The organism is Streptomyces sp. NPDC041124, from assembly GCF_055592385.1.
The window spans coordinates 166,227-280,153 of the sequence record NZ_JBVIYR010000002.1; the positions used below are offsets into that span (position 1 = coordinate 166,227).

Annotated in this window: 98 protein-coding genes, 1 tRNA gene and 1 pseudogene (1 of these 100 only partly in view); 49 read left to right on the forward strand and 51 right to left on the reverse strand. The window is 72.0% G+C overall.

Going from position 1 to position 113,927, the window contains the following annotated elements:
* The first annotated feature begins 1 nt into the window (after window position 1).
* A complete protein-coding gene (locus tag ACZ6A9_RS05160) occupies window positions 2-2,284 on the forward strand; it encodes an ABC transporter permease (protein WP_468978629.1) in 2,283 nt (760 codons plus the stop codon).
* A 20-nt stretch (window positions 2,285-2,304) separates the two neighbouring features.
* Here ACZ6A9_RS05160 and ACZ6A9_RS05165 read toward each other — a convergent pair whose 3' ends face one another.
* The 12 genes from ACZ6A9_RS05165 to uvrC form a co-directional block, all read right to left on the reverse strand.
* The gene (locus ACZ6A9_RS05165) at window positions 2,305-3,306 is read right to left on the reverse strand and encodes a DUF3824 domain-containing protein (RefSeq protein WP_468978632.1); all 1,002 of its coding nucleotides are present in this window, start codon (window positions 3,304-3,306) and stop codon (window positions 2,305-2,307) included.
* A gap of 88 nt (window positions 3,307-3,394) precedes the next feature.
* Entirely contained in the window at window positions 3,395-5,050 is a 1,656-nt protein-coding gene (gene pgi, locus ACZ6A9_RS05170) for a glucose-6-phosphate isomerase (RefSeq protein WP_468978633.1), read from the reverse strand.
* A 141-nt stretch (window positions 5,051-5,191) separates the two neighbouring features.
* A complete protein-coding gene (locus tag ACZ6A9_RS05175; RefSeq protein WP_003957010.1) occupies window positions 5,192-5,527 on the reverse strand; it encodes an RNA polymerase-binding protein RbpA in 336 nt (111 codons plus the stop codon).
* A gap of 210 nt (window positions 5,528-5,737) precedes the next feature.
* Window positions 5,738-5,968, reverse strand: coding sequence for a preprotein translocase subunit SecG (gene secG, locus ACZ6A9_RS05180; protein ID WP_037938704.1), 231 nt, complete (start codon window positions 5,966-5,968; stop codon window positions 5,738-5,740).
* Window positions 5,969-6,069: 101 nt separating this feature from the next.
* Window positions 6,070-6,846: a triose-phosphate isomerase gene (tpiA, locus tag ACZ6A9_RS05185; protein ID WP_468978637.1), complete on the reverse strand. Its 777-nt coding sequence runs from the start codon at window positions 6,844-6,846 to the stop codon at window positions 6,070-6,072.
* 6 nt (window positions 6,847-6,852) lie between these two features.
* Window positions 6,853-8,064, reverse strand: a complete 1,212-nt coding sequence (locus ACZ6A9_RS05190) for a phosphoglycerate kinase (protein ID WP_468978641.1) — start codon at window positions 8,062-8,064, stop codon at window positions 6,853-6,855.
* 146 nt (window positions 8,065-8,210) lie between these two features.
* Window positions 8,211-9,218: a type I glyceraldehyde-3-phosphate dehydrogenase gene (gene gap, locus ACZ6A9_RS05195; protein WP_468978645.1), complete on the reverse strand. Its 1,008-nt coding sequence runs from the start codon at window positions 9,216-9,218 to the stop codon at window positions 8,211-8,213.
* 225 nt (window positions 9,219-9,443) lie between these two features.
* Window positions 9,444-12,398 carry a M14 family metallopeptidase gene (locus ACZ6A9_RS05200; RefSeq protein ID WP_468978647.1) on the reverse strand — a complete coding sequence of 985 codons (2,955 nt, stop codon included), beginning with the start codon at window positions 12,396-12,398 and terminating at the stop codon, window positions 9,444-9,446.
* Window positions 12,399-12,544: 146 nt separating this feature from the next.
* Window positions 12,545-13,534 (reverse strand): DNA-binding protein WhiA, encoded by a 990-nt coding sequence (whiA, locus tag ACZ6A9_RS05205; protein ID WP_190095808.1) that lies wholly within the window; start codon window positions 13,532-13,534, stop codon window positions 12,545-12,547.
* On the reverse strand, window positions 13,525-14,592 hold the full coding sequence (locus tag ACZ6A9_RS05210; RefSeq protein WP_468978650.1) for a gluconeogenesis factor YvcK family protein: 1,068 nt from the start codon (window positions 14,590-14,592) through the stop codon (window positions 13,525-13,527). The genes whiA and ACZ6A9_RS05210 overlap by 10 nt, the downstream gene beginning before the upstream one ends.
* Complete coding sequence (gene rapZ / locus ACZ6A9_RS05215) at window positions 14,589-15,593, reverse strand: RNase adapter RapZ (protein WP_468978653.1); 1,005 nt, start codon at window positions 15,591-15,593, stop codon at window positions 14,589-14,591. The genes ACZ6A9_RS05210 and rapZ overlap by 4 nt, the downstream gene beginning before the upstream one ends.
* On the reverse strand, window positions 15,590-17,677 hold the full coding sequence (uvrC, locus tag ACZ6A9_RS05220) for an excinuclease ABC subunit UvrC (protein ID WP_468978658.1): 2,088 nt from the start codon (window positions 17,675-17,677) through the stop codon (window positions 15,590-15,592). The genes rapZ and uvrC overlap by 4 nt, the downstream gene beginning before the upstream one ends.
* A gap of 183 nt (window positions 17,678-17,860) precedes the next feature.
* Here uvrC and ACZ6A9_RS05225 point away from each other — a divergent pair, with 183 nt between their 5' ends.
* Together ACZ6A9_RS05225 and ACZ6A9_RS05230 are read left to right on the forward strand one after the other, a co-directional pair.
* Window positions 17,861-18,028, forward strand: coding sequence for a hypothetical protein (locus ACZ6A9_RS05225; protein WP_468978664.1), 168 nt, complete (start codon window positions 17,861-17,863; stop codon window positions 18,026-18,028).
* 315 nt (window positions 18,029-18,343) lie between these two features.
* The gene (locus ACZ6A9_RS05230) at window positions 18,344-19,291 is read left to right on the forward strand and encodes a hypothetical protein (RefSeq protein WP_468978667.1); all 948 of its coding nucleotides are present in this window, start codon (window positions 18,344-18,346) and stop codon (window positions 19,289-19,291) included.
* Window positions 19,292-19,297: 6 nt separating this feature from the next.
* On the opposite strand, the gene ACZ6A9_RS05235 is transcribed toward ACZ6A9_RS05230, so the two are convergent.
* On the reverse strand, window positions 19,298-19,720 hold the full coding sequence (locus ACZ6A9_RS05235) for a Rieske (2Fe-2S) protein (protein ID WP_468978670.1): 423 nt from the start codon (window positions 19,718-19,720) through the stop codon (window positions 19,298-19,300).
* Between the two features lie 206 nt (window positions 19,721-19,926).
* Between ACZ6A9_RS05235 and ACZ6A9_RS05240 the strand changes: the two genes are divergently transcribed.
* Both ACZ6A9_RS05240 and ACZ6A9_RS05245 read left to right on the forward strand, forming a co-directional pair.
* Window positions 19,927-20,970: a LacI family DNA-binding transcriptional regulator gene (locus ACZ6A9_RS05240; protein WP_468978675.1), complete on the forward strand. Its 1,044-nt coding sequence runs from the start codon at window positions 19,927-19,929 to the stop codon at window positions 20,968-20,970.
* The gene (locus tag ACZ6A9_RS05245) at window positions 20,967-21,884 is read left to right on the forward strand and encodes a carbohydrate kinase family protein (RefSeq protein WP_468978680.1); all 918 of its coding nucleotides are present in this window, start codon (window positions 20,967-20,969) and stop codon (window positions 21,882-21,884) included. The genes ACZ6A9_RS05240 and ACZ6A9_RS05245 overlap by 4 nt, the downstream gene beginning before the upstream one ends.
* Before the next feature lie 74 nt (window positions 21,885-21,958).
* Here the strand turns inward: ACZ6A9_RS05245 and uvrA are convergent, their stop codons facing one another.
* Window positions 21,959-24,973 carry an excinuclease ABC subunit UvrA gene (uvrA, locus tag ACZ6A9_RS05250; protein WP_468978685.1) on the reverse strand — a complete coding sequence of 1,005 codons (3,015 nt, stop codon included), beginning with the start codon at window positions 24,971-24,973 and terminating at the stop codon, window positions 21,959-21,961.
* 221 nt (window positions 24,974-25,194) lie between these two features.
* Here uvrA and ACZ6A9_RS05255 point away from each other — a divergent pair, with 221 nt between their 5' ends.
* On the forward strand, window positions 25,195-25,884 hold the full coding sequence (locus ACZ6A9_RS05255) for a maleylpyruvate isomerase family mycothiol-dependent enzyme (RefSeq protein ID WP_468978690.1): 690 nt from the start codon (window positions 25,195-25,197) through the stop codon (window positions 25,882-25,884).
* 38 nt (window positions 25,885-25,922) lie between these two features.
* The gene (locus ACZ6A9_RS05260) at window positions 25,923-26,579 is read left to right on the forward strand and encodes an MBL fold metallo-hydrolase (protein WP_468978694.1); all 657 of its coding nucleotides are present in this window, start codon (window positions 25,923-25,925) and stop codon (window positions 26,577-26,579) included.
* Window positions 26,580-26,616: 37 nt separating this feature from the next.
* On the opposite strand, the gene aroQ is transcribed toward ACZ6A9_RS05260, so the two are convergent.
* On the reverse strand, window positions 26,617-27,090 hold the full coding sequence (gene aroQ / locus ACZ6A9_RS05265) for a type II 3-dehydroquinate dehydratase (RefSeq protein ID WP_468978696.1): 474 nt from the start codon (window positions 27,088-27,090) through the stop codon (window positions 26,617-26,619).
* Between the two features lie 102 nt (window positions 27,091-27,192).
* Here aroQ and ACZ6A9_RS05270 point away from each other — a divergent pair, with 102 nt between their 5' ends.
* Window positions 27,193-28,239, forward strand: coding sequence for a S66 family peptidase (locus ACZ6A9_RS05270; RefSeq protein ID WP_468978699.1), 1,047 nt, complete (start codon window positions 27,193-27,195; stop codon window positions 28,237-28,239).
* Between the two features lie 19 nt (window positions 28,240-28,258).
* Here the strand turns inward: ACZ6A9_RS05270 and ACZ6A9_RS05275 are convergent, their stop codons facing one another.
* The 6 genes from ACZ6A9_RS05275 to ACZ6A9_RS05300 form a co-directional block, all read right to left on the reverse strand.
* Window positions 28,259-29,359: a calcium:cation antiporter gene (locus ACZ6A9_RS05275; protein ID WP_468978704.1), complete on the reverse strand. Its 1,101-nt coding sequence runs from the start codon at window positions 29,357-29,359 to the stop codon at window positions 28,259-28,261.
* A 292-nt stretch (window positions 29,360-29,651) separates the two neighbouring features.
* Complete coding sequence (locus ACZ6A9_RS05280) at window positions 29,652-30,653, reverse strand: TerC family protein (RefSeq protein ID WP_468978706.1); 1,002 nt, start codon at window positions 30,651-30,653, stop codon at window positions 29,652-29,654.
* Between the two features lie 288 nt (window positions 30,654-30,941).
* Window positions 30,942-32,948: a TerD family protein gene (locus ACZ6A9_RS05285; protein WP_468978709.1), complete on the reverse strand. Its 2,007-nt coding sequence runs from the start codon at window positions 32,946-32,948 to the stop codon at window positions 30,942-30,944.
* Between the two features lie 82 nt (window positions 32,949-33,030).
* Entirely contained in the window at window positions 33,031-33,609 is a 579-nt protein-coding gene (locus tag ACZ6A9_RS05290; protein WP_468978714.1) for a TerD family protein, read from the reverse strand.
* A 134-nt stretch (window positions 33,610-33,743) separates the two neighbouring features.
* The gene (gene uvrB / locus ACZ6A9_RS05295; RefSeq protein ID WP_468978717.1) at window positions 33,744-35,885 is read right to left on the reverse strand and encodes an excinuclease ABC subunit UvrB; all 2,142 of its coding nucleotides are present in this window, start codon (window positions 35,883-35,885) and stop codon (window positions 33,744-33,746) included.
* 40 nt (window positions 35,886-35,925) lie between these two features.
* On the reverse strand, window positions 35,926-36,786 hold the full coding sequence (locus ACZ6A9_RS05300; protein WP_468978720.1) for an MHYT domain-containing protein: 861 nt from the start codon (window positions 36,784-36,786) through the stop codon (window positions 35,926-35,928).
* A gap of 280 nt (window positions 36,787-37,066) precedes the next feature.
* On the opposite strand from ACZ6A9_RS05300, the gene ACZ6A9_RS05305 reads away from it, so the two are divergent.
* Window positions 37,067-37,942 carry a glycerophosphodiester phosphodiesterase gene (locus tag ACZ6A9_RS05305; RefSeq protein WP_468978722.1) on the forward strand — a complete coding sequence of 292 codons (876 nt, stop codon included), beginning with the start codon at window positions 37,067-37,069 and terminating at the stop codon, window positions 37,940-37,942.
* Window positions 37,943-38,006: 64 nt separating this feature from the next.
* Window positions 38,007-38,582, forward strand: a complete 576-nt coding sequence (locus tag ACZ6A9_RS05310) for a methylated-DNA--[protein]-cysteine S-methyltransferase (RefSeq protein ID WP_468978725.1) — start codon at window positions 38,007-38,009, stop codon at window positions 38,580-38,582.
* A 34-nt stretch (window positions 38,583-38,616) separates the two neighbouring features.
* Here ACZ6A9_RS05310 and ACZ6A9_RS05315 read toward each other — a convergent pair whose 3' ends face one another.
* Window positions 38,617-39,045 (reverse strand): VOC family protein, encoded by a 429-nt coding sequence (locus ACZ6A9_RS05315; protein WP_468978727.1) that lies wholly within the window; start codon window positions 39,043-39,045, stop codon window positions 38,617-38,619.
* A 104-nt stretch (window positions 39,046-39,149) separates the two neighbouring features.
* Between ACZ6A9_RS05315 and ACZ6A9_RS05320 the strand changes: the two genes are divergently transcribed.
* Entirely contained in the window at window positions 39,150-40,058 is a 909-nt protein-coding gene (locus tag ACZ6A9_RS05320) for a pseudouridine-5'-phosphate glycosidase (protein ID WP_468980628.1), read from the forward strand.
* Complete coding sequence (locus tag ACZ6A9_RS05325; RefSeq protein WP_468978730.1) at window positions 40,009-40,983, forward strand: carbohydrate kinase family protein; 975 nt, start codon at window positions 40,009-40,011, stop codon at window positions 40,981-40,983. Before ACZ6A9_RS05320 ends, ACZ6A9_RS05325 begins: the two co-directional genes overlap by 50 nt.
* A 257-nt stretch (window positions 40,984-41,240) precedes the next feature.
* Here the strand turns inward: ACZ6A9_RS05325 and ACZ6A9_RS05330 are convergent, their stop codons facing one another.
* Window positions 41,241-41,669, reverse strand: a complete 429-nt coding sequence (locus tag ACZ6A9_RS05330; protein ID WP_468978734.1) for a CBS domain-containing protein — start codon at window positions 41,667-41,669, stop codon at window positions 41,241-41,243.
* Window positions 41,670-41,826: 157 nt separating this feature from the next.
* The gene (locus tag ACZ6A9_RS05335; protein ID WP_468978737.1) at window positions 41,827-42,459 is read right to left on the reverse strand and encodes a nucleoside/nucleotide kinase family protein; all 633 of its coding nucleotides are present in this window, start codon (window positions 42,457-42,459) and stop codon (window positions 41,827-41,829) included.
* A gap of 181 nt (window positions 42,460-42,640) precedes the next feature.
* Here ACZ6A9_RS05335 and ACZ6A9_RS05340 point away from each other — a divergent pair, with 181 nt between their 5' ends.
* Both ACZ6A9_RS05340 and ACZ6A9_RS05345 read left to right on the forward strand, forming a co-directional pair.
* Window positions 42,641-43,123 carry an anthrone oxygenase family protein gene (locus ACZ6A9_RS05340; RefSeq protein ID WP_468978740.1) on the forward strand — a complete coding sequence of 161 codons (483 nt, stop codon included), beginning with the start codon at window positions 42,641-42,643 and terminating at the stop codon, window positions 43,121-43,123.
* A 100-nt stretch (window positions 43,124-43,223) separates the two neighbouring features.
* On the forward strand, window positions 43,224-44,720 hold the full coding sequence (locus ACZ6A9_RS05345; protein WP_468978745.1) for a glutamate synthase subunit beta: 1,497 nt from the start codon (window positions 43,224-43,226) through the stop codon (window positions 44,718-44,720).
* 109 nt (window positions 44,721-44,829) lie between these two features.
* Here the strand turns inward: ACZ6A9_RS05345 and ACZ6A9_RS05350 are convergent, their stop codons facing one another.
* The 3 genes from ACZ6A9_RS05350 to ACZ6A9_RS05360 form a co-directional block, all read right to left on the reverse strand.
* Window positions 44,830-45,633, reverse strand: a complete 804-nt coding sequence (locus ACZ6A9_RS05350) for an SAM-dependent methyltransferase (protein WP_468978748.1) — start codon at window positions 45,631-45,633, stop codon at window positions 44,830-44,832.
* Between the two features lie 82 nt (window positions 45,634-45,715).
* A complete protein-coding gene (locus ACZ6A9_RS05355) occupies window positions 45,716-45,991 on the reverse strand; it encodes a DUF397 domain-containing protein (RefSeq protein ID WP_468980632.1) in 276 nt (91 codons plus the stop codon).
* 9 nt (window positions 45,992-46,000) lie between these two features.
* Window positions 46,001-46,861 (reverse strand): helix-turn-helix domain-containing protein, encoded by an 861-nt coding sequence (locus tag ACZ6A9_RS05360; protein WP_468978751.1) that lies wholly within the window; start codon window positions 46,859-46,861, stop codon window positions 46,001-46,003.
* Window positions 46,862-47,083: 222 nt separating this feature from the next.
* Here ACZ6A9_RS05360 and ACZ6A9_RS05365 point away from each other — a divergent pair, with 222 nt between their 5' ends.
* On the forward strand, window positions 47,084-47,758 hold the full coding sequence (locus tag ACZ6A9_RS05365; RefSeq protein ID WP_468978756.1) for an ATP-binding protein: 675 nt from the start codon (window positions 47,084-47,086) through the stop codon (window positions 47,756-47,758).
* Entirely contained in the window at window positions 47,755-48,198 is a 444-nt protein-coding gene (locus ACZ6A9_RS05370) for a hypothetical protein (RefSeq protein WP_468978759.1), read from the forward strand. Before ACZ6A9_RS05365 ends, ACZ6A9_RS05370 begins: the two co-directional genes overlap by 4 nt.
* A 37-nt stretch (window positions 48,199-48,235) precedes the next feature.
* On the opposite strand, the gene ACZ6A9_RS05375 is transcribed toward ACZ6A9_RS05370, so the two are convergent.
* A complete protein-coding gene (locus ACZ6A9_RS05375) occupies window positions 48,236-48,418 on the reverse strand; it encodes a hypothetical protein (RefSeq protein ID WP_468978762.1) in 183 nt (60 codons plus the stop codon).
* A 667-nt stretch (window positions 48,419-49,085) separates the two neighbouring features.
* Between ACZ6A9_RS05375 and ACZ6A9_RS05380 the strand changes: the two genes are divergently transcribed.
* Window positions 49,086-49,919: an MIP/aquaporin family protein gene (locus ACZ6A9_RS05380; RefSeq protein WP_468978768.1), complete on the forward strand. Its 834-nt coding sequence runs from the start codon at window positions 49,086-49,088 to the stop codon at window positions 49,917-49,919.
* 40 nt (window positions 49,920-49,959) lie between these two features.
* Entirely contained in the window at window positions 49,960-51,483 is a 1,524-nt protein-coding gene (gene glpK / locus ACZ6A9_RS05385; protein ID WP_468978772.1) for a glycerol kinase GlpK, read from the forward strand.
* 42 nt (window positions 51,484-51,525) lie between these two features.
* Here the strand turns inward: glpK and ACZ6A9_RS05390 are convergent, their stop codons facing one another.
* Window positions 51,526-51,717: a hypothetical protein gene (locus ACZ6A9_RS05390; RefSeq protein ID WP_189555277.1), complete on the reverse strand. Its 192-nt coding sequence runs from the start codon at window positions 51,715-51,717 to the stop codon at window positions 51,526-51,528.
* 153 nt (window positions 51,718-51,870) lie between these two features.
* Between ACZ6A9_RS05390 and ACZ6A9_RS05395 the strand changes: the two genes are divergently transcribed.
* The 3 genes from ACZ6A9_RS05395 to ACZ6A9_RS05405 all read left to right on the forward strand — a co-directional run bounded on the left by ACZ6A9_RS05395 (window position 51,871) and on the right by ACZ6A9_RS05405 (window position 54,006).
* Window positions 51,871-53,010, forward strand: coding sequence for a glutathione-independent formaldehyde dehydrogenase (locus ACZ6A9_RS05395; protein ID WP_468978777.1), 1,140 nt, complete (start codon window positions 51,871-51,873; stop codon window positions 53,008-53,010).
* 115 nt (window positions 53,011-53,125) lie between these two features.
* Window positions 53,126-53,545 (forward strand): RidA family protein, encoded by a 420-nt coding sequence (locus ACZ6A9_RS05400; protein ID WP_468978780.1) that lies wholly within the window; start codon window positions 53,126-53,128, stop codon window positions 53,543-53,545.
* Window positions 53,542-54,006 carry a GNAT family N-acetyltransferase gene (locus ACZ6A9_RS05405; protein WP_468978785.1) on the forward strand — a complete coding sequence of 155 codons (465 nt, stop codon included), beginning with the start codon at window positions 53,542-53,544 and terminating at the stop codon, window positions 54,004-54,006. Before ACZ6A9_RS05400 ends, ACZ6A9_RS05405 begins: the two co-directional genes overlap by 4 nt.
* 4 nt (window positions 54,007-54,010) lie before the next feature.
* Here ACZ6A9_RS05405 and pip read toward each other — a convergent pair whose 3' ends face one another.
* Window positions 54,011-54,988, reverse strand: a complete 978-nt coding sequence (gene pip / locus ACZ6A9_RS05410; protein WP_468978788.1) for a prolyl aminopeptidase — start codon at window positions 54,986-54,988, stop codon at window positions 54,011-54,013.
* Between the two features lie 32 nt (window positions 54,989-55,020).
* Window positions 55,021-55,743, reverse strand: coding sequence for a uracil-DNA glycosylase (locus tag ACZ6A9_RS05415; protein ID WP_468978791.1), 723 nt, complete (start codon window positions 55,741-55,743; stop codon window positions 55,021-55,023).
* A 449-nt stretch (window positions 55,744-56,192) separates the two neighbouring features.
* Between ACZ6A9_RS05415 and rsgA the strand changes: the two genes are divergently transcribed.
* The 3 genes from rsgA (at window position 56,193) to ACZ6A9_RS05430 (ending at window position 59,465) form a co-directional block, all read left to right on the forward strand.
* Window positions 56,193-57,290 carry a ribosome small subunit-dependent GTPase A gene (rsgA, locus tag ACZ6A9_RS05420; RefSeq protein WP_468978794.1) on the forward strand — a complete coding sequence of 366 codons (1,098 nt, stop codon included), beginning with the start codon at window positions 56,193-56,195 and terminating at the stop codon, window positions 57,288-57,290.
* Window positions 57,287-58,588, forward strand: coding sequence for a GNAT family N-acetyltransferase (locus ACZ6A9_RS05425; protein WP_468978797.1), 1,302 nt, complete (start codon window positions 57,287-57,289; stop codon window positions 58,586-58,588). The genes rsgA and ACZ6A9_RS05425 overlap by 4 nt, the downstream gene beginning before the upstream one ends.
* Window positions 58,589-58,802: 214 nt before the next feature.
* Window positions 58,803-59,465, forward strand: a complete 663-nt coding sequence (locus ACZ6A9_RS05430; RefSeq protein WP_468978799.1) for an RNA-binding S4 domain-containing protein — start codon at window positions 58,803-58,805, stop codon at window positions 59,463-59,465.
* A gap of 128 nt (window positions 59,466-59,593) precedes the next feature.
* Here the strand turns inward: ACZ6A9_RS05430 and ACZ6A9_RS05435 are convergent, their stop codons facing one another.
* Window positions 59,594-60,034 (reverse strand): DoxX family protein, encoded by a 441-nt coding sequence (locus ACZ6A9_RS05435; protein ID WP_468978804.1) that lies wholly within the window; start codon window positions 60,032-60,034, stop codon window positions 59,594-59,596.
* A 63-nt stretch (window positions 60,035-60,097) separates the two neighbouring features.
* Window positions 60,098-60,802, reverse strand: coding sequence for a class I SAM-dependent methyltransferase (locus ACZ6A9_RS05440; protein ID WP_468978809.1), 705 nt, complete (start codon window positions 60,800-60,802; stop codon window positions 60,098-60,100).
* A 136-nt stretch (window positions 60,803-60,938) separates the two neighbouring features.
* Between ACZ6A9_RS05440 and ACZ6A9_RS05445 the strand changes: the two genes are divergently transcribed.
* Complete coding sequence (locus ACZ6A9_RS05445) at window positions 60,939-61,202, forward strand: DUF6343 family protein (protein ID WP_468978812.1); 264 nt, start codon at window positions 60,939-60,941, stop codon at window positions 61,200-61,202.
* A gap of 18 nt (window positions 61,203-61,220) precedes the next feature.
* On the opposite strand, the gene ACZ6A9_RS05450 is transcribed toward ACZ6A9_RS05445, so the two are convergent.
* From ACZ6A9_RS05450 to rpsA, 4 genes are all read right to left on the reverse strand, one after another.
* On the reverse strand, window positions 61,221-61,601 hold the full coding sequence (locus ACZ6A9_RS05450; RefSeq protein WP_468978815.1) for a tetratricopeptide repeat protein: 381 nt from the start codon (window positions 61,599-61,601) through the stop codon (window positions 61,221-61,223).
* A 50-nt stretch (window positions 61,602-61,651) separates the two neighbouring features.
* The gene (gene coaE, locus ACZ6A9_RS05455) at window positions 61,652-62,308 is read right to left on the reverse strand and encodes a dephospho-CoA kinase (protein ID WP_468978817.1); all 657 of its coding nucleotides are present in this window, start codon (window positions 62,306-62,308) and stop codon (window positions 61,652-61,654) included.
* A gap of 54 nt (window positions 62,309-62,362) precedes the next feature.
* Window positions 62,363-63,301, reverse strand: coding sequence for a PAC2 family protein (locus ACZ6A9_RS05460; protein WP_468978820.1), 939 nt, complete (start codon window positions 63,299-63,301; stop codon window positions 62,363-62,365).
* 368 nt (window positions 63,302-63,669) lie between these two features.
* Window positions 63,670-65,163, reverse strand: coding sequence for a 30S ribosomal protein S1 (gene rpsA / locus ACZ6A9_RS05465; RefSeq protein WP_189555291.1), 1,494 nt, complete (start codon window positions 65,161-65,163; stop codon window positions 63,670-63,672).
* 365 nt (window positions 65,164-65,528) lie between these two features.
* On the opposite strand from rpsA, the gene ACZ6A9_RS05470 reads away from it, so the two are divergent.
* Both ACZ6A9_RS05470 and ACZ6A9_RS05475 read left to right on the forward strand, forming a co-directional pair.
* The gene (locus ACZ6A9_RS05470) at window positions 65,529-66,341 is read left to right on the forward strand and encodes a class I SAM-dependent methyltransferase (RefSeq protein WP_468980634.1); all 813 of its coding nucleotides are present in this window, start codon (window positions 65,529-65,531) and stop codon (window positions 66,339-66,341) included.
* Window positions 66,342-66,345: 4 nt separating this feature from the next.
* Window positions 66,346-68,976, forward strand: a complete 2,631-nt coding sequence (locus ACZ6A9_RS05475) for an ATP-dependent RNA helicase (RefSeq protein ID WP_468978824.1) — start codon at window positions 66,346-66,348, stop codon at window positions 68,974-68,976.
* A gap of 19 nt (window positions 68,977-68,995) precedes the next feature.
* Here ACZ6A9_RS05475 and ACZ6A9_RS05480 read toward each other — a convergent pair whose 3' ends face one another.
* Window positions 68,996-70,798, reverse strand: coding sequence for a lytic transglycosylase domain-containing protein (locus ACZ6A9_RS05480; protein WP_468978827.1), 1,803 nt, complete (start codon window positions 70,796-70,798; stop codon window positions 68,996-68,998).
* A gap of 266 nt (window positions 70,799-71,064) precedes the next feature.
* Here ACZ6A9_RS05480 and ACZ6A9_RS05485 point away from each other — a divergent pair, with 266 nt between their 5' ends.
* Window positions 71,065-71,964, forward strand: coding sequence for a DUF4184 family protein (locus ACZ6A9_RS05485; RefSeq protein ID WP_468978831.1), 900 nt, complete (start codon window positions 71,065-71,067; stop codon window positions 71,962-71,964).
* Here the strand turns inward: ACZ6A9_RS05485 and ACZ6A9_RS05490 are convergent.
* Together ACZ6A9_RS05490 and polA are read right to left on the reverse strand one after the other, a co-directional pair.
* Window positions 71,879-72,286, reverse strand: a complete 408-nt coding sequence (locus ACZ6A9_RS05490) for a hypothetical protein (RefSeq protein ID WP_468978834.1) — start codon at window positions 72,284-72,286, stop codon at window positions 71,879-71,881. The genes ACZ6A9_RS05485 and ACZ6A9_RS05490 overlap by 86 nt on opposite strands.
* A gap of 439 nt (window positions 72,287-72,725) precedes the next feature.
* Window positions 72,726-75,455, reverse strand: coding sequence for a DNA polymerase I (polA, locus tag ACZ6A9_RS05495; protein ID WP_468978841.1), 2,730 nt, complete (start codon window positions 75,453-75,455; stop codon window positions 72,726-72,728).
* 217 nt (window positions 75,456-75,672) lie between these two features.
* On the opposite strand from polA, the gene ACZ6A9_RS05500 reads away from it, so the two are divergent.
* The 9 genes from ACZ6A9_RS05500 (at window position 75,673) to ACZ6A9_RS05540 (ending at window position 85,700) form a co-directional block, all read left to right on the forward strand.
* Window positions 75,673-77,952, forward strand: coding sequence for an FdhF/YdeP family oxidoreductase (locus ACZ6A9_RS05500; RefSeq protein ID WP_468978844.1), 2,280 nt, complete (start codon window positions 75,673-75,675; stop codon window positions 77,950-77,952).
* 55 nt (window positions 77,953-78,007) lie between these two features.
* A complete protein-coding gene (locus ACZ6A9_RS05505) occupies window positions 78,008-78,490 on the forward strand; it encodes a hotdog fold thioesterase (RefSeq protein ID WP_468978847.1) in 483 nt (160 codons plus the stop codon).
* 299 nt (window positions 78,491-78,789) lie between these two features.
* A complete protein-coding gene (locus ACZ6A9_RS05510) occupies window positions 78,790-79,050 on the forward strand; it encodes a hypothetical protein (RefSeq protein ID WP_468978850.1) in 261 nt (86 codons plus the stop codon).
* The gene (locus ACZ6A9_RS05515; protein ID WP_468978854.1) at window positions 79,047-79,649 is read left to right on the forward strand and encodes a Tat pathway signal sequence domain protein; all 603 of its coding nucleotides are present in this window, start codon (window positions 79,047-79,049) and stop codon (window positions 79,647-79,649) included. The genes ACZ6A9_RS05510 and ACZ6A9_RS05515 overlap by 4 nt, the downstream gene beginning before the upstream one ends.
* A gap of 288 nt (window positions 79,650-79,937) precedes the next feature.
* Window positions 79,938-81,173: a branched-chain amino acid ABC transporter substrate-binding protein gene (locus tag ACZ6A9_RS05520; protein ID WP_468978857.1), complete on the forward strand. Its 1,236-nt coding sequence runs from the start codon at window positions 79,938-79,940 to the stop codon at window positions 81,171-81,173.
* Between the two features lie 114 nt (window positions 81,174-81,287).
* Window positions 81,288-82,220 carry a branched-chain amino acid ABC transporter permease gene (locus ACZ6A9_RS05525; RefSeq protein WP_468978860.1) on the forward strand — a complete coding sequence of 311 codons (933 nt, stop codon included), beginning with the start codon at window positions 81,288-81,290 and terminating at the stop codon, window positions 82,218-82,220.
* Window positions 82,221-82,225: 5 nt separating this feature from the next.
* Window positions 82,226-84,052, forward strand: a complete 1,827-nt coding sequence (locus tag ACZ6A9_RS05530) for a branched-chain amino acid ABC transporter permease (protein ID WP_468978866.1) — start codon at window positions 82,226-82,228, stop codon at window positions 84,050-84,052.
* Between the two features lie 5 nt (window positions 84,053-84,057).
* Complete coding sequence (locus ACZ6A9_RS05535) at window positions 84,058-84,987, forward strand: ABC transporter ATP-binding protein (protein WP_468978869.1); 930 nt, start codon at window positions 84,058-84,060, stop codon at window positions 84,985-84,987.
* Entirely contained in the window at window positions 84,984-85,700 is a 717-nt protein-coding gene (locus tag ACZ6A9_RS05540) for an ABC transporter ATP-binding protein (protein ID WP_468978874.1), read from the forward strand. The genes ACZ6A9_RS05535 and ACZ6A9_RS05540 overlap by 4 nt, the downstream gene beginning before the upstream one ends.
* 71 nt (window positions 85,701-85,771) lie before the next feature.
* On the opposite strand, the gene ACZ6A9_RS05545 is transcribed toward ACZ6A9_RS05540, so the two are convergent.
* The gene (locus ACZ6A9_RS05545) at window positions 85,772-86,428 is read right to left on the reverse strand and encodes a response regulator (protein WP_228967987.1); all 657 of its coding nucleotides are present in this window, start codon (window positions 86,426-86,428) and stop codon (window positions 85,772-85,774) included.
* A 99-nt stretch (window positions 86,429-86,527) separates the two neighbouring features.
* On the opposite strand from ACZ6A9_RS05545, the gene ACZ6A9_RS05550 reads away from it, so the two are divergent.
* Together ACZ6A9_RS05550 and ACZ6A9_RS05555 are read left to right on the forward strand one after the other, a co-directional pair.
* Window positions 86,528-86,602: transfer RNA gene (locus ACZ6A9_RS05550), tRNA-Leu, on the forward strand.
* A 104-nt stretch (window positions 86,603-86,706) separates the two neighbouring features.
* Window positions 86,707-87,480, forward strand: a complete 774-nt coding sequence (locus ACZ6A9_RS05555) for a transcriptional regulator (RefSeq protein WP_468978879.1) — start codon at window positions 86,707-86,709, stop codon at window positions 87,478-87,480.
* Window positions 87,481-87,498: 18 nt separating this feature from the next.
* On the opposite strand, the gene pyk is transcribed toward ACZ6A9_RS05555, so the two are convergent.
* Window positions 87,499-88,935, reverse strand: coding sequence for a pyruvate kinase (gene pyk / locus ACZ6A9_RS05560; protein WP_468978882.1), 1,437 nt, complete (start codon window positions 88,933-88,935; stop codon window positions 87,499-87,501).
* Window positions 88,936-89,076: 141 nt separating this feature from the next.
* Here pyk and ACZ6A9_RS05565 point away from each other — a divergent pair.
* A pseudogene (locus tag ACZ6A9_RS05565) lies at window positions 89,077-89,466 on the forward strand (5'-nucleotidase C-terminal domain-containing protein); the annotation flags it as partial.
* A gap of 29 nt (window positions 89,467-89,495) precedes the next feature.
* Here the strand turns inward: ACZ6A9_RS05565 and ACZ6A9_RS05570 are convergent.
* From ACZ6A9_RS05570 to ACZ6A9_RS05590, 5 genes are all read right to left on the reverse strand, one after another.
* Entirely contained in the window at window positions 89,496-90,893 is a 1,398-nt protein-coding gene (locus ACZ6A9_RS05570) for a lysine N(6)-hydroxylase/L-ornithine N(5)-oxygenase family protein (RefSeq protein WP_468978885.1), read from the reverse strand.
* On the reverse strand, window positions 90,890-92,260 hold the full coding sequence (locus tag ACZ6A9_RS05575) for a pyridoxal phosphate-dependent decarboxylase family protein (RefSeq protein WP_468978887.1): 1,371 nt from the start codon (window positions 92,258-92,260) through the stop codon (window positions 90,890-90,892). The genes ACZ6A9_RS05570 and ACZ6A9_RS05575 overlap by 4 nt, the downstream gene beginning before the upstream one ends.
* A gap of 169 nt (window positions 92,261-92,429) precedes the next feature.
* Entirely contained in the window at window positions 92,430-94,958 is a 2,529-nt protein-coding gene (pepN, locus tag ACZ6A9_RS05580; RefSeq protein ID WP_468978890.1) for an aminopeptidase N, read from the reverse strand.
* Window positions 94,959-95,006: 48 nt separating this feature from the next.
* Complete coding sequence (locus ACZ6A9_RS05585) at window positions 95,007-95,549, reverse strand: response regulator (RefSeq protein ID WP_468978893.1); 543 nt, start codon at window positions 95,547-95,549, stop codon at window positions 95,007-95,009.
* 110 nt (window positions 95,550-95,659) lie between these two features.
* Window positions 95,660-96,034 (reverse strand): chorismate mutase, encoded by a 375-nt coding sequence (locus ACZ6A9_RS05590; RefSeq protein ID WP_468978896.1) that lies wholly within the window; start codon window positions 96,032-96,034, stop codon window positions 95,660-95,662.
* Between the two features lie 96 nt (window positions 96,035-96,130).
* Between ACZ6A9_RS05590 and ACZ6A9_RS05595 the strand changes: the two genes are divergently transcribed.
* The gene (locus tag ACZ6A9_RS05595) at window positions 96,131-97,030 is read left to right on the forward strand and encodes a hypothetical protein (protein WP_468978901.1); all 900 of its coding nucleotides are present in this window, start codon (window positions 96,131-96,133) and stop codon (window positions 97,028-97,030) included.
* 86 nt (window positions 97,031-97,116) lie between these two features.
* On the opposite strand, the gene ACZ6A9_RS05600 is transcribed toward ACZ6A9_RS05595, so the two are convergent.
* Window positions 97,117-97,842, reverse strand: a complete 726-nt coding sequence (locus ACZ6A9_RS05600) for a vWA domain-containing protein (RefSeq protein ID WP_468978904.1) — start codon at window positions 97,840-97,842, stop codon at window positions 97,117-97,119.
* 146 nt (window positions 97,843-97,988) lie between these two features.
* Between ACZ6A9_RS05600 and ACZ6A9_RS05605 the strand changes: the two genes are divergently transcribed.
* Complete coding sequence (locus ACZ6A9_RS05605) at window positions 97,989-98,909, forward strand: rhomboid family intramembrane serine protease (RefSeq protein ID WP_468978907.1); 921 nt, start codon at window positions 97,989-97,991, stop codon at window positions 98,907-98,909.
* 26 nt (window positions 98,910-98,935) lie between these two features.
* A complete protein-coding gene (locus tag ACZ6A9_RS05610) occupies window positions 98,936-99,727 on the forward strand; it encodes a chitosanase (RefSeq protein WP_468978909.1) in 792 nt (263 codons plus the stop codon).
* A 105-nt stretch (window positions 99,728-99,832) separates the two neighbouring features.
* Here ACZ6A9_RS05610 and ACZ6A9_RS05615 read toward each other — a convergent pair whose 3' ends face one another.
* The 3 genes from ACZ6A9_RS05615 to ACZ6A9_RS05625 form a co-directional block, all read right to left on the reverse strand.
* On the reverse strand, window positions 99,833-101,296 hold the full coding sequence (locus ACZ6A9_RS05615; RefSeq protein ID WP_468978913.1) for a glutamate synthase subunit beta: 1,464 nt from the start codon (window positions 101,294-101,296) through the stop codon (window positions 99,833-99,835).
* Window positions 101,289-105,905 (reverse strand): glutamate synthase large subunit, encoded by a 4,617-nt coding sequence (gene gltB / locus ACZ6A9_RS05620; RefSeq protein ID WP_468978916.1) that lies wholly within the window; start codon window positions 105,903-105,905, stop codon window positions 101,289-101,291. Before gltB ends, ACZ6A9_RS05615 begins: the two co-directional genes overlap by 8 nt.
* Before the next feature lie 370 nt (window positions 105,906-106,275).
* A complete protein-coding gene (locus ACZ6A9_RS05625) occupies window positions 106,276-107,007 on the reverse strand; it encodes a VIT1/CCC1 transporter family protein (protein ID WP_468978919.1) in 732 nt (243 codons plus the stop codon).
* A gap of 261 nt (window positions 107,008-107,268) precedes the next feature.
* Between ACZ6A9_RS05625 and ACZ6A9_RS05630 the strand changes: the two genes are divergently transcribed.
* The 6 genes in view from ACZ6A9_RS05630 to ACZ6A9_RS05655 are tightly spaced (each overlapping or abutting the next) and all read left to right on the forward strand, a layout consistent with a single transcriptional unit that may run on beyond the window.
* The gene (locus ACZ6A9_RS05630; protein ID WP_468978922.1) at window positions 107,269-108,273 is read left to right on the forward strand and encodes an ADP-ribosylglycohydrolase family protein; all 1,005 of its coding nucleotides are present in this window, start codon (window positions 107,269-107,271) and stop codon (window positions 108,271-108,273) included.
* Entirely contained in the window at window positions 108,270-109,685 is a 1,416-nt protein-coding gene (locus ACZ6A9_RS05635; protein WP_468978925.1) for an ADP-ribosylglycohydrolase family protein, read from the forward strand. Before ACZ6A9_RS05630 ends, ACZ6A9_RS05635 begins: the two co-directional genes overlap by 4 nt.
* The gene (locus ACZ6A9_RS05640) at window positions 109,682-110,866 is read left to right on the forward strand and encodes an ADP-ribosylglycohydrolase family protein (RefSeq protein ID WP_468978928.1); all 1,185 of its coding nucleotides are present in this window, start codon (window positions 109,682-109,684) and stop codon (window positions 110,864-110,866) included. Before ACZ6A9_RS05635 ends, ACZ6A9_RS05640 begins: the two co-directional genes overlap by 4 nt.
* Entirely contained in the window at window positions 110,854-112,230 is a 1,377-nt protein-coding gene (locus tag ACZ6A9_RS05645) for an ADP-ribosylglycohydrolase family protein (RefSeq protein WP_468978934.1), read from the forward strand. Before ACZ6A9_RS05640 ends, ACZ6A9_RS05645 begins: the two co-directional genes overlap by 13 nt.
* A complete protein-coding gene (locus tag ACZ6A9_RS05650; protein ID WP_468978940.1) occupies window positions 112,227-113,423 on the forward strand; it encodes a CaiB/BaiF CoA transferase family protein in 1,197 nt (398 codons plus the stop codon). The genes ACZ6A9_RS05645 and ACZ6A9_RS05650 overlap by 4 nt, the downstream gene beginning before the upstream one ends.
* A protein-coding gene (locus ACZ6A9_RS05655) for an HpcH/HpaI aldolase/citrate lyase family protein (RefSeq protein WP_468978944.1) crosses the window boundary here: on the forward strand, window positions 113,420-113,927 show its 5' portion. The gene runs 323 nt beyond the window's last position; 508 of the gene's 831 nt are visible here — the first part of the coding sequence; the start codon lies at window positions 113,420-113,422; its stop codon lies off the right edge, out of view. Before ACZ6A9_RS05650 ends, ACZ6A9_RS05655 begins: the two co-directional genes overlap by 4 nt.

The window sequence follows — 113,927 nt, forward strand, 5'->3', positions numbered from 1 at the left end:
GGTGCGGGCGACTCTGCGCTGGGCGCACTCCGATCTGCGCAGGCACCGCGGCGAGGCGCTGTTCCTGGTGCTCGCCACCGCGGGCATCGTCGCGTCCCTGCTGCTGGCCACGGCCCTCTTCGGCTACGCCACCAACCCCTGGCAGCGCGTCTTCACCCAGGCGCACGGCGCGCACGTCACGCTGCACACCACCAGCGCCGCCGACGCCGGCGAGCTGGCCGGCCTGGACGGTGTCGAGTCCGTCGCCGGCCCCTACCCGACGTCCTCCCTCACCCTCGCCTCCAAGGGCGGCCGCGCCCTTGTCGAGCTGCGCTCCACCCCCGCCCGACCGGAGGTGGGCCGCCCGCTGATGACCTCCGGGCACTGGCTGGACCCGGCCACCCCGGACGGCGTGGTCCTGGAGAGCCGGCTCGCCCGGGCGCTGCTCACCACGCCCGGTGACACGCTCACCGTGCCCGGCACCGCGCGCAGACTGACCGTGGTGGGCATCGCCGACAGCGCCGAGCCGCGCTACCGGCCGGGTGAGCGCTCCGGCCTGGTGTGGGCCCTGCCGGCGGCGGTGCCGGAACCGGGCGGGCAGGTCGTCGGGCTGCGGCTGACCGACCCGGGCGACAGCGGGTACGCGGTGCAGCGGGCGGTGACCGAGCTGGGCGCCGGGGCGATCGGCGAGGTGACGACCTGGCAGCAGGCGCGGGCCGAGGCGCAGGGCGACAACCGGCTGCTGGGGCAGGTGCTGGGACTGTTCGGGCTCGGCGCGCTGGTCGCCGCCGGGTTCGCCGTGCACGGGGCGATCGCCACCCGGATCCGGGGGCACCTGCGGGACCTGTCCGTCCTGAAGGCGATCGGTTTCACGCCCGGCCAGGTCGTCCGGGTCTTCCTGGTGCAGCACCTGGTCTACGCCCTGCTCGGGGCGGTGGCCGCCGCCGCGCTCACCGAGGCGCTGGGCGGCGCGGTGCCGGGGCGGCTCGGGGACGCGGTCGACGTGTGGCAGGGGCTGCCCGGGCACACGGCGGCACTGTTGGCGGTCCCGGCGGCGGCAGTGCTGTTCATCGGCGCGACCACCGGGCTGGCCGCCTGGCGGGCGGGACGGGTGCCGCCCGTGCCGGTGCCGCGGCCCGCGGCACTCCCGGCGGGACGGCTGACGGGTGTGGCACGGCGGGCGCTGGGCGCACGGGTGCCGCCCGCGCTGGTGCTGGGCTGGCACAAGGCGTTCGGCCGCCGGTCGCGTTCGCTGGGCGCGGTGGGCAGGCTGGCGCTGCCGCTGCTGCTGATCGTGGTGGCACTGAGCGCCTGGACCACCATCGACCGCTTCCACAGCAGTCCCGAACGCATGGGGATGCCCACCGCGCTCGGTGTCCGCGCGGACGCCTCACTGGACGTCGCGGAGGCCCGCGCCCTGCTGGAGCGCGATCCGCAGGTCGCCGCCGCCTACCCGGGCGTGGAGGTGGCCGCGCTGGTCCCCGGCCAGACCGCCACCATCGCCCTGCGCGGACTCGGCACCCGTGCGCAGCCGTACCCGTTCACGCTGGCCGAGGGCCGCGCCGCGCGGGGACCCCACGAGGCGGTGGCCGGGCAGGGGCTGCTCGACCTGCTGCACGTGCGGGTCGGTGACTGGGTGCGGATGACCGTCGGCGACCGGCCGCAGATCCTGCACATCGTCGGCCGCAGCATCGAACCGGAGAACGCCGGACGGGTCATCTCCACCTCGCTCGACACCCTCCGCGCGGGCGATCCGGACCTGCGGCCGAGCCGCTACCAGCTCCGGCTGGAGCCCGGCGCCGACCCGGACGCGGTCGCCGCCCGGCTGGCCTCGGCGGGCCTCGGCCACCTGGACGTGCACACGGTGACCAATCCGGCGGACGGACTGTCCCCGCTGCGCGCGGTCGTGCTCGGGCTGATCGTGATCCTCGCGCTGATCGGGCTGATCGAACTGCTGACGGCGATCGGCGGCACGGTCCGCGAGGGCGAACGCGATCTGCTCGCGCTCAAGGCCATCGGCCTCTCCCCCCGGCAGATCACCGCCGTCACGGTCACGGCCACCGCCGCTACGGCCCTGGCGGCGATGCTGCTCGCGGTGGCCCTGGGGCTGCCGCTGGCGCACTGGCTGATCGACGCCCAGGGGAGATCGAGCGGCATCGGCGCCGGCATCGCCCAGGGCCCCTCCCCGCTGCTCCTGCTGCTGCTCGGTACGGCCGCGGTGCTGGGCGCCGCCGCGCTCGCCGCCCTCCCGGCCGGTCGAGCGGCCCGCCGCCGTCTCGCGGACACGCTCGGCGCGGTGGCCTGAGGAGCACCCCGGCCGGCGCGTCAGCTCCCGTACGGGTTGCCGTGCGAGGGCTGCGGGGCGTACGGCGGCTGCGGATGAGGGGCGTAGGGGTTCCCGCCCACGCCGGGCGCGTACGGGTGGCCGCCCGTACTGGGGACGTACGGGGGCTGCGGGTGCCCGTAGGGGGTGCCCGCCCAGGGCGCGTGCACCGGCTGCGGGTGGCCGTACGGATTTCCCTGCGGGGGTACGTGGGGCAGTCCGGTCGGCGGCACCGGCGGCATCGGGCCGGGGACCGGCGGGAGGCTCGCCGGGTGGGTGCGCAGACGGATGCCGTAGCGGCGCCTGAGCCGGCCCGTCTCCAGCACGGCGATCGCCGTGACGGTGACCGGAGCGCCGAGGATGAAGACGATGCCCATGGTGAGGCTGAGCCCGTGCAGATCGCCGGTGACCAGGTCGGGGATCGCCATCAGCCAGGTGGTCACCGTGGCGAGCAGCGCGGGCAGACAGCGGTGCACGGCGGCCGTGCCGAAGAAGTTGCCGGAGACCCGCACGGCTCCGGCAACGACGAAGACGAGCATCCACATCATGACCGCGCCCACCCCCAGAAGCAGCAGGGGGTTGCCGCCGGCGGAGTTCGTCGACTGCGCGAGCATCATCGTCGCGACCACGCAGCCGATGAACAGCAGGAGCAGCTTGAGGGAGTTGAGGAGCGACACCTTCAGCCGCCGCACGGTGCCGGTGCGCCGCCAGACGAGGAGCATCACGCCGACCGTCGTCGGCGTGAGGAAGAGCAGCACCGCCGAGGCGATCATCGCGTTCTCCAGCAGCTCCGTGATGTCGAAGCCGCCCTCCAGGACGGTGTAGACGCCGACGGAAGCGATCCCTCCGGCGATGACGCGGATGCGTTTGAGCCGCTCGACGGAAGGGTCGAGCGACTGCGGGATCCACGCGGGGTGGAAGACCGCCTTCGCCACGTGGTGGGGCTTGAGGAAGGTCCGGGCCCTGAGTGTTCCCCCGGTCCAACTTCCGTATGTACGTGCCATGTTGTGGCCCCCCGAGCGCTCGCTGCGATGATCGCCGGGGATTCTACGGGAGCGGGCGGTGTGCTGGCCGCCCGCTCACCGCGTCGGCTCACCGGCGCCCGCGCAGCTCCCGGTAGGTGGCGACCAGCGCCTTGGTGGAGGGGTCCAGGCCCGGGACGTCGGCGCCCTCGGTGAGCGCGGGCTCGACGCGCTTGGCGAGGACCTTGCCGAGCTCGACGCCCCACTGGTCGAAGGAGTCGATGTTCCAGATCGCGCCCTGGACGAACACCTTGTGCTCGTAGAGCGCGACGAGCTGGCCGAGCACGGACGGCGTCAGCTCGCGCGCGAGGATCGTGGTGGTGGGGTGGTCGCCCTTGAACGTCTTGTGCGGGACGAGTTCCTCCGGCACCCCCTCGGCGCGCACCTCGTCCGGGGTCTTGCCGAAGGCGAGGGCCTGCGTCTGGGCGAAGAAGTTGGCCATCAACAGGTCGTGCTGCGCCTTGAGTTCGTCACTCAGCTCGGCGACGGGCTCGGCGAACCCGATGAAGTCGGCCGGGATCAGCTTCGTCCCCTGGTGGATCAACTGGTAGTAGGCGTGCTGCCCGTTGGTGCCCGGGGTGCCCCACACGACGGGGCCGGTCTGCCACTCCACCTCGCGCCCGTCCCGGCCGACGTACTTGCCGTTGGACTCCATGTCGAGCTGCTGGAGGTAGGCGGTGAACTTCGACAGGTAGTGCGAGTACGGCAGGACCGCGTGCGACTGCGCGTCGTGGAAGTTGCCGTACCAGACGCCCAGCAGGCCGAGGAGGAGCGGCACGTTGGACTCGGCGGGGGCGGTGCGGAAGTGCTCGTCGACGAGGCGGAACCCGTCGAGCATCTCCCGGAAGCGGTCCGGGCCGATGGCGATCATCAGCGAGAGGCCGATCGCGGAGTCGTAGGAGTAGCGGCCGCCGACCCAGTCCCAGAACTCGAACATGTTCGCCGTGTCGATGCCGAACCCGGCGACCTTCTCCGCGTTGGTCGACAGGGCGACGAAGTGCTTGGCCACCGCCTCGTCGCCCGCACCCAGCCCGTCGAGCAGCCAGGTCCGCGCGGAGGTGGCGTTGGTGACCGTCTCGATGGTGGTGAAGGTCTTGGAGGCGATGACGAACAGCGTCTCGGCCGGGTCCAGGTCCCGGGTCGCCTCGTGCAGGTCGGCGCCGTCCACGTTGGACACGAAGCGGACGGTGAGGTCGCGGTCGGTGAAGGCGCGGAGCACCTCGTACGCCATGGCGGGGCCGAGGTCGGAGCCGCCGATGCCGATGTTGACGATGGCGCGGATGCGCCGACCGGTGTGTCCGGTCCACTCGCCGGAGCGGACCCGGCCGGCGAAGTCGGCCATCTTGTCGAGGACGGCGTGCACGGCCGGGACGACGTTCTCCCCGTCGACCTCGATCACCGCGTCGCGGGCGGCCCGGAGCGCGGTGTGCAGCACCGCGCGGTCCTCGGTGGTGTTGATCTTCTCGCCGCGGAACATGGCGTCGCGCAGCCCGGACACATCGGTTGCGGCGGCCAACTCCCGCAGCAGCCGCAGGGTTTCGTCGGTGACCAGGTGCTTGGAGTAATCGACGTACAGGTCACCGACCCGGAGGGTGTACCCGGTGCCGCGGGCGGGGTCGGCGGCGAACAGCTCGCGCAGCCGCACCTCGCCGAGCTCCTCACGGTGCTTGGCCAGTGCGGTCCACTCGGGCGTCTGGTTGAGCCTCGTACGGCCGTCTGCGTTCATCTCGGACTTCAGCCTTCTTCCTTCGGTGTCCCCGCTGTGCCGGCTGTTCCCAACCTAATTGATCAGCGGTGAAGAAGGCCGAAGGAGTCCGGAGTGCGAGCCGGTCCCGGCCGCGGGCTCAGGGGCTGCCCCGGTGAAGCCTCAGATCTCGCCGCGCAGCTTGGCGAGCGCCTCGGCGAGGATCGCCTCGCCGTCGGCGTCGCTGCGGCGCTCCCGCACGTAGGCGAGGTGCGTCTTGTAGGGCTCGGTACGAGGGGGGTCCGGGGGGTTGTCGCGGTCCTGCCCGGCCGGAAAGCCGCAGCGGGGGCAGTCCCAGGTATCGGGCACCTGCGCGTCGCTTGCGAAGCTCGGCTGTGTCTCGTGCCCGTTGGAGCACCAGAAGGAGATGCGCAGCCGCGGCGCGGACTCGCCGCGCTCGGCCTCGCCCATCGGCCCCGCCCCGACCCGGCTTCCCCGGATCGCGTTGCCACTTGCCACGGTCGTAACTCCCTGCGTGATGGTGCCGCGAAGCGAGTCGGCCTTCCGCTTCGCCGCGAGCGCCTCAGTCTACGTAAGGCCCAACGCGCGTCCAGTGATAGGAGTTACCTTTCCTCGCATCCAGACGCAAGCCCCATGATAGGCCGCGCTCGACGGCGCGTACCCAACATGGGGCTTCACGTGGAAATGCGAGCGGAATGCGCCCTCGGGTCAGTTGTTCACCTTCATCGTGATGCCGAGCACCACGATGCACGCGAACCAGAGCAGACCGACCACGACGGTGATCCGGTCGAGGTTGCGCTCGGCGACCGAGGAGCCGCCGACGGAGGACTGCATGCCACCACCGAACATGTCGGAGAGGCCGCCGCCCTTCCCCTTGTGCATCAGCACCAGCAGCATCAGCAGCAGGCTGAAGACGATCAGGGCGATGGAGAACCCCATAACCACGGCTGGACCAACTTCCTCGGATTCGGATGGACGACGCGGGGCCCAGCACAGGACTGGACCCCGCAAGGGTACGACGGATCGGCCCTATGGCCTACTCACTGGTCCCGGAAACGGATGATCTTGACGAACTCCTCCGCGTCCAGCGAGGCACCGCCGACCAGGGCACCGTCGATGTCGGCCTGCGCCATGATCTCGGCGACGTTGCCGGACTTGACCGAGCCGCCGTACTGGATGCGGACCCCGTCGGCCAGCTCCTGGGTGTAGAGCTCGGCGATCTTGCCGCGGATGGCGGCGCAGACCTCCTGGGCGTCCTCGGCGCCACAGACCTTGCCGGTGCCGATGGCCCACACCGGCTCGTAGGCGATCACGATGGATTCGGCCTGCTCGGCCGGGAGGTCCTTCAGTCCGCCCTCGACCTGGGCGAGGGTGTGGGCGACGTGGTTGCCCGCCTCGCGGACCTCCAGCTCCTCGCCGACGCAGAGGATGGGGGTGATGCCGTGCTTGTAGGCGGCCTTGACCTTGGCGCCCACGATCTCGTCGGTCTCGGCGTGGTACTGGCGGCGCTCGGAGTGGCCGACGGCCACGAAGGTGCACTTCAGCTTGGCCAGCATGGGGCCGGAGATCTCGCCGGTGTAGGCGCCGCCGTCGTGCGCGGAGATGTCCTGGGCGCCGTACTTGATCTTCAGCTTGTCGCCGTCGACGAGGGTCTGCACGGAGCGCAGGTCGGTGAAGGGCGGCAGGACGGCGACCTCGACGGCCTCGTAGTCCTTGTCGGCCAGGGCGAAGGCGAGCTTCTGGACGTGGGCGATGGCCTCGAGGTGGTTGAGGTTCATCTTCCAGTTGCCCGCCATCAGCGGCGTACGGGTGGTCATTGAGGGTCAGTCCTCCAGTGCGGCGAGGCCGGGGAGCGTCTTGCCCTCGAGGTATTCGAGGGAGGCGCCGCCTCCGGTCGAGATGTGGCCGAATGCCTGCTCGTCGAAGCCCAGGGTACGGACCGCGGCGGCGGAGTCCCCGCCGCCCACCACGGTGAATCCCGGAGAGTCGGTCAGGGCCTGGGCGACCGCCTTGGTGCCCTCGGCGTAGTCGGGGTGCTCGAAGACGCCCATGGGGCCGTTCCAGAAGACGGTGCCGGCGTCGGCGAGCCTCGAGGCGTACAGCGCCCGGGTATCGGGACCGATGTCCAGGCCCATCTCACCGGCGGGCATGGCGTCGGCGGCGACGGTGCCGGGGTCGGCGGGCGCCTTGGTCTTCATGTCGGGGAACTCGGCCGCGACCAGCGTGTCGACCGGCACCAGCAGCTCGACGCCGTTCTTCTCGGCGCGCTCCAGGTACTCCCGGACGGCCGGGATCTGGTCCTCCTGCACCAGCGAGGTGCCGATCTCGTGCCCCTGGGCCTTGAGGAAGGTGTACGCCATGCCGCCGCCGATGAGGATGCGGTCGGCCTTGCCGAGCAGCTGGTCGATGACGGCCAGCTTGTCGGAGACCTTGGCGCCGCCGAGGGCGACCACGTAGGGCCGCTTGACGTCGTCGGTGAGCTTTTTCAGCACGCCGACCTCGGTGGCGATGAGGTACCCGGCGTAGTGCGGCAGGCGCGCCGGGAGGTCGAAGACCGAGGCGTGCCTGCGGTGCACCGCGCCGAAGCCGTCGCCGACGTACGCGTCGGCGAGGGCGGCCAGCCGGTCGGCGAAGGCGCCGCGCTCGGCGTCGTCCTTGCTGGTCTCGCCGGCGTTGAAGCGCAGGTTCTCGATGACCGCGACCCGGCCGTCGGCGAGGCCGCCGACGGTGGCGGTGGCGGACTCGCCGACGGTGTCGGTCGCGAAGGCGACGTCGGCGCCGAGGAGTTCACCGAGGCGCGCGGCGGCCGGGGCGAGGGAGAAGGCGGGGTCCGGGGCGCCCTTGGGGCGGCCCAGGTGCGAGGCGACGACCACGCGGGCGCCCGCCTCGGCGAGCGCCTTGACGGTGGGCACCACGGCACGGATCCGGCCGTCGTCGGTGATGGTGGTGCCGTCCAGCGGCACGTTGAGGTCGGCGCGGACGAAGACCCGCTTGCCCGCGACACCTTCGGAGAGGAGTTCGTCGATCGTCTTCATGGGGGCTCCCTGGCTAGAGCTCGTGTTCGCTCGTGATCGCTCGTGATCGGAAGAGGGCGTCTGCTCCGATACGTGCGTCAGGGCTCGCCCGGCGCGTTGCCGCACCGGCCGAGCCCTGCACTCATATCAGGCCGTCCGCTCCGCGATCAGAGCTGGTTGCCCACGAAGACCGTCAGGTCGACGAGACGGTTGCTGTAGCCCCACTCATTGTCGTACCAGCCGATGACCTTCACGTTCTTGCCGTCCTGAACCATGGTCAGGGACGAGTCGAAGGTGCAGGACGCCGGGGCGTTGACGATGTCGGAGGAGACGATCGGGTCCTCGGTGTACTCGAGGATGCCCTTCAGTTCGCCCTCGGCGGCCTTCTGGAAGGCGGCGTTGACCTCTTCCTTGGTCACCTCGCGGCCGAGCTCCAGCACCAGGTCGGTGACCGAGCCGGTCGGCACCGGCACGCGCATGGCCATGCCGTCCAGCTTGCCCTTGAGCTGCGGCAGCACCAGGGCGGTGGCCTTCGCGGCACCGGTGGTGGTCGGGATGATGTTCTCGGCGGCGGCACGCGCGCGACGCAGGTCCTTGTGCGGGAAGTCCAGGATGCGCTGGTCGTTGGTGTACGCGTGCACCGTCGTCATCAGGCCCTTGACGATGCCGAAGTTCTCGTCCAGCACCTTCGCCATCGGCGCCACACAGTTGGTGGTGCAGGAGGCGTTGGAGATGACGTGGTGGTTCGCCGCGTCGTACTGGTCGTGGTTGACGCCCATGACGAGGGTGATGTCCTCGTTCTTCGCCGGGGCGGAGATGATGACCTTCTTGGCGCCACCGGTGATGTGCTTCTCGGCGTCTTCCTTCTTGGTGAAGATGCCGGTCGACTCGATGACGATGTCGACGCCCAGCTCGCCCCACGGGATGTCGGCGGGGTTGCGCTCGGAGAGGACCTTGACCGTCTTGCCGCCGACGGTGATGGTGTCCTCGGTGTGCGAGACCTCCTGCTTGAGGCGGCCCAGAATGGTGTCGTACTTCAGCAGGTGAGCCGTGGTCGCCGTGTCACCCAGGTCGTTGACGGCCACGATCTCGATGTCGGCGCCCTGCTCCAGCAACGCGCGGAAGTAGTTGCGACCGATGCGGCCAAACCCGTTGATGCCTACGCGGATCGTCACGAACCGATCTCCTCGTTGGTACGCCGGCTGTGACGCCGGCGAGCTGTATTTGGGATGTCCCCGACCACTGTCGACCCTACCTCTCCGGGACCACGGCCGTGACATCGAGTTGCCCCATACCCGGCAGTGCGGTACCTACCCGCCAGTAGGGCAGGTACCGCACGAACCGATGGCTTTTTCTCACCCCATTCCGCTACGGATCGCCGATCCGTGCGACGTCCGGTGTCACCCGTCCAGGGCGTCCAGCGCCTTGCCGAGCAGCGCGGCCCGGTCGGCCGCGGAGGTGAGGTGCTCCAGGCCGAAGCCCAGCAGCACCGTGTCATCGGTGGTGACCGCCGCGTGGGTGCGGAACAGCGCTCCGGTGCGGGTCCAGTCCTTCAGCACGGCCGGGCTGCCGGCGGGCGGTCCGGCCGCCTTCCACACGCCGAGGGATGTCTCGAAACCCTCGGTCCGGGTGGCCGTACCGCCGACGACCAGGGAGGCCTCGTCGGCGAGGACGCCCCGGCCGCCGCTGCCCGGGTCGGTGACGTAGGCGAGGGACACCTCGACCGTCTTCCCGGCGTAGGCGCTCAGGTCGAACTCCACCTGCCGCCAGCCGCCGGAGGACCCGGTCAGACTGTTCCAGGAACCGGTGGTGCCGGTCGCGGCGCAGCCCTCGTCGGACAGCGTCAGGTAGTGCGCCAGCCAGGGGTGCCCGCTCATGTAGAACCCGGCCTCGCACTCGGTGGGCACGGTGGCGCGGGTGGCGCCGCCGGCCTCCGGCAGGGTCGTCCAGTCCCCGGCGCCGGCCGTGTGGGCCTCGACGAGGACGTGGTCGTAGCCGGGCTCGGTGTCCCACAGCAGCCGGGTGCGCAGGGCGGGCCGCTCGGCCGCCGTGACGTCCGTCAGGTCGACCGTGCGGGTGAGGCGCTTGTAGCCGTCGTCGGTGTGCACGGCGGCGGCCATGTACGAGCCGGCGTACGGCCCGTACGGGCTGACCGTGCCGGGGTACTGTCCGGCTCCGGCGCTCGCGAACAGCGGGTACCGGTCGGCGGGCAGTTCGTCGGAGGTGACGGCGTAGGTGCCGGCCCGGTCCAGCGGGTTGCCGGGCGTGTCGCCGAGCGGCCCGGTGACGCCGTCCAGTGCGCCGGCGCCGGTGAACCCGGTGACTCCCGGGGTGGAGGTGCGGTTGTAGGCGCCCAGGTAGTACTGGCTGAAGTCGTTGGAGAGGGTTCCTCCGCCGAGGTCGACGCTGCCGCCGGCCTGCTCCCCCGCCTCGATCAGCCGGCCGCCCTCGTTGAGATGGGCCCGCAGCTGGAGCTGGGTGGCGATGCCGGGGGTGGCCGCACCGGTGTGGTGGACGACCGTGCGGAAATGGCTCAGCACACCGAGGGCGTCCGGGGCGCCCCGCTCGGCGACGTCCCAGACGGCGGCGCGGTGGCCGTTCGCCTCGAGCGCGTCCACGTACAGCTGGGTCCGCGTGGCCTTCGCGCCCTCCTCGGAGACGACCAGGACGTCCGCGCGGGGGCGTTCGGCGACGGTGTAGGTGAAGCGCTCGCTGGACACCTTCGTGCCGCGGCGGGCCTCGCCGGTGAACCACACCTCGACCGTGTCGCCGGGCCGGGCGTGCCTGACCTCGGCCCGGTACTCGTCGAAGTGGAGGTTGTCCTCACCGCCGTACCGCTCGCCGCCCTTCCAGGGCCTCAGGCCGGCCTCGTGCGTACGGCCGCCGTTGACGCGGTACTTGAGCTCCTTGTCGCGCACCGACTTGCGGGCGACGACGGACACCTCCTGGTCGGCGCCCCGGGCGAACGACGTGGTGAAGGCGGCCGGGGTGAAGTCCGCGGCCTCCAGGCCGACCGCGGAGGACGGCCGGTCGGGGCGGGCGGCGGACTCGGCGACGGAGAGCGCGAACGGGATGTTCTTGGCGAACTCCTGCTGGATCAGCTTCTCGTCGTCGGGGAAGTTGAAGCCGGACCGGCAGTCGCGCGCGTTCCACTCGTCATCGGGGTCGGCGTCGGACACGGTCTGGCAGGTCGACATCTCGGGGGTGAACATCGCCATGCCGTTGACGTTGGCCGCGTGGCCGTCGGCCTCGCCGTTGGTGGTGTACAGCTCGGAGGAGAGCTGCGGGTGGTAGCCGGGGATCGCGGAGTTGTCCGGGGTGCCGGCGAGGGCCTCGTAGAGGACGTCGTCGGGGGTGGGCGTGGCCACCTGCCAGCCGACCCCGTAGAGGAGGAGTTCGGCGGCGGAGTGGTAGTTGATGCCGTAGGCGAAGCCGATGCGCTTCTGGAAGGCGTCGATGGCCTTGGTCTCGGGCTCGGAGCCGGGGGACGCGCCGCGGTAGGTCTGGCTGGTGGGGTTGGGGGACGAGCCCTCGTCGTCGTAACCCCACTTGTAGGGGAAGTTGCGGTTGAGGTCGACGCCGTCGCCGGTGCTGATGGCGCCGTCGCCGTTGACGTCGCGGAGGTTCTTGCGCCAGAGGCGGTTGGCGTCGTCGGCGAACGTGTAGTCGTAGCCGTCCGGGTTGGCGGAGAGGACGAACCACAGCTCGGTGGTGTCGACGAGCTTCTTGATCCGCTTGTCCGACCGGTAGGAGTCCAGGTAGTGGTGCATCAGCCGCCGGGTCATCTCCGGTGTGATCCACTCGCGCGCGTGCTGGTTGGACATGTAGAGGACGGCGGGCCGGGAGCCGTCCTTGGTCTTCCTGGCCTTCCTGGTGAGCTTCAGGGCGAGGATGTCCTTGCCCCGCACCGTCTTCCCGATGGAGACGACCTTGGTGAGGCCGGGGTGCTCCCGGGCGGTGCGCAGGATCTCCTCCCTGAGGCCGCCCTTTCCGCTGTAGGGGCGGAACACGCCCTCGGCGGCGTCCTCGACCCGGGTCTCCGCGCGGGTGGAGAGGGTGTGCTCGGTGAGGTCGACGCCCCGTTGCTCGAGCTTCTGGGCCTGTCCGTCGGTGAGGTAGACCTCGACGGTGGCGGTGCCCTCGTCGGGCACCCGCTCACCGAGTTCGTGGCCGTCCTGCCCGGCCGCGAGCAGCAGGGGTACCTGCTCCTGGCGGATGTCGGCGCGGAAGACCTTGACCTCCTCGGAGTCGGAGGCCGCGGGGGTGCCGGGCTGTGCCTGCGCGATGGGTGCTAAGCCCGCTCCGCCGATCAGGAGCGTGCCGACAGCGAGGATCGATCTCGCTCTGTGTCTCATGAGCCCCCCTGGGTGCGGTCCGCCACGGCGGCGAACAGATGCCAGGCTCATGACACAACATGATCGAGTCAAGGGCGCCATCACGACACACGGGAACCGGCGCCGTCCACCCGGGCGGGCGACGGCGCCGGTCTCCTGAACCGGCGTCAGACGACGAGCTTGTCCTCCAGCTCCTCGCCGATGTTGGCCTCCGTGCCCGGGATGCCGAGGTCGGAGGCGCGCTTGTCGGCCATGGCCAGCAGACGGCGGATCCGGCCCGCCACCGCGTCCTTGGTGAGCGGCGGGTCGGCGAGCGCGCCCAGCTCCTCCAGGGATGCCTGCTTGTGCTCCATGCGCAGCCGGCCGGCCGCGGCGAGATGCTCGGGCACGTCGTCGGCGAGGATCTCCAGCGCGCGCTGGACCCGGGCGCCGGCGGCGACGGCCGCGCGGGCGGAGCGGCGCAGGTTGGCGTCGTCGAAGTTGGCCAGCCGGTTCGCCGTGGCGCGCACCTCACGGCGCATCCGGCGCTCCTCCCAGGCCAGCACCGACTCGTGGGCACCCAGCCGGGTGAGCAGCGCGCCGATCGCGTCGCCGTCGCGCACCACGACCCGGTCCACCCCGCGCACCTCGCGCGCCTTGGCGGCGATGTGCAGCCGGCGGGCGGCGCCGACCAGGGCGAGCGCCGCCTCGGGACCGGGACAGGTCACCTCCAGGGAGGAGGAGCGGCCGGGTTCGGTGAGGGAGCCGTGGGCCAGGAAGGCGCCGCGCCAGGCCGCCTCGGCGTCGCAGGTGGCCCCCGAGACCACCTGCGGGGGCAGACCGCGGATCGGGCGTCCCCGGCCGTCCACCAGCCCGGTCTGGCGGGCCAGCTGGTCCCCGCCCGCGACCACCCGGACGACGTAGCGCGAACCGCGGCGCAGACCGCCCGGGGCCATCACGATCAGTTCGGAGCTGTGGCCGAAGATCTCCAGGATGTCCCGCTTGAGCCGGCGCGCCGCCATCGCGGTGTCCAGCTCCGCCTCGATCACGATGCGCCCGCTCACCAGGTGGAGGCCGCCGGCGAACCGCAGAATGGCGGAGACCTCCGCCTTTCTGCAGCAGGTACGGGTGACGGGGAGCCGGCTGATCTCGTCCTTCACCGCTGCCGTCATCGCCATGGGCCGATCCTTCCATGCATCCGGAAAATACGGTCGTACGCGGCGGCCAACAGCTCCGGGTCGTGCCGGGGGCTTCCGTCGGTCCGGGCCACGGGGGCCAGCTCGACCGCGGCCCCGAACCGCTTGGCGGCATCGGTGAGCACGTCGCGGTCGGGCACGGCGGCCTCGTCGGCCAGCACCACGTCCAGGGCGAGTTTAGGGGCGTGTCGTCCCAAAACCTCCAAATGACGCTGCGGGGAGAAGCCCTCGGTTTCTCCCGGCTGCGGCGCGAGGTTCAGCGAGAGTACCCGGCGCGCCTTCGTCTCGACGAGGGCGTCCAGCAGGTCCGGCACGAGCAGGTGCGGGATGACCGAGGAGAACCAAGAGCCGGGGCCGAGCACCACCCAGTCCGCGTCGAGGACCGCCTCCACCGCCTCGGGCACGGCCGGCGGGTCGTTCGGCACGAGGTGCACGGACTGCACCTCGCCGGGGGTGAGGGCGACGGTGGCCTGACCGCGGACCGTGTCGATCTCCTCCGGCCGCTCCGGGTCGTGCCCCCTGACCAGGGCCTGGAGCTCCAGCGGCACGGCGGACATGGGCAGCACCCGCCCGTGCGCGCCGAGCAGCAGGCCCACCAGGTCCAGGGCCTGGACGTGGTCGCCGAGCTGCTCCCACAGGGCGACGATCAGCAGATTGCCGACCGCGTGCTCGTGCAGGTCGCCCTGGGACTGGAAGCGGTGCTGGATGACGCGGGCCCAGGTCTGTCCCCAGTCGTCGTCCCCGCACAGCGCGGCCAGCGCTTTGCGCAGGTCACCGGGGGGCAGCACACCCAGTTCGTCGCGCAGGCGTCCGCTGGAGCCGCCGTCGTCGGCGACGGTGACGACGGCGGTGAGGTCACCGGTGATCCGGCGCAGGGCGGCGAGTGAGGCGGACAGGCCCATGCCGCCGCCGAGGGCGACGACCTTGGGCTGGGCGCCCCTGCGGCGGGGTCTGGCGCCACGGCTCTCGACCGGGCGGCCGGCGCGGCCCTCGGGGAGCGCTCTGCGCAGCCGGCTCAGCCGCGGAGTACGTCGTGTCATTCCCGTCCCATGTCCCGGTGGACGACCACCGTCTCCACACCCTCGGCGACGAGCCGGGCGGCGAGCTTCTCCGACATGGCGACCGAGCGGTGCTTGCCGCCGGTGCAGCCGACCGCGATGGTCACGTAGCGCTTGCCCTCGCGGCGGTAGCCCGCGGCGATCAGCCGCAGCATCTCGGCGTACCGGTCGAGGAACTCCTTGGCGCCGGGCTGGTTGAAGACGTACGACGCCACCTCCTCGTTGAGGCCGGTGTACGGGCGCAGCTCGGGGACCCAGTGGGGGTTGGGCAGGAACCGCATGTCCACGACCAGGTCGGCGTCGACCGGGAGGCCGTACTTGAAGCCGAAGGACATGACGGTGGCCCGCAGCTCGGGCTCCTCCTCGCCGGCGAACTGGGCGTCCATCTTGGCGCGCAGTTCGTGCACGTTGAGGCTGGAGGTGTCGATCACCAGGTCGGCGTCGCCGCGCAGCTCGCGCAGCAGCTCCCGCTCGGCGGCGATGCCGTCGACGATCCGGCCGTCGCCCTGGAGGGGGTGCGGACGGCGCACGGACTCGAAGCGGCGGACCAGGGCGTCGTCGGAGGACTCCAGGAAGACCGTCCGCCGGGTCACGCCCCGCCCGTCGAGGTCGGCGAGGGATTCGCGCAGGTTGTCGAAGAAGCGCCGGCCGCGGACGTCGACGACGACCGCGATCCGCGCCACGTTGCCCTGGGAACGCGCGCCGAGCTCCACCATGGTGGTGATCAGGGCGGGTGGCAGGTTGTCCACGACGAACCAGCCAAGGTCCTCCAGACACTTCGCGGCCGTCGAGCGGCCCGCCCCGGACATGCCGGAGATGATCACCAGCTCGGGGATGCCCGCCTCGGGCACCCCGGCCATGTCCTTGCCCGTTTCCACCTGTGCTCCGTCGTTCCGTCGGGCGCTCCCGCGCGTCTCGGTCCCGCCCGTGTGCTGCCGGGCCCCGTCCTGCTCCGCCGCGGGTCCCGTCTCGTGCTCGTTCATCGTTCCTGCCCCCGTCGTTCGTCCGGGGCGCCCGTGGACACGGGCTCCCCGGGAGAACCCGTCGCCTGCCCGGGTTCTTCCATGTCATCCATGATCTCGCCCGTGGCCGTGTTCACGGCGGGGGCGGCGGGTGCCGCCCGCGCGAGGGCCCCGGCGATCGTCTCGGCCGTCTTGCGGCCTATGCCCGGAACCTCGCAGATCTGGTCGATTGTCGCCGATCGCAGCTTCTTCAACGAACCGAAGTGCTTGAGCAGCGCCTGCTTGCGCGTCTCGCCGAGGCCGGGCACGTCGTCCAGGGGGCTGGCGCGGAAACGCTTGGCACGCTTGGTGCGCTGGTAGGTGATCGCGAAGCGGTGCGCCTCGTCACGGACCCGCTGGAGCAGGTAGAGGCCCTCGCTGCTGCGGGGCAGCACCACCGGGTCGTCGTCGCCCGGCACCCAGACCTCCTCCAGACGCTTGGCGAGCCCGCACACGGCGATGTCGTCGATGCCGAGTTCGTCCAGCGCCCGCCGGGCCGCCGCGACCTGGGGGGCGCCGCCGTCGACCACCACGAGCTGCGGCGGGTAGGCGAACCGCCGGGGGCGGCCGTCGTCCTCGGTGAGCGTGTTCCCGGGCGGCTCGGCGAGCCCACCGTCCGGCGTGCCGGCACCCGGGTCCTCACCGTCGGTCCACTCCCCCGTCCGTTCCTTCTCCGCCAGGTAGCGCCGGAAGCGGCGGGTGATCACCTCGTGCATCGAACGGACGTCGTCCTGCCCGGCGAAGCCCTTGATCTGGAAGCGGCGGTACTCGCTCTTGCGGGCCAGTCCGTCCTCGAAGACCACCATGGAGGCCACCACGTCGTCGCCCTGGAGGTGCGAGATGTCGTAGCACTCGATCCGCAGCGGGGCGCTGTCCAGCTCCAGTGCGTCGGTGATCTCCTCCAGCGCGCGCGAACGCGTGGTGAGGTCGGAGGCGCGCTTGGTCTTGTGCAGCACGAGCGCCTGCTGGGCGTTGCGCTCCACGGTCTCCATCAGGGACTTCTTGTCGCCGCGCTGCGGGATGCGCAGGGACACGCCCGAGCCGCGCCGCTCGGTCAGCCACTGCTGGACCGGTTCCACCGGGTCCGGCAGGGCGGGGACCAGGACCTCCCGGGGGACCGCGTCTCCGGTCTCCTCGCCGTAGAGCTGCTGCAGGGCGTGCTCGACCAGGGCGCCGGTGGTGATCTCCTCGACCTTGTCGGTGACCCAGCCGCGCTGACCGCGCACGCGTCCGCCGCGCACGTGGAAGATCTGGACGGCCGCCTCCAGCTCGTCCTCGGCGACCGCGATCAGGTCGGCGTCGGTCGCGTCGGCGAGCACGACCGCGTTCTTCTCCATGGCCTTCTTCAGGGCGCCGATGTCGTCGCGCAGGCGCGCGGCCCGCTCGTACTCCATCTCCTCGGCCGCCTCCGTCATCCGCCGTTCCAGACGGCGGAGGTAGGTGCCCGTGCGGCCGGCCATGAAGTCGCAGAACTCCTCGGCCAGTTCACGGTGGTCCTCGGCGGACACGCGGTCGACGCAGGGCGCCGAGCACTTGTCGATGTAGCCGAGCAGACACGGCCGGCCGGTGCGGGCGGCGTTCTTGAACACCCCGGCCGAGCAGGTGCGCACCGGGAAGACGCGCAGCATCAGGTCCACGGTGTCGCGGATCGCCCAGGCGTGCGCGTACGGGCCGAAGTAGCGCACACCCTTCTTCTTGTGACCGCGCATCACCTGCACGCGCGGGAACTCCTCGTTCATCGTCACCGCGAGGTACGGGTAGCTCTTGTCGTCGCGGTACTTGACGTTGAACCGGGGGTCGTACTCCTTGATCCAGGAGTACTCCAGCTGGAGCGCCTCGACCTCCGTGGACACCACGGTCCACTCCACGGACGCGGCCGTGGTCACCATGGAACGCGTGCGGGGGTGCAGCCCGGCCAGGTCCTGGAAGTAATTCGCCAGGCGTTGGCGCAGGCTCTTCGCCTTTCCGACGTAGATCACCCGGCGGTGCTCGTCGCGGAACCGGTAGACCCCCGGTGAGTCGGGGATCTCACCCGGTTCGGGGCGGTAGCTGGAGGGGTCGGCCATGTCTCACACCCTACTGGCGGGGACCGACACCGCGGCGGGCCCGTGGACGGACAGGGGTCCGGTGCGCCGCGGAGGGGTTACGGCGGGTGCGAAGCGGGAAGGTGGGGGGTCCGTCCCCCGGGAGATCGGCAGCCGGTCGCGGGGGCGGCCACGAGGGCGGTCACGAGTCGGAGGGCTGGTCGGATGCGACAGACGCGGATCGAGAAACCACGACGGTCGGCCCGGTCCCGCCGGTACGCGGACGACCGGTACGGGCTTCCCCAGTCCCTCGACCCGCGCGACCCGGACATCGTGCGCGCCAAGCGCCTGCGGTCCACTCCGCGGGACCAGGACGGGACCGGCGGGTCGTGACCCGGTAGCGGTTCCGGCGGTTCCGGCGGTTCCGGCGGTTCCGGCGGTTCGAAGACGGACGAAAAGCGCATCACGGTACGTGCCCCGGGGGCCGTGCCGGCCTCCTGGCCGGCACGGCCCCCGGCACGTGCGCGCCGCTGTTGGGCGTCAGGTGTTGTCGGGACTTGGTCAACACGCTTCAATGCGGGGGAACTCGGGGCCTGAACGTCGGCGTACGGATGTGAAGGTCCGGCCCCGCCGACGGGGGCGGGCTCCGGGGTGCCCCGCGCGAACGGTCTGACCAGCCGTTGTGGACATACACAGAGAGGCCCCTGCATGCCGCACGCCACACAGCACGCGGACGTCGCCACCGCGGAACTGGACTCGGCCCTGCGGGGCGGTCCGTTCCACGTCGCCCTGCGCGCCGCGATAGCCGCGCGGGGACTGCCGCTGCAACGGGTGCAGCACCATCTGTCGCGCTACGGCGTGAAGGTGGGCGTCACCAGCCTGAGTTACTGGCAGCAGGGCGCCCGGCGTCCGCAGCGTCCGGAGTCGCTGCGCGCGGTGCGCGCGCTGGAGGAGATCCTGCAGCTTCCGGAGGAGTCACTGATCCGGCTGCTCGCGGAGTCGGAGGAACGCGCCGCGGACCGCCGCTCCCCCGGCCATTCCTACCGCTCCCTGGTGGCGGCCTCGGGTGCCCTGGAACGCCTGCTGGCCGACTTCGGCACCCCGCGCGACGGCGGGCTGCACACCCTCGGGCACCACGAGCGGGTACGGATCGGAGCGCGCCGGGAGCTGGCGGAGTGCGAGTCGCACCACATCGTGCGCGCGCACCGGGACGGCGTCGACCGCTACGTGGCCGTCCACCACGGCGATCCCGGCTCCGCGCCGGAGCGGATGGCCGTGCACGCCCTGGAGAACTGCCGCACCGGGCGCGTCCGCCGGCACCACGACACCGGTGTGCTCGCGGCCGAGTTGCTCTTCGACACCCGGCTGCGGGCGGGCGACACGTTCCTCTTCCGTTACGCGGTCGAGGACGGCACGGCCGGGGTCTCCCGCGAGTACGTGCGCGGGGCGGGCTCCCCCGGCGGCCAGTACGCGCTCCAGGTGTGCTTCGACTCCGGTGCGGTCCCGGTGCGCTGCCACCGGTTCGCCCAGCATTCGGCGGCGGCACCGCGCGGAGGACGCCAGGAGCTGCCGCTCCGGGGGCGGCACCGCTCGGTGCACCTCGTGGAACCGCGCGTGCGGCCGGGTTACCTGGGCATCGCCTGGGAGTGGGAGTGACGCCGGTCAGGCCTGCGGGGCGGCGACCATCGTGCCGTTCTTCACCTCGACGGTCAGCCGCTTCAGGGGCGCCACGGCCGGCTCGCGCAGCACCTTGCCGGTGGTGACGTCGAACTCGCTGCCGTGGCAGGGGCAGATCAGCCTCGTCCCGTCCAGCTTGTTGATGGGGCAGCCCGCGTGCGTGCAGAGGGTGTCGTAAGCCTGGAGGGTGCCGTCCTCGCCGCGGCTGACCACCACCCGGTGGTCCCGGTACAGCTTCGCGCCCCCCGCGGCGACCTCGCTCTCCGGACCGAGCTCGACCGGCCCGCTCAGCGGAGCGGCCCTGTCGTCACCCCCGCCCGCGCACGCGGCGAGCCCCAGCCCGGCGACGGGAGCGAGCGCGGCTCCCCGCAGAACGGTACGACGACTCGCGACGGGCCGGCCGGACATGGATCTCCCCTGTTCAGACAAGACGCACACAACTGCCCACGACGATACCGACCCCGCACCCGCCCTCTCGCCCCACCCCTCGCGGCACTGGCGTAAACGCTTGCGCAAGCGTTTACGCGTTCCCACCGCATGGGGTACCGTCCCCCACCGGACTCGCGGAGCGGCCGGGTTCGAAAAACGGGAACGGGAACGGAGGGAACACCACCATGGCAACCATGACGGACGTCGCCCGCCGCGCGGGCGTCTCCGTCGCCACCGTCTCCCACGTCCTGAACGACACGCGCCCGGTACGCCCCCACACCCGCCGAGCCGTCCTCGACGCCGTCGAGGAACTCGGCTACACCCCCAACACCCTCGCCCGCTCCCTGGTCACCTCCCGCACCCGCTCGATCGGCCTGGCCGTCTCCGCCATCAGTAACCCCTACTTCACGGAGATCCTCCAGGGCGTCGAGGCCGCGGCCCTGGACCACGGCTACGGCCTCCTCATCGCCGACCCGCACGACGATCCACGGCACGAACGCACGGTCGTCCAGCTCCTCCACGAGCGCCGCGTGGACGGCATGATCGTCGCCCCCTCCCCCGACCCTCGCGAACTGCTCGCCTACCTCGGGCGCCACCGCGTGCCCGCCGTGTTCCTGGACCGGCTGGTCGAGGCGCCCCGGGCCGGTGACGGCCCCCGCTTCGACCAGGTGCGCGCCGAGTCCGCGGAGCCGACGGCCCGCCTGGTGACCCACCTCGCCCGACGCGGCCACCGCCGCATCGCCCTGGTCGCCGGCCTGCCGGGACTCAGCACGACCGACGAGCGGATCACCGGCTACCGCGAAGGGCTGGCGGCGGCCGGTCTGCCGTACGACGAGCTCTTGCTGGTGCACGGCGACTCCCGGACACCGGGGGCGCGGCGGGCCACCGCCGGCCTCCTGGCCCTCGGCGCCCGCCCCACCGCGCTGATCACGGCCAACAACGCCATGACGATCGGCGCGCTGCACGCCCTGCGGGACCACGGCCTGTCCGTGCCCGGGGACATCGCCCTGTGCTGCTTCGACGACTTCCCCTGGGCGGACGTGTTCTCCCCCCGCCTCACGGCCGTCGCCCAGCCCAGCAGGGAGATCGGTGCCCGGGCCGTGGGCATGCTCCTGGAGCGCCTCGCCGAACCGGGCCTGCCCGCGCGGACCGAACAGCTCCCCTGCGTCTTCGTGCACCGCACGTCCTGCGGCTGCCCCGACCGCCCCGGAGAAGGGACCCCCTCGTGATCGTCGTAGCCGGTGAGGCACTGATCGACCTGGTACCGCGCGGCCCGGGCGCGCTCGCGGCGCTGACGCCGGCGCTCGGCGGCGGGCCGTTCAACACGGCGGTGGCGCTGGGCCGCCTGGGCTCCCCCACCGCCTTCTGCTCCCGGGTGTCCCGTGACGCCTTCGGCGAGGCGCTGCTGGAGCGGCTGCGGGAGACCGGCGTGGACGTGTCGTCGGTGCAGCGCGGCGACGAACCGACGACGCTCGCCGTGGCGACGGTCGACGCGGGCGGCTCGGCGGCGTACTCCTTCTACGTGGAGGGGACCGCCGACCGGCTGTTCACGGCGCCGGGGACCCTGCCGGCCGGCACCCGCGCGGTCTCCTTCGGCACGTGCTCGCTGGTGCTGGAGCCCGGGGCGAGCGCCTACGAGGAGCTGATGCGCGCCACGTCCGCCCGGGGTGTGTTCACGGCACTGGACCCGAACATCCGGGCGGGCCTGATACCGGACGCCGACGCCTACCGGGACCGGTTCCACCGCTGGCTGCCGTCGGTGTCGCTGCTGAAGCTTTCCGAGGAGGACGCCGACTGGCTCGGCGGGTCCCCGCGCGAGTGGACGGCGGCCGGCCCGGCGGCGGTCGTGGTCACCCGGGGCGGTGACGGGCTGAGCGCCTACACCCGGGACGGCCGTGCGTACTCGGTGCCCGGTGAGCGGGTCGAGGTGGTCGACACGATCGGTGCCGGTGACACGGTGAACGCGGCACTGCTGCACGGTCTGGCGGCCCGCGACGCGCTCAGCGCGGAGGGAGTCGCCGCGCTGGGCCCGGAGGGCTGGCGGGACCTGCTCGGCCTCGCGGCGCGCGCGGCGGCGATCACCTGCTCCCGGTCGGGCGCGGAACCGCCGTACGCGCGCGAACTGGAGGCGATGGGGGTGTGAGCGCGGACACGCGCCGTGCCACGGGGCGTGAGCCCAGTCCGTGGTACGGCGCGTGTCCGCGCGGTCGGTGCCGGTCAGGCCTTGGCAGCCCGCGTCGTCTTCTTCGCGGCGGCCTTGGTGGCCGTCTTCCGGGCCGGCGTGCTGTCGACGGCCTCGGTGGCGGTCTTCCGGGCGCCCGCCTTGGCGGCGGCCGTCTTCTTCGCCGCCTTCCTGCGCGGGGCACTCACCTGGGCGGCGTCGCTGATCCGCTCCGCGCCGAGGACGTCCCGCAGGAACTTGCCCGTGTGGCTGGCCGGAACACCGGCCACCTGCTCGGGCGTGCCCTCCGCGACGACCAGACCGCCGCCGGAACCACCCTCGGGACCCATGTCGACGACCCAGTCGGCGGTCTTGATCACGTCGAGGTTGTGCTCGATGACGATGACCGTGTTGCCCTTGTCGACCAGGCCCGACAGGACCGTCAGCAGCTTGCTGATGTCCTCGAAGTGCAGACCGGTCGTCGGCTCGTCCAGGACGTAGACCGTGCGGCCGGTGGAGCGCTTCTGCAGCTCGCTGGCGAGCTTCACCCGCTGCGCCTCACCGCCGGACAGGGTGGTCGCGGCCTGGCCGAGCCGGACGTAGCCGAGGCCGACGTCGTTGAGCGTCTTCATGTGACGGGAGATCGCCGGGACGGCCTCGAAGAAGTGCATGGCCTCTTCGATCGGCATGTTCAGGACGTCGGCGATGGACTTGCCCTTGTAGTGGACCTCCAGGGTCTCCCGGTTGTACCGGGCACCGTGGCAGACCTCGCACGGGACGTACACGTCCGGGAGGAAGTTCATCTCGATCTTGATGGTGCCGTCGCCCGCGCAGTTCTCGCAGCGGCCGCCCTTGACGTTGAAGGAGAACCGGCCCGGCATGTACCCGCGGACCTTCGCCTCCGTCGTCTCGGCGAACAGCTTGCGGACGTGGTCGAAGACACCGGTGTACGTCGCCGGGTTGGAGCGCGGGGTACGGCCGATGGGCGACTGGTCGACGTGCACGACCTTGTCGACGAGGTCGTCGCCGTCGACACGGGTGTGCCGGCCGGGCACGCTGCGGGCGCCGTTCAGCTCGCGCGCCAGGTGCGTGTACAGGATGTCGTTGACCAGCGTGGACTTCCCGGAGCCGGACACACCGGTGACCGCGGTGAAGACGCCCAGCGGGAAGGACACGTCGATGTCCTGGAGGTTGTTCTCGCGGGCGCCGTGCACCGTGAGCCGGCGCGAGGGGTCGTGCGGGCGGCGGATCTCGGGCAGCGGGATGGCCTTCTTGCCCGAGAGGTACTGGCCGGTCTGCGACTCGGCGTTGGCCAGCAGTTCCTCGAGCGACCCGCTGTGGACGACCTTGCCGCCGTGCTCACCGGCGCCGGGGCCGATGTCGACGATCCAGTCGGCGACCTTGATGGTGTCCTCGTCGTGCTCCACGACGATGAGCGTGTTGCCCATGTCGCGCAGCCGGACGAGGGTCTCGATCAGCCGGTGGTTGTCGCGCTGGTGCAGACCGATGGACGGCTCGTCGAGGACGTAGAGCACGCCGACGAGTCCGGAACCGATCTGGGTCGCCAGGCGGATGCGCTGGGCCTCGCCGCCGGAGAGGGTGCCCGCGGCGCGGTTCAGCGAGAGGTAGTCCAGGCCGACGTCGACCAGGAACCGCAGCCGCTCGTTGACCTCCTTGAGCACGCGCTCGGCGATCTTCTTGTCGCGTGCGGTGAGCTTGAGCCGGCCGAGGAAGTCCGCGCAGTCACTGATGGACATCGAGGAGACCTCGGCGATGGACCTGCCCATGACCGTGACGGCGAGGACGACGGGCTTGAGGCGGGTGCCCTCACAGGCGGGGCAGGGCACCTCGCGCATGTAGCCCTCGAAGCGCTCGCGGCTGGAGTCGCTCTCGGCCTCGCTGTGCCGGCGCTTGACGAAGGGGATGGCGCCCTCGAAGGCCGTGGTGTACCTGCGCTCGCGCCCGTAGCGGTTGCGGTAGCGGACCTCGACCTGGGTCTTGTGGCCGCCCAGCAGGGCCTTCCTGGCGCGCAGCGGCAGGCCCGCGAAGGGGATGTCGGTGCGGAAGCCCAGCGCGTCGGCGAGGGCGCCGATCAGGCGGTCGAAGTAGTCCTTGGTGTGGCCGTGCGACCACGGGTGGATGGCGCCCTCGTCGAGGCTCTTGTCCGGGTCGGGGACGATCAGCTCGGGGTCGACCTCCATGCGGGTGCCGATGCCGGTGCACTCGGGGCAGGCGCCGAAGGGCGAGTTGAAGGAGAAGGAGCGGGGCTCGAGCTCCTCGAAGGACAGGTCGTCGTACGGGCAGTACAGGTGCTCGGAGAACATGCGTTCGCGCTCGGGGTCGTCCTCGGGGAGGTCGACGAAGTCGAGCACGACCATGCCGCCGGACAGACCGAGGGCGGTCTCCACGGAGTCGGTGAGGCGGCGTTTGGCGCTGTCCTTCACCGTGAGGCGGTCGACGACCACCTCGATGGTGTGCTTCTCCTGCTTCTTCAGCGTGGGCGGGCTGGACAGCTGGACGGTCTCGCCGTTCACGCGGGCGCGGGAGTAGCCCTTGGTCTGGAGGTCGGAGAAGAGGTCCACGAACTCGCCCTTGCGCTCGCGCACCAGGGGGGAAAGCACCTGGAAGCGGCTGCCCTCCGGCAGTTGCAGGACCCGGTCGACGATGGCCTGGGGCGACTGGCGGGAGATCGGCCGGGAGCACTCGGGGCAGTGCGGCTTGCCGATGCGCGCGAAGAGCAGGCGCAGGTAGTCGTAGACCTCGGTGATGGTGCCGACCGTGGAGCGCGGGTTGCGGGAGGTCGACTTCTGGTCGATGGAGACCGCCGGGGAGAGGCCCTCGATGAAGTCGACGTCCGGCTTGTCCATCTGGCCGAGGAACTGCCGGGCGTACGAGGAGAGCGACTCCACGTAGCGCCGCTGGCCCTCGGCGAAGATCGTGTCGAAGGCCAGCGAGGACTTGCCCGACCCCGACAGGCCCGTGAAGACGATGAGCGAGTCGCGCGGGAGGTCGAGCGAGACGTTCTTGAGGTTGTGCTCGCGCGCTCCACGGACGATGAGACGGTCGGCCACGCCGGTCCGCACCTTTCTTGAGAGAAGTGACAGGGGCGAGACCCCCGCCTTGTCCAGACTAGGGCGAGCCACTGACTACGCCGGTCGGATTCACGGTTGTCAACACATACCGGCTCTCCAGCATGCCCGACGCCACTCCCGACCCTATAGCACGTGCATTCGATTACAGGCCGAGCTGTACCGCCTTCACTCGAAGGAGCGGCCGGACTAGGGTCATCACCATGATTGATCACGCTGATGACCTGGCGTCTGTACAAGCCGCTACCGAGCGGCTGCTCGTCGCGGTCGGCGCACTGGACAACGCGGCTGTGACCCAGTCGTCACGCCTGCCCGGCTGGACCCGGGGCCATGTGCTGGCCCACCTCGCCCGCAACGCGGACGCCCTCGTGAACGTCCTTCAGGGCCGTCCCATGTACCTCTCCGGCGAGGCCAGGGACGCCGACATCGAGCGGGACGCCCCGCGCCCCCTCGACGTCCAGCTCGCGGACGTGCGGGAGAGCGCGGAGCGCCTGCGCGCGGCGGGCGCCGTCCCGGCCGACTGGTCGCGCACGGTGGAGCTGCGCAACGGGGTCACCGACCGGGCGGAACGGGTGCCGTTCCGGCGGTGGATCGAGGTGGAGCTGCACCACGTCGACCTCGGGATCGGCTACGAGCTGGAGGACCTTCCCGCGGACTTCACGGAGCGGGAGATCGGCTTCCTCGCCGCGCGGTTCGCCGGTCACCGCGACGTGCCGTCGACCGGCCTGGCCACCGTGGACGGCCGCACCTGGACGACCGGCGGCGGCGTGGCCGGCGGCCCGGTGACCGTGGAGGGGACGGCGGCCGACCTGCTCGGCTGGCTCGCAGGGCGCCGCGACGGCTCCGGGCTGGCGGTGAAGGGCGGCGCACTGCCGTCCCTCCCTCCTCTGTAGGACTGTCCCGCGCCGGTTCCGGGGATAGGCTGGCGGTCATGACGTACAGCGGTCGGGTGACGGTCGGCGGCCCAGCCGACGTGCACGAACTCAAGGACCTGATGATCACCAAGGTCGCGGTCGGCGCCATGGACAACAACGCCTATCTGCTGCGTTGCCGGGCCACCGACGAGCAGCTGCTGATCGACGCGGCCGACGACGCCCGGACCCTGCTGGGCACGATCGGTGACGACGGCATCGCGTCCGTCGTCACCACCCACCGGCACGGGGACCACTGGCAGGCGCTCGCCGAGGTCGTGGCGGCCACCGGCGCCCGCACCCACGCCGGCCGGGACGACGCCGAGGGCATCCCGGTGCCCACCGACGTGCTCCTCGACGACGGCGACACCGTCCGCGTGGGGCAGGTCGAACTCACCGCCCGCCACCTGGTCGGCCACACCCCCGGATCCATCGCCCTGGTCTACGACGACCCCCACGGCCACCCGCACGTCTTCACCGGGGACTGTCTGTTCCCGGGCGGTGTGGGCAACACGCACCAGGATCCGGAGGCCTTCGCCCGTCTGATCCACGACGTGGAGAGCAGGCTCTTCGACGTCCTCCCGGACGAGACCTGGGTGTATCCCGGCCACGGCGACGACACCACGCTGGGCGCGGAACGCCCGCACCTGCCGGAGTGGCGCGCGCGGGGCTGGTGAGCCGGGCCGCCGAGGGCGGCCTCCCGGCGGACGCGGTCTACGCCCGGGCCGCCCCCGGGCCGGCCAGCGCCGCGATCCGCTGCACCGCGAAGACGTACCCCTGCACCCCGCAGCCGGCGATGACCCCGTCCGCGCGGAGCGAGACGTAGGAGTGGTGCCGGAACGACTCGCGCCGGTGGATGTTGGAGATGTGGACCTCGATCACGGGCAGCCCGTCGCAGGCGTTGAGGGCGTCCAGGATCGCCACGGAGGTGTGCGAGTAGGCGCCCGGGTTGATGACGATCCCGCAGTGGTCCAGCCGGGCCTCGTGGATCCAGTCCACCAGTTGCCCCTCGTGGTTGGACTGGCGCAGGTCCACCGTGCCGTGGTGGGCGGCCGCCGCCTCGGCGCACATCGTCTCCACGTCGGCGAGCGTGTCGGAACCGTAGATCTCCGGCTGGCGCTGCCCGAGCAGGTTCAGATTCGGGCCGTTGAGGATCATGATCGGGGCGTTGGCCAGGGTGCGGGGCACGGTTCCTCCGGTCCGTCGGGGTGGGCGGTTCCCGGCGGAACCGCTGCTCGGCCCCGGTTTATCACGGTGCGGCGCGGGCCCGCGGGGCCCTAGCCTCCCGGCATGACGACCCTCTCGTACCCTTCCAAGCCCTCGCCCGGCGACCGCGTCGCCGTGATCTCCCCCTCCTCCGGTCTTCCGGGGCTCTTCCCTCTCCCGTTCGAACTGGGGCTGAGGCGGCTGCGTGAGGAGTACGGGCTGGAGCCGGTCGAGTATCCGGCGACGCGCCGGATGGGCTCGACGCCGCGCGAGCGTGCCGACGACATCCATGCGGCCTTCGCCGACCCGGAGATCAAGGCGGTCTTCGCGTCGATCGGGGGCGACGACCAGATCACCGTGGTGCCGCTGCTGGACCGGGAGCTGATCCGCGCCCACCCGAAGCCGTTCTTCGGGATGAGCGACAACACCAACCTGCTCGCCTTCCTCCGCGAGATCGGCGTCGTCGGATTCCACGGCGCGAGTGTGATGGCCGAGCTCGGCCGCCCCGGGGCGATGCATCCGCAGACCGCCGCGTCGCTGCGCGCCGCCCTGTTCACCCCGGGCGCGTACGAACTGCGTCCCGCCGAACGGTGGCGGGACCTGGACCGTGACTGGGCGGACCCCGCCACCTTCGACGCGGAGCCGGAGACCCGGCCGGGGACGGGCTGGACCTGGGTGAACGCGGGCCGGGTGGTCGAGGGCCGCACCTGGGGAGGCTGCCTGGAGATCGTCGGCTGGATGCTGATGGCCGGCCGTGGTGTGGCGCGGGACCTGTCCGAGTACGACGGTGGCGTGCTGTTCCTGGAGACCTCGGAGGAACTGCCGAGCGGGGAGGAGGTCTTCCGCACCCTGCGGAACATGGGTGAGCGGGGGCTGCTGGGCCGTTTCGCCGCGCTCCTGATGGGCCGTCCGAAGACGTGGTCCTTCGAGCGGCCGAACACGCCCGGGGAGGCCGCGGCCCACGCCGCCGAGCAGCGCGAGGCCGTGCTGCGGGCGATGCGGGTCTACGCGCCCGACGCCGTCGTCGTCCTCGACGTGGACCTCGGGCACACCGATCCGCAGCTGGTGATCCCCTACGGGGGTGTCGTGCGCGTCGACGGGCCCGCCCGGCGCATCACCGTCACGTACTGACGCCGGGCGGGCCGCGGCCCTACGGGTTGATCGCCAGTTCTAGGTAGGCGGCGAGCAGCACCAGGTGCACTCCGCCCTGGAGGGGTGTGGCCCGTCCGGGCACCACGGTCAGCGCGCCCACGACCATGGTCAGGGCGAGCAGCACCATGTGGGTGTTGCCGAGCCCGAGGACGAGGGGGCCGGTGAGCCAGAGGGAGGCCAGCGCGACGGCGGGGATGGTCAGGCCGATGCTGGCCATCGCCGAGCCGAGCGCGAGGTTCATGCTGGTCTGCACCTGGTTGCGGCGCGCGGCGCGGACCGCCGCGATGGTCTCCGGGAGGAGAACCAGCAGGGCGATGATCACACCGACGACGGAGTGGCCCAGCCCTGCGGCCTCCACCCCCGACTCGATGGTGGGCGAGACCCCTTTGGCGAGACCGACCACGCCGATCAGGGCCAGACCCAGCAGGCCGAGGCTGATCAGGGCGGTGCGGGTGGAGGGCGCCGGGGCGTGCTCCTCCGGTGTGGCCGCCTTGCCCGGTTTGACCACCGGCAGGAAGTAGTCGCGGTGTCTGATGGTCTGGGTGGCGACGAACAGGCCGTAGAGGACCAGCGAGGAGACCGCCGCGAAGGTGAGCTGCACGGTGGAGAACTCGGGGCCGGGCTTGCTGGTGGTGAAGGTCGGCAGCACGAGGCTGAGGGTCGCCAGCGTCGCCACGGTGGCGAGGGCCGCTCCGGTGCCTTCCGAGTTGAACACCGCCGTGCCGTGGCGCAGTGAGCCCACCAGCAGGCTGATGCCGAGGATGCCGTTGACGGTGATCATCACGGCCGCGAACACGGTGTCCCTGGCGAGCGTGGCGCTCTGGTCGCCGCCGTCGATCATCAGGGTGACGATCAGCGCCACCTCGATGACGGTGACGGCGACCGCGAGGACCAGGGAGCCGAAGGGCTCACCGACCCGGTGCGCGACCACCTCGGCATGGTGCACGGCGGCCAGCACGGACGCCGCGAGGACCAGGGTCACCACCGCGACGAGTCCGCCGGGCAGATCGCGTCCCCAGGTCAGCACCAGCAGCAGTACGGCGACAACGGGCACGATGGTCGTCCACCGCGTCGCGACTGCCCTGAGCGAAGCGATCACGGGGCGATCGTCGCAGACGTGAGGGCGGCCCGCAGCTTGCCCGCGGCTTCCGGCCGGCGGCGGGCCGTGGAGGCGGTGGGGGGTGTCACCGCTGCCCGGCGTGTCCCTCCGGCGCGCCCTCCTGATCGTCTCGGGGTCATCATGGTCACGCATGGCCTCCTGGTACGCGTCGTACGGGGTCGGGGGCGCCGGCGAACGGCGCGGGTGGAGACGGACGGGCACCGGGAGCGGTGGCCGGCGGTGTGCAGCCCTTCGCTCCCGGTGCCGGTGTCTCGCTGTGCGTCCGACGGGGTCAGACGTCGATGTCGTCCTTCGCGGGGCTCTCGCCCCGGCCCTCGGCCGACGCGGTCTCCGCCATCTTGCGGGAGGCCCGCAGGCTGGTGAGGGTGGTGATGATCAGGACACCGCAGATCACGCCCAGCGACACGGGGATGCTGATCTCGGGGACGTGGACCCCGGACTCGTGCAGTGCGTGCAGCACCAGCTTCACACCGATGAAGCCGAGGATGATCGACAGGCCGTAGGAGAGGTGGACCAGCTTCCGCAGCAGTCCGCCGATGAGGAAGTACAGCTGCCTGAGGCCCATCAGCGCGAACGCGTTCGCCGTGAACACGATGTACGGGTCCTGGGTCAGGCCGAAGATCGCGGGGATCGAGTCCAGCGCGAACAGGACGTCCGTGGTGCCGATGGCGAGCATGACGACGAGCATCGGGGTCATGACCCGCTTGCCGTTCTGCTCGATCCACAGCCTGGTGCCGTGGTAGCGGTCGGCCACACCGAAGCGGCGCTCGGCGGCCTTGAGGAGCTTGTTCTCCTCGAACTCCTCGTCTTCCTCGTCGGCCCGGGCCTCCTGGATGAGCTTCCAGGCGGTCCAGATGAGGAAGGCGCCGAAGATGTAGAACACCCACGAGAAGCTGGCGAGGATGGCGGCGCCGGCGGCGATGAAGATCGCGCGCAGCACCAGGGCTATGAGGACACCGACCAGGAGAACCCGCTGCTGGTACTGCGACGGCACCGCGAACTTCGCCATGATCAGGACGAAGACGAAGAGGTTGTCGACGCTCAGCGATTTCTCGGTGATGTAGCCGGCGAAGAACTCGCCGCCCGCCTGTGCCCCGCCCCAGATCAGCAGGCCGACGCCGAAAAGCGCGGCCAGCACGATCCAGACGATGGTCCAGATTCCGGCTTCCTTGATGGATACGTCGTGCGGTTTGCGGCCGATGAAGAAGTCGACGGCGATGAGGGCGCACAGGCCCACGATGGTCAAGACCCACAGGGTCATGGAAACTTCCACTGCGCCTCCGGCAGATACGTCACACAGGCAATGTCAGCGTCGTCGCTGCCGGAGGTCTCTTCCACCCGGCCGCCGGGCGCTTCGAACGCGTCCGGACGGTCCTTCGGGCCGACGCCCCGGGATCTGGCCTGATCCGTATTGACGGGGTCGCCGCACAGACAGGGAGTACTCCCCTCCGTGCGGCCAACAGTACCCAATCACCAAGGGTTGGTAAAGGGAGAAGTAAAGAAACTTACAAAGGCGCTGTTCAGGCGCCTTTTACGCGATCTTGGTGAAGGCGGTGAGGGGTCACCGCCGCCCTGCGCGGCGGGCGGCGGCGACCTGGGTGAGCACATGATGGAGCACCTGGCTGCCCGGCGGCACCACCGGCGGCTCGTACGTCCAGGCGTGCCCGACCCACGGATCGGCGAGGTGGTCGTCGGGTACGGCGGTCAGGCGCAGCAGCGACCGCCACAGCGGGTCGAGCAGCGGTCCGTATGCGGAGGAGTCCTCACGGTCCGCGACCATCATCAGGTGGACGCCGACGGACGGGCCCTCGTCGGCGAGGTACCGGAGCTGGTTCACGGCCCGGTCGTCGAAGCCGTGCGGGAAGTCGTTGACGATCAGCAGGTGCTGGGAGGTGTCGAAGCCGGGCGGCAGCGCGTCCGGGGCGCCTCCGCGCAGCGCCATCTGCACCAGGTCGACCCGCTGGGTGAGCCGGCCCAGTACCTCCCCGACGCCCGCGGCGCCCTGGGCGGGCGGGGCCGGCAACACACCGGTCCGTGTCAGTGGCGCCAGCGCCTGCGCGCCGGTACCGGCCGGATCGATGACGTGCACGGTGAACTCGCCGGCCGGGTAGACCGCGAGCAGCCGGGCGGCGTGCGCCACGGCCGTCTCCATGGCCAGGCGCCGCATGTCGTGGGAGTCGGTGAAGGAACCGTCGAACGAGTCGGTCCGGCCGCTGTCGATCCACAGCCCGCGCTCCAGCGGCAGCCGGAGCAGCATCGGGATGCGGAGCGGGTCGGCCTCGGGCAGGCGGAGGTCGCCCAGGCGGAGCGCCATGGGTATCTCCATCGGCACCCGGTAGGCGTGCCAGGCGGGGTTGTCCCAGCGGGCGAACGCCGGGGGCAGGGCGGGTTCGACCACCTCGGCCTCCGCGACCAGCTGCGCGAGGTCCCGGTCGAGGGATTCCCGCGCCTGGCCGACGAGCTGGGTGTGCCGGGCCCGGGCGGCCTCGCGGGCGGCGTCGCCCTGGCCGCCGAGGCGGCTGCGCGGATCGGACAGCGCCTGCTCGAGCTCCTTGTCCATGCGGGACTCGGCGAAGTCGACGGCGCTGCGGTAGGCGGCGGCGGTGCGGGCCAGGTCCTCGAACATGCCCCAGACCTGGTTGTAGAGCCGCTCCTCCATGGACCAGCCGGTCGCGTCCCCCGCGACGGGCTGGGCGGGCTGCCCGGGCCGGGGCTGCGGCGCAGCGGGCGCCGGAGGAGGCGGGGCGGAGGTCTGCCGTCGGGGGTGGCTGTAGTCGACCGGGCCGCCGGTGGTGGGGGCGGGCGGGTCCGCGGCACCGGCTCCGTGGGCCGGCTGCGGTCCGCCCTGGCCGGGCCCTGCGGACGGCTGCCCGCCGAACGGCGGCGGTACGGGGCCGGGGGTGGCCTGGGGTGCGGTGCCGCCCTGGTCGGGACCGACCGCGGGGGCCGCCGCCTGCCGTGAGCGGTCGGCGTCGGCCGGACGGGGCGGGGGCGCCTGCACGGAGCGGGCGAGGCCCCGCGCGACCGCCTCGTTGATGGTCCCGGCGAGCTGTACGGCCTCGGGGAGGGACTGGTCGGTGAGGAGTTCGGCCAGGCCGCCCGCGTAGCCCTGGCCGACGGCGCGGACCTTCCAGGCGCCCTGGCGCCGGTAGAGCTCCAGGGCGACGACGGCCGACTCGGCCTCCAGGCCCGTGATGGTGTAGCTGGCGACCTCCTCGCCGTCCAGGCCGGTGACGGCGACGAAGGGGGCCGCCACGGCGCCGAACCGGACGGGCCCCGGGCCGCCGCCCGCCGCGGGCAGCCCGAGCAGGACGCTGACGCGGTGCACCGCCTCCGTCATGGCGTCCAGGTCCACCGCGAGGCGGTGGTCGGCGGCCGCCTGGCGCGACACCTCCAGACCGGGCTGGGTGGGGGCGCCCGGGTGGGCCACCCACTCGGTCCCGTGGATCCGGCCGCTCTCGTCGCCGAGCGCGGCCGCGGCCACGACCGGTGTGCCGGCCGAGATCCGGATCTCCAGACGGGACTGGGAGAGCGGGTGGTTCTGCCCCCGCACCAGCTCGGCCGTCATCGCCTTCGTCCCCCTGCGTCGCGTGTGTCGGGTCGTGTGCCGCGCACCGGCCCCGCCGGGGGTGCCGGTGCGCCTCCGGCGCCTAGAGGACCGGCAGGATCGCCGGCATCAGGTCCTGGAAGGTACGGCCGTTGGCCGGGTTGCCGAGCGCCGTCATCGTCCAGCCGGTGCCGGTGCGGTGCACCTTGGCCATGATCTGAGCGGTGTAGGCGCCGCCGCCGGCCAGCGTGTAGCGGGCGAGCTCCTGGCCGTTGGTCTCGTCGACGAGGCGGCAGAACGCGTTCTGCACCTCCTGGAACGTCTGGCCGGTGAAGGAGTTCACGGTGAAGACGATCTGGTCGATGTGGACCGGGACGCGCGAGAGGTCGACGAGGATGGCCTCGTCGTCGCCGCCCTGGCCGACACCGCCGACGAGGTTGTCACCGGTGTGGCGCACGGAACCGTCGTCGCTCACCAGGTGACGGAAGAAGACGACGTCGACGGGCTGCTTGTCGGCGAACAGGACGGCCGAGGCATCCAGGTCGATCTCGCGGGTGCGCGAGCCGAACAGGCCGCGACGGGGAGCCGCCTGCCAGCCGAGACCCATGCGCACCGCGGTCAGGCTGCCTCCGTCGTCCTTCTGCAGACTGATGGCCTGACCCTTGGTCATGTTCACGGTCACGCGCTGATTCCCCTCTCGAACTGTCCCCTGTTGCCGCGGTACCGCGGTTGTCAGAACCCTACGCAGGGGCACTGACAGTGACGTACCCAGGTCCGCACTTTGTGTCGTTCTTGCAACACATCCCGTGCGGAGTGTCAGGAGAGGCCGACCTCCCGCATCTGCCGCAGTTCCTTCTTCATCTCCGACACCTCGTCGCGCAGCCGGGCGGCGATCTTGAACTGGAGGTCTGCCGCGGCGGCCCGCATCCGCGTGGTCAGTTCCTCGATCTGCTCGGCGAGTTCCGCGGCGGGACGGTCGGTCGGGACGGTCTCGGCGGCCTTGCCCTTGGCGCCCTTGGCGTTCCTCGCGGCCTTGCCGCCGAGGGAGGGCACGGGCGCCTTGGTGCCGCCGCCGTCCTTCTTGGCCTGGCGGTAGCCCGAGCCGAGCAGCTGCTCGGTGTCGATGTCCTCGCGGGCGATCTGCGCGACGATGTCGTTGATCTTCTTGCGCAGGGGCTGAGGGTCGATGCCGTTCGCCTGGTTGTAGGCGATCTGCTTCTCCCGGCGGCGGTTGGTCTCGTCGATGGCCTTCTCCATCGCCGGGGTGATCTTGTCGGCGTACATGTGGACCTGGCCGGACACGTTGCGCGCCGCGCGGCCGATGGTCTGGATCAGGGAGGTGCCCGAGCGCAGGAAGCCCTCCTTGTCGGCGTCGAGGATCGCCACCAGGGACACCTCGGGCAGGTCGAGGCCCTCACGCAGCAGGTTGATGCCGACCAGGACGTCGTACTCGCCGGAGCGCAGTTCCCGCAGCAGCTCCACGCGGCGCAGCGTGTCGACGTCGCTGTGCAGGTAGCGCACCTGGATGCCGAGCTCCAGGAAGTAGTCGGTGAGGTCCTCGGCCATCTTCTTGGTGAGCGTGGTGACCAGGACCCGTTCGTCCTTCTCCACGCGGGTGCGGATCTCGTGCACCAGGTCGTCGATCTGGCCCTCGGTGGGCTTGACGACCACCTCGGGGTCGACGAGGCCGGTGGGGCGGATGATCTGCTCCACGAAGCCGTCGGAGCGGGAGAGTTCGTACTGTCCGGGGGTGGCCGACAGGTAGACGGTCTGGCCGACGCGCTCCTGGAACTCCTCCCACTTCAGCGGGCGGTTGTCCAGGGCGGAAGGGAGGCGGAAGCCGTGGTCGACGAGGGTGCGCTTGCGGGAGGCGTCGCCCTCGTACATGGCGCCGATCTGCGGGACGGTGACGTGCGACTCGTCGATGACGAGGAGGAAGTCGTCGGGGAAGTAGTCCAGCAGGGTGTTCGGCGGGGAGCCGGGAGAGCGGCCGTCGAAGTGCATCGAGTAGTTCTCCACGCCGGAGCAGGAGCCGATCTGGCGGAGCATCTCGATGTCGTAGGTGGTGCGCATCCGCAGCCGCTGGGCCTCCAGCAGCTTGCCCTGCTTCTCCAGGTCGCTCAGGCGCTCGCCGAGTTCCTTCTCGATGTCGTTGACCGCGCGCTCCAGCCGCTCGGGGCCGGCGACGTAGTGGGAGGCGGGGAAGACGTACAGCTGCCGGTCGTCGCTGATGATCTCGCCGGTGAGCGGGTGGAGCGTGGACAGCGCCTCGATCTCGTCACCGAACATCTCGATGCGGACGGCGAGTTCCTCGTAGACCGGGAAGATCTCGATGGTGTCGCCGCGCACCCGGAAGGTGCCGCGGGCGAAGGCCATGTCGTTGCGCGTGTACTGGATGTCGACGAAGCGGCGCAGCAGCTCGTCCCGGTCGACCTCGTCGCCGACGCGGAGCTGGACCATGCGGTCCACGTACTCCTGCGGCGTGCCCAGGCCGTAGATGCAGGAGACGGAGGCGACCACCACGACGTCGCGGCGGGTGAGCAGGGAGTTGGTCGCCGAGTGGCGCAGCCGCTCGACCTCCTCGTTGATCGAGGAGTCCTTCTCGATGTAGGTGTCCGACTGCGGGACGTACGCCTCGGGCTGGTAGTAGTCGTAGTACGAGACGAAGTACTCGACGGCGTTGTTCGGCAGCAGCTCGCGGAACTCGTTGGCGAGCTGGGCGGCCAGGGTCTTGTTCGGCGCCATGACCAGGGTGGGGCGCTGGAGCTTCTCGATCATCCACGCGGTGGTGGCGGACTTGCCGGTGCCGGTGGCGCCGAGGAGGACGACGTCCTTCTCGCCTGCTTCGATGCGCCGGGCGAGGTCGGCGATGGCCGTCGGCTGGTCGCCGCTGGGCTGGAAGGGGCTGACGACCTCGAAGGGCGCCACCGTGCGTTCGATCTGGGAAACGGGCCGCATGCCATCAACGGTACGACCCGCCACTGACAACGGGTGCGGATCAGTGGCGCTGCGGGGCCCGGGGGCGGCGCTCCACGGGACCGCGGTGGCGCAGCCGGGAGCGCGACGGGCGGTGGGCCGGGGAGTGGGCGGGGATGCCGGGCCGGCGCTCGGCGGGGGGTCGGCGGGGCCCGCCGGTGATCACCAGTGGGTCGACGGCCACGACGACGCCGGCGAGGACGAGGAAGGCGAGCGGGCCGATCATCAGGGGGCCGAGCAGGGCGGCGGCGGATTCGCCCTCGGCGGGGACGGCCGAGCCGTGGACGTGCACGTCGAGCGCGGCCATGCCGGTGTAGTGCATCCCGGTGACGGCGAGCCCCATGACGAGGCTCGCGCCCACGCTCCACAGGAAGCCCCGCACCTGCCCGGCCGCCCACAGGGCGGCGCTGGCCGCGGCCATGGCGATGACCACGGAGGCGGCGACCACGAGGGTGTCGTACTCCAGCCGCCCGTCGAGGCTCATGCCGGCCATGCCGAGGTAGTGCATCGAGGCGATGCCGAGGCCGGTGACGGTGCCGCCGGTGAACAGGGCCGTGCCGGTGGGGCCCCGGTAGCCGACGATGAAGATCCCGGTGCCCACCATGACGATGCCGACGGCGAGGCTGGCGAAGGTCAGGGCCCGGTCGTAGTGGATGGGGGTGCCTTCTATGGCGAAGCCCATCATGCCGATGAAGTGCATCGTCCATATGCCGGAGCCGATGACCACGGAGCCCAGGGCGAGCCAGGCGGGGCGCCAGGGCCGGGGCGCCGTCATGGACCGGGTGGTGCAGCGCAGGCCCAGAGCGCCGCCGAGGCATGCCATGAGAAAGGCCACCAGCGGTGTGACCAGGCCGTAGCTGAATCCGTCGACCGTGCCTTGCATGCGCGGCTGTCCTTCCCGCCCTGTACGTCCCGCGGTGTCCCGGTGTGAGCCCCCCTCCCCGGACCGCGAGGGCGGCCCGGGTGACGCAGAGAGTATGACCCCCACCGGAATGGTCGAACGACCTACCGGCAAAGAATCACGCCCTTGCCCCAGGTGTGTGGCAACAGTGTGCGGAGTTCGGGCAAGTCCGTTCAATTTGTGGTCATCCTGTGCCCGCCTCGCCTTGACCGTCTGCTGTCAGAGTTGAGCTGACCGTGATCGTTCGACGCGAGGAGTACGCATGCACGCACGCGCTGTCGCAGCATCGGCCACCGCGCTCCTGGGAACGGCCGCCCTGCTGCTCCCGCTCCCGCCCGCGCGGGCCGCCGCCGCCACCGGACCGCACCCCGCGGTCGTCGCCCACCGGGGCGCTTCCGCGTACGCGCCCGAGAACACGCTCGCGGCCGTCGACAGGGCCGCCGCCCTGGACGTCGAGTGGGTGGAGAACGACGTCCAGCGGACCAGGGACGGTGCGCTCGTCGTCCTGCACGACGACAGCCTGCAGCGCACCACCGACGTCGAGGAGGTCTTCCCCGACCGGTCGCCGTGGAAGGTGAAGGACTTCACCGCCGCGGAGATAGCCCGGCTCGACGCGGGCAGCTGGTTCGGGCCCGCGTACGCGGGCACGCGCGTACCGACGCTCGAGCAGTTCCTGGAGCGCGTGGAGCACCACGACCAGAAGCTGCTGCTGGAGCTGAAGAACCCGCAGCTCTATCCGGGCATCGAGGGCGAGACGCTGAAGGTCCTCGCCAACGAGGGGTGGCTCGACGCCGGGCACGTGGGCGGCCGGCTGGTCGTGCAGAGCTTCAGCGCGGACAGCGTGCGCATGGTCCACGCCCTGAAGCCTGCGGTGAAGACCGGGTTCCTCGGGACGCCGCCCGTGGCGGACCTGTCCTCGTACGCGGCCTTCACCGACCAGATCAACCCCTCGCACGGTTCCCTCTGCGCCCCCTACGTCGCCGCCGTGCACGGCTTCCGGGGGCCGCACGGCGCGCGGATGGAGGTGCACACCTGGACCGTGAACGACGCGGCCGCGGCCCGGCGGGTCGCCGGGTTCGGAGTGGACGGCATCATCACCAACACGCCGGACGTGGTGCGGGACGCGGTGGGCGGCTGAGCGTCCGCCCGGGTCACCGGGCGGACGCCCCGGACTGTCGGTGGCGGGTCGTACGCTGAGGCGCATGGACAGCCATGGGCAGGACGGACAGCCGGTCGTGTGGACCGTCGTGGCCACCCGTATCGGCCCGCTGCTGCTGGCCGCGACCCGCGCGGGCCTGGTCAACGTCGTCTTCCACGCCACCGACGAGGTGCGCGACCGCGCGCTGGGGCGGCTGGCGTCCCGGCTCGGCGGCGAACCGGCCGAGCTGGGCACGGCGGCGGCGCAGGAGGACGGATCCGCGCTGCTGACCGAGGCGGTGCGCCAGGTGGAGGCGTACCTCGCGGGTGAGCGGCGGTTCTTCGAGCTGCCGCTGGACTGGTCCCTGATATCGGGCTTCAACCGCGAGGTGCTGCGCGAACTGGCGGACGGCGTGCCGTTCGGCACGGTCGTCGGGTACGGCGACCTGGCCGGACGGGTGGGTCAGCCGGGCGGCGCCCAGGCGGTGGGAACGGCCATGGGCGCCAATCCCCTGCCGGTGGTCGTGCCCTGTCACCGGGTCGTGGAGCGGGACGGCGGCATCGGTGGCTTCGGGGGCGGGCTGGAGACCAAGCGACGGCTGCTCGCCCTGGAAGGCGTGCTGCCCGAGCCGCTGTTCTGACGGCTCGGGCGGCATCGTGGGGCCTCGCGGCCGGTCAGTCGTAGTGCCGTGCCTCGAAGACGTTTCCGTCCGGGTCGCGGAAGTAGAAGCTGCGCCGTGCGAGGCCCCGCGCCCCGAAGGAGTCGTGGGAGAGGTCCGTCACCGGTACGGACTGCTCCAGCAGACGGCTGCGGAGGGCGTCGAAGGCGTCGGCCGGCAGGGACAGGCAGACGTGGTTGACGGGGTGGCCGGAGCTCTCGGCGGCGCCCGGGAGCATCGTCATGCGTGCGGCCATGGTCAGCGGCATGAGGTCGAGGATGGTCTCCTCGTTGACCCGCACCGAGGGGAAGGGGGCCTCACCCGCGGAGTAGTCGGGGAGCCTGACGGGCTCCAGCCCCACGGCCTTCTCGTAGAAGCCGGCGGCGGCGATGGGATCACGCACCCACAGCACGATGTGGTCGAGTCGAGTCGTGTGGTCCGTCATGGCTGCCAGCCTCCGCGACCCGTGCCGCGACACGCAAGGGGTTTGTTGCCGGGCGTGGCTCGCCAGAGATGAGAGGGAGGCGGCAGACAGGAGGCAGGCGCGTGGTGCTGATGGTGTCCGGAGAGGTACGGGAGGCGGTCGTCGCGGGCCGGCCGGTGGTGGCGCTGGAGTCGACGATCATCGCGCACGGGCTGCCCCGGCCGCGCAATCTCCGGGTGGCGCTGGAGCTGGAGGCCGCGGTACGGGAGGAGGGCGCGGTCCCGGCGACGATCGCCGTGCTGGACGGGCGTCCCCTGGTGGGTCTGGACAAGGAGCAGTTGGAGCGGGTGGCGAACGAGGACGGCATCCGCAAGCTGGGCCACCGTGATCTGCCGCTGGCGGTGGCGGCCGGGGCGAGCGGGGCGACCACGGTGTCGGCCACGGCGCTGCTGGCGGAGCTGGCGGGCATTCGGGTGTTCGCCACCGGGGGGCTCGGCGGGGTGCACCGGGAGTGGACGGTGACGCAGGACGAGTCGGCCGACCTGGGGCTGCTGGCGCGTACCCGGACCACCGTGGTGTGCGCGGGGGTGAAGTCGATCCTGGACGTACCCGCGACGTTGCAGCGGTTGGAGACCCTGGGAGTGGCGGTCGCCGGGTACGGCACGGACCGCTTTCCCGGCTTCTACCTGTCCGACTCGGGGCATCCCGTGGACTGGCGGCTTGACTCGCCGGGGGAGGTGGCGCGGGCGATGCGTGCGCAGGACGCGCTCGGCGGGCCGGCGTCGGCGCTGATCGTGGCCAATCCGGTTCCCGAGGAAGAGCAGCTGGATCCCGGGGTGCACGCGCGGGTGCTCGACGAGGCGCTGCGCGCGTGCGAGGCGGAGGGGATCACGGGCCAGGCTGTCACCCCGTTCCTGCTCGGCCATCTGGTCCGCGGCACCGGCGGTGCCTCCCTCGCGGCGAATCTGGCGGCGGTGCGCGGCAATGTGCGGCTGGCGGCGCGGGTCGCGACGGCCTGGGCCGCCGGGGAGTAACGGCGGGGTGAGGGGCGCGGTGCGGGGTGGGGCGCTGCTGGTCGCCGGTGATGTGATCACCGATGTGGTGGCCCGGCACCGGGGGCCGCTCGCGCCGGGGACGGACACGGCGGCGGCGATCCGTACGGTACCGGGGGGTGCGGGCGCCAATGTGGCCTGCTGGGCGGCGCGCCGGGCCGGCGCGGAGGTGCGGTTGCTGGGGCGGGTGGGCGCGGACGCGGCGGCCTGGCACGAGAGGGAGCTGACCGCCTGTGGGGTCCGTCCGCTGCTGGTGGTGGACGAGTCGGCGCCGACCGGGACGGTGATCTGCCTGGTGGACGAGGGTGCGGCGGCCGAGCGGACCTTCCTCACCGACAGCGGGGCGTCGCTGCGGCTGGATCCGGGTGACTGGTCGGACTCGTTGCTGGACGGGGTGTCACGGCTGCACCTGTCGGGTTATCTGCTGTTCTCCGACTCGGGCCGGGCGTTCGTCGAGGTGGCGTCGAAGGCGGCGCGGGCGCGGGGGGTGCCGGTGAGCCTGGATCCGGCGTCGGCCGGCTTCCTCGGCACGCTGGGTGCCGGCCGGTTCCTGGCGCTGGTCGCGGGGGTGGACGTGCTGCTGCCCAGTCGTGACGAGGCGTGTCTGCTGACGGGGGTGCCGGATCCGGTGGACGCGGCGGCGCGGCTGAGCCGCCATGTGCCGCTGGTGGTGGCCAAGCAGGGAGCGCGGGGGGCGCTGCTCGCCCGGTCCGGTGAGGTGTACGCCCGGGTCCCGGCCGTACCGGTGACGGCCCTGGACACCACCGGCGCCGGGGACGCCTTCACCGGCGCGTTCCTCGCGGCCCTGCTCGCGGGCGCGGAGCCGGTACAGGCGGCGAGGGAGGGCTGCGGGGCGGGCGCGCAGGCGGTGGGGCGCACCGGGGGCCGTCCGCCCGCGCCCGCCTGACGGGCGGCCGTCGTCTCCAGCGGGAACTGCCGTTGCCCGCGGGGGGACGCGGCGGACGGGCCGTTGTCCACAGGCGGGAACGCGGCGAACCGGCCGTTGTCCACAGGCCCGCACGCGTTTCGTCCGGGACGGGCAGACTGGCGGTGCGCGCAGCGAGAAGGGGACGGCACGGGCGAGTCACGGAAGGGGGGCCACATGCCGATCGCACCGACAGTCAGCGGGTGAGCCGGCTTACCGCGACGACACCGGTGAGCGGGTCAGCTCTTGGCGGACCGGGCGTAGACGGTGCCGGTCCAGGTGGCCATCTGATCCTCCGTCAGGTGGCGGGCGAGGTCCGCTTCGCTGATCATGCCGACGAGGCGTTTGTCGTCGATGACGGGGAGCCGGCGGATCTGGTGGGTCTGCATCTCCTGCAGGACATCGTCGATGTCGGCGTCCGCGGCGATCCAGCGCGGGGTGCCCTTGGCCATCTCGCCGGCGGTGACCTGGGCGGGATCGTGGCCCATGGCGACGCAGCCGACGACGATGTCGCGGTCGGTGAGGATGCCGCAGAGCCGCTCGTTCTCGTCGCTGATGGGCAGGGCGCCGACGTTGAGTTCACGCATCAACTGGGCTGCGCGGTCGAGGGTTTCGTGAGCGGGGATCCACTGGGCGCCACGGTGCATGATGTCTCCGGCTGTGGTCATGGAGTACCTCCCGGTGCCGGACGGCCGGCGCGGCGCCGGTCGCACCGCGAGTCCCGGCGCCTTTCATTCTCGTCGCGTCGCCCGTGGACGGCACCCGGGGAGCGGTGCGCCCCGGGCACGGCGCGGGCGGGGTGGCCGGCGGTCTCCCCCACCGGTGTCAGCCGCGCCAGGCGGGATGACGGGGGTCGTCGGCCCGCACCAGGACGTCGGCCGTGCCGGCCGGGTCGGTCTCCTGCTCGTAGCGGGCGAACGCGGGGAGGGTCCAGTGGTCCGCGTCGGGGGTGCGGCGGCGCAGGGCGCCCGGGGAGAGGAGGACGTGGACGCTCAGGTCGAAGGGGAACCAGTGGCGCAGGAGGAGGGGCCCGTGCAGCAGCAGCACACCGCCGGGCGGGAGCGGGACGTAGGGGCTGCGGGTGGCCCGGTCGGTGCGGGGGTCCCACAGGTCGGGCAGGACCCGTCCGCTGCCGCCCGGTTCGAGGGGGCCGAACACCTCGCGCCACAGGGCCCCGGTGTCGTACCAGCCGTTGTAGTACGACTCCGTGTCCTGGTGTCCGTATTCGAGCCGGACGGAGGCGGGGCGCAGGAAGCCTTCGGTGCCCACGGTCAGGGAGGGACGGCCGCGTATCCGCAGCGCGTCGGCGATCCGTGCGGCGAGGTCGCCCGGGCGGGCGGCCGGGGCGCCGTCGAGGGCGATCCGGGGCCAGGGTCCGCCGTCGGCCGTCCTCAGTTCCAGCAGCCGGTCGGCGAGGAGGTCGCCGAGCCGCTCCCAGGTGATCGGTTCGAGTCGCACACGGCCATGATGCGCCTGCCCGGGGCACGGAACGCGGCGCGGGCCCGGTCGGGGGTCCGGGGGCTGGACGCTCGCGCATGTGCCGGCGCGGCTCGGCCATGGCGGGGTGGGGCGCGGGTCGCCTTCACTGGTGGTGACGGGCCGGACGGGACGGGTGCCGGCCGGGGAGCGGGGTGAGGACATGATCGACGGGCCGTACGACGTGCTGACGATGCTGGGTGTGCTCGGGACGGGGCTGACGGCGGGGGTCTTCTGTGCCTTCTCGACGTTCGTGATGAGAGGGCTCGCGGCGCTGCCGCCCGCGCAGGGTGCGGCGGCGATGCGGGCGGTGAACGCGGCGGCGGTGCGGCCGCCCTTCATGCTGGTGTTCCTGGGCTCGACGCTGCTGTGCGCCGTGCTCACGGTGGTGACGTTCGTGCTGTGGCCGCGGGAGGGGGCGGTCGAGCTGCTGGTGGGCGGTGCGCTGTTCCTGGTGGGGTCGTTCGGCGTGACCGCGGCCGCGAACGTGCCGCGCAACGACGCGCTGGCCCGGCTGGAACCGGGGAGCCCGGAGGCGGCCGCGTACTGGCCGGGCCACGTACGCGACTGGACGAGGTGGAACCACGTGCGCACGGTCGCCTCGGCGGGGGCGGCGCTGGCGTACGTGCTGGCCCTCACCGGGTGAGGGGGTCGCTGCGTGGCGCTGCCGTCGGACGTATCGTGGCCGGGAGAGCGCCGCCCGGCGACGCACGGCCTGTCACCCGCGCACGCAGAGGAACACGGCCATGGCCGATCCCAAGGGTTTTTTGACCACGCCCCGTGAGGAGTGGCCGCGCCGGCCGGTGGCGGAGCGGGTCCGCGACTGGGACGAGGTGTGCGTCCCCGGTGCGCTGCTGCCGATCATCGGCGCGCAGGCCGACCGGTGCATGGACTGCGGGGTCCCGTTCTGTCACGACGCCTGTCCGCTGGGCAATCTCATCCCGGAGTGGAACGAGCTGGTGTCGCGGGAGGACTGGCGGGCGGCGGCGGAGCGGCTGCACGCCACCAACAACTTCCCCGAGTTCACCGGTCGGTTGTGTCCGGCGCCGTGCGAGACGGGTTGTGTGCTCGCCATCAATCAGCCGGCGGTCACCATCAAGAACGTCGAGTGTGCGGTCGCCGACCGGGCGTGGGAGGAGGGTTTCGCGCCGCCGGCCCCGCCGGACCGGCTCTCGGGCCGGACGGTCGCGGTCATCGGTTCGGGCCCCACCGGGCTGGCGGCGGCCCAGCAGCTGACCCGGGCCGGGCACACGGTGGCGGTGTACGAGCGGGACGACCGGCTGGGCGGGCTGATGCGGTACGGCATCCCCTCCTTCAAGATGGAGAAGCGGCATCTGGAGCGGCGTCTCGCGCAGATGCGGGCGGAGGGGACGAAGTTCCGTACGTCCACAGCGGTCGGGCGGGACGTGGACGCGGCGCAGTTGCGGGCGCGGTACGACGCGGTGGTGGTGGCCACGGGGGCGACCGCGTGGCGCGAACTTCCCGTGCCGGGGCGGGAACTGGCGGGGATTCACCAGGCGATGGAGTACCTGCCGCTGGCCAATCGGGTGTGCGAGGGGGACCTGGAGTCGTCGCCGTTGTCCGCGGCGGACCGGCACGTCGTCGTCGTGGGGGGTGGTGACACGGGGTCGGACTGTGTGGGGACGGCGGTGCGGGAGGGGGCGGCGTCGGTGACGCAGCTCGACATCTACGCGCGGCCCGGGGCGGCGCGGGACGAGGAGGCGGAGCCGTGGCCCACGTATCCGAAGGTGTACCGGGTGTCCGCGTCGCACGAGGAGGCGGGGGCGTTGCGGAGGGCGCCGGGGGTGAAGGCCGAGGAGCATGGCCGGGTGTTCGCGGCGTCGACGGTGCGGTTCGTCGGGGACGGGGAGGGGCGGGTGTCTTCGCTGGAGGTGGTGGAGGTCGACTCCGGCCGGCGGGCCGTGGCGGGGACGGAGCGGTCGATGCGGGCGGACTTCGTGCTGCTGGCGCTGGGGTTCTCCGGGCCGGATCGCGGGGACGGGCTGATCGCGGGGCTGGGGCTGGCGCTGGAGCCGCGGGGCACGATCTCCCGGGGCGCGGATTTCGGCACGGCCGTGCCGGGGGTGTTCGCGGCGGGGGACGCGGCTCGGGGGCAGTCGTTGATCGTGTGGGCGATCGCGGAGGGGCGGGCCGTGGCGGCGGCGGTGGACGGCTACCTGACCGGGAGGGGTTCGCGGCTGCCGGCGCCGATCGGCCCGTACGACCGTCCGATGACAGCGTGACAGGCGCCGGCGCAGGGGCCGCCGGACGGGCCGGGGGCGGGTGAGACCCCCCGGCCGGCAGGTGCCGTCGCGCCCCTCCCCCGTCGCTCCCGTCACGGCGCCTGTGGCGTCACGGCTTGCGCGCCACCGCTCCGTAGCCCGGGATGACGCCGTCCGACTGCCCCGGGACGGGGTCGCCCAGCTCCGGGTGCCACTCATGGGGGATGGCGATCCCCGGCGGGACGAGGTCGAGGCCGTCGAAGAAGCGGCTGAACTCCTCACGCGAGCGCAGGGCCAGCGTCACTCCCGCGGCCTTCAGCTTCGCCGTGGCCGCTGCCGACTCCTCCGGCGTGAAGTCGGCCGTGGCGTGGGTGAGGACCAGGTGGCTTCCCGGGGGAAGCGGGGCCAGCAGCCGGCGGACGAGGTCGTGCGCGCCGTCCTCGTCGGGGACGAAGTGGAGCAGCGCGACGAGGGACAGCGCGATCGGCTCGTCGAAGTCGAGGACCTTCCGCGCGCCCTCCAGGATGGCGTCCGGGTCACGGGCGTCCGCCTGGAGGTAGTGCGTCGCCCCCTCGTCCGTGCCCCGCAGCAGCGCCGCCGCGTGGGCCAGGACGATGGGGTCGTTGTCGCAGTAGACGACGCGGGCGCCGGGGACGACCGCCTGGGCCACCTGGTGCAGGTTGGGCTCGGTGGGGATGCCGGTGCCGATGTCGAGGAACTGCCGTACCCCCCGCCCGGCCAGCCAGCGCGTGGCCCGCTGCATGAACGCGCGGTTCACGCGGGCCATCACCGGCACCCGGGGGTCCAGGGCCAGCATCTGCCGGCCCATGGCCTCGTCGACGGGGTAGTTGTCCTTGCCTCCGAGATACCAGTCGTACATGCGAGCGGGGTGCGGCCTGCTGGTGTCGATCTCCACGGGGTGCTGCCCGGTCATGACGGACTCCGTAAGTCTCTGCAACTGTTAGTGATCAAGTCGGTGCCAAGTCGGAATCAGAGGGGGAAGAGAGCAAACGGGGTCAGGACAGCAGGAAGTCCGCCTCTCCGGCCTTCGCTCCTTGGATGAAGGCCGTCATCTCGGCGGAGGTGTAGATCAGCGCGGGTCCGTCGGGGTCGGTGGACTGGCGTACGGCGATGCGGCCGTCGTCGAGCTTCATCGCCTCCAGGCAGTTTCCTCCGTTGCCGCCGCTCCACGGCTTGTGCCAGCCCTCGCTGCCCAGTTCCCTCGCGGGCATGCCGTTGTAGATCCGCTCGGTGCGCAGCAGCGGCTGGGGCGGGGACGTGCGGGACTCCATGAGTTCCATTTACAGCTCCTTGCGGAGATCCCGGAGGATCTCCTTCGTGCGATGTGCCGTAGCGGCCTGCGCCGCCATGCGGTCCATGACCTCGAGGTGGGTCGCCACCTCGGTACGCGCGTCCAGGTAGACCGCGCCGGTCAGGTACTCGCTGTAGACCATGTCCGGCAGTTCGGGCATGGCGAATCGGAACAGCACGAACGGCCCGTACGTACCGGGGTGCGGCCCGCCGGCGAAGGTCGCGACCTGCAGTGTCACATGGGGCAGCTTCGTGGCCTCGAGCAACTTGTCGATCTGCGCACGCATCACCTCCGGGCCGCCGATCCGGCGGCGGAGCACGGTCTCGTCCATCACGACCCACAGCCGGGGCGCGTCCTTACGGGTGAGCAGTTCCTGCCGTTGCATGCGCAGGTCGACGTGGCGCTCGATGTCCTCGGGCCGGGTCTGCCCTATGGCACCGGAGCGCAGCACGCCGCGCGCGTAGTCCTCGGTCTGGAGCACTCCGGGGACGAAATGGGGTTCGTAGCTGCGAATGAGGGAGGCGGCGCCCTCCAGGCTGACGTACATCGAGAACCAGCCGGGGAGGATGTCGTGGAAGCGCTGCCACCAGCCGGGGCGGTTCGCGTCCTCGGCCAGTTGCACGAAGGCGTCGGCCTCGTCGTCGCAGACGCCGTAGGCCTTGAGCAGAAGCTGGAGGTAGGGGATCTTGAGCGCGACCTCGGCCATCTCCATGCGGCGCACGGTGGCGGGGGCCACCCGGAGGACGCGGGCGGCGTCCTCGCGCTTCAGTCCCGCGCGTTCCCGCAGGTCCAGCAGTCGCCGGCCGAGGACGACCTGGCCCACCGTCGGCGCGGACCGGGGTTCACTCACACTCCACCTCCCTCGAACGCATGCTGACAGCCCGGCGGCGCCACTCGAAGATCCATTCGAAGAATCATTCAACCGCATGTGCGTTCGAACGCGTCTTCGGCGATCCCAACTGGCGCCGCGCGAGGTGCTGTTGCGAGCAGTGTGCCACGGCCGTCCAGACCGTCACACGGCACTCTGCATTTTTCAGAGTGGCACTTGCCAAGTGTTCATGGCGGGGCGATAGTGGCAAGCGTGATTCCGTCCGCGCCCTTAGGAACAGACGCCGCCGCAGGTTCCGTCGGTCTCGGCGCCGCCTCGGCACCCGCCCCTTCGGGGACCGCTGCCGAGCGCCGGTTCCGGTTCGAGCTGGCCGCCCATCCGGGTTCCCCGGCTCAGGCCAGACGCCTGACGAGGGCGCGGCTGACGGGCTGGTCGGTCTGCGAGGACACGTGCGACACGGCGGAACTGGTCGTCTCCGAACTCGTCACCAACGCCATCGTGCACACGGCGAGCAGCCACGTCGTCTGCGAGCTGCACGACGGCGGCGACCTGGTGCGCATAGCCGTGCGGGACGAGGGCTGCGCTCCGGACAGGCCGCGGGCGGACACCCGGCGGCAGCCGGACGACGAGCACGGCAGGGGACTGCTCCTCATCGACGCCGTGTGTCAGTCCTGGGGTGCCCACGAGCAGGGTCCCGGCCTGCTGGTGTGGGCGGATCTGCCCCGCAAGGCGGACGCCCCGCGCGATCCGGCCGAGCCCCGCAACGACCTGGGCTGGGGCGCCCGCCCGAAGCCCGGCCCGGCCGGCGGCTCGGACGACGGTCACGACCGGGACCACGATGGCGACCCCGGCGATTCCGGCACCGACGAGACAGCCCGGCTGCGGCCGACGTCCCCCCGGAACGGAGGAGCTGCGTGACAGGCGCTCCCGGCACCGGCACGCTGCTGAGCCTGGACTCGCTGGTCCGCCTCCAGCGCGTGCGCCGGCCCGGCGCCGTCTCCCGGCGCCTGCCCGTCCCGGACGGTATGACGGCCCCGATGGGCTGCGACGCCGTGGCGGTCCCCGCCCGGCTGGGGCCGCTGGTGCTGCCCAGGCTGCCCCGGGTCGGGTGCGTCTACGCCGACGAGGCGCGCTGGTGGTGGCTGGTCCCGTCCGACTCGGACTACGCCCTGGAGTGGCCCGCTCCCGCGCACTACGCGACCGGCGCGGTCCTGCCCGACACCGGGGCCCCCGGCCTGCCCGGTCTGATCCACCGCCCGGACGGCACGCTCCCCTACACCCCGCCGATACCGCTGTATCTGGCCGTCTGCCGCCTCACGGGCACCACGCCCACCTGGTCCCGCCCGGTCATCGCGTAACACCGCGTCACCCCGCACGGGCGGCCGCTCGTGGCGTTCAGGCCATCGCATCTCCGCCGCCGTCGCCGCGGACGATCACCAGGAACATGTCGGTCGCGAGGTCCATGACAACCTCGGCGGGCAGTCCCTCAAGGCGCCGCGCGTGCGCGAACTCCTCCGCCGGCCATGAGCCGCGCGGTCCACCTGCGGGAAAGCGTTCGAGCACCGTTCGCCCGTTCACCCTGCCACCTCCATGTTGCGCTGTACTCGTAGAGTTAAACGCCAACCATGGGGCGAACGCCTCGCCCGGTGACGGTACTGAGACGTAGTTGACACCTGTTCACCGCCAAGTGTGAGCGGGCTCTCGCCCGCGCGGAGCAATCGGTGACACTGCGTGACGCCCTTCGCACATGTCGCGAGCGCCCGCCTGGCGTACCTCCGGGCCCGGTGCCCGCGGTTCGCCTGCAGGCGTGCCGTGCCTCCGCGACCGCCCCCTGCCGCCGCCGTTCCTCCACGCCCGGCACCTCCCGTGCGTGCTCGCCGCCGAACACCCCGCGCAGTCACCGCGTACGCGACCAACCAGCCTCGCGGGCCGGACGTCACGGATCACCCCGTCCAGACACCGCGCCGGCGGCGTACAGCGACCGACGGAACTCCCCGGCCACCCGGGCGTCCTGCCCCGCGCCCGCACGCCCGGAGGTCCGGTGACCTCGCCCGCCACTGCTGACGGGCGATATTGGGCTATTGGAAGTAAATATGATGCTCCGCGCGCCCGATCACCGTGTTCGACCTACGCTGCCGTGAGGGGGAGGAAAGGCCCGAGCCATTCCTGCCGAGGAGAGCCGATGGCTGAACGTATTGCAGCAGCACCACGTCGCCGTGGATACAAAGAAGGCATTGGCGGCGACATGCTCGCCGAATTCCTGGGAACATTCGTCCTGATTCTCCTGGGCGTCGGGTCGGTGGCGGTAGCCGTCGTGGGCCTGCCCGGGTCGGGACGGCAGTTCGTGGAATTCGGGCCGGCCAACTGGCTCATCATCGCCTGGGGCTGGGGCCTCGCCGTCGTCTTCGGTGTCTACGTCGCCGGCGGCATCAGCGGAGCCCACCTCAACCCCGCGGTGACGCTGGCCTTCGCCGTGCGCAGGGACTTCCCCTGGCGGAAGATCCTGCCGTACTGGCTGGCCCAGGTCGTGGGCGCCTTCGTCGCCGCCGCGCTCGTCTACGCCTGCTACCGGTGGGCCATCGACGCGGCCAACACCAAGGCGGAACTCCCACGGGACGAGTCACTGGCGACCTATTCCATCTTCGCCACCTTCCCCGCGGAATACTTCGGTGATTCCTGGTGGGGTCCGCTGCTCGACCAGATCGTGGGTACGGGAATTCTCCTCCTGCTGATCTGCGCGCTCATCGACATGCGCAACGTGGCACCGCTGTCGAATCTCCACCCGTTCCTCATCGGCCTGGTGGTCGTCGCGATCGGGCTCACGTTCGGCACCAATGCCGGATATGCCATCAATCCGGCGCGCGATTTCGGCCCCCGTTTGTTCACCTACTTCGAGGGATGGGGCGACATCGCCCTGCCGGGAACGTTCGGGTGGTTCAGCGGCTACTGGTGGATCCCCATCGTCGGCCCGCTCATCGGCGGGGTCGCCGGTGTCCTCGTCTACGACCTGATCATCAAGCCGGTGATCAACGCCAGGGCGGGCGAGCAGGAGGAAGGCCCCGCCACCGAGGAACCGTAGATCCCCAGGCCCTGTCGTCACACCAGGAGAGGTGGCAGCGATGCCAGAATTCGTCGGCGCGGTGGACCAGGGAACCACCAGCACCCGCTTCATGATCTTCGACCACTCCGGCAACGAGGTGGCCAGGCACCAGCTCGAACACCAGCAGATCCTGCCGCGCTCCGGCTGGGTGGAGCACGACCCGGTGGAGATCTGGGAACGCACCAACACGGTGATCCAGAACGCCCTGCGGGACGGCAATCTGTCGGCGAGCGACCTGCGGGCCATCGGCATCACCAACCAGCGCGAGACGACGGTGGTCTGGGACCCCCGCAGCGGCCGCCCGTACTACAACGCCATCGTCTGGCAGGACACCCGCACCGACCGCATCGCCTCCGCCCTCGAACGCGACGGGCACGGCGACGTCATCCGCCACAAGGCCGGTCTGCCGCCGGCCACCTACTTCTCCGGCGGCAAGATCAAGTGGCTGCTGGAGAACGTGGACGGACTGCGCGAGGCCGCCGAGGCGGGCCACGCCCTGTTCGGCAACACCGACGCCTGGGTGCTGTGGAACCTCACCGGCGGACCCAACGGCGGTGTGCACGCCACGGACGTCACCAACGCCAGCCGCACCATGCTGATGAACCTCGAGACCCTCGACTGGGACGACGAACTGCTCGGCATCTTCGGCATCCCCCGATCGATGCTCCCGGCCATCCACCCCTCGTCCGACCCCGAGGCGTACGGCACCGCCCGCACCTCGCGGCCGCTGAGCGCCGCCGTCCCCATCACCGGCGTCCTCGGCGACCAGCACGCGGCGACCGTCGGCCAGGTCTGCTTCTCCCCCGGCGAGGCGAAGAACACCTACGGCACGGGCAACTTCCTGGTACTGAACACCGGCGAGGAGCTGGTGCGGTCCCGCAGCGGACTGCTGACGACGGTGGCGTACCAGTTCGCGGGCAGCCCCGCTGTCTACGCGTTGGAGGGCTCCATCGCCGTCACCGGTGCGGCCGTGCAGTGGCTGCGCGACCAGCTCAAGATCATCGGCACTGCCCCTGACAGTGAGCAGCTGGCGCGTTCGGTGGAGGACAACGGCGGTATGTACTTCGTACCGGCGTTCTCCGGTCTGTTCGCCCCCTACTGGCGCTCCGACGCCCGTGGCGCCATCGTCGGACTGTCCCGGTACAACACCGGCGGTCACATCGCGCGGGCCACACTGGAGGCCATCTGCTACCAGAGCCGCGACGTGGTCGAGGCGATGGAGAAGGACTCCGGGGTGCACCTGGACGTGCTCAAGGTCGACGGCGGCGTCACCGCCAACGACCTGTGCATGCAGATCCAGGCCGATGTGCTGGGGGTGCCGGTCAGCCGTCCCGTGGTCGCCGAGACCACCGCGCTCGGCGCCGCGTACGCCGCCGGGCTCGCGGTGGGCTTCTGGTCCGACACCGACGAGCTGCGCACGCACTGGCAGGAGTCGAAGCGCTGGGAGCCGCAGTGGGACGAGGAGCGGCGCCAGGAGGGCTACCAGGACTGGAAGCGGGCGGTGGAACGCACGCTGGACTGGGTGCGGGTGAGCGACGACTGACGGGTGAGGGTGGCCGTCCGGGGTGGGTGCGGCCGCTGCCGGTCAGCGGTCGGCGATGTCCTCGCGGAGGCCGTCGGAGAACTCCCACCACGACAGCGGCAGCCAGTCGCCGTTCACGAACCCGTCGACCGTAGCGCCGCGACCACGGACGGTCACGGTCGTGCCCACCGGGTAGGTCGTGCCGGACAGCCCGGGCACGGGGACAAGCAGGGTTCCCAGCCGCTGTGCCGCCATGTCGACCCCTTCCGTTGTCGTCGGACGATATGTAAGGCGACATTACCGGCTTGCCCCTCGGGACAGACCGGACAACCATGAGAAATAGGTCACGCGGAGCATCGGGGGAGGCGCGGCACCGGACACGCACGCCACCGAGTGGAGGTCTGAACCATGAAGGCCGTCGTGTACAAGGGACCGTTCGAGGTTGCGGTCGAAGAAGTCGACAACCCCACCATCCAGCATCCGAACGACGTGATCGTACGGGTCACCTCCACCGCGATCTGCGGTTCCGATCTGCACATGTACGAGGGCCGCACCGCCGCCGAGCCCGGCATCACCTTCGGTCACGAGAACATGGGCACGATCGCGGAGGTCGGCCCGGGCGTCACCTCGCTCAAGGAGGGCGACCGGGTGGTCATGCCCTTCAACGTCGCCTGCGGGTTCTGCACCAACTGCGTGGAGGGGTTCACCGGTTACTGTCTGACCGTCAACCCCGGCTTCCCCGGCGGTGCCTACGGCTACGTCGCCATGGGACCGTGGAAGGGCGGCCAGGCGGAGTACCTGCGCGTCCCCTACGCCGACTTCAACTGCCTGAAACTGCCGGAGGGGACGGAGCACGAGAAGGACTTCATCCTGCTCGCCGACATCTTCCCCACGGGCTACCACGGCTGTGAACTCGCCCAGGTGCGGCCCGGCGAGAGCGTCACGGTGTACGGCGCGGGCCCGGTCGGTCTGATGGCCGCCTACTCGGCGCTGCTGCGCGGCGCGAAGAAGGTGTTCGTCGTGGACCGGGTCCCCGAACGGCTGCAGAAGGCCGAGGAGATCGGCGCGGTGCCCATCAACTTCGCCGAGGGCGACCCGGTGGAGCAGATCCACGCGCAGACCGAGGGCATGGGCACCGACAAGGGCGTCGACGCCGTCGGCTACCAGGCATCGGCGGGCGGCAAGGAAACGGACCGGGAGGAGCCGGCGACCGTGCTGAACTCGCTGGTCCGCACCGTCCGGGCCACCGGCATGCTCGGCATCCCCGGGCTCTACGTCCCCTCCGACCCCGGTGCCCCCGACGAGCAGTCCAAGCAGGGCATGCTCCTCGTGGCGATCGGCAAGCTCTTCGAGAAGGGCCTGAAGCTGGGCACGGGCCAGTGCAACGTGAAGCGCTACAACCGGCAGCTGCGCGACATGATCATCGAGGGGCGGGCGAAGCCCAGCTTCGTGGTCTCCCACGAACTGCCCCTGGACGAGGCGCCGTCGGCCTACGACAAGTTCGACAAGCGTATCGAGGGCTACACCAAGGTGATCCTGCACCCGTAGCCGACGGCGGCGGGCGGGCCCCTGGAAAGTAATTCGGATGCGGGGGCGGGCCGAGCGGTGGAACGGTGGACGGCATCGGCCGTCCACCGTTCCCGTGCCCCCGCCAGGAGCCGTCGTGATCCAGCGCGTCACCGTGCCCTCCCTGTTCCCGCCGCCCGTCTACTCCCACGTCTCCGTCGTCGAGGCGGGCACCCGGCTGGCGTTCCTCGCCGGGTCGGTCCCGCTGGACGCGGACGGCGAGCTGGTCGGCGAGGGGGACCCGGTGCGGCAGGCCGGGCAGGTCCTCACCAACCTCGGGGAACAGCTGCGGGCGGTGGGCAGCGACCTGGAGCACGTCGTCGCGACGGACGTGTACGTCGTGAGCGCGGAGCCCGCCGTGCTCACCGCCGTGTGGGACGTCGTCCAGGCGTCCGGGCTGAGCGCGGGACCCCACTCGTCGACCCTGATCGGCGTGGCCTGCCTCGGATACACCGGCCAGCTCGTCGAGATCACGGCGACGGCGGTCGTCCCCGGCCCCGGTCCGGCCGCCGCGTGACGGCCGGCGGGCCCCCTGTGGTCCTGCGCCGGGCGCGCGCCGCCGACGCCGGGGCCGCGGCAGGTGTCTGGCTGCGCTCCTTCGCCGCCGCGCTGCCGGACGTGGTCCGGCCCCGCTCCGACGACGAGGTGCGGGACTACTTCCGGCACGTGCTGGTGCCGCTGCGGGAGACGTGGGTGGCGGAGGCGGCGGGCGAGGGCGTCGTCGGCGTGCTGGTGCTGGAGGGGGAGGAGCTGGATCAGCTCTACCTGGAACCCGGGTGGCGCGGGCGCGGACTCGGCGACCGGTTCGTGCGCCTGGCCAAGGAACGCAGCCCCACCGGCTTGTCCCTGTGGACGTTCCAGGTCAACACGCCCGCGCACCGCTTCTACGAACGGCACGGTTTCACGGCCGTGGAGCGCACGGACGGCTCCGGCAACGAGGAGCGGGATCCGGACGTGCGGTACCGGTGGCGGCCGTGAGACCTCAGTCGCGGCGGCGGGCGTAGCGGTCCGTCGCCGCCACCAGGGCGTCGTCCCCGGTCGCGCCGGCATCGTGGCCGCCCTCGTCGACGATCACCAGCTCGCTGCCCGGCCAGGCGTGGTGGAGCCGCCAGACGATGCCGAGGAGGTTCCCGAGGTCGAGGCTGCCCTGGACGAGGGTGCCGGGGATACCCTTCAGCAGGTGGGCGTCGCGCAGGACGACGCCTTGGTCGTTGTCCCGTCCCTCGCCTTCGTCGAGGAAGTGGCCGTTGCCCCAGTAGTGGGTGACGGTACGGGCGAAGCCCAGGCGGAACACCGGGTCCCGGAAGCGTTCGACCGAGCCCGGCGGGGCGGGGATCGTCGCCGTCTCCCAGTCGGTCCAGGCCAGCGCGGCCCGCTCCCTGACCTCCGGGTCGGGTGACTCCAGCAGCCTGTTGTACGCGGCGGCCAGGTTGCCGTCGCGCTCGCCGGCGGGCAGCCCGGCGAGGAAACGTGCGTGGGCCTCGGGGAAGATCGAGCCGAGTCCCCTGGTCAGCAGGGCCACTTCGTCGTTCGAACCGGTGGCCACTCCCGTCAGGACGAGCTCGGACACGACCCCGGGGTGGGTCTGCGCGTACCGCAGTCCGAGGACCGAGCCCCACGACACGCCCCACACCAGCCACCGCTCGATGCCCAGGTGGGCACGGAGCCGCTCCAGGTCCGCCATGAGGTGGGCGGTCGTGTTCACGCTCATGTCGGTGGTGGGATCGCTCGCCGGGGGCAGCGACCGCCCGGCGCCGCGCTGGTCGAGCAGGACGATGCGGTAGGCGGCCGGGTCGAAGTAGCGCCTGAGGTTGGGGCCGGCCGAGGAGCCCGGGCCGCCGTGCAGCACCAGCGCGGGCTTGCCGTGCGGGTTCCCGCTGGTCTCCCAGTAGACGCGGTTGCCATCACCGACGTCGAGCATGCCGTGGTCGTACGGTTCGGTCTCCGGGTATCTGCCCATCGGCGCAGGCTATCGGTGCCGGCCGGGGCCGTTCATCCCCTTTTCGCGGTGCCCAGTCCCGCCGCGTCGGCCGCCGCGCGCAGGACGTCCCTGAGCATCTCAGGGGTGAGCCGGCCGGTGAAGGTGTTGCGCTGGCTGACGTGGAAGCAGCCGAAGAGGTGCAGCCCGGGGCCGTCGGCCGCGTCCAGGGTGGTGCGGGCGCCGTGCGCGAAGGCGGGCCGGGGCCGGGGCACGGTCCAGCCCGCCTCGGCGAACGCGGGCAGCGCAGCCTGCCAGCCGTAGGCGCCGAGGACGAGCGCCGCCCGGAGCGTCGGCCGCAGCAGGTGCAGTTCCCGCACCAGCCAGGGGCGGCACGCGTCCCGCTCCTCGGGGGTGGGCTTGTTCGCGGGCGGGGCGCAGTGCACCGGCGAGGTGACGCGCACCCCGTACAGCTCCAGTCCGTCGTCGGCGTGCGTGGCCGTCGGCCGGGAGGCGAGCCCCACGTCGTGGAGCGCCCGGTACAGCACGTCCCCGGAACGGTCCCCGGTGAACATCCGGCCCGTGCGGTTCCCCCCGTGTGCCGCGGGGGCGAGGCCGACGATCAGCAGCCGGGCGTCCGGCGGCCCGAACCCGGGCACGGGCCTGCCCCAGTACGTCCAGTCCGCGAACGCCGCCCGTTTGGTACGGGCGACCTCCTCACGCCAGGCGACCAGCCGCGGGCAGGCACGACAGCCGGCGATGCGCCGGTCGAGGCGGGAGAGGGCGCTCGGGTCCATGCCTCCACGGTAGGTGCCGGGGAGGAGACGGCGGTGGGCGGCCCGCACGGTGGTGCGCCTGGCGTGAGGGCGAGCCCCGGCGCGGTGTTTCCAGACCGAGCGGACGCTGTTGCCGGCCGGGAAGGGCAGGCGCGTGAGCGCCCGTACCCGCGGCCCGCTGCTCCTCGCCGAGCGCAGGGCACACCGACGCCCTCCCTTCCCGGCGTTGCCCGACGCCGGGAAGGGACGTGTTAGCGTTGGCGGAGCAGGGACGATCGGGTCAACTGCGAGACCAGGAAGGGGAGGTGAGTTGATGTCTGCCGTGAAGGCCGCTGCCGTGTGCAGCGCACGCCGGACCATCCTCACGTCCCGGGCCCCGGTCTGACCTGACGTTCACCCCCGCCCAAGCCCGATGGCTCACGGGGGCGGAGCTTCGCGCTCGACGGGGCCCCTGTTCAAGGGTCTCCACGTTGTCTTCATCTCCTTTCCACCAGACTCAGCCGTACTCCCTGACGGACTACGGCTGGGACGAGGCGTGCGAGCACGCCTTCGCGCCCCATCGCGATGCCGGCCTGATCCCGGCCCGCATCGTGCGAGCCGAACGCGGCTCGTGTGAAGCAGTCACCGACGCCGGAATCCTCCGTGCGGAGATCCCCGGTGGCGCCGATCGGAAGAATCCGCTGTCGCCACCGTGCACGGGCGACTGGGCCGCCCTGCGTCCCGCCACCATTAGTCACGGACCAGTGCTGCACGCGGTACTGGAGCGACGCACCGCCCTGGTGCGATCCACCGCTTCGCGTACCTCCCGAGGCCAGGTCCTGGCCGCCAACATCGACACGGTCGCGGTGACGGTGTCGCTGGCCACCCCGCTGAAGCACGGCAGGACCGAACGCATGCTCGCCCTCGCCTGGGAGAGCGGCGCCCAGCCGGTCGTGGTGCTCACCAAGGCCGACCGGTGTGCCGACGCGCAACTGGCCGCAGCCGAGGTGTCCGAGGTGGCACCAGGCGCGGATGTGCTGGTCACCAGCGCCGTGACCGGGCTGGGCCTGGACACCCTGAGGGCCGTCCTGAACGGCACCATCGTGCTGCTGGGCCCCTCCGGCGCGGGTAAGTCCACTGTGGGCAACCAGCTGCTGGGCGAGGAGCGGCTGGCGACCGCCGCTGTGCGCGACGTGGACGGCAAGGGGCGGCACACCACCGCATGGCGGGAGCTGACTCCGCTGCCCGGCGGCGGGGTCTTGCTGGACACCCCCGGTCTGCGCGCGATCGGCCTGCACGACGCCCAGGACGGGCTGGAGCAGACCTTCACCGAGATCGAACACCTCGCACAGGACTGCCGTTTCACGGACTGCGCACATGTGAGCGAACCCGGCTGCGCGGTGCTGGCTGCCGTCGAGGCAGGCGAGATTCCCCAGCGCCGTCTGGACAGCTACCGCCAACTGCTGAGGGAAAACGCCTACGCGGCCTCCCGCACCGACGCTCGGCTGCGCACCGACCGCGAGGCCGCCAGGAAGGACATCACGCGGCACCTGCGTGCGACCTACCAGTTCCGGGAGCGCCAGCTGTGAACGACACCGACACACCCGGCCACGCTCCTGGCACCGACCCGGTGACGGAGGCGTTCTTCGCCCTGCACCAGGATCTGCCCCGGCAGGGCCCCGGCTCGGACGCCACCACACGGCGCCTGCTGGAGACGGCCGGGCCACTGCCCGAGTGCCCGCGGGTGCTGGACGCGGGCTGCGGCCCCGGCCGCTCCACCCTGCTGCTGGCGGAGGAGGCCGGCGCGCAGGTGACCGCGGTCGACCTGCACCAGCCCTTCCTGGACGGCCTCGCCGCCGAGGCGGCCCGCCGGGGCCTGGGCGACCAGGTGACGACCGTCAACTGCTCGATGGACCGGCTGTCCGTCCCCGATCACAGCTTCGACGTGATCTGGGCCGAGGGGTCCGTATACACCATCGGCTTCGACGTCGCCCTGCGCGCCTGGCGTCGCCTGCTCGCCCCGGGCGGCGTCCTCGTCGTCACCGAAATCGAGTGGACCGTGCCCAACCCCGCTGCCCCGGCGCTCGCCTACTGGGACGCGGCCTACCCACTGCGCACCCGCGCCGCGAACACCGACGCCGCGCAGGCCGCCGGCTATCGCCTCCGCGCGCACTGGCCGCTGCCGGAAAGCGACTGGTGGGACGAGTACTACACGCCGCTCACCCAGCGCCTGGCCCGAGCTGACCCGCAGCAGCCCGGCATGCCGGAAGCCCTGGCCGCACACCGGACGGAGATCGGCATGCGGCGCGAACACGGCAGCGACTACGACTACGCCGCCTACATCCTCCGCCCCCACGACACCACTGAGGACGAAACCATGACCACCTGGACCGCCCGTCCCGAAACCGCCGACGACATCCCCGCCGTCCGGGACATCCTCCTCGCGGCCTTCCCCACCGCCGCCGAGGCCGACATCGTCGACGCCCTGCGCACCGACCCGAAGGCGTGGATCGACGGCCTGTCGATGGTCAGCGCAGCCCCCGACAGCACCCCGGTCGGCTACGCGCTGCTCACCCGCTGCCACGTCGACGGTCAACCTGCCCTGGCCCTGGCCCCGTGCGCGGTACTGCCCTCAGCCCAGCGCACCGGTGCGGGCTCCGCGGCCATCCGCACCGCCTTGGCCGCCGCCCGGGCCGCGGGAGAGAACCTCGTTGTCGTCCTGGGCCACGCCGACTACTACCCTCGGTTCGGCTTCACGCCGGCCTCCCGCTTCGGCATCCGAGCCCCCTTCGACGTACCTGACGAGGCCATGATGGCCATGGCTCTGGACGACACTCGCCCGGTCCCGGCGGGCACCATCCAGTACCCCGTCGCGTTCGGCGTCTGACCGCACCTGTGGCGCCCCGGGGCTTGTTCCCCGGGGCACCACAGCCTTCCCGGGCCGCGCATGTTCGGATGACCTGGGAGGAGGCGACGGCTGTCGGACGGCGGTCACACCGGAGCCGGGGTCGCTTCCTCCTGCGGACTGCGCGGCCGGGGCAGCACACTCGTGCCGCGCAGTTCCCAGTCCAGCGCGCGGCGAGCGGGCTAAGGTCGGGACCATGGGTACCGAGGGTGCGGAGCACGACAGGTCGGCCGGGGCGGGCACTCCTGGTCCGGGTGAGGCGGCGGCCGTGCCCGCCGACCCCGAGATCGCCGCCGCGGTGGCGGCCGCCGAGGCGGCCGGTCCGCCGAGCGGGGAATCCGTGCGGATCGACAGCTGGATCTGGTCGGTGCGGCTGGTCAAGACGCGGTCCCTGGGCGCCGCCGCCTGCCGGGGCGGGCACGTCCGGGTGAACGGCGAGCGGGTGAAGCCCTCGCACTCCGTCCGTGTCGGTGACGAGGTGCGGCTGCGGGCCGAGACCCGGGAGCGGATCGTCGTCGTCAAGCGGCTGATCCGCAAGCGGGTGGGTGCCCCGGTCGCAGTCCAGTGCTACCTCGACAACTCACCGCCGCCCCCGCCCCGCGACGCCGTCGCCCCGGCCGGCATCCGCGACCGGGGCACCGGCCGCCCGACCAAGCGCGACCGCCGGGAGATGGAGCGCCTGCGTGGTCTGGGCGGACCGGGCGTGCCAGGACTCGCCGAACCCGGTCAGCTGGGCGCCGCACCCGCCGAACCGGGCGGCGGCGGCCGGACCACGGGCCGGCGTACGGCGGGCGGACCGGGTGCCAAGACCGGGCGCTCGTCCCGCCGCGCAGGCCCCGGCGGCTCCCGACGGGGCTGACCCGGCGGTCCCCGACAGCCCCGGCCGCAGGAGGGCCAGGGAACCGGCGGCTCGACAGGACATGATGCGACGGCGAGGACGGCACGGCGGAGGCAGCCCGGGCCCCGGCCGGTACCGCCCTCCGCGCCTCAGCTGCGGCCGTGCGGCAGGCGCAGCAGGTCCGCGTTGTGGTGGCGGCGGGTCCAGGCGATCAGGACGAGCGGCACGAGCAGGATGACCGGTGTCGCCGCGTTCTCACCCTCGAACACCGTGAGTTGCGTGACGAACGCGCCCACCATCAGCGCGGCCAGGCCCGTCGCCGCCGCCGACTGGAGTACGGGCACCAACAGGCCGACCGCTCCCGCGAGTTCGAGCACGCCGATGGCGTACATGCCCGGGGCGCCCCAGCCCATCTCGGCGAACGGTCCGGCCGCCGAGGAGTGCGCGATCAGCTTGGGCAGCGCGCTCGCGGTCGCGAAGAACAGCGCGAGCAGCACCTGCACTCCGCGCAGCGCGACACGGGCACGCCGTCCGCGGGCGGTCGCCGGCCCGGTGACGACGGTCGGGGCGGAAGCGGTGGTCTCGGACATGAGGTCTCCTGTGAGGTGCGGTCCCGTGCTGTCACAGAGGAAGACCGTCCCTCACGCGTGAACTCATCGCTGTCCGGCGGGTGTTCTCACCGCCCTCACCCACATCCCGTCGGCCGTCAGATACCGGTCGACTCCCAGGCCCTCCTCCCCCAGCGCCTCCTCGAACTGTGCCGTGGTCAGGGGACGGGAGCGGAACGTCTGCGTCCAGACCGCGTCCGGGAACACGTACTCCGCGTGCACCGAGTCGACCCCGTCACCGACCGGTTCCACCGACACGATCCGTACGGTGAAGCCCGCCGGATCGACCCGCTCGCGCGGCACATCGGTGTGGTAGTCCGTCCCCTCCCGCTGGATCAGCACGCACCCTCCCTCCGCCAGGTGCCGCAGGCAGGTGCGCAGCATGCCCCGCCGCACCTCGACGTCCCCCGCGTGCACCAGGAAGGACGCGAGCAGCACTACGTCGAACGTCTCCCCGACGTCGAGGTCCTCTATGGGGCCGCATATCGTCCGCGCCCCGCGCACGCGCTCCAGCATCTCCGCCGACTCGTCGACCGCCGTGACGTCGAAACCCCGCTGCAGCAGCGCGTGCGTCACCCGCCCCACTCCGCTGCCCAGCTCCAGTACCCGCGCCCCCGGCGGCACCGCGGCGGCGATGATGTCCGGCTCGTCCCCGACGGGCAGCCGCGCGTACAGCTCCACCGCGCAGCCGTCCGGGGTGATCGCCCCGGGCCCCGTCCCCTCGTACCCCTCACGCATTCTCAGCTCCATGTCCGTCCAACGGCCCGCCTCCGCAGGTTCGTTCCAGTCCGCCGCGGGTTCACTCGTACGTGTGAGCGATGGCTGGTTCCGGGAACCCGCGGGGAAAGGCAGACGGAGGTCGCGGGCGGAAGCGGCGGTGAGGACGATGCGTACGGGTAGTGAGCCGGTGACCGCACGCAGTGCTCTGCGGATGCGGTTCTGGCTCAGTGTGTGGGGTGAGGTCTGGACGGTCGCCGGGACGGTGGCCTTCGCCCTCGCGGGACACCCCGGCTGGGCGGTGGCCTGCGGGGCGCTGTGGCTGCTCGTCACGGTCGACCTGGTACTCGTCGTCCGGCACATCCGTCAGGGTCCGCGCTACCAGCCGGGACGCGACGTCCCTCCGTACGAGCCGCCGGTCGGGCGGCCGTAGCGCGGGGGCATGCCGCCGTCACGCCTCGAAGCGGGCCGCCTTCAGGTACTCCGGACTGGGGTCCAGGGCGGCCGCGAGCCGGAAGTGGCGCTTGGCCGGATGGGGGCGGTTCTGCCGCTGATAGGTGCGGGCGAGCGCGAAGTGGGCGTAGGCATTGTCCGGTTCGCGCTCCAGGACGAGGGAGAATTCCAGCTCGGCGGGGCGCAGCTGGGCCGCCGCGAAGAAGGCACGGGCCCGCAGCAGGCGCGCGGCGGTGTTCTCGGGGTGGACGTCGATCACGCCGTCCAGCAGCTTCACCGCGCCCCGCGGATCCCGTGAGGCGAGCAGCTGCTCGGCGGCACGGAAGTCGATGACATGCGTCTCCGGCGTACGTCCGGTCGAACCACTGGTCTCGGGCACGGCGGCATCCTTCCCTCACTGACCGGGTTCAACGCCTCGCCCGGGTGCCTCTATTCCGGCTGCTCCGGCGGCTGCGGCTGTGCCGAGGGATCCGGCTGTGCAGGGTGGGACGCCCGCGCCCGGCGGACCAGCTCGGACCACACGTCCTCGACGCGTCGTGCGAGCTCGTCGAGCGGGACGTCGTTGTCGATGACGATGTCGGCGATGGCGCGGCGCTGTTCGCGGGTCGCCTGGGCGGCCATCCGCGCGCGTGCGTCCTCCTCGCTCATGCCGCGCCGGCCCACGAGCCGCTCGAGCTGGGTCGCGGGGCTCGCGTCGACGACGATCACCAGGTCGTAGAGGGGCGCGAGGCCGTTCTCCGTGAGCAGGGGGACGTCGTGCACGACGACGGCGTCCTCGGCGGCGGCCTCCTCCAGCTCGCGGGAGCGGGCACCGACGAGCGGGTGGACGATGGAGTTGAGCACGGCCAGCTCGTCCGCGTCGGCGAAGACGATCGAGCCGAGCCTGGGCCGGTCGAGGCTGCCGTCGGCGGCCAAGACACCCTCGCCGAAAGCGTCCACCACCGCGGCGAGACCGGGTGTCCCCGGTTCGACGACCTCGCGTGCGATGCGGTCCGCGTCGATGAGCACGGCCCCGCACTCGACGAGCAGCCGCGACACCTCACTCTTGCCGGCGCCGATACCGCCGGTCAGGCCCACTGTCAGCATGGACAGCAGCCTAGGTCCAGGGCCCGGGCCGGGGTGCGCCGGGCCCGGGGGATGTCAGCCCTCGCCCTCCCGCTCCGCGAGGAAGCGTTCGAACTCGCGGCCGATCTCGTCCGCCGACGGGATCTCCGCGGGCTCCGCGAGCATGTTGCCCCGGGTCTCGGCACCGGCGGCGGCGTCGTACTGGTGCTCGAGTCCCTGGACGAGGGCGGTCAGTTCCTCGTCGCCCTCGCGGATCTGGCGGTCGATCTCGGTCTGGGTACGGTGGGCGTCGGTGCGCAGCGAGTGCGCGACGCCGGGCAGGACGAGTCCGGTGGCGGCCGTGATGGTTTCCAGGGCGGTCAGTGCCGCGTCCGGGTACGTGGAACGGGCGATGTAGTGCGGCACGTGGGTGGCGATGCCCAAAACGTCGTGGCCGGCCTGCATGAGCCGGTACTCGACGAGGGCCTCGGCGCTGCCGGGCACCTGTGCCTCGTCGAAGACGCTGCTGGTCACCGGGACGAGGTCGGTGCGGTTGCCGTGCGGGGTGATGCCGACGGGGCGGGTGTGCGGGACGCCCATGGGGATGCCGTGGAAGTTCACCGACAGGCGGACGCCCAGGCGTTCCACGATCTGCCGGACGGCCGCGGCGAAGCGCTCCCACTCGACGTCCGGCTCGGGCCCGGACAGCAGCAGGAAGGGCGCACCGGTGGCGTCCTGGACGAGGCGCACCTCGATGGCGGGCACCTCGTAGTCGCTCCAGCGGTCGCGGGTGAAGGTCAGCAGGGGGCGCCGGGCCCGGTAGTCGATGAGCCGGTCGTGGTCGAAGCGGGCGACGAGCTGGTGGGGCAGCGAGTCCAGGAGCCGCTCGACGATCTGGTCCCCGGTCTCTCCGGCGTCGATGTATCCGTCGAAGTGGTAGAGCATGACTAGTCCGGCCGACTCCTGGGCCAGCGCCATGTCGACGACGCCGAGCCCCTTCGGCTCCCATGCGTACAAATCCTGCGGATCAAGCACAGTGACCGCTCCTCCTCGTGTCCCTACGGCACAACGTGCCCGGCGGCACGGGCATTCCCGAGCGACGCGGTTCCCTCCGGGGGTTCGGCGGATCGGCTGCGGGCCGGTGGGGGCCGGTCGCGCGGTTCCCCGCGCCCCTGGCGAGGGTGGCGGATCGGCCGCGGGCCGGTAGGGGCCGGTCGCGCAGTTCCCCGCGCCCCTGGCGGGGGTTGGTGCGCAGGTCCTTTCGGACCTCGGGGGTTGGTGCGCAGGTCCTGTGGGACCTCGGGGTTGGTGGGCTGGTTCTCGTGGGTCTTGGGCAGCACTGAGGGGCCGTACCCGGGTGGGTACGGCCCCTCAGTCAACGGCTAGGCGTCAGCGGGGAGCGTTCAGCTCTGGCCGCCCGCCAGCTTCTCGCGCAGGGCCGCGAGAGCCTCGTCCGAGGCGAGCGCGCCGGACTGGTCGCCACCCTCGGAGGAGTACGAACCGCCACCGGACGCGGCCGGAGCGGCGGCTTCGCCACCCTCGGCAGCGGCCTTCTCGTCCGCCTCGCGGGACTTGATGACCTGCGCCTGGTGCTGCTCGAAGCGGGACTGCGCCTCGGCGTACTGGGTCTCCCACGCCTCCCGCTGGGTCTCGTAGCCCTCGAGCCAGTCGTTGGTCTCGGGGTCGAAGCCCTCGGGGTAGATGTAGTTGCCCTGGTCGTCGTAGGACGCGGCCATGCCGTACAGGGTCGGGTCGAACTCGACCGCCGACGGGTCGGCACCGAAGGCCTCGTTGGCCTGCTTCAGCGAAAGGCTGATGCGACGGCGCTCGAGGTCGATGTCGATGACCTTGACGAAGATCTCGTCGTTGACCTGGACGACCTGCTCCGGGATCTCCACGTGGCGCTCGGCCAGCTCGGAGATGTGGACCAGACCCTCGATGCCCTCGTCCACACGGACGAACGCACCGAACGGCACCAGCTTCGTGACCTTGCCGGGCACGACCTGGCCGATCTGGTGGGTGCGGGCGAACTGCTGCCACGGGTCTTCCTGGGTCGCCTTCAGCGACAGGGAGACACGCTCGCGGTCCATGTCGACGTCGAGGACCTCGACGGTGACTTCCTGGCCGACCTCGACAACCTCGGACGGGTGGTCGATGTGCTTCCAGGACAGCTCGGAGACGTGGACCAGACCGTCGACGCCACCCAGGTCCACGAAGGCACCGAAGTTGACGATCGAGGAGACGACGCCGGAACGGACCTGACCCTTCTGGAGGGTGGTGAGGAACGTCTGGCGGACCTCGGACTGGGTCTGCTCCAGCCAGGCACGGCGGGACAGGACCACGTTGTTGCGGTTCTTGTCCAGCTCGATGATCTTCGCCTCGAGCTCCTTGCCCACGTAGGGCTGGAGGTCGCGGACACGGCGCATCTCCACCAGGGAGGCCGGGAGGAAGCCGCGGAGGCCGATGTCGAGGATGAGACCACCCTTGACGACCTCGATGACGGTACCGGTGACGATGCCGTCCTCTTCCTTGATCTTCTCGATGGTGCCCCAGGCACGCTCGTACTGGGCGCGCTTCTTCGAGAGGATCAGGCGGCCTTCCTTGTCCTCCTTCTGGAGGACAAGGGCCTCGATCTCGTCACCGACGGCGACGACCTCGTTGGGGTCGACGTCGTGCTTGATCGAGAGCTCGCGGCTCGGGATGACACCTTCGGTCTTGTAACCGATGTCGAGCAGGACCTCGTCCCGGTCGACCTTCACGATGACGCCGTCGACGATGTCGCCGTCGTTGAAGTACTTGATCGTCTCGTCGATCGCGGCGAGGAATGCTTCCTCGTTACCGATGTCGTTGACCGCTACCTGCGGGGTGGTGGCGGTGGTCTCGGTGCTGCTCGTCATGTGGGAAAGGGCTCCGGTACGGACATTGAAGTCGTAGGTACTGCTACGCCGGAGCCCGTTTCGCTCTGCCGAAGCCGGACAGCCAAGGAAGCGCTCCACCAGAAACTGGCGACGGCGCCTCGAGAACCGAGGGGACATACAACAGATGCGAGCGCAGCCTGCTACGTCTGAGGCGCGCAAGCTCGCAGCGCAACTTGTAGCATACGGGGGCAGCCGGGCAGGGTCAATGCGCGAAGCCGCCCACCCGGGGCGGATCGCCGCATAACCGGCACAAGTCCCGTCCTCCGAGGCCACGCAGGGGCTGGGAAGCCGCTTCCGCGACACACCGGAGTCCGGCTGGACGGAAGAGTACGACGAGGGAGCCGATCATCCAAGAGTCCGTAGCGCCCGAACCGGAGGCGACCCGGCGGGAGGCCGGTGTCGCGGAGAGCTCACACGCCAGTCGTGGCTGGTGGGACCGGAACGCGGACGAGTACCAGACCGAGCACGGGACGTTCCTCGGCGACGACCGCTTCGTGTGGGGTCCCGAGGGTCTGGACGAGGTGGAGGCGGAGCTGCTCGGCCCGCCGGAGGAGCTGAAGGGACGCGACGTCCTAGAGCTGGGCGCCGGCGCCGCGCAGTGCTCGCGCTGGCTGGCCGCTCAGGGGGCGCGTCCGGTGGCGCTGGACATCTCGCACCGCCAGTTGCAGCACGCGCTGCGGATCGGCGGGCCGTTCCCGCTGGTGTGCGCCGACGCGGTCGCGCTGCCGTTCGCTGACGGCTCCTTCGACCTGGCCTGCTCGGCGTACGGGGCGCTGCCCTTCGTCGCCGATCCGCGGCTGGTGCTGCGCGAGGTGCGCCGGGTGCTGCGGCCGGGCGGCCGGCTGGTGTTCTCGGTGACGCACCCGATCCGCTGGGCCTTCCCCGACGAGCCGGGTCCCGAGGGGCTGAGCGTGTCGGCGTCGTACTTCGACCGCACGCCGTACGTGGAGCAGGACGAGGACGGCCGCGCGGTGTACGTCGAGCACCACAGGACGATCGGGGACCGGGTGCGGGACGTCGTCGCCTCGGGGTTCCGGCTGGTGGATCTGGTGGAACCGGAGTGGCCGACCTGGAACACCTCCGAGTGGGGCGGCTGGTCCCCGCTGCGCGGGAACCTGATCCCGGGCACGGCGATCTTCGTGTGCGTACGGGACTGAGTGCGTGGTCCGTCACGACGTCCTGGACGTCCTGCCCGTACGCGAGGCCCTGCCCGGTCTGACCGGGGCGCTCAACGCGCACGGCACGGCGGTGCTGGTGGCGCCGCCCGGAACCGGTAAGACGACGCTGGTGCCGCTGGCGCTGGCGGGGCTGCTCGGGACCGGGCCCGCGCGGCGGGTGGTGGTCGCCGAGCCGCGGCGGATCGCCGCCCGCGCGGCGGCCCGGCGGATGGCCTGGCTGCTGGGCGAGCGGGTCGGCGGGTCGGTCGGTTTCACCGTGCGCGGGGAACGGGCGGTGGGCCGGGACACGCGCGTGGAGGTCGTCACGACCGGTGTGCTGCTGCAGCGCCTCCAGCGCGACCAGGAGCTGGGCGGGGTGGACGTGGTGGTGCTCGACGAGTGCCACGAGCGGCACCTGGACGCGGACACGGCGGCGGCGTTCCTGTGGGACGTGCGCGAGACGCTCCGCCCGGAGCTGCGGCTGGTGGCCGCGTCGGCGACGACGGACGCGGAGGGCTGGGCCCGGCTGCTGGGCGGTGCGCCGGTGGTCGAGGCGCACGGTGCGGCGCACCCGGTGGAGGTCGTCTGGGCGCCTCCCGCGGGTGTGGTGCGGCCGGCGCACGGGATGCGGGTCGATCCGGCGCTGCTGACGCACGTGGCGTCGGTGGTGCGGCGGGCGCTGGCCGAGCGGGACGGGGACGTCCTGGTGTTCCTGCCGGGGGTCGGTGAGATCACCCGGGTGGCCGGGCAGCTGGGCTGCCCGGACGGGGTCGAGGTGCTCCAGGTGCACGGGCGGGCGCCGGCGGCCGTGCAGGACGCGGTGCTGACCGGCGGGGACCGGCGCCGTGTGGTGCTGGCGACGGCGGTGGCGGAGTCGTCTCTGACCGTGCCCGGGGTGCGGGTGGTCGTCGACTCGGGTCTCGCGCGCGAGCCGCGGGTCGATCACGCGCGGGGACTGAGCGCGCTGACGACGGTCCGGGCCTCGCGGGCTTCGGGGCGGCAGCGGGCGGGGCGTGCCGGGCGTGAGGCGCCGGGCGCGGTGTACCGCTGCTGGGCGGAGGCGGAGGACGCGCGGCTGCCGCGGTTCCCCTCCCCCGAGATCAAGGTGGCCGACCTGACGGCGTTCGCGCTCCAGGCGGCCTGCTGGGGCGATCCGGACGCCTCGGGGCTGGCGCTGCTGGACGCCCCGCCGACGGGTGCGATGGCGGCGGCCCGGTCCACGCTGACGGCGATCGGCGCGGTGGACGCGGAGGGCCGTGCGACGGCGCGCGGTGCGCGGTTGTCACGGCTGGGGCTCCATCCCCGGCTGGGGCGTGCCCTGCTGGACGCGGCGCCGGTGGTGGGTCCGGGACTCGCCGCCGAGGTGGTCGCCCTGATCGGTGAGGAACCGCCGCGCGCGTACGGGGACGACCTGGCGGGCGCCCTGCGCGCCGCGCGCCACGGGGGTGACGCGTACGCCGCCCGCTGGCGCACGGAGGTCCGCCGCCTGCGGGGGCTCGTGCCCGCGGACGCCGGAGGAGTCGGTACGGCCGGAGGAGTCGGTACGGCCGGAGGAGTCGGTACGGCCGGTGGGGCCCCTGGGGCCGGGGACGCGCCCGCGCAGGGGCCGGTGGGCTCCGTGCGGGTGTCCGGCGGTGGTCCGCTCGCCGCGGGTGACGGTGGGGAGGACGCGCGGGTGGGGCTGGTGGCGGCGCTCGCGTTTCCCGAGCGGGTGGCCCGCGTGGACGGCGGTTCGTACCTGATGGCGGGCGGGACCCGGGCCGAGCCGGGGTCCGGGTCCCGGTTGCGGGGTGCGGAGTGGGTCGCCGTGGCCGCGGCCGACCGCCCGGTGGGCCGCGGGCACGCGCGCATGGGGCTCGGGGCGGTCGTCGACGAGGGGATCGCACGGTACGCGGCCGGCGCGCTGCTGGAGCGCCGCGAGGAGGTCCGCTGGGACGGCGGGGACGTCGTCGCGCGGGAGGTCGAGCGGCTGGGGGCGGTGGAGCTGACCGTACGGCCGCACACCGGCGCCGACCCGTCCCTCGTGCGCGACGCGCTGCTGGACGGGCTGCGGCAGGAGGGGTTCGGGCTGTTGCGCTGGCCGGCCGGGGCCCTGGTACTGCGGCAGCGGCTGGCCTTCCTGCACGGCAGGCTCGGCGCACCGTGGCCCGACGTGTCCGACGGGGCACTGCACGCGCGCGTGGCGGAGTGGCTGGAGCCGGAGCTGGGCCGCGCCCGCCGTCGGGCCGACCTCGCGCGGATCGACGCCGGGCAGGCGCTGGGGCGGCTGCTGCCGTGGGCCTCCGGTGAGGCGGCGCGCCTCGACGAGCTCGCGCCCGAGCGGATCACCGTGCCCTCCGGGTCCGCGGTCCGGGTCGACTACTCCGACCCGGAGCGGCCGATGCTCGCCGTGAAGCTGCAGGAGATGTTCGGGCTGCAGGAGTCGCCCCGGGTGGCCGGGGTGCCGCTGCTGGTGCACCTGCTGTCCCCGGCCGGGCGCCCCGCCGCCGTGACCGCCGACCTCGCCTCCTTCTGGCGCGACGGCTACAAGGGCGTACGGGCCGAGCTGCGCGGCCGCTATCCCAAGCACCCGTGGCCCGAGGACCCGGCCGCCGCCGAACCGACGCGGCACACGAGCGCACGGCTCAGGCGCTGAGCCGTGCGCCGGCGCACCCTCAGGCGGCGGTGCCGGTCGACGGGGTCGGGGACGGGGTCCCGGTTCCGGCGTCGGCGCCGGCGCCGGTCCCGGTTTCGGTCCCGGTCCCGGTCCCGGTTTCGGCGGCCGCCACGGTCAGTTCGACCGTGAGGGTCGCTCCGCCCGCGGTGGTGACGCGGAGCAGGAACGTGCCGGTGGTGTCGTCCGCGTACAGCCGCGGCAGCTTCAGCAGACCGTCCGCGTCGGTCGTGAGGCCCTTCAGCGTGCGGACCGTCCTTCCGTCGGCGTCCTTGAAGTAGGGGCCCTTGTCGTTCTCCGCCAGGTCGTCGGCGGACGTGACGAGCGTGGCGGTGGCGGCGACCTTGCCGGCGGCGGCACCGCCGTAGGTGGCCTTCAGCTCGACCTGCCCGGCGAACTCGCCGCCCGGGGTGCAGGTGAGCGCCGCGTCGCCGGTGCGGACCAGGGTGTCGGCGGCGCGTTCGGTGACGTTCGCCTTGTAGGTGACGCCCGGGATGTCGCGGCCCACCACGACGGCGCGGACGGCGAACGCGCCGGTCTTCTCACCGGCCCGGAGCGCGGGCGCCACGGCGACGCCCGAGGCGTTGGTGACCACGGTGGCCACGCTCTCGCCGCTGGTGAACGTGGTGTCGGTGTCGCCGTGGATGGTGAAGCGGATCCGCACCTTGGCCACCGCCTCGCCGGCGTCCGTCTCCGCTCGGGCGGCGACCCGCTTGTCGAAGGTGTCGCCCGCCATCGCGGTGAGCGTCGCGGTGCCCGCGGCCTCCAGGTGGTCCACCGTGTCGGTGGGGGTCGGCGGGGTGGTGGCCGGCGGCGGGGTGGTCGGGCTGCCACTGCCGGGGACGGTCGGCTTCGGGCTCGGGGCGGCGCCGCCCGGCTTGCCGGGCGCCGGGGTGGTGGGCCTGGGGGTCGGCTTGGGCGCCGGCGGGGTGGCCGGGATCGGCGGGGAGGGCCGCGGCGTCGTCCCGTTGTCGCTGCGGTCCCCGGGCAGCGCGCCGGAACCGTCCGGGATCTCGTGGGTGCCCTTGCGGTAGTACTCCAGCCACGACAGGACGGTGTTCAGGTAGTCCGTCGAGTTGTTGTAGCTGAGGATCGCCTTCCTCAGGTCGCGCCGGTCGGAGAGGTCCCAGTCGAAGCGGCACAGGTAGTGGCCGGCGGAGAGGGCGGCGTCGTAGATGTTGTTGGGGTCCTTGCGGCCGTCCCCGTTGCCGTCGCGGCCCGCCCACTTCCAGGTGGACGGGATGAACTGCATGGGGCCGACGGCCTGGTCGTAGGTGCTGTTGCCGTCGTGGGCGCCGCCGTCGGTGTCCTTGATGAGGGCGAAGCCGTTGCCGTCGAGCTGGGGGCCGAGTATGGGCGAGAGGGTGGTGCCGTCGGCGTCGACGCGTCCGCCGCGGGCCTGGCCGGACTCCACCTTGCCGATGGCGGCGAGGAGTTGCCAGGGCAGGTTGCAGCCGGGCTTGCTCTCACGCAGCGCCGCCTCGGCCTGCTTGTAGGCGTCGAGGACGGTCGCCGGTATGCCGGCCTCGGCCGCTGCCGGGTCGACCCTTCCGGTGCCGCTGCCCGGGGAGGGGTTGGGGCTGTTGAGGGGCGGCAGGTCCGTGTAGTACGGCGAGTTGCCGGTCGCGCCGGCGCCGTCGGCGCTCTCCTCGGGCGAGGGTGCGGCGTCGGAGGTGGTCTCCCGGCCGTGGCCGTCGACCGTGACGCCGGGAGCCTGGGACGCGGACAGGGCCGCCACCGCCGCCGCGGCCACGGCGGTGGTCGCTGCTCCCTTGCACAGCCTCCTGCCGAATTGCGCCGCCATAGAGTGAACCCCTCCCGTGGACGCTGTGGCGCCCGTCGACGTGTGTGCCGTGTCCGCCCTGGTGTGACGTTCTTCCCCGCCCCGCCGGTTGCCCTGTGCGGTCATCCGGCACGGCGATCCTCGCGACCCTACGACAACTTCCTTTGCACGGACACCCGTTCATGACCGATATTCACCGGTTGGCCACGTTTCCCCTGCGGCGGGGTCCGGGGCGGGCCTCCCGCATACTGGGGCCTTGCGATGAACACCACCCCAGGGGAGCCGAGTTGCCGTTCACGCTGAGCCATGCGGCGGCGGTCCTGCCGGCCGTGCGCACCGACGGCGGCGGCCGGGCCACCCTGGTCCCCTCCGTGCTGGTCGCGGGCAGCTTCGCTCCCGACATGACCTATTACGCGGCGAGTGTCCTGTCGGGGGCGATGGAGTTCGGCGATGTGACGCACGCCGCCTGGGGTGTGTTCACGGTCGATGTGCTCATCGCGTGGGCACTGGTGGGGCTGTGGCTGCTGGTGCGCGAGCCGCTGGTGGCGCTGTTGCCGCGGGCGCGGCAGGGGCGGGTGGCGGCCCTGGTGCGCTGCGGGGCGCCGCATGCGCGCGTCCGTCCCCCGCTGGTGGCGCGCTGGTACGCCTCGGCGGTGCTGGGGGCGTCGACGCACGTGGTGTGGGACGCGTTCACGCATCTCGACCGGTGGGGCATGCGGGTGTTCCCCGTACTGGGGGAGGAGATCGCGGGGTCGCCGCTGTACTGGTACCTGCAGTACGGCGGTTCGGCGGTGGCGGCGGTCGTGATCGCGCTGTTCGTGGCACGGGCGCTGCGCCGGACCGGGTCGCGGCAGGCCCAGGATGCGGAGGAGGCGGCGGGGGCCGCGGGCGGGCCGGTGGGGGTGCCGCTGCTCTCCGGTGCCGACCGGTGGGCGGCCGTGGCGCTGCTCGGCGGGTGTGCGGTGGCGGGGGCGGTGCAGCGGGCCTCGCGGTGGTGGGCCTACTGGGGGTCGACCGCGAAGCCCTGGGAACTGATCCCCGCGGTGTGCTTCGGCGCGGGCGCGGGGCTGGCCCTCGCGCTCCCCTTGTACGCGCTGGCCGTCAGGGTGTGGCGTCCGGCCACCCGGGCCACGGCGGAGCGGGAAGGGCCCGGCGCGCGGCGGCCGGACCGTACTGCCGCGCGCTGAGGGTTTCGCTCGCGGCGACGAACACGGTGACGGTACGGACGGGGCGGGGCCGGGGCAGCCGGCTCACCGCGAGGGTGAGATGGGCGCGGACCAGTTCGGCCCACAGCCGCCAGGGTGGCTGCTCGCCGGTGGTGGTGCGGTGGTCTCCCCGGCGGCCGAGGACCGCGGTGGCGTTGCGGAGCGCGGTCGCGAGGGTGGTGGGGATGCGGGCGGTGCTCGCGGCGGCAGCGAAGACCGGAACCGGCGGAAACGCCCTGAGGGTGGTTCCGCCGGCGTCGGCCCGCGGGGGTGCCGCTGTGCGGTGAAGCATGCGTATACCCATGCGTCGCATCCTGTCGGCCGGCCGGCCCGACGGCGTGTCCGCGGGGTCCACGCGAGTGAAACCCCCTCCGGGGACCCAGCGAGCTGGCTGCTGCCGGTTCCCCTCCGGCCGTCCCGGCACACCGCCGCCTCGCCGGACCACACGGGCCGGCACCGGTCGCGCCCGGCCGGTCGGGCGCTGCGACGCCCCCACCAGGGCCAGTCGGCGGGCCGGCCGGGCACCACCGGACCGCGCCGTCGCACCTGGCCGCCGTCGCGGCGGGAAGAGACCACCCGGTGCGGCAGTGACCCGTACGCCCGAGGCGCTCGGGCCACCGGCGCCCGCCCACGAGCGCCGAGGCGCCGGCAAGCGCTGGGGCGGCCCGGCGACGCCGGAGCGCGCCGCCGTGCCGGGTCGCCCTCGTGGCGGGGGACGGCGCGGGGTGCCGTCGGGCGGTGGTTCAGTGGGCCGCGGATTCCCAGTCGGGACCCGCGCCCACGGAGACGCCCAGGGGGACGCGGAGCTGCACGGCGGAGGCCATCTCCGTGCGGACCAGCTCCTCCACCGCGGCGCGCTCGCCGGGGGCGAGTTCCAGGACGATCTCGTCGTGGACCTGGAGGAGCATGCGGGAGCGCAGGTCCGCCGCGCGCAGGGCGCGGTCCACGTTCAGCATGGCGATCTTGACGATGTCCGCCGCCGTGCCCTGGATCGGCGCGTTGAGCGCCATGCGCTCGGCCGCCTCGCGGCGCTGGCGGTTGTCGCTGTTGAGGTCGGGCAGGTAGCGGCGGCGGCCGAACAGCGTCGCCGTGTAGCCCGTCGCCCTCGCCTCGTCGACGACCCGGCGCAGGTAGTCCCGTACACCGCCGAACCGCTCGAAGTACGCGTCCATCAGGGCGCGGGCCTCCGCGGCCTCGATGTTCAGCTGCTGGGACAGGCCGAACGCCGACAGCCCGTACGCCAGGCCGTACGACATCGCCTTGATCTTGCGGCGCATCTCCGCGTCCACCGCGGACTGCTCCACGGAGAACACCTGTGCCGCCGCCGTGGTGTGCAGGTCCTCGCCCGAGGTGAACGCCTCGATCAGGCCCGCGTCCTCGGAGAGGTGGGCCATCACGCGCAGTTCGATCTGGCTGTAGTCGGCGGTGAGCAGCGACTCGAAGCCCTCACCGACGACGAACCCGCGGCGGATGGCGCGGCCCTCGTCCGTGCGGACCGGGATGTTCTGCAGGTTGGGGTCCGTGGAGGACAGCCGGCCCGTCGCGGCGACGGTCTGGTTGAACGTCGTGTGGATGCGGCCGTCCGCGGCGATCGTCTTGATCAGGCCCTCGACGGTGACACGCAGCTTCGCCTGCTCACGGTGACGGAGCATGATCACCGGCAGTTCGTTGTCCGTCTGGCCCGCCAGCCAGGCCAGCGCGTCGGCGTCGGTGGTGTAGCCGGTCTTCGTCTTCTTGGTCTTCGGCAGCGCCAGCTCACCGAAGAGGACCTCCTGGAGCTGCTTGGGCGAGCCCAGGTTGAACTCGTGCCCCGCCGCCGCGTGGGCCTCCTTCACCGCCTGCTGCACGGCGCCCGCGAACATCTGCTCCATGGCCTGCAGGTGCTCCCGGTCGGCCGCGATGCCGTGCCGCTCCATGCGGGCGAGCAGCGCGGACGTGGGCAGCTCCATGTCGCGGAGCAGGTCCGCGGCGCCCACCTCCTCCAGACGGCCCTCGAAGGCCGCGCCCAGGTCGAGGATGGCGCGGGCCTGCACCATGAGCGCCTCGGCCTCCGCACCGTCGTCCGCGCCGAAGGCGAGCTGCCCGTCGGGCGCGGTGGCGGGCGCCAGCTCGCGGTGCAGGTACTCCAGGGACAGGGCGTCCAGGTCGAAGGAGCGGCGGCCCGGCTTCACCAGGTAGGCGGCGAGGGCGGTGTCCATGGTGACGCCCTCGATGGTCCAGCCATGCTCGGCGAAGACGCGCATCGCGCCCTTGGCGTTGTGGAACACCTTGGGGCGCTCCGCGTCGGCGAGCCACGCGGTGAACGCCCGCTCGTCGGCCTCGTCCAGCTCGGCCGGGTCGAACCAGGCGGCCGGCCCGTCGGCCGCGGCCAGGGCGACCTCGGCGACGGAGCCGGTGCCCAGGCCCCAGGTGCCGACGGTGGCGACACCGAGGACGCGGCCGGTGCCGTGCTCCGCGAGCCAGCCGGTCAGCTCGCCCGTGCCGAGCACGGTGCCGTCCAGCTCCACTCCCTCGGCGACGACAGGGGTGGTCTCGGCCTCGGCCGCGCCCGGGTCGACGGCGAACAGCCGCTCGCGCAGCGAGGGGTTCCTGATCTCCAGGGTGTCCAGGATCATCGCCACGGCCTTGCGGTCGTAGGCGGTCCGCTCCAGGTCGGGGACGGTCCTGGGCAGCTCGACGCCGCGCTCCAGCTCGGTCAGCCTGCGGTTGAGCTTGACGGACTCCAGGTGGTCGCGCAGATTCTGCCCGGCCTTGCCCTTGACCTCGTCGACCCGCTCGACCAGCTCGGCGAAGGAACCGAACTGGTTGATCCACTTCGCGGCGGTCTTCTCGCCGACGCCGGGGATGCCGGGCAGGTTGTCGGACGGGTCGCCGCGCAGTGCGGCGAAGTCCGGGTACTGGGCGGGCGTCAGGCCGTACTTCTCGACGACCTTCTCCGGGGTGAACCGGGTCAGCTCGGAGACGCCCTTCGTGGGGTAGAGCACGGTGGTGTGCTCGGAGACCAGCTGGAAGGAGTCGCGGTCTCCGGTGACGATCAGCACCTCGAAGCCCGCGGCCTCGGCCTGGGTGGCGAGGGTGGCGATGACGTCGTCGGCCTCGAAGCCCTCGACGGCGAAGCGCTGCGCGTTCATCGCGTCGAGCAGCTCGCCGATCAGCTCGACCTGGCCCTTGAACTCGTCGGGGGTCTTGGAGCGGTTCGCCTTGTACTCGGTGAACTCCTCGGAGCGCCACGTCTTGCGGGAGACGTCGAAGGCGACGGCGAAGTGGGTGGGCTCCTCGTCACGGAGGGTGTTGGCCAGCATCGACGCGAAGCCGTAGATCGCGTTGGTCGGCTGGCCCGTCGCGGTGGTGAAGTTCTCCGCGGGCAGCGCGAAGAACGCGCGGTACGCGAGTGAGTGCCCGTCCATGAGCATGAGGCGGGGACGGGAGCCGCCGGGGGTCTGGTCGCTCTTCTTCGATGCTGTCTCTGCCACGAGTCCGATCCTGCCATGTGTCACTGACAGCCGGTCCCGGCCGCGTGGGATGCCGGGCGTTCGCCCCTTCCTCCTCCCCGGGGTGCGCGGCGATCCCCCCTGTTCCCCTCCCCCGGGGTGCGCCCCGGTCCCCCCGTGCCGGGGCGGGCTCCCGGGGATGTGCCGCGTGGCAGGATCGGAGGCGTACCTCACACGTGTGCGTGGACAGGAGTGCGCGATGGCAACGAAGCCGCCCAAGGGCGATCCGGTTCAGGACGCGCCGCAGGTCGCCGGGCCGCAACGGGCGGCGGCCGGGCTCCCCGCGATCGGCCACACCCTGCGCATGGCCCACCAGCAGATGGGGGTGAGGCGCACGGCGCTGACGCTGCTCGGCGTGAACCAGAAGGACGGCTTCGACTGCCCGGGCTGCGCCTGGCCGGAGCCGGAGCACCGGCACAAGGCGGAGTTCTGCGAGAACGGGGCGAAGGCCGTGGCCGAGGAGGCCACCCTGCGCCGGGTCACCCCCGAGTTCTTCGCCGCGCACCCGGTCGCGGACCTGGCCGGCCGCAGCGGTTACTGGCTGGGGCAGCAGGGCCGGCTGACGCACCCCATGTACCTCCCCGAGGGCGGGACGCACTACGAGCCGGTGACCTGGGAGCGGGCGTTCGACATCGTCGGCGAGGAGATCGGCGCCCTCGGTTCCCCGGACGAGGCCGTCTTCTACACCTCCGGGCGCACCAGCAACGAGGCCGCCTTCCTCTACCAGCTGTTCGCCCGTGAGCTCGGCACCAACAACCTGCCGGACTGCTCCAACATGTGCCACGAGTCGTCGGGCTCGGCCCTGTCGGAGACGCTCGGCGTCGGCAAGGGCAGCGTGCTGCTGGAGGACCTGTACCAGGCCGACCTGATCATCGTCGCGGGGCAGAACCCGGGCACCAACCACCCGCGCATGCTGACCGCCCTGGAGAAGGCCAAGGCGAACGGCGCGCGGATCGTCAGCGTCAACCCGCTGCCCGAGGCGGGCCTGGAGCGCTTCAAGAACCCGCAGACCGCCAGGGGACTCGCCACCGGCACGGCCCTGACCGACCTGTTCCTGCAGATCCGCATCGGCGGCGACCAGGCCCTCTTCCGCCTCCTCAACAGGCTGATCCTGGACACGCCGGGCGCGGTGGACGAGGCGTTCGTACGCGAACACACGCACGGGTACGAGGAGTTCGCCGCGGCCGCACGGGCCGCCGACTGGGACGACACGCTCGCCGCGACGGGTCTGACGCGCGGGGACATCGAGGAGTGCCTGCGGATGGTGCTCGCGTCCGAGCGGGTCATCGTGTGCTGGGCGATGGGCCTGACCCAGCACAAGCACTCCGTGCCCATGATCCGGGAGATCGTCAACTTCCTCCTGCTGCGCGGCAACATCGGCCGCCCGGGCGCGGGCGTGTGCCCGGTGCGGGGGCACTCCAACGTGCAGGGCGACCGCACCATGGGCATCTTCGAGCGGCCCGCGCCGGCGTTCCTGGACGCCCTGGAGAAGGAGTTCGGCTTCGCGCCGCCGCGCCGGCACGGCTACGACGTCGTACGGGCCATCCGCGCGCTGCGTGACGGCCACGCGAAGGTCTTCTTCGCCATGGGCGGCAACTTCGTCTCCGCCTCCCCCGACACGGAGGTCACCGAGGCGGCCATGCGGCGGGCCCGGCTGACGGTGCACGTGTCGACCAAGCTGAACCGCTCGCACACCGTCACGGGCGCGCGTGCGCTGATCCTGCCGACGCTGGGCCGTACCGAACGCGATGTGCAGGCCGGCGGTGAGCAGTTCGTGACGGTCGAGGACTCGATGGGCATGGTGCACGCCTCACGGGGGCGTCTGGAACCGGCGAGCGCGCACCTGCTGTCCGAGCCGGCCATCGTGTGCCGGCTGGCCCGCCGGGTCCTCGGCGAGCGCAGCACGGTGCCGTGGGAGGAGTTCGAGCGGGACTACGCGGCGGTCCGGGACCGCATCGCGCGGGTGATCCCCGGCTTCGAGGACTTCAACGCGCGGGTGGCGCGCCCCGGAGGCTTCGCGCTCCCCCACGCCCCCCGCGACGAGCGGCGCTTCCCCACGGCCACCGGCAAGGCCAACTTCACCGCCGCGCCGGTGGAGCACCCGGAGCTGCCGGAGGGCCGGCTGCTGCTGCAGACGCTGCGCTCGCACGACCAGTACAACACCACGATCTACGGCCTCGACGACCGCTACCGGGGCATCAGGAACGGCCGCCGGGTGGTGCTGGTGAATCCGGAGGACGCGCGGGAGCTGCGGCTGGTGGACGGCGCCTACGTCGATCTGGTCGGCGAGTGGAAGGACGGCGTGGAGCGCAGGGCGCCCGGTTTCCGTGTCGTGCACTACCCGACCGCGCGGGGCTGCGCGGCGGCGTACTACCCGGAGACGAACGTCCTCGTGCCGCTGGACGCCACCGCGGACACCAGCAACACCCCGGCCAGCAAGTCCGTGGTAGTGCGTCTGGAACAATCGGCGACCGACTGAGCGTTTGCTTAGCAGAGCCGTACCGACGCACGACGAGACGAATGGAGCCCGGGCCATGGGAGAGCAGCAGCAGGTGAAGTTCCCGCAGGAAGTCATCGACGAGTACGCCGCGCTCGGTGTGGACCTTCCGGCGCTGTTCTCGGCGGGCCATCTGGGCACGCGGATGGGCGTGCAGATCCTGGAGGCCTCCGCGGAGCGGGTGGTGGGCACGATGCCGGTGGAGGGCAACACCCAGCCGTACGGGCTGCTGCACGGCGGGGCGTCGGCGGTGCTGGCCGAGACGCTGGGGTCGGTGGGCTCGATGCTGCACGGCGGCAGCTCCCAGATCGCGGTCGGCGTCGACCTCAACTGCACGCACCACCGGGGCGTCCGCTCCGGTCTGGTCACCGGCGTGGCCACGCCCGTGCACCGCGGGCGGTCGACGGCGACGTACGAGATCGTCATCACCGACGAGGCGGACAAGCGGGTGTGCACGGCGCGGCTGACCTGTCTGCTGCGGGACGTGAACCCGGGGGACGCGGAGCGGGTGGCGGGCTGACCGCCGCCGCGGCGCGTCGGCGGCGCGCCTGACCGACGTCGCCACGCGAGAGGCGCACGCCCGCACCCGCAGCACAACTCCGCCCGCCCGCACCGCCATTGCCTCAGGCGGTGCGGGCGTCCTAGGTTCGGGGCATGCGACGGGGAGGCACCTCTCGGGCAGGGGCGGGGACACCGGCGGGGGCGATCGCCGCGGCCCTCGTGGCCGTGTGGGTGGCGGCCGGATGCGGGGCGGCGGATTCCGGCCATGCGCGGGAGGCGCCCCCGCCGGCCGGCCGCTCCGCCTCACCGTCACCCCGGGTGACGTCCGACGAGGACCTGTGCACCCGGATCGTCGGTCACTGGTCGCGCGAGGTGCTCGACGGACGCGGCTACGGCGACTACCAGTCCATGGGCCTGTCCGGGGGCCAGTACGACATCCTGCGCGAGGTGGTCGACGCCGCCCGGGCCGCCCGGCGCCAAGGGGCGGCGGACGTCGGGAAGCTGATCGACCGTGAGGCGCGCGAGGGCTGCGTCGCCTGGTATCGCGCCGGCGGGCCCGGCGAGGGGCCCTGGCAGTGAGCGGGGTGGGGCCCGTCGAGCCGGGCGAGGGCACGCACGCCCAGGACGCCCCGTCCGCGCCCCGGCCCCGACGCGGCGCTCCCGCACGGTACTTGGAACAGCACCGCAGGGCCGTGGCCCGCACGTCCCTCGCCGTCGCCGTCCTCGTGGGCGGCGGCTCCCTCTACGTCACCCGGCCCCGAGGCGAGCCGCCGCCGGACCCTCCGTACCCCACCCAGGTGACCGCCGTCGAGTACCTGTATCCGCAGGCCACGGACGTCAACACGGCCCCGCGGAGCTTCAGTTTCGCCGTGGAGGTCACCACGGAATCCGGCCCTCCGGTCACCGTCGTCAGGATTTCCCAGCCGTACGCGGGCCTGTCCGTGATCTCCAGCCCGCGCACTCCATTCCGGACGAAAACGGGATCACCCCGCAAGATCACCCTCACCATGAGGGTGACCGAATGCGGAAAAGTGCCGCGGAATGCCGGACTCCCTTTCCTGGATGTAACGCTGCGTAATGCGCGCGCAATACAGGCACACAGCTTCATCCTCGGACCCCAGTACGCGCAGGACCTCTCCCGGGCCCTACAGGTAGCCTGCAGCAACGATTCCGGGTAATCACCAAAACCGCTGATACACCTGAACCAACCCCTCCGGGTCCTGCGGTTTCTCACCATCCGGACAGAACAAAACGGCGAGAATTCCGCCCTTCCCCCCACTCAGTACCGCTCTGCAATACGTCGTGTCATAACAAGAGCGTCACAGCCTTGGCCAGAGTCTCCTCCGCATTCCCCACCCGCGCTTAGAGTCACGGCCAGTCACCGCGCCGCCCGATTCTCATGTCGGCCCAGCGCTCGACTCGGCCGCCTCCACCGGGAGGCGGCTGTCAGGGGAAAGGACTGGATCGTGCGTCAACGTTCGTTCATCGCCATCACCGCCGCCCTGGCGGCGGGTGCACTCACCCTCACCGCCTGCGGCTCACGCGACGACGACGGCGGCGGCAGCTCGGACTCCGGCAACGGTGGCACCACCGTGGTCATCGGCGTCGACGCGCCACTGACCGGCGACCTGTCCGCGCTGGGCCTCGGCATCAAGAACTCCGTGGACCTCGCGGCCAAGACCGCCAACAAGGAAAAGTACGTCGAGGGCGTCACCTTCAAGATCGAAGCCCTCGACGACCAGGGCCAGGCCTCCGTCGGCCAGCAGAACGCCACCAAGCTCGTCGCCAACGACGACGTCCTCGGTGTCGTCGGCCCGCTGAACTCCTCCGTCGGCGAGTCCATGCAGAAGGTCTTCGACACCGCCAAGCTCGTCGAGGTCTCACCCGCCAACACCAACCCCGCCCTGACCCAGGGCGTGAAGTGGCAGACCGAGAAGGTCCGCCCGTACAAGTCCTACTTCCGCACCGCGACCACGGACGCCATCCAGGGCCCGTTCGCCGCGCAGTACGTCTTCAACGACGCCAAGAAGAAGAAGGTCTTCGTCATCGACGACAAGAAGACCTACGGCGCCGGCCTGGCCGCCACCTTCACCGAGGAGTTCAAGAAGCTCGGCGGCGAGGTCGTCGGCACCGAGCACATCAACCCGGAGAGCAAGGACTTCAACGCCGTCGCGACCAAGGTCAAGAACTCCGGCGCCGACGTCGTCTACTACGGCGGCGAGTACCCGCAGGCCGGCCCGCTCAGCAAGCAGATCAAGGAAGCCGGCGCCAAGATCCCGCTCGTCGGCGGCGACGGCATCTACAGCGCCGACTTCATCAAGCTCTCCGGCGCCGCCGGCACCGGCGACCTGGCCACCTCCGTCGGCGCACCCGTCGAGGAGCTCCCCTCCGCCAAGGAGTTCGTCGCCAACTACAAGGCCGCCGGATACAAGGAGGCCTTCGAGGCCTACGGCGGCTACTCCTACGACTCCGCCTGGGCGATCATCGAGGCCGTCAAGAAGGTCGTCGACGACAACGACGGCAAGCTCCCCGACGACGCCCGCGCCAAGGTCGTCGACGCCATGCAGAACGTCTCCTTCGACGGTGTGACCGGCAAGGTCTCCTTCGACGAGTTCGGCGACGCCACCAACAAGCAGCTCACCGTGTACTCCGTCAAGGACGGCAACTGGGCCACCGTGAAGTCCGGCACCTTCACCGGCTGACCGCCGCCCGCACCACTTTCACGAGCCGCGCGGGGCGCTGTTCCACTGGCGCCCCGCGCGGACTCGCATCCGGCCCCATCCGTCGAACATTCCGAAAGTCTCGGAGGACATGCGGTGAACGAACTGCCGCAGCAGCTGGTCAACGGCCTGCTACTGGGATCCATGTACGGCCTGGTCGCCATCGGCTACACAATGGTCTATGGCATCGTCCAGCTCATCAACTTCGCCCACGGCGAGATCTTCATGGTCGGCGCCTTCGGCGCCATCACCGTCCATCTGTACCTCTTGCCCGACGGCACCTCCATCTGGGTCGCGCTCCCCCTGATGCTCCTCGGCGCCGTGATCGTCTCGGTCCTGGTCGCCATCGGAGCGGAACGGTTCGCCTACCGCCCCCTGCGCGGCGCGCCCCGCCTGGCACCGCTCATCACCGCCATCGGCCTCTCCCTCGCACTCCAGCAGGCCGTCTGGGCCTTCTACCCCGAGGCGAAGTCCAAGCTGGCCTTCCCGCAGATCGAGGGCGGCCCCTTCACCATCGGCGGCGCCACCATCCAGACCGGCGACATCTTCCTCCTCATCGCCGCCCCCATCAGCATGGCCTTCCTCGCCTACTTCGTGATGCGCACCCGCACCGGACGCGGCATGCAGGCCACCGCGCAGGACCCGGACACCGCCAAGCTCATGGGTGTCAACACCGACCGCATCATCGTGATCGCCTTCGCCCTCGGCGCCGTCTTCGCCGCCGTCGGAGGCGTCGCCAGCGGTCTCAAGTACGGCCAGATCGACTTCAAGATGGGCTTCATCCTCGGCCTCAAGGCCTTCACCGCGGCCGTCCTCGGCGGCATCGGCAACATCTACGGAGCCATGATCGGCGGCCTGGTCCTCGGCGTCGTGGAAACCCTCGCCACCGCCTACATCGCCGACATCCCCGGCCTGCACCAGTTCGGCAGCCAGTCCTGGGCCGAGGTCTGGGCCTTCATCCTCCTCATCCTCGTACTGCTGTTCCGGCCACAGGGCCTGCTCGGCGAACGCGTTGCGGACAGGGCGTGACACCGATGACCACAGACACCACCGCTTCGACCACCGTGGCCGCTCCCACCAAGAGCACCCCCACCGGCCTCATCGGCATCCCCCCGCACCTCGGCCGCGCCCTCGCCACCGGCGGCAGCGCCCTCGCCGTCATCTCCACCTTCCTCGCCTGGACCTGGACCGACGCGTTCCCCGGCGACCTCACCTTCTACGGCTACCCCGGCGGACTCCAGGTCCTCGTCCTCGTCGGCGGCCTCCTCGCCACCCTGTTCGGCCTCGCCTCCTACGGCGTCAAGGGACTGCGCTGGCTCACCCCCGCCGGCGCCGACGCCGCCGTCAAGTACGCCGCACTCGGCACCTTCGCCACCGCCTGGTACACCGTCCTCGCCATCAGCTTCCAGCTCGGCGGCATCGTCAACCTCGAGCCCGGCGGCTACCTCGCCGCCGCCGCCACACTCACAGCCCTCCTCGGCGCCCTCGCCCTCCCCTTCGACCGGCCCGAACCCGACCCCATCGACCCCGACGAAACGGGCTGGGAACAGTTCAAGCACGACGCCGGCCACACCTGGGCCACCCTCCGCGCGGCCTTCGCCTCCGACAGCCCGCGCCCCGTGCGCACCCTGCCGTCCTACGTCGAGATCCTGATCATCGTCGGCATCCTGGCGCTCGGCCTGGTCGTCTTCACCTACGGCATCGGCACCGAGTACGACGAACTCTTCGTCGGCTTCCTGATCACCGCCGGCTTCGGCTTCAGCGCCCTCAACCGCTCCGGCCTGATCGCCCACGCCTCCCAGATCACCGCACGCCACACCAACATCACCGTCTGCGGCGCCTTCATCGCGGCAGCCTGCTTCCCCTTCACCCAGACCGACGACCAGTACGCCACCCTCGGCGTCTACATCCTCATCTTCGCCACCGTCGCCCTCGGCCTGAACATCGTCGTCGGACTCGCCGGCCTGCTCGACCTCGGCTACGTCGCCTTCCTCGGCGTCGGCGCCTACGCGGCAGCCCTCGTCTCCGGCTCCCCCAGCTCACCCTTCGGCGTCCACTTCCCCTTCTGGGCCGCCGTACTCGTCGGCGCCCTCGCCTCACTGATCTTCGGCGTGCTCATCGGCGCCCCGACCCTGCGGCTGCGCGGCGACTACCTCGCCATCGTCACCCTCGGCTTCGGCGAGATCTTCCGCATCGCCGTCAACAACACCGACGGCACCTCCGGACCCGACCTCACCAACGGCTCCAACGGCATCGCCTCCATCCCGGACCTCAACATCCTCGGCTTCGACTTCGGGATCCAGCACGACATCGCCGGCTTCACCATCGGCCGCTTCGCCAACTACTTCTTCCTGATGCTGCTCATCACCGCCGTCGTCGTCCTCGTCTTCCGACGCAGCGGCGACTCCCGCATCGGGCGCGCCTGGGTCGCCATCCGCGAGGACGAGACCGCCGCCCTCGCCATGGGCATCAACGGCTTCCGGGTCAAGCTCATCGCCTTCGCCGTCGGCGCGACCCTCGCCGGACTCGCCGGCACCGTCCAGGCACACGTCACCTACACCGTGACCCCCGAGCAGTACCTGTTCGCCGGCACCACCCCGCCCAACTCCGCCTTCCTCCTCGCCGCGGTCGTCCTCGGCGGCATGGGCACCATCGCCGGACCCCTCATCGGAGCAGCGCTGCTCTTCCTCATCCCCAACAAGCTCCAGTTCCTCGGCGACTTCCAGCTCCTGGCCTTCGGTCTCGCACTCGTCCTGCTGATGCGATTCCGTCCCGAGGGGCTCATCCCCAACCGGCGCCGCCAGCTGGAGTTCCACGAAGAGGCCGACGCGCCCACAGTCCTGAGCAAGACAGGGGCCTGACCACCATGACCACCGACACCACCACCAAGGACACCACCCCGGGCGCACCCGCCCCCGGTGCCACCGTCCTCGACGCACGCGGCGTCACCATGCGCTTCGGCGGCCTCACCGCCGTCCGCGACGTCGACCTCACCGTCCGCAGCGGCGAGATCGTCGGCCTCATCGGCCCCAACGGCGCCGGCAAGACCACCTTCTTCAACTGCCTCACCGGTCTCTACATCCCCACCGAGGGCGAAGTCCGCTACAAGGACAAGGTGCTGCCGCCCAAACCCTTCAAGGTCACCGCCGCCGGCATCGCCCGCACCTTCCAGAACATCCGGCTCTTCTCCAACATGACCGTCCTGGAGAACGTCCTCGTCGGCCGCCACACCCGCACCAGGGAAGGCTTCTGGTCGGCCGTCCTGCGCGGACCCGGATTCCACAAGGCCGAAGCCGCCTCCCGCACCCGCGCCATGGAACTCCTCCAGTTCGTCGGCCTCGCCGACAAGGCAGACCACCTCTCACGCAACCTCCCCTACGGCGAACAGCGCAAACTGGAGATCGCCCGCGCCCTCGCCAGCGACCCCGGCCTGCTCCTCCTCGACGAGCCCACCGCCGGCATGAACCCCCAGGAGACCCGCGCGGCCGAGGAACTCATCTTCGCCATCCGCGACCAGGGCACCGCCGTCCTCGTCATCGAGCACGACATGCGGTTCATCTTCAACCTCTGCGACCGCGTCGCCGTCCTCGTCCAGGGCCAGAAACTGATCGAGGGCGACCCCGCCACCGTCCAGGGCGACGAACGCGTCATCGCCGCCTACATCGGTGAGCCCATGGAGAACGACCCCGGCGCCGCCGAAGCCGCCGAAGTCGAGGCCGCCGAAGCCGCGGCCGAAGCCGCAGCCGAGGCAGAGACCGCCACGGACGCCGCGCCCGGCAAGGAGAACGACCGATGACCGCACTCCTCGAAGTCGAGGACCTCAAAGTCGCCTACGGCAAGATCCAAGCCGTCAAGGGCATCTCGTTCAGCGTCGAAGCGGGCGAAGTGGTCACCCTCATCGGCACCAACGGCGCCGGGAAGACCACCACGCTGCGCACGCTCTCCGGACTCCTCAAGCCCGTCGGCGGCCAGATCAAATTCAACGGCAAGTCGCTCAAGAAGACCCCCGCCCACAAGATCGTCTCCCTCGGGCTCGCCCACTCCCCCGAGGGGCGGCACATCTTCCCGCGCATGACCATCGAGGACAACCTCCGTCTCGGTGCCTTCCTGCGCAACGACAAACCGGGCATCGAGAAGGACATCCAGCGCGCCTACGACCTCTTCCCCATCCTCGGGGAACGCCGCAAGCAGGCCGCGGGAACCCTCTCCGGCGGTGAACAGCAGATGCTCGCCATGGGCAGGGCCCTCATGTCCCAGCCCCAGCTCCTCATGCTCGACGAGCCCTCCATGGGACTGTCGCCGATCATGATGCAGAAGATCATGACGACCATCGCCGAACTGAAGGCCCAGGGCACCACCATCCTGCTCGTCGAGCAGAACGCCCAGGCCGCCCTGTCCCTGGCCGACCACGGCCACGTCATGGAGGTCGGCAACATCGTCCTCTCCGGCAGCGGACGGGACCTGCTCCACGACGAGTCGGTCCGCAAGGCCTACCTCGGCGAGGACTGAGAAACCCGCACACGGCCGGGGCCCGCACCCCCCCTCGCGAGGGGGGGTGCGGGCCCCGGCCGTACGCCGTCCTAGCCCTTGGCCGCCTTCTTCTCCTCGGCGTCGTCGATGACCGCCTGCGCCACCTGCTGCATCGACATCCGGCGGTCCATCGACGTCTTCTGGATCCACCGGAACGCGGCCGGCTCGCTCAGCCCGTACTGCGTCTGCAGCACCGACTTCGCCCGGTCCACCAGCTTGCGCGTCTCCAGCCGCAGACTCAGGTCCGCGACCTCACGCTCCAGCTCCTTCAGCTCCGTGAACCGCGACACCGCCATCTCGATCGCCGGCACCACGTCACTCTTGCTGAACGGCTTCACCAGGTACGCCATCGCACCCGCGTCCCTCGCCCGCTCCACCAGGTCACGCTGGGAGAACGCGGTCAGCATCAGCACCGGGGCGATGCTCTCCTCGGCGATCTTCTCCGCCGCGGAGATGCCGTCGAGCTTCGGCATCTTCACGTCGAGAATCACCAGGTCGGGGCGGTGCTCGCGCGCCAACTCCACCGCCCGCTCACCGTCGCCCGCCTCACCGACGACCGTGTAGCCCTCCTCCTCCAGCATCTCTTTGAGATCGAGCCGGATCAGGGCCTCGTCCTCGGCGATGACGACGCGGGTCGTCATCGGAGGCACGTGCGACTTGTCGTCATCGGGCACGTCTACGGGCTGGGGCGACTCGGGGGCGCTCACGTGGGCTCCTTGGTGCGGGGCAGAACTCTGCTGACAAGAGCCTACCTAGCTGCGGTAAAGTAGGGGCGCGAGGGGTCACACCACCCCTTCGTTTCTAAGGCCCCAGTACTCCAACTGGTTAGAGAGGCCGCTCTCAAACAGCGGACAGTGTGGGTTCGAATCCCACCTGGGGCACTTTTCCTTGGATCGCAAGGTGACCCAAAAAGCGGATGTCCACCTTCTGGTGAACATCCGCTTTTTGCCGCGCACCCTCCCGGTCGGCGCCCCAGAGTGACCGTATGCACGACATGGGCACGCGCGAACGAGCACTGGCGCTGGTGGCACAGGGGCGGAGTCTGAACGCCGTCAGCAAGGAGATGGGTGTCTCCAGGTACGCCATCCGCTCCTGGCAGACGCGCATCGAGCCACTCAACCCCGCAGGTATGCCCTGCCCTCGCTGTCAGGACACCCCCCGAACTCCCGACGCCCCTGCCGCGTACGCCCGCCTCCTCGGTCTCTACCTCGGCGACGGCTGCATCAGCGCCCATCGCAGAGGCGTGTACGTCATGCGCATCGTCCTGGACAACGCATGGCCGGGCATCATCGACGAGTGTGAGGCGGCCCTGCGCGCCGTCCGCCCGGACAACAGCGTGTTCCGCGTGCGGAAACAGGGCTGTGTAGCGGTCACCGGCACCAGCAGGCACTGGCCCTGCCTCTTCCCCCAGCACGGGCCGGGCATGAAGCACACCCGCACCATCGCACTCGAGCCGTGGCAGCAGACCATCGTCGACGAGCATCCCTGGGAACTCATCCGCGGACTCGTGCATTCGGACGGCTGCCGGATCATCAACTGGACGACCCGCATGATCGCCGGTGAGCGCAAGCGCTACGAGTACCCCCGGTACTTCTTCACCAACAAGTCCGACGACATCAGGAAGCTCTTCACGGACACCCTGGACAGGGTCGGTGTCGAGTGGACGGTGCTGACGCGTCGCGGCGTCCCCGTCGACATCTCCGTCGCCCGCAAGGCCTCCGTGGCCCTGATGGACCTCCATGTGGGCCCCAAGTACTGACCCCGGGGCCCGGCGCGGTCATGTCGGGCTGTCGTCCTCGCCGATGTGGTGGACGCGGACGAGGTTCGTGGAGCCCGGGACGCCCGGCGGGGAGCCGGCCGTGATGACGACCGTGTCGCCCACCTTGCAGCGGGCGTAGCCGATGAGCAGTTCGTCGACCTGGTCGACCATCGCGTCCGTGGTGTTCGCATGGGGGCCGAGGAAGGTCTCCACGCCCCAGGTGAGGCTGAGTTGGGAGCGGGTGGCCGGGTCGGGGGTGAAGGCGAGGACCGGGATCGGGGAGCGGTAGCGGGAGAGGCGGCGGGCGGTGTCGCCGGACTGGGTGAAGGCGACCAGGAACTTGGCGCCGAGGAAGTCGCCCATCTCGGCCGCCGCGCGGGCGACCGCGCCGCCCTGGGTGCGGGGCTTGTTGCGTTCGGTGAGGGGTGGCAGGCCCTTGGCGAGGATGTCCTCTTCGGCCGCTTCGACGATGCGTGCCATGGTGCGGACGGTGTCGATGGCGTGTTTGCCGACGCTGGTCTCGCCGGAGAGCATGACGGCGTCGGTGCCGTCGATGACGGCGTTGGCGACGTCGGAGGCCTCGGCGCGGGTGGGGCGGGCGTTGTCGATCATGGAGTCGAGCATCTGGGTGGCGACGATGACCGGTTTGGCGTTGCGTTTGGCGAGTTTGATCGCGCGTTTCTGGACGATGGGTACCTGTTCGAGGGGCATTTCGACGCCGAGGTCTCCGCGGGCGACCATGATGCCGTCGAAGGCGGCCACGATGTCGTCGATGTTCTCGACGGCCTGGGGTTTCTCGACCTTGGCGATGACGGGGAGGCGGCGGCCTTCTTCGTCCATGATGCGGTGGACGTCCTTGATGTCGCGTCCGCTGCGGACGAAGGAGAGGGCGATGACGTCGAAGCCGGTGTGCAGGGCCCAGCGGAGGTCGTCCTCGTCCTTCTTGGAGAGGGCGGGGACGGAGACGGCGACGCCGGGGAGGTTGAGGCCCTTGTGGTCGGAGACCATGCCGCCCTTGATGACGGTGGTGTGCACGCGGGGGCCGTCGACGGCGGTGACTTCGAGGGTGACCTTGCCGTCGTCGACGAGGATGCGTTCTTTGGTGGTGACGTCGTCGGCGAGGCCGGCGTAGGTGGTGCCGCAGCCGTGGCGGTCGCCTTCGGCGCCTTCTTCGACGGTGATGGTGAAGGTGTCGCCGCGTTCGAGGAGTACGGGTCCTTCGGTGAAGCGGCCGAGGCGGATCTTCGGGCCTTGGAGGTCGGCGAGGAGGCCGACGCTGCGGCCGGTTTCGTCGGCGGCCTTTCGCACCCGGTGGTAGCGGTTCTCGTGCTCGGCGTGCTCGCCGTGGCTGAGGTTGAACCGTGCCACGTCCATTCCGGCGTCGACCAGGGCTTTGATCTGGTCGTACGAGTCGGTGGCGGGTCCCAGGGTGCAGACGATTTTCGCTCGGCGCATGTGTTGACCCTAGGGCTTACCGGCGGGTAGCGATCTGGTGGCGCGTGACGACTCAACGGCCGGTCGATGAAGGGTTATTGACAAGTATTGAATTGTGCACGGGCCTGCTCCGATGAGCAGGCGGGTGCCGGTTCCGGGCGCGAGGTGACGATCCGGGTCCTGTCGAGCCTGTACGTGTACGACAGCACGCTGCTGGCGATGCCGATGACGGGGGCCGAGGTCCGGGCGTATCCGGAGTACTCGGCGGGGCATTTCGTGCGGACGGCGGCCGGTGCGCCCCTCGACGGAGCGAAGCCGTCGAACGTGGGCGGCCGTCCGGACTGCATCTACGACTACGTGTCGGGGCTTCGGTACGAGATCGACGTCGCCCGTCCGGCCGGGTCGCGGATCCGGAACCTCATGTACGGGGGTGCCGCGCTCGGTGACGCGCAGCAGTTCGTGGTCGTGGTGAACACGGAGCGGGGTGTGCTGGACCCGGCGGACTTCGCGTCGGTGGACCGGAGGCTGACGCGGGTCGGCACGCCGGTGTTCCGAGCGGTGTCCGTCGTCGGGGGTGACTCTCAGGTCCCGTCCGCCAGTGGGGTGAGCCGTGCGGCTTGCCGGGCGGGCGGGACCTGTCGTGTCCGGGGCTGGAGTCCGAAGGTGGTGAAGGCGGTGCGGGCGGGGAGGGGGTAGACGGGCCGGCGGGTGACGTGGTTGAGGATCGTGGCGCTGCGCCAGGCGGCCAGGCCCAGGTCGGGGGTGCCTACGCCGTGGGTGTGGAGTTCGGCGTTCTGGACGTAGACGCTGCCGGTGATGGCGCGGTCGAGGCCGAGGCGGAAGTGCGCGTCGATGCGGGGCCGTCCGGAGTGGTCGCGGCGCAGGTGCGGTTCGAGGGGGCCGAGGAGGCTGTCGAGGGGGCGTGGGCGGTGGCCGGTGGCGAGGACGACGGCGTCGGTGGTCAGGCGGGCGCTGGTCTGCTGGTGGGTGTGTTCGAGGTGGAGTTCGATGCGGGCGCGGTCGGTGCGGCGGGCGGCGCGGACGTGGACGGCGGGGGTGAGGACGGTGTCGGGCCAGCCGCCGTCCAGGGTGCGCCGGTAGAGCTCGTCGTGGATGGCGGCGAGGGTGGCGGCGTCGACGCCCTTGTGGAGCTGCCATTGGGCGGGGACGAGCCGGTCGCGGACGGGTTCGGGGAGGGCGTGGAAGTAGCGGGTGTGGTCGGGGGTGAAGTGTTCGAGGCCGAGTTTGGAGTACTCCATGGGCGCGAAGGCGGCGGTGCGGCCGATCCAGTGCAGCCGCTCGCGGCCGGCGGGCCGCCGGCGCAGCAGGTCGAGGTAGATCTCGGCGCCGGACTGTCCGGTGCCGATGACGGTGATGTGGTCCGCGGTGAGGAGGGTGTCGCGGTGGGTGAGGTAGTCCTCGGCGTGGACGACGGGGAGGCCGGGGGTGTCGGCGAGGGGGCGCAGGGGTTCGGGCGTGAAGGGTTCGGTGCCGATGCCGAGGACGATGTTGCGGGCGTGGAGGCGGCCGGTGGCGGTGGCGCGCCCGTCGGCGTCGAGCCGGGTGTACTCGGCTTCGAAGAGGGCCCGTCGGGCGTTCCAGCGGACGGTGTCGATGTGGTGGCCGAAGCGGAGTGAGGGGAGGTGGTCGGCGACCCAGCGGCAGTAGGTGTCGTACTCGGTGCGGCGGATGTGGAAGTGCTCGGCGAAGTAGAAGGGGTAGAGGCGTTCGCGGGCTCTGAGGTGGTTGAGGAAGGTCCAGGGGCTGGTGGGGTCGGCGAGGGTGACGAGGTCGGCGAGGAAGGGGACCTGGACGGTGACGTCGTCGAGGAGCAGGCCGGGGTGCCAGCTGAAGTGGGGGCGCCGGTCGTAGAAGGCGGTGCGCAGGGCGGGGATGGGGTCGGCGAGGGCGGCGAGGGAGAGGTTGAGGGGGCCGATGCCGATGCCGAGGAGGTCGCAGGGGGTGGTGGGGGTCGTCATCGGGGTCCTTCCGTGTGGGCCCGGTGGACGAGGGTGAGGAGGTCCGCCAGGTCGTCGGTGCTGGTGGTGGGGTTGAGGAGGGTGGCTTTCAGCCAGAGCCGGCCGTCTGCTCGGGCGCGGCCGAGGACGGCGCGGCCGGTGGTGAGGAGGTGTCGGCGCAGGTGGGCGACGGCGGTGTCGTCGGTGTGGGCGGGCCGGAAGAGGACGGTGCTGATGGCGGGCTTGTCGTGGAGGTCGAAGCGGGGGTCGTCGTCGAGGAGGCGGGCGAGTTCCTGGGCGAGGGCGCAGACCTGGTCGACGAGGGTGCCGAGTCCGGTGCGGCCGAGGGTTTTGAGGGTGACGGCGATCTTGAGGATGTCGGGGCGGCGGGTGGTGCGCAGGGAGCGTCCGAGGAGGTCGGGGAGTCCGGCTGCGGTGTCGTCGTCGGCGTTGAGGTAGTCGGTGGGGTGGTGCAGGGCGGTGAGGTCGCCGGCGTCGCGGACGGTGAGGAGTCCGGCGGGGACGGGCTGCCAGCCGAGTTTGTGGAGGTCGAGGGTGAGGGTGTGGGCGGCTTGGAGGCCGGCGAGGCGGTGCCGGTGGAGGTCGCTGAAGAGGAGGCTTCCGCCGTAGGCGGCGTCGATGTGGAGGCGGGCGCCGTGGGCGGCGCAGCGGGCCGCGATCTCGGGCAGGGGGTCGATGAGTCCGGCGTCGGTGGTGCCCGCGGTGGCGGCGACGAGGTGGGGTCCGGGCAGGTGGGTGAGGGCGTCGTCGAGGGCGGCGGGGTCGAGGGTGCCGGCGGGGGCGGGGATCTCGACGGGGTCGGGCAGGCCGAGGAGCCAGGCGGCGCGGGGCAGTGAGTGGTGGGCTCCGGCGGCGTGCACGAGGCGCACGGTGGGGCCGTGGGTTTCGCGGGCGAGGAGGAGGGCGAGTTGGTTGGCCTCGGTGCCGCCGGTGGTGACGAGGCCGTCGGTGTGGCCGGCCTCGTGGGCGAGGGTGCGGGTGAGGAGGGTTTCGAGTGTGGAGGCGGCCGGGGCCTGGTCCCAGGAGTCGAGGGAGGGGTTGAGGACGCTGGCGGCGAGGTCGGCGGCGGCCGCGACGGCGAGCGGGGGGCAGTGCAGGTGGGCGGTGCACCAGGGGTGGGCGGGGTCGGCGGCGCCTTCGGCGAGGACGCGGACGAGGGTGTGCAGGGCGCCGGGGTCGCCCTCCTGGGGCAGGATGTCGCCGACGGTGTCCTGGACGGTGGCGGTGACCGCGTCGGGTCCGCCGGCGGGCAGTGGCCCTCCGCGCGCCTGTCCGCCCTGGTGCAGGGCGTCGAGGACGGTGTCGAGCAATGGCCTGAGGTGGTCGGGGCCTCGGGGGCCCGAGGCGAGGGGCGGCGGCGTGCTCATGGCTGTCCTCCGGGGCGGTGCGCGGGAGGGCACCAGCTTGTACGGGGAGGGGGTGCCGCGCCCGGAAAGCCCGGGGATCAGACCCAAAAGGGGGTACGTCCCTTTTAGTGAGGTACGTAGGGGGCGCCTCCGGGTGGATCGGAGGCGCCCCCCACGGGTGTCGTGTGCGCTAGGCCTGCTGGACGCGCAGGGCGCGGGCGAGGTCGTCGAGCTGGTCGGCGAGCTTGCGGCGCAGGGCGGGCGTGGGGTCGGCCTTGCGCAGGCATTTCTCGCCGAGCTTGAGGGCCTCGGCGTCGACGGCGTGGGCGGGGAAGGCCCAGCGTCCGGCGGCTTCGGCGATGGCGGGTCCGCGGCGGGCGGCGAGGGCGACGGCCTCCTTGTAGTAGCGGGCCACGTAGGGGCGTACGAGGTCGGCCTGTTCGGGCTGCCAGAAGCCCCGGGCGGTGGCGGTGAACAGGTAGTTGGACAGGTCGTCGGAGCCGAACAGGGCGTCCCAGGCGCGGGCTTTGGCGTCCGGGTCGGGCAGGGCGGCCCGGCAGCGGGCGGCGCCCTCCTGGCCGGTGGCGCTGGGGTCGCGGTCGAGTTCGGCGGCGATGGCCCTCTCGTCGACGGCGCCGAGCACGGCGAGGCGGGCCAGGACCCGCCAGCGCAGCTCGGGGTCGAGTTCGGGGCCGCCGGGGACGGTGCCGTCGGCGAGCCAGGCGGCGATCGGCTCGGGGTGGGCGGCGACGTCGATGTAGTGGCGGACGGCGATGAGCCGCAGTCCGGGGTGGTCGCCGTCCTCGGTGCGGCGGATGAGGTCGCGGCACAGGCCGGTGAGGGTGGAGAGGGCGGCGGGTCGCCGGCCGGGGGTGAGGTAGCGGTCGGCGACGTGGACGCAGGCGAAGGCGAGGACGCCCTGGACGAGGGCGAGGTCGGTCTCCTCGGGCAGGTGGGCGGCGGCGGTCGCCAGGTAGTCGGCGGGGGCGAGTTCGCCGTCGCGGACCATGTCGCGCAGAGCGTTCCACACGACGGCGCGGGTGAGCGCGTCGGGGATGCCGGACAGGCCGCGCAGGACGGTTTCCAGGGAGGTCTCGTCGAGGCGGATCTTGGCGTAGGTGAGGTCCAGGTCGTTGGGGACGACGAGGGCCGGGCGGGTGCCGGTGCGCGGCTCGGGCGCGACGGCCTGGGGGACGTCGGTCTCGTAGCGCTCCCGCAGCAGGAGGCTGCGGCCGTCGTGCAGGTCGCGGTCGTAGACGCCGACGGTGACGCGGTGGGGGCGGTCGCCGTCGCGGCCGAGGGCGAGGGTCCACTGGCCGGGGCGGGAGTCGACGGACGCGGTGAGGGTGTCGACGCCGGTGGTGCGCAGCCACGCGTCGGCCCAGGCGTGGACGTCGCGTTCGGTGGCGGCGGCGAGGGAGTCGATGAAGTCGGCGAGGGTGGCGTTGGCGAACCGGTGCCGCTGGAAGTGGATGTTGATGCCGGCGAGGAAGTCCTTCTCGCCGAGCCAGGCGACGAGCTGGCGCAGGGCGGAGGCGCCCTTGGCGTAGGAGATGCCGTCGAAGTTGAGCAGGGCGGAGGCGGTGTCGGGGACGTTGCCGGGGGCGACGGGGTGGGTGGAGGGCCGCTGGTCGGCGTCGTAGCCCCAGGCCTTGCGGGAGACGCCGAAGTCGGTCCAGGTGTCGGTGCCCCTCCATCGGGGGGGCTGTCCTCCGGGCCCTGCGGGCGCGACCTCGTTGAGGGTCTGGTAGCCCATGTACTCGGCGAAGGACTCGTTCAGCCAGATGTCGTCCCACCACTTGAGGGTGACGAGGTCGCCGAACCACATGTGGGCCATCTCGTGGGCGACGACCATGGCGCGGGTCTGGCGCTCGGTGTCGGTGACGGCGGAGCGGAAGACGAACTCGTCGCGGAAGGTGACCAGTCCGGGGTTCTCCATGGCGCCCGCGTTGAACTCCGGGACGAAGGCCTGGTCGTAGGAGTCGAAGGGGTAGGGCTCCTCGAACTTCTCGTGGTAGCGGTCGAAGCAGGCGCGGGTGATGTCGAGGAGTTCGTCGGCGTCGGCGTCGAGGTAGGGGGCGAGGGAGCGGCGGCAGTGGATGCCGAAGGGCAGTCCGTGGTGTTCGGTGCGCACGGAGTGCCAGGGCCCGGCGGCGACGGCGACGAGGTAGGTGGAGATCAGCGGGGTGGGGGCGGCCCGCCACACGCCCTGGCCGGTGTGCTCGGTGACGCCGTTGGCGAGGACGCTCCAGCCTTCGGGCGCGGTGACGGTGAGGTCGAAGACGGCTTTCAGGTCGGGCTGGTCGAAGGCGGCGAAGACCCGCTGCACGTCGTCGAGGAAGAGCTGTGTGTAGACGTAGGTCTCCCCGTCGGTGGGGTCGGTGAAGCGGTGCATGCCCTCCCCGGTGCGGGAGTAGCGCATGGCGGCCTCGACGCGCAGTTCGTGTTCGCCGGCGGTGAGGTTCTTCAGGGGCAGCCGGTTGCCGTCCAGGGTGCCGGGGTCGAGGGGCTGTCCGTCGAGGGTGACGGAGCGCAGCTCGGCGGGCTTGATCTCGACGAACGTGTCCGCGTCCGCGCGGGCGTCGAACCTGATCAGGGTGCGGGAGTCGAACGTCTCGTCGCCGGCGGTCAGATCGAGGTCGATCGTGTAGCGGTGGACGTCGAGGAGCTGTGCTCGGTTCTGCGCTTCGTCGCGCGTCAGTACGGACATGCGGGCCATGCTGCCTGATGGCGTGGCCCGGGCACAGGGGCGGATCGGGTTCGCGGCCTATGTCCGGTCTCGTTCGAGCTCCCCGGTCTGCGCCCCCGTGGGCTGTCCGGGCGCGGCGTGCGCGTGCGGGTGGGGCAGGGCGGGGCGGGCGGGGGCGGGGGTGCGTTCGTCGAGCCGGGCGCGCAGGGCGCGGATCTCGGCCTCCAGGGCGAGCCGGCGCTGATGGGCGTCGTAGAGGTGGCGGATCTTGGTGCGCAGCGCCCATGGGTCGACGGGTTTGGTGACGAGGTCGGCGACGCCGAGGCCGTAGGCGGCGGCGCCGAGCTGCCGGTCGCGGGCGAAGCCGGTGAGCAGGACGACGGGGATGTGCTGGGTCTGTTGCAGGCGGCGCATGTAGCGCACGACGTCCAGGCCGCCGGTGCCCGGCATGTGGACGTCGAGGAGCAGCAGGCCGACGTTTCCGCGCAGGAGCTGTTTGAGGGCCTCGTCGCCGCTGGTGGCCCGGCCCAGCAGGTGACCCAGCGGGGCCAGGGCGCTCTCCAGGGCGTAGAAGGTGTCCTCGTGGTCGTCGACGATGAGGATCCGGGCGTTGGGCGGCATGGGGTGCGTCCCTCCTCGTAAGGGACCGGATGGCTGTCCGGCGCTGGCGGACGGTGGCCGTCAGCCGACAAGGAGTGCACAGCGCAGCATGCTCCGCGGGAGCCGTCCTGTCACTCCCCGGCGGAGGAGGTGGTGGCCGGTTTCGCCGAGGGCGTGGTGTCGGCGGTGCCGTCGGCGATGCGCTCGTGGTGCCGGATCACCTCCCCGATGATGAAGTTGAGGAACTTCTCCGCGAAGGCGGGGTCGAGTCTGGCGTCCTCGGCGAGGGCGCGCAGCCGGGCGATCTGGCGGGCCTCGCGGCCGGGGTCGGCGGGCGGCAGCCGGTGCTCGGCCTTGAGGCGGCCCACCTGCTGGGTGCACTTGAAGCGTTCGGCGAGCATGTGGACGACGGCGGCGTCGATGTTGTCGATGCTGTCGCGCAGCCGGGTGAGTTCCTCGCGGACGGCGGGGTCGGCGTCACCGCTGGCGGTGTTGCTGGTGGTCATGGTGCGTCAGCCTACGGGGCGGGCGGAGGCGGGGCGGCGGCGTCCGGGGGCGGGACCGTACAGTGGAACGGGGTTCCAGGCGCGCGGGGGTGCGACGTGGCGAACGGCGGACCGGTGGAGCACGGCTATCCGCATCTGGAGACGGTGCGGGAGGCGGTCACGGCGCTGTACCGGCGGCTGACGTACGACACGGTACGGGCGTTCCCGGTGAGTGTGGCGCCCGCCGACGTGGCGTTCTGCGACACGGACGACCTGCACCTGGGGGCGCAGCGGGTGGCCCGCGAGATGGTGCGGCACTACCGGCTGCCGGACGCGCGGCTGATCGTCGGGTTCCGTGAGATGACGCATGCGGCGAACGTGGAGCTGGCGGCGGGTCCGGAGTACTTCGTCGAGCTGAACGACCGGTTCCGCACGCACCGGCGGGACATCGGGGCGGCCCTGGCGCACGAGGTGGCGCACGTGTACCTGCACCGGCTGGGGCTGTCGTTCCCGGGGACGCGGGACAACGAGATCCTGACGGACACGACGGCGACGTATCTGGGCGCGGGGTGGCTGCTGCTGGACGCGTTCCGGGAGGACGGGGCGTCGTCGCAGAAGCTGGGGTACCTCACGCCGGAGGAGTTCGGGTACGTGCTGGCGAAGCGGTCGCTGGCGTTCGGGGAGGACCCGTCGGTGTGGTTCACCAGCGCGCAGGCGTACACGGCGTACGGGGCGGGGATGGCGCTGGCGCGGCGGGACGGGGAGCAGCCGCCGTTGCGTTCCGCGGGGTGGGCGGGGCGCAGGCGTTACGCGCGGGACCGGCGGCACGCTCAGGACCGTTCCGCGGGGGCCGGGGCCGGGCGCGAGGTGTCGTATCGCTTCACGGCGGGCGGTGGGGGCCCTCTGCGGGTGTCGTTCCCGTGTCCCACCTGCCACCAGCGGATCAGGGTTCCGGTGAAGGGGCGCGTGCGGGCGCGGTGCGGGCTGTGCCGGACGGTGCTGGAGTGCGACACGTAGGCGTCCGCCGGGGCGGGGCGTGGTGGCTGGTCGCGCCCGGGCGGGCCGGGCCGTGCACCGCCTGGGTCCGGTGCCCCTGCGGGGCGCTACGGCTCGGGCACGATTCCCTGTGCTCGTGCCGCCGTCAGCCACTCGGCGAACTCGCCCACCAGGCGGTCGTACAGGTCGGCGTCCGTGACCGCGCCAGGGTTCTCGCCCGCGTGGAAGAAGCCCGCGTTGTCCACGACGCGTTTCGCCGGGACGGCGAGGTCGTCGAGTCTCCGGAGGTAGTCGAACTGCTTGCTGTGCGGGTCGCCGAAGCCGATGAACTGCCAGAAGAGCGGCAGGCGGGCGGCCTTGCACAGGTACTTCTCCGCGGCGAGCCTGTTGACGGGTCCGCCGTCGGTCTGGAAGACGACGAGGGCGGGGTCGGTGGAGCCGCTGTCCAGGTAGTGGTCGATGACCGCGTCCATCGCCAGGTGGTAGCTGGTGCGGCCCATGTGCCCCAGCCCGGCCACGATCCGTTCGACGCGGCCCCGGTGGTCGGCGAGGGTGATGTCGGTGACGGCGTCGACGTCCGTGGAGAAGAGGACGAGCGGGACCGTGCCGTCGTCGTCGAGGTGGGCCGACAGGCCGAGCACCCGGTCGGCGAGCGCCTGCACGCTGCCGTCCTTGTAGTACGGCCTCATCGAGCCGGAGTAGTCGACCACCAGGTAGACGGCGGCGCGCAGGCCGTCCATGCCGTGCTCGGTGAGCGAGATGCCGGCGGTCTTGTAGAGGCTGACCAGCGCGGGCGCGGTCCGCTCGATCTCGGTCGGGCCGATCGCGGCCATCCGGCTCCCCCCTCGGTCACGGAACTGGCCCCGACAGTACGGCACTCCCACCCCGCCCCTCACCCCGTGCACCGGCGTTCGCTATTTTGTTCGCCGCCGTCATCACCGGCTCTTTTCCCCTTCCGTCCCTCCCGAGGAGCCGGCCCGTGGATTCCGAGTCCACCGTCACCACCTGCTACCGCCATCCGAAGGTGGAGTGCCACGTCCGCTGCACCCGCTGCGAGCGGTACATCTGCCCGGACTGCATGCGGGAGGCCGCCGTGGGCCACCAGTGCCCCGAGTGCGTGAAGGAGGGCGCCCGGTCGATGCGGCAGGCCCGCACCCTGGTGGGCGGCCGGGTCTCCGCGGTGCCCGTGGTGACGTACGTGCTGATCGCCGTGAACCTCCTGGCGTATCTGGTGGAGGTGCTGCGGCCGGAGATCGTGGAACGGTTCGCGATGGTGGGGGCGGGACTGATCGGGCCGGACGGCGAGCACTACCTGTGGATGGATCCGTACCCCGCGGGCTTCACCCCGGAGGGGGTCGCGGCCGGTGAGTGGTACCGGCTGCTGACCGGTGCCTTCCTGCATCTGCCGCCCACCGGGGGCACGTTCGGCGTCCTCCACGTCGTGATGAACATGGTGGCGCTGTGGAACCTGGGCCGGCTCGTCGAGCCGATGCTCGGCCGTGTCCACTACCTCGCCCTGTACCTGCTGTCCGCGCTGGGCGGTTCGGTGCTGGTGCTGGTGATCGCGCCCGGGGACGCCGTGGTGGGCGCCTCCGGTGCGATCTTCGGCGTGGGGGCCGCGTACTACGTGATGGCGCGGCGTGTGGGCGCCGCCATGGGCCCGGTCAACCGGTTCCTGGGCGGGCTGCTGCTGTGGCTGGTGATCTCCGCGGTGTTCACGTCCTGGGAGGGGCACCTGGGCGGGCTGCTGGCCGGCGGCGTGGTGGCGCTGGTCTTCGCCCACACGCCCCGGGGCAGGCACCGGGTGCTGGTCCAGGCGGCGGCCTGTGCCGCGCTGCTGGCGCTGCTGGCCGTGCTGGCCCTGGGGAAGGCCGCGACGCTGGGAAGCGGGGCGGTCTGACCCCGTCCCTTCCGTACGCTTGGGTCATGAGACGCGCCCTGCTCACGGTCCTGTCCGCCGTCGCGCTCGCGGTGGCGGCCTGCTCGTCCGCACCGTCCGACGGGAAGGAAGCGGCGGGTCTGACCAGTCCCGCCAAGAAGGAACTCGCGCAGCAGATCGTCGCGACCGCCGAGAACGGCACGCTCGACTGGCGCAGCGCCTACGGCTACATCGAGGACATAGGCGACGGCCAGGGCTACACCGCGGGCATCATCGGTTTCTGCACCGGTACGCACGACCTGCTGACCCTGGTCGAGAAGTACACCGAGGAGCACCCGGGCAACGGCCTGGCCCGCTACCTGCCGGCGCTGCGCGCGGTGGACGGCACGGACTCGCACGAGGGCCTGGACCCGGGGTTCACGGCGGCCTGGAAGGCGGAGGCCGAGCGGCCGGAGTTCCGGGCCGCGCAGGACGCCGAGCGGGACACGGAGTACTTCGGCCCGGCGGTGCGGCGGGCCGAGCGGGACGGACTGTCGGCGCTGGGCCAGTTCATCTACTACGACGCGATGGTCTACCACGGCCCCGGTGACGGTGCCACGAGCTTCGGCGGCATCCGCGCGGCCGCGGTGAAGCGGGCGGACACCCCGGCCGGGGGCGGTGACGAGGAGACGTACCTCGCCGCGTTCCTGGACGTCCGCCGCAAAGCCATGAACGCGCTGCACCCCTCCCACGACACCGGCCGCGTCACCGTCCAGCGCCACTTCCTCGACGAGGGGAACCTGGACCTCGAGACCCCGCTGGAGTGGGAGATGTACGGGACGCCCTACACGGTGGCGTGAGCCCGGGAGATGCGGCGGCGCCTGCCCTGTTGTCCGGTCGGGGACGGGCGGGCAGGCGCCACCTGTGTTCCGTACGCCTTTGTACGTAACGTTCTTGACGTGCCGTCAGACCATCAGCGCGCGGTCCGTCGGACGGATCGGGGCCGGCAGCTCGCTCGCCCCCGTGAGGAAGCGGTCGCAGCCTTGGGCGGCGGAGCGGCCCTCGGCGATCGCCCACACGATGAGCGACTGACCGCGGCCGGCGTCACCGGCGACGAACACGCCGGGCACGTTGGTCTGGAAGTCGGCGTCGCGGGCGATGTTACCCCGCTCGTCGAGGTCCAGGCCGAACTGGTCGACCATGCCGTTGTCCCGGTCGGTTCCGGTGAAGCCCATGGCGAGGGTGACCAGCTGGGCGGGGATCTTCCGCTCGGTGCCCGGCTTCGGGGTCGGCCTGCCGTCGGCGAACTCCACCTCGGTCAGGTGCAGCCACTGGACGTTGCCGTCCTCGTCGCCCTCGAAGTGGGTGGTGGAGACGGAGTAGACCCGCTCACCGCCCTCCTCGTGGGCGGACGTGACCTTGTAGAGCATGGGGAAGGTCGGCCAGGGCTGGGAGACCGGGTTCCGCTCCTCGCCCGGGCGGGGCATGATCTCCAGCTGGGTGACGGACGCGGCGCCCTGACGGTGGGCGGTGCCCACGCAGTCGGCGCCGGTGTCACCGCCGCCGATGACGACGACGTGCTTGCCCTCGGCGGAGATCGGCGGGGCGACGTAGTCGCCCTCCTGCACCTTGTTGGCCAGCGGCAGGTACTCCATGGCCTGGTGGATGCCGTTGAGTTCGCGGCCGGGCACCGGCAGGTCGCGCGCGGTCGTCGCGCCCACGGCGAGGACCACGGCGTCGTACCGCTTGCGCAGCGCGGTGGCCGGCATGTCGCGGCCGATCTCGATGCCGGTGCGGAACTTGGTGCCCTCCGCGCGCATCTGCTCGATACGGCGGTTGATGTGCCGCTTCTCCATCTTGAACTCGGGGATGCCGTAACGGAGCAGGCCGCCGATGCGGTCGGCGCGCTCGTACACGGCGACCGTGTGGCCGGCCCGGGTCAGCTGCTGGGCGGCGGCCAAGCCCGCGGGGCCGGAGCCGACGACCGCGACGGTCTTCCCCGACAGGCGCTCGGGGATCTGCGGGGCGACGTCACCGGTCTCCCACGCCTTGTCGATGATCGAGACCTCGACGTTCTTGATGGTGACCGGCGGCTGGTTGATGCCCAGCACGCACGCCGACTCGCACGGAGCGGGGCACAGGCGGCCGGTGAACTCCGGGAAGTTGTTGGTGGCGTGCAGCCGCTCGGAGGCGGCGCCCCAGTCCTCACGGTAGGCGTAGTCGTTCCACTCGGGGATGAGGTTCCCGAGCGGGCAGCCGTTGTGACAGAAGGGGATGCCGCAGTCCATGCAGCGGCTGGCCTGCTTGCTGATGATCGGCAGCAGGGAGCCGGGGACGTAGACCTCGTTCCAGTCCTTCGTGCGTTCCTCGACCGGCCGGGACCTGGCGACCTCACGGCCGTGGTTCAAAAAGCCCTTCGGATCAGCCATGGGTCGCCGCCTCCATCATCTTCTCGGTGATCTCGGTCTCGGAGAGACCGGCTCGCTCGGCGGCGTCCTTGGCGGCGAGCACTGACTTGTACGTACTGGGGATGATCTTGCTGAAGCGCTGGACGGCGGTGTCCCACTCGGCGAGCAGCTTCTCGGCGACGGTGGAGCCCGTCTCCTCCCGGTGCCGGCGGACCACGTCGTGCAGCCACTGCCGGTCGGCGTCGTCCAGCGGCTGGACGGCCTCCAGGTTGCCGGCGTTGACGTTGTCCCGGTCCAGGTCGATGACGTACGCGATGCCGCCGGACATGCCGGCCGCGAAGTTGCGCCCGGTCTCGCCGAGGACGACCGCGTGGCCGCCGGTCATGTACTCGCAGCCGTGGTCGCCCACACCCTCGGAGACGACCAGCGCGCCGGAGTTGCGGACGCAGAACCGCTCGCCCGTGCGGCCGCGCAGGAACAGCTCGCCGCCGGTCGCGCCGTAGGCGATCGTGTTGCCCGCGATGGTGGAGTACTCGGCGAGGTGGTCGGCGCCGCGGTCCGGGCGGACCACGATCCGGCCGCCGGACAGGCCCTTGCCGACGTAGTCGTTGGCGTCGCCCTCCAGGCGCAGCGTGACGCCGCGCGGGACGAAGGCGCCGAAGGACTGGCCGGCGGAGCCGGTGAAGGTGATGTCGATGGTGTCGTCGGGCAGGCCCGCCCCGCCGAACTTCTTCGTCACCTCGTGGCCGAGCATGGTGCCGACCGTGCGGTTGATGTTGCGGATGGCGACCCGGGCGCGCACCGGCTGGGCGTCCTCGGCACCGGACGCGGACAGCGCGTCGGCGGCGAGCTTGATCAGCTCGTTGTCGAGGGCCTTCTCCAGGCCGTGGTCCTGGGTGACGGCCTGGTGGCGGACGGCGCCCTCGGGCAGGTCGGGCACGTGGAACAGCGGCTCCAGCTCCAGGCCCTGCGCCTTCCAGTGGTTCACCGCCCGGGTCACGTCGAGGACCTCGGCGTGGCCGACGGCCTCCTCGATGGAGCGGAAGCCCAGCTCGGCGAGGAGTTCGCGGACCTCTTCGGCGATGAAGCGGAAGAAGTTCACGACGTACTCGGCCTTGCCGGAGTAGCGGTCACGCAGCACCGGGTTCTGGGTGGCGATGCCGACCGGGCAGGTGTCCAGGTGGCAGACGCGCATCATGACGCAGCCGGAGACGACCAGCGGGGCGGTGGCGAAGCCGAACTCCTCGGCGCCGAGCAGGGCGGCGATGACCACGTCACGGCCGGTCTTGAGCTGGCCGTCGGTCTGCACGACGATCCGGTCGCGCAGCCCGTTGAGCAGCAGGGTCTGCTGGGTCTCGGCGAGACCGAGCTCCCAGGGGCCGCCCGCGTGCTTCAGCGAGGTGAGCGGGGAGGCGCCGGTGCCGCCGTCGTGGCCGGAGATCAGCACGACGTCCGCGTGGGCCTTCGACACACCCGCGGCGACGGTGCCGACGCCGACCTCGGAGACCAGCTTGACGTGAACGCGGGCCTCGGGGTTGGCGTTCTTCAGGTCGTGGATGAGCTGGGCGAGGTCCTCGATGGAGTAGATGTCGTGGTGCGGCGGCGGGGAGATGAGGCCCACGCCGGGGGTGCTGTGGCGGGTCTTGGCGACCCACGGGTAGACCTTGTGGCCGGGCAGCTGGCCGCCCTCGCCGGGCTTGGCGCCCTGGGCCATCTTGATCTGGATGTCGTCGGCGTTGACCAGGTACTCGGAGGTCACGCCGAAGCGGCCGGAGGCGACCTGCTTGATGGCGGAGCGGCGGGCCGGGTCGTACAGGCGCTCGGGGTCCTCGCCGCCCTCACCGGTGTTGGACTTGCCGCCCAGCTGGTTCATGGCGATGGCGAGGGTCTCGTGCGCCTCCTGGGAGATGGAGCCGTACGACATGGCGCCGGTGGAGAACCGCTTGACGATCTCGGAGACCGGCTCGACCTCGTCGACCGGGATCGGTCCCCGGCCGGACTTGAAGCCGAAGAGTCCGCGCAGCGTCATCAGCCGCTCGGACTGCTCGTTGACGCGGTCGGTGTACTTCTTGAAGATGTCGTAGCGGCCGGAGCGCGTGGAGTGCTGGAGGCGGAAGACCGTCTCCGGGTCGAACAGGTGCGGCTCGCCCTCGCGGCGCCACTGGTACTCGCCGCCGATCTCCAGCGCGCGGTGCGCGGGGGCGATGCCGGAGGCCGGGTAGGCCTTGGCGTGGCGGGCGGCGACCTCCTTGGCGATCACGTCGATGCCGACGCCGCCGATCTTGGAGGCGGTGCCGTTGAAGTACTTCTCCACGAAGTCCTCGGCGAGGCCGACGGCCTCGAAGACCTGCGCGCCCCGGTAGGAGGCGACCGTGGAGATGCCCATCTTGGACATGACCTTCAGGACGCCCTTGCCGAGCGCGTGGATCAGGTTGCGGATGGCCTGCTCGGGCTCCATGCCGGGCAGGAAGGTGCCCGCGCGGACCAGGTCCTCGACGGACTCCATCGCCAGGTAGGGGTTGACGGCGGCGGCGCCGTACCCGATGAGCAGGGCCACGTGGTGGACCTCGCGGACGTCACCGGCCTCGACCAGCAGGCCCACCTGGGTGCGCTGCTTGGTGCGGATGAGGTGGTGGTGGACGGCCGCGGTGAGCAGCAGCGACGGGATCGGCGCGTGCTCGGCGTCGGAGTGCCGGTCGGACAGGACGATGAGGCGGGCGCCGTTCTCGATGGCGGCGTCGGCCTCGACGCAGATCGCCTCGATGCGTTCCGCGAGGGCGTCGCCGCCGCCGGAGACCCGGTACAGGCCGGAGAGGGTCGCGGCCTTGAAGCCGGGCATGTCGCCGTCGGCGTTGATGTGGATGAGCTTGGCCAGCTCGTCGTTGTCGATCACCGGGAAGGGCAGCGTGACGCTGCGGCACGCGGCGGCGGTCGGGTCGAGCAGGTTGCCCTGCGGGCCCAGCGAGGAGAGCAGGGAGGTGACCAGTTCCTCGCGGATCGCGTCCAGCGGCGGGTTGGTGACCTGGGCGAACAGCTGGGTGAAGTAGTCGAAGAGCAGCCGCGGGCGCTCGCTGAGGGCGGCGATCGGCGAGTCGGTGCCCATCGAGCCGATCGGCTCGGCGCCGGCCTTGGCCATCGGCGCGAGGAGGACGCGCAGCTCCTCCTCGGTGTAGCCGAAGGTCTGCTGGCGGCGGGTGACCGAGGCGTGGGTGTGCACGATGTGCTCGCGCTCGGGCAGGTCGGACAGCTCGATCTCGCCGGCCTCGAGCCACTCCGCGTACGGGCGCTCGGCGGCGAGGGCGGCCTTGATCTCGTCGTCCTCGATGATGCGGTGCTCGGCGGTGTCGACGAGGAACATGCGGCCGGGCTGGAGGCGGCCCTTGCGGACGACCTTCGCCGGGTCGATGTCGAGCACGCCGACCTCGGAGCCGAGGACGACGAGGCCGTCGTCGGTGACCCAGTAGCGGCCGGGGCGCAGGCCGTTGCGGTCGAGGACGGCGCCGACCTGGGTGCCGTCGGTGAAGGTGACGCAGGCGGGTCCGTCCCAGGGCTCCATCATCGTGGAGTGGTACTGGTAGAAGGCGCGCCGGGCCGGGTCCATGGAGTCGTGGTTCTCCCACGCCTCCGGGATCATCATCAGCACGGAGTGCGGCAGGGAGCGGCCGCCCAGGTGCAGCAGCTCCAGCACCTCGTCGAACGAGGCGGAGTCCGAGGCGTCGGGGGTGCAGACGGGGAAGATCCGCTCCAGGTCCTTCCCGCCGCGCCCGTCGCCGGCGGAGCCGAACAGGTCGGAGGCGAGCTGGGACTCGCGGGCGCGCATCCAGTTGCGGTTGCCCTTGACGGTGTTGATCTCACCGTTGTGCGCGACGAACCGGTAGGGGTGCGCGAGCGGCCACGACGGGAAGGTGTTCGTGGAGAACCGGGAGTGCACCAGGGCGATCGCGGAGCCGAAGCGGCGGTCGGACAGGTCGGGGAAGAACGGCTCGAGCTGGCCGGTGGTCAGCATGCCCTTGTAGACGATCGTCCGGGCGGACAGCGACGGGAAGTAGACGCCCGCCTCCCGCTCGGCACGCTTGCGCAGCACGAACGCCCTGCGGTCGAGCTCGATGCCCCGGCTGTCGCCGGCGCTGACGAAGATCTGCTTGAAGACGGGCATCGTGGAGCGGGCGGTGGCGCCGAGCAGCTGGGGCGCGACCGGCACCTCGCGCCAGCCGAGGACGGTGAGGCCCTCGTCGGCGGCGATCGCGTCGATCCGGGCGACGGCGTCGTCGGTCCCGGCCTCCGGCAGGAAGGCGATACCGACGGCGTAGCCGCCGGCCTCCGGCAGTTCGAATCCGGCCACCTCGCGGAAGAAGGCGTCCGGCACCTGGGAGAGGATCCCCGCGCCGTCGCCGGAGTCCGGCTCGGAGCCGGTGGCGCCGCGGTGCTCGAGGTTGCGCAGGACGGTGAGTGCCTGCTCGACCAGGGTGTGGGACGCCTCGCCGGTGAGGGTGGCGACGAAACCGACGCCGCAGGCGTCGTGCTCGTCGCGGGGGTCGTACAGGCCCTGCGCTGCAGGGCGAGCATCCATGAACGACCAGTTCGGGCGGTCGTTCGGAGAATGCTGGGACGGCTGGCGCGGCGTACGCATCGGCTCTCCCGTCGTCGTCATGTGGCATGTGCAGTGCCGAGGGACGACGTTGGCCCTCTGCGTGGGAAGCAAAAGCTGGTGCAGGTTACATGATGCAACGGTTCTCGGAAACCGGGATTTTACGTTCCACCATGCGGGCACCGCCCGGGTGCGGCGGGGGTTCCGCGTCCGGCGGCGCGAGCCGTGAGGACCGGGCCGGACAGATCGGTGTCCGTCGGTCGGTGGCGGGAAAGGGCGCCTTCGCCCGCCCCACGGAGCGCGATGTCGGCCCCTTTGCCCACAGCGCTTACGGCTCATGCCCAGTGGTCATGCCACCGAAACCAGCCGGTTACGGCTACTTATGCGGTCCTCCGCATAAGCACGTGGGGGGTCATCCTACGGCCGTTCCGAACAGTGCGCCCAGGGCGTAGGTCACACCGGCCGCCGCGCCACCGAGCGCCAGCTGCCGCAGACCGCTGTACCACCAGCTGCGTGCCGTCACCTTGGCCACCACCGCGCCGCACAGGAAGAGGCCGAGCATCGCCAGCAGCACGGCGGGCCACAGACTGCTCGCGCCGAGCAGGTACGGCAGGACGGGCAGCAGGGCACCCAGGGCGAAGGAGCCGAAGCTGGAGACGGCGGCCACGGTGGGCGAGGGGAGGTCGCCGGGGTCGATGCCGAGTTCCTCGCGGGCGTGGATCTCCAGGGCCTGCTCGGGGTCCTTCGACAGCTGGCGGGCGACCTCGCGGGCCAGCTGGGGTTCGACACCGCGGGCCTGGTAGAGGGCGGCGAGCTCGGCTTCCTCGTCCTTCGGGTGCTTGCGCAGCTCGCGCCGCTCGACGTCCAGTTCGGCCTCGACCAGCTCGCGCTGGGAGGCGACGGAGGTGTACTCGCCGGCGGCCATGGAGAAGGCGCCGGCGGCCAGTCCCGCGAGGCCGGTGAGGACGATGGTCTGCTGGCTGACCGCACCGCCGGCGACACCGGTCATCAGGGCGAGGTTGGAGACCAGTCCGTCCATCGCGCCGAACACCGCGGGGCGCAGCCACCCGCCGTTCACGTCCCGGTGCGTGTGGTTGTCGCGGTGCGCCTCGTGCAGCGCCGCCTCGGTGTCGATGATGGCCATTCCTGTGCCCCCAGAGCCTCTACTTTGGACAAGTTCCATTCTTTGATCATTGCCAATCTACGCCGCTCCATTCCTGCCCGCCAGCAAGGAAAGGCTGGGCTAACCTGCGGCTTTGCGCTTTCTGCTCGTTTGCGTGTATGGGCGCACGGATGTCGACCGGGTGAACCGAGCCGACCGAGGCTGCGCCGGACAGCGCACCGGGGACAGTTCCGCAAAGGGCTCGGCGCCCTTCTCGGGGCGCGCCTGAGAGGAGAGCCGCGTATGGCATCGACCGCCCGCATCCCCTCGCTCCCGGCGCCCGGGGACGCCCTCGCGCGCCGTGAACGGGCGCGCGGCGCGCTGCTCGGCCTGGCCGTCGGTGATGCGCTGGGCGCCCCGGCCGAGAACATGAAGCCCTCCGAGATCCGGGCGAAGTGGGGTCGCATCACGGGCTACGTGAGCGAGCGCCCGGCGGGCACGGACGACACCGAGTACGCCATCTTCTCCGGCCTGCTGCTGGCCCGGCACGGCTCCGCCCTCACCCCGGCGCACGTCGAGGCGGCCTGGCACGAATGGATCGCGGACCGCGCCGAGGGCCCCTTCCGCGGGGCCGGGTTCAGCGAACGCGGCACGCTGGAGAACCTGCGCCGGGGGCTGGCGGCGCCCATCTCCGCCCAGCACCGGCACGCCTGGAGCGACGGACTGGCGATGCGGGCGGCACCGCACGGGGTGTTCGCCGCGGGCCGTCCCGACGAGGCGGCCCGGCTGGCGGCGGTCGACGGCTCGGTCAGCCACGACGGCGAGGGCATCTACGGCGGCCAGGCGGTCGCGGCGGGCGTGGCGGCGGCGATGGCGGGGGCGCCGGTGGTCGCGGTGGTCGCCTCGGCCCTGGCGGTGGTGCCGGAGGACTCCTGGACCGCCCGCTCCCTGCGCCGCGCCGTGACCGCGGCCCACCTCGGCGAACGCGCGGTCCGCGCGGCGGTGGTGATCGGCGGCTACCCGTGGACCGACCTGGCCCCCGAGGCGGTCGCCCTCGCCTTCGGCGCGTACGCGGCGGCCGACGGGGACTTCGAGCAGGCGGTGCTGACGGCCGTCAACATGGGCCGCGACGCCGACACGACGGCGGCGGTGGCGGGGGCGCTGGCCGGAGCGACCCAGGGCGTCGACGCCGTCCCGGCCCGCTGGGCGGCGGCCATCACCCCGGCCCGGGGCACCTGCCTGCCGGCCATGGCCGGCCACCACGTCCTGACCATCGCGGACCTCCTGACCCCGGAGACCCCCTCATGACCACACCGACCACCACCCCCGGAGCCCCCCTCACACCCGCCGACGGCGAGACACCCCCACACACCCCGCCCCCACCCGCCGACGGCGCTACCCCCCTGCCCACCCCACCAGGCGCACCCGCCGACGGCGATCAGGCCCCTCAGGCGTCACCCGCACCCGGCCTCGAAACCCGCACGGGCGGTGCGGGTGGACACACCCGGGCCGAAGGCGCGGCCGAGGCCGGACTCCCCGACCACCCTCCGCGGGCAAGGGGCGCGGCCGGCGCCGAACCCCGCCTCCAGCCGCCGCAGGCGAGAGTCGAAGGACTCCTCCTCGGCCTGGCCGTGGGCGACGCCGCCGGCTGGCCCGCCGCCCGTCACCGCGCGGCGCGCATGCCGGAGTGGACCAGGCGCCTCACCCGTGAACTCGACACCTTCGCCGAGCAGAACGCGACGACCACCCTCCCCGTCCCCATCGCCCTCAACCAGCCCTCCGAACCCCTCCGCCTCGGCCCCTCCGACGACGCCGAATGGGCGGCCTTCGCCGCGGAGGCCGTGCTCCGCGCCGGGGACGACACCGCCTTCGGCGACCTGAGCCGCGAACGCCGCACCCGCGCCGCCATCGACCTGACCTGGAACACCGTCGCCGGTGAGATCGCCGCCGCGGCCGGCCGCGCCCCCGAGACGGAGTCCGCCGTCCTCCCGCTGCGCGCCCGCATCTCCGTCCGCGCCGGCCTCGGCAACCTCGCCACCGGTCTGCGCCCGCCCGCCACCGGCCACGACAACCCCCACTTCTTCGACGACGCGGCCTGCGTACGCGCCTGCGTCCTGGCCGTGGCCCACCCCGGCGACCCCCGCGCCGCCGCCGACCTCGCCGAGTTCGACGCCCGCTACACCCAGGACGGCGACGGTGTGCACGGCGCCCGCGCCATGGCCGCCGCCGTCGCCCTCGCGCTGACCGGCGCGGATCCGGACGCCTGCGTGGCCGCTGCCTGCGCCGAACTGCCCGGGGACACGGAGATCGGCCGCAACGCCCGGCACGCCCTGAGGCTCGCGGCGGACGCCGACAGCGCCTTCGCCCTCGTACCGCCGCTGGAACACCAGATCGTCGACCACGTCTACAGCTACGGCGTCGCCGCCGCCGAGACCGTCCCCGTCGCCCTCGCCCTGGCCCTCGCCGCCCGCGGCAGGATCGCCGAGGCGGTCCCCGCGGCCGCCTGTCTGTCCCGGGTCGCGGACTCCGCCCCGGCGCTCGCCGGCGCCCTCACCGGCGCGCTGGGCGGCGGCGCGGCGATCCCGGCGTCGTGGCGGGACAGCTGCCGCACCCTCTCCGGCTGCGCGCTGCCCCGGCTCACCGGAACGGACCTGGTGGAACTCGCCGGACTCCTGGAAGCCGCACATCCCGTCCCGACCGGAGGGATGATTCCGGCATGACGAGCCAATCAGCACACATCGCCCACCCCGGTGGCCTGCCCCTGGACGAGCGGATCACCGGCGCCCTCGTCGGGGCGGCCGTCGGGGACGCCCTCGGCGGGCCGGTCGAGGGCTACTCCCCCGAGCAGATCACCGAGCGCCACGGCGGGCGCGTCCACGGAGTGGTGGGCCCGTGGAACGGCGACGCGTGGCGCACCGCCCGCCCCCTCGCGCCGTACCACAAGGGCGACGGCCACGTCACCGACGACACCCTGATGACCCACGCGCTGGTCCGGGTGTACGCGACGGTCCGCGACCACCTGGACGCCTACGCCGTCGCCGACCACCTGGTCCCGGACCTGATGACGAACCCGCGCTGGATCCCGGAACTGGAGGCGGAGACGATCCCGCTGCGCCGGATCTTCCTCGCCGAGAAGTGGCTCGTGGCCCGCCTCCACTACGGTCACGTCGACCCGCGTGAGGCGGGCACCGGCAACATCGTCAACTGCGGGGCCGCGATGTACATGGCCCCGGTCGGACTGGTCAACGCGGCCCACCCGGCCGCCGCCTACGCCGAGGCGGTGGACGTCGCGGGCGCCCACCAGTCGTCCTACGGCAGGGAGGCGGCCGGTGTCCTCGCGGCGGCCGTGGCGGCGGCGTGCACCCCGGGCGCGACGCCGGACTCGGTGGTCGCCGCGTGCCTGGCCCTGGCGAAGGACGGCACGCGGGAGGCGATCGAGAAGGTCTGCGACGTGGCCGCGCGGCACTCGGACTTCGAGTCGGCGCTGCGTCCGCTGCGGGAGGCGGTGGCGCCGTACGACACCGTGGGCCCCGACTACCGCTCCCCCTCACTGGGCGCCCGCCGCCCGTCCCGGCTGCACGCCATCGAGGAACTCCCCGTCGCGCTGGGCATGGTGGTGGTGGCGGGAGGCGACTTCCGGCACGCGGTGCTGGGCGCGGTGAACTACGGCCGCGACTGCGACTCCATCGCCACGATGGCCGGCGCCGTGACCGGCGCCCTCGGCTCGCCCGTCCCCGGGGAGTGGGCCAAGACGGTGGCGGAGGCCAGCCGCCTGGACCTGTGGGAACCGGCGGTCACCCTGACCGGGGTGACCCGCGAGGTCTTCGCGCGTGACGTGGACCGCCGCCGCGCCCACGAACGGGCCTTCGCGGAACTGGGAGGCCCGGGGTGCTCCGACTGACCTGGGTCCAGCCGGAGGACCTGATCGGCCACGAACTGCGCCAGGCACGGCAGGACGGCCGCGACCCCTCGGCCGTCGCCGCCCGCTGGCACGCGGCGGGCGGCCCCGAGGCCCCCCTGACCGCGGGCGCCTCCCCCACTCCGGCATCCCCCTGCCTCCGCCTCCTGGCCGGCGACCTCCTGGACGAACTGGCCGACCTGCCCAGCGCGTTGGCGGAGCACGAACCCACCGACCTGCCCGGCATCGCCTCCCGGTGCCCCGACTGGCCGTCCGCGACGGGTGTGCGCGCCCCCGCCTCCGTGACCGCCTCCCGCCTGGAAGCCGCCTGGCTCGGCCGAGCGGTCGGCTGCCTGCTGGGCAAACCGGTGGAGAAGCTGCCCCTCCCCGCCATCCGCGCCCTCGCCCGCGCCGCCGGCAACTGGCCCCTCACCACCTACTTCAGCGCCCGCGGCGTCCCCGCGGACCTCCTCACCCGCCACCCCTGGAACCGCCGCTCCGCGCCCACCTCCCTCGCCGAGAACATCGACGGCATGCCCGAGGACGACGACCTCAACTACCCGCTCCTCGGCCTGCTCCTCCTCCAGCGCCACGGCCGCGGCTTCACCACCACCGACGTGGCCCGCGTCTGGCTGGACGAACTCCCCGCCGGCCGCACCTTCACCGCCGAACGCATCGCCTACCGCAACCTCCTGAGCGGCCTGGAGCCCCCGCTGACCGCCCGTCACCACAACCCCTTCCGGGAGTGGATCGGCGCCCTCATCCGCGCGGACGTGCACGGCTGGACCAATCCCGGCGACCCGGCCGCCGCCGCCGCGCAGGCCCACCGCGACGCGACGCTCACCCACACCGCCAACGGCGTCTACGCCGCGATGTTCACGGCGGCCGTCATCGCAACCGCCGCCACCGGCGACCACGACGTCCACGCCTGCCTGCGCGGCGGCCTCGCCGTCGTCCCGCCCCGCTCCCGTCTCGCCCGAGCCGTCCGGCACGCCGTCGAACTGGCCCGGGAGCACGCACACGCCGGTTTCGACACCGTCGTCGACGTCCTGCACGCCACCCACGCCGCCACCCACCACTGGGTGCACGCCGTCCCCAACACCGCCCTGATCGCCGCCGCCCTCACCCACGCCGACGGCGACTTCACCGGCTCCGTCTGCCGCGCGGTGTCGGGCGGCTGGGACACCGACTCCAACGGCGCGGCCGCCGGCAGCATCGCCGGTCTCCTCGCCGGCGCCCCCGACGCCCTCCCCGAACGCTGGACGGCCCCGCTGAAGAACCGCCTGGCCACCTCCGTCGGCGACTTCAACGGCTCCGGCTTCGACACCCTGGCCCGACTGACCCATCTGGAGGCCTCCCGCCCATGACGCCCACCGACCCCCCACTGACCGGCCTGCGCGTCCTGGACCTCGCCACCCTCTTCGCCGGCCCCCTCGCCGCCACCCTGCTCGGCGACTTCGGCGCGGACGTCGTCAAGGTCGAGCATCCGGGGAAACCGGACCCGTCCCGCGGCCACGGCCCGTCGAAGGACGGCATCGGCCTGTGGTGGAAGATGCTCGGCCGCAACAAGCGCACCGTCACCCTCGACCTGTCCAAGCCGGGCGGCCGGGCCACCCTGCTGCGCCTGGCGGTGACCGCCGACGTCGTGATCGAGAACTTCCGCCCCGGCACCCTGGAGAAGTGGGACCTGGGCTGGCCCGAACTGTCCGCCGTCAACCCGCGCCTGGTGCTGGCCCGGGTCACCGGCTTCGGCCAGTTCGGCCCGTACGCGCACCGCCCGGGTTTCGGCACCCTCGCCGAGGCGATGAGCGGCTTCGCCGCGATCACCGGCGAACCGGACGCGCCGCCGACGCTGCCGCCGTTCGGCCTTGCGGACTCCATCGCGGGCCTGACCACGGCGTACGCGGTGATGACCGCGCTGGCCGCCCGCGACCGGACCGGAGAGGGCCAGGTCGTCGACATGGCGCTGATCGAACCGATCCTGACCGCACTCGGCCCCCAGCCGACCTGGTACGACCAGCTCGGCCACGTCCAGCCGCGCACCGGCAACCGTTCCCAGAACAACGCCCCGCGCGGCACCTACCTCACCGCCGACGGCACCTGGGTCGCCGTGTCCACCTCGGCCCAGTCGATCGCCGAGCGGGTGATGGTGCTGGTGGGCCGCCCCGACCTGATCGACGAGCCCTGGTTCGCCAGCGGGGAGGAGCGGGCCCGGCACGCGGACGTCCTCGACGAGGCGGTCGGCGGCTGGATCGCCCGCCACACCCGCACCGACGTCCTGGCCGCCTTCGAGAAGGCGGAGGCCGCCGTCGCCCCCGTCCAGGACGTACGGGACGTCATGACCGACCCCCAGTACCAGGCCCTGGACACCATCACCACGGTCGACGACCCCGAGCTGGGGCCGCTGCGCATGCAGAACGTCCTCTTCCGGCTCTCCTCCACCCCCGGGTCGATCCGCTGGGCGGGCCGCCCGCACGGCGCCGACACCGAGGCGGTCCTCACCGAGCTGGGCCTCACCCCGGCCGACCTCGCGGAGCTGCGCGCGGAGGGCGCCCTGTGACGGGCTTCCCGCTGACCTGGCTGTACGCGCCCGGCGACCGTCCCTCCGTGGTGGCCAAGGCGCTCACCTCGGGGGCCGACGTGGTGGTGATCGACCTGGAGGACGCGGTCGCCCCCGACCGCAAGGCCTACGCCCGGTCGGCCACCGCGGAGCTGCTGCGCGACCCCCAGCCGGTCCCGGTCCACGTCCGCGTCAACGCCCCGTCCGGCCCCTGGGGCCGCGCCGACCTCGCGGCCGTCGCACCCGCCCCCGGCCTGTCCGGTCTGCGGCTGCCCAAGGTGTCGTCCCCCTCCGACGTCCAACGCGTCGCACGCCGGGTCGTCTCGGCGCGCGGGGGCGTGCCGCCCCTGTACGCCCTCCTGGAGACGGCCCTGGCCATCGAGCGGGCCCACGCGGTCGCCACCGCCCACCCGTCACTGCGCGGGATCGCCATCGGGGAGGCGGACCTACGCGCCGACCTGGGCGTACGCGACGACTCGGGCCTCGACTGGTCCCGCTCCCGGG

Bases quoted from the DNA above. Each gene is read 5' to 3' on its own strand.
- ACZ6A9_RS05165 (WP_468978632.1), bottom strand. From the start codon at position 3,306: ATGGCACGTACATACGGAAGTTGGACCGGGGGAACACTCAGGGCCCGG.
- pgi (WP_468978633.1), bottom strand. From the start codon at position 5,050: ATGAACGCAGACGGCCGTACGAGGCTCAACCAGACGCCCGAGTGGACC.
- secG (WP_037938704.1), bottom strand. From the start codon at position 5,968: ATGGGGTTCTCCATCGCCCTGATCGTCTTCAGCCTGCTGCTGATGCTG.
- tpiA (WP_468978637.1), bottom strand. From the start codon at position 6,846: ATGACCACCCGTACGCCGCTGATGGCGGGCAACTGGAAGATGAACCTC.
- ACZ6A9_RS05190 (WP_468978641.1), bottom strand. From the start codon at position 8,064: ATGAAGACGATCGACGAACTCCTCTCCGAAGGTGTCGCGGGCAAGCGG.
- ACZ6A9_RS05200 (WP_468978647.1), bottom strand. From the start codon at position 12,398: ATGAGACACAGAGCGAGATCGATCCTCGCTGTCGGCACGCTCCTGATC.
- whiA (WP_190095808.1), bottom strand. From the start codon at position 13,534: ATGGCGATGACGGCAGCGGTGAAGGACGAGATCAGCCGGCTCCCCGTC.
- ACZ6A9_RS05210 (WP_468978650.1), bottom strand. From the start codon at position 14,592: ATGACACGACGTACTCCGCGGCTGAGCCGGCTGCGCAGAGCGCTCCCC.
- rapZ (WP_468978653.1), bottom strand. From the start codon at position 15,593: ATGAACGAGCACGAGACGGGACCCGCGGCGGAGCAGGACGGGGCCCGG.
- uvrC (WP_468978658.1), bottom strand. From the start codon at position 17,677: ATGGCCGACCCCTCCAGCTACCGCCCCGAACCGGGTGAGATCCCCGAC.
- ACZ6A9_RS05225 (WP_468978664.1), top strand. From the start codon at position 17,861: ATGCGACAGACGCGGATCGAGAAACCACGACGGTCGGCCCGGTCCCGC.
- ACZ6A9_RS05230 (WP_468978667.1), top strand. From the start codon at position 18,344: ATGCCGCACGCCACACAGCACGCGGACGTCGCCACCGCGGAACTGGAC.
- ACZ6A9_RS05235 (WP_468978670.1), bottom strand. From the start codon at position 19,720: ATGTCCGGCCGGCCCGTCGCGAGTCGTCGTACCGTTCTGCGGGGAGCC.
- ACZ6A9_RS05240 (WP_468978675.1), top strand. From the start codon at position 19,927: ATGGCAACCATGACGGACGTCGCCCGCCGCGCGGGCGTCTCCGTCGCC.
- ACZ6A9_RS05255 (WP_468978690.1), top strand. From the start codon at position 25,195: ATGATTGATCACGCTGATGACCTGGCGTCTGTACAAGCCGCTACCGAG.
- ACZ6A9_RS05260 (WP_468978694.1), top strand. From the start codon at position 25,923: ATGACGTACAGCGGTCGGGTGACGGTCGGCGGCCCAGCCGACGTGCAC.
- ACZ6A9_RS05270 (WP_468978699.1), top strand. From the start codon at position 27,193: ATGACGACCCTCTCGTACCCTTCCAAGCCCTCGCCCGGCGACCGCGTC.
- ACZ6A9_RS05285 (WP_468978709.1), bottom strand. From the start codon at position 32,948: ATGACGGCCGAGCTGGTGCGGGGGCAGAACCACCCGCTCTCCCAGTCC.
- uvrB (WP_468978717.1), bottom strand. From the start codon at position 35,885: ATGCGGCCCGTTTCCCAGATCGAACGCACGGTGGCGCCCTTCGAGGTC.
- ACZ6A9_RS05300 (WP_468978720.1), bottom strand. From the start codon at position 36,786: ATGCAAGGCACGGTCGACGGATTCAGCTACGGCCTGGTCACACCGCTG.
- ACZ6A9_RS05305 (WP_468978722.1), top strand. From the start codon at position 37,067: ATGCACGCACGCGCTGTCGCAGCATCGGCCACCGCGCTCCTGGGAACG.
- ACZ6A9_RS05310 (WP_468978725.1), top strand. From the start codon at position 38,007: ATGGACAGCCATGGGCAGGACGGACAGCCGGTCGTGTGGACCGTCGTG.
- ACZ6A9_RS05315 (WP_468978727.1), bottom strand. From the start codon at position 39,045: ATGACGGACCACACGACTCGACTCGACCACATCGTGCTGTGGGTGCGT.
- ACZ6A9_RS05325 (WP_468978730.1), top strand. From the start codon at position 40,009: ATGTGCGGCTGGCGGCGCGGGTCGCGACGGCCTGGGCCGCCGGGGAGT.
- ACZ6A9_RS05330 (WP_468978734.1), bottom strand. From the start codon at position 41,669: ATGACCACAGCCGGAGACATCATGCACCGTGGCGCCCAGTGGATCCCC.
- ACZ6A9_RS05340 (WP_468978740.1), top strand. From the start codon at position 42,641: ATGATCGACGGGCCGTACGACGTGCTGACGATGCTGGGTGTGCTCGGG.
- ACZ6A9_RS05345 (WP_468978745.1), top strand. From the start codon at position 43,224: ATGGCCGATCCCAAGGGTTTTTTGACCACGCCCCGTGAGGAGTGGCCG.
- ACZ6A9_RS05350 (WP_468978748.1), bottom strand. From the start codon at position 45,633: ATGACCGGGCAGCACCCCGTGGAGATCGACACCAGCAGGCCGCACCCC.
- ACZ6A9_RS05355 (WP_468980632.1), bottom strand. From the start codon at position 45,991: ATGGAGTCCCGCACGTCCCCGCCCCAGCCGCTGCTGCGCACCGAGCGG.
- ACZ6A9_RS05380 (WP_468978768.1), top strand. From the start codon at position 49,086: ATGCTCGCCGAATTCCTGGGAACATTCGTCCTGATTCTCCTGGGCGTC.
- glpK (WP_468978772.1), top strand. From the start codon at position 49,960: ATGCCAGAATTCGTCGGCGCGGTGGACCAGGGAACCACCAGCACCCGC.
- ACZ6A9_RS05390 (WP_189555277.1), bottom strand. From the start codon at position 51,717: ATGGCGGCACAGCGGCTGGGAACCCTGCTTGTCCCCGTGCCCGGGCTG.
- ACZ6A9_RS05395 (WP_468978777.1), top strand. From the start codon at position 51,871: ATGAAGGCCGTCGTGTACAAGGGACCGTTCGAGGTTGCGGTCGAAGAA.
- pip (WP_468978788.1), bottom strand. From the start codon at position 54,988: ATGGGCAGATACCCGGAGACCGAACCGTACGACCACGGCATGCTCGAC.
- ACZ6A9_RS05415 (WP_468978791.1), bottom strand. From the start codon at position 55,743: ATGGACCCGAGCGCCCTCTCCCGCCTCGACCGGCGCATCGCCGGCTGT.
- ACZ6A9_RS05430 (WP_468978799.1), top strand. From the start codon at position 58,803: ATGGGTACCGAGGGTGCGGAGCACGACAGGTCGGCCGGGGCGGGCACT.
- ACZ6A9_RS05435 (WP_468978804.1), bottom strand. From the start codon at position 60,034: ATGTCCGAGACCACCGCTTCCGCCCCGACCGTCGTCACCGGGCCGGCG.
- ACZ6A9_RS05440 (WP_468978809.1), bottom strand. From the start codon at position 60,802: ATGGAGCTGAGAATGCGTGAGGGGTACGAGGGGACGGGGCCCGGGGCG.
- ACZ6A9_RS05445 (WP_468978812.1), top strand. From the start codon at position 60,939: ATGCGTACGGGTAGTGAGCCGGTGACCGCACGCAGTGCTCTGCGGATG.
- coaE (WP_468978817.1), bottom strand. From the start codon at position 62,308: ATGCTGACAGTGGGCCTGACCGGCGGTATCGGCGCCGGCAAGAGTGAG.
- rpsA (WP_189555291.1), bottom strand. From the start codon at position 65,163: ATGACGAGCAGCACCGAGACCACCGCCACCACCCCGCAGGTAGCGGTC.
- ACZ6A9_RS05480 (WP_468978827.1), bottom strand. From the start codon at position 70,798: ATGGCGGCGCAATTCGGCAGGAGGCTGTGCAAGGGAGCAGCGACCACC.
- ACZ6A9_RS05490 (WP_468978834.1), bottom strand. From the start codon at position 72,286: ATGGGTATACGCATGCTTCACCGCACAGCGGCACCCCCGCGGGCCGAC.
- ACZ6A9_RS05500 (WP_468978844.1), top strand. From the start codon at position 75,673: ATGGCAACGAAGCCGCCCAAGGGCGATCCGGTTCAGGACGCGCCGCAG.
- ACZ6A9_RS05505 (WP_468978847.1), top strand. From the start codon at position 78,008: ATGGGAGAGCAGCAGCAGGTGAAGTTCCCGCAGGAAGTCATCGACGAG.
- ACZ6A9_RS05530 (WP_468978866.1), top strand. From the start codon at position 82,226: ATGACCACAGACACCACCGCTTCGACCACCGTGGCCGCTCCCACCAAG.
- ACZ6A9_RS05535 (WP_468978869.1), top strand. From the start codon at position 84,058: ATGACCACCGACACCACCACCAAGGACACCACCCCGGGCGCACCCGCC.
- ACZ6A9_RS05540 (WP_468978874.1), top strand. From the start codon at position 84,984: ATGACCGCACTCCTCGAAGTCGAGGACCTCAAAGTCGCCTACGGCAAG.
- ACZ6A9_RS05555 (WP_468978879.1), top strand. From the start codon at position 86,707: ATGCACGACATGGGCACGCGCGAACGAGCACTGGCGCTGGTGGCACAG.
- pyk (WP_468978882.1), bottom strand. From the start codon at position 88,935: ATGCGCCGAGCGAAAATCGTCTGCACCCTGGGACCCGCCACCGACTCG.
- ACZ6A9_RS05570 (WP_468978885.1), bottom strand. From the start codon at position 90,893: ATGACGACCCCCACCACCCCCTGCGACCTCCTCGGCATCGGCATCGGC.
- ACZ6A9_RS05575 (WP_468978887.1), bottom strand. From the start codon at position 92,260: ATGAGCACGCCGCCGCCCCTCGCCTCGGGCCCCCGAGGCCCCGACCAC.
- pepN (WP_468978890.1), bottom strand. From the start codon at position 94,958: ATGGCCCGCATGTCCGTACTGACGCGCGACGAAGCGCAGAACCGAGCA.
- ACZ6A9_RS05585 (WP_468978893.1), bottom strand. From the start codon at position 95,549: ATGCCGCCCAACGCCCGGATCCTCATCGTCGACGACCACGAGGACACC.
- ACZ6A9_RS05590 (WP_468978896.1), bottom strand. From the start codon at position 96,034: ATGACCACCAGCAACACCGCCAGCGGTGACGCCGACCCCGCCGTCCGC.
- ACZ6A9_RS05600 (WP_468978904.1), bottom strand. From the start codon at position 97,842: ATGGCCGCGATCGGCCCGACCGAGATCGAGCGGACCGCGCCCGCGCTG.
- ACZ6A9_RS05610 (WP_468978909.1), top strand. From the start codon at position 98,936: ATGAGACGCGCCCTGCTCACGGTCCTGTCCGCCGTCGCGCTCGCGGTG.
- ACZ6A9_RS05615 (WP_468978913.1), bottom strand. From the start codon at position 101,296: ATGGCTGATCCGAAGGGCTTTTTGAACCACGGCCGTGAGGTCGCCAGG.
- gltB (WP_468978916.1), bottom strand. From the start codon at position 105,905: ATGCGTACGCCGCGCCAGCCGTCCCAGCATTCTCCGAACGACCGCCCG.
- ACZ6A9_RS05625 (WP_468978919.1), bottom strand. From the start codon at position 107,007: ATGGCCATCATCGACACCGAGGCGGCGCTGCACGAGGCGCACCGCGAC.
- ACZ6A9_RS05630 (WP_468978922.1), top strand. From the start codon at position 107,269: ATGGCATCGACCGCCCGCATCCCCTCGCTCCCGGCGCCCGGGGACGCC.
- ACZ6A9_RS05635 (WP_468978925.1), top strand. From the start codon at position 108,270: ATGACCACACCGACCACCACCCCCGGAGCCCCCCTCACACCCGCCGAC.
- ACZ6A9_RS05640 (WP_468978928.1), top strand. From the start codon at position 109,682: ATGACGAGCCAATCAGCACACATCGCCCACCCCGGTGGCCTGCCCCTG.
- ACZ6A9_RS05650 (WP_468978940.1), top strand. From the start codon at position 112,227: ATGACGCCCACCGACCCCCCACTGACCGGCCTGCGCGTCCTGGACCTC.